Source organism: Pseudomonas sp. FG29, assembly GCF_057809355.1.
Window position 1 is genome coordinate 1 of record NZ_JBMDJU010000018.1, and the last position, 97,668, is coordinate 97,668.

Genomic DNA, 97,668 nt, shown 5'->3' on the forward strand with positions numbered 1-97,668 from the left:
AGAAGTTTTTGAAGCGCTTCATCGCTGAAGTGGCGCGCATTCTACATCCAGCAGAATGCGCGTCAAGCTTTAATTGCAGTTTTGTTACTTACAGCGCTTCGAGCGCCTCACGCAAACCGCTACGCCGCTCCACACGTCGCTGTACGGCCTGCTCGAAGATGCCTGCTCGGCTTTCAATCAAGCTGAACCAGTGGCGGGCACGCGTGATACCGGTATACACCAGCTCCTTGGTCAGCACTGGATTGAGGCTGTCGGGCAGAATCAGCGCGCAATGGGCAAACTCGGAGCCTTGGGATTTGTGCACGGTCATGGCGAACACCGTCTCCACCGCACTCAGGCGACTGGGTAGGATATGGCGTAAGGTGCCGCTGCCATCATTACGCGGGAATACCACCCGTAAGACCTGACGCATCGGTGCACCAGGCATTTCAGGCAGCTCGGGCAAGCGCAGCGCAATGCCAATATCGCCATTCATCAATCCCAGACTGTAGTCATTGCGCGTTACCAGTACAGGCCGACCTTCATACCAGCCATGCATCTGCTCGAGCAGACCTCGCCGCACCAGCGCCTGGGCAATGCGTTCGTTGAGGGCCTCGACACCCCAGGCGCCCTTACGAACGGCGCAGAGCAACTGGAACTGATCGAACGCCGCCAGAACCCTGCCAGCCCAATCATCCCAGGCTTGCTCACCGGCATCAGGAGCCGGTCGCTGCGTCTTCATCAACTGCAGGTAATGGGCATACCCCTGCGGATGCGATTCGCCGCTCCCCTGTCCGTCGATTAGCAGACGCTCCAATCCGCGATCCTGCTCCCCCGACAGGCGCAGCACATGTAGATCGTCCGCGCCTGCGGCCAGGGTTGTACGAGCAGCTTGCGCATCGCCCTGGTTTACCGCGCGTGCCAGACGCCCGATACCCGAGCCACTGCCAAAGCGGCGTGAGTGCCGCAGCATGACGATATGCTGTGCCAGAGCCTCGTCACCGGACACCAATGCCGGATCTTCTACCTGTTCGCCGGTCTGGCTTTCCAGCCAAACCCGCGTTGCCTCACTGTAGCCACCGCTCTCTGCCTCCCGACAGAGATCACCCAGCACAGCGCCAGCCTCTACCGAGGCGAGCTGATCCTTGTCACCCAGCAGAATCAGACGCGCATGCGCCGGTAGTGCGTCCAGCAGGCTGGCCATCATCTCCAGGTCGATCATCGATGCTTCATCCACCACCAAGACGTCTAGCGGCAAGGGATTGGCTGCATCGTGACGGAAATGACGACTGCCGGGACGACTCCCCAGCAAGCGGTGCAACGTCGTCACCAGTGTCGGAATCTCCTCACGCACCCGCTCGTCCAACGCCAGCGACTGCACTTGCGCGCCGATGGATTCGGTTAGCCGCGCGGCCGCCTTGCCGGTGGGTGCTGCCAGGCTCAGGCGCAGCGGTTCGCCGTTGGCCATGGCAGCTTCCTGCAAGAGGGCAAGCAGACGCACCACCGTAGTCGTCTTGCCGGTTCCGGGCCCTCCGGTGATCAAGGTGAAGCGCCCCTGAGCCGCCATGGCGCAGGCCAACTTCTGCCAGTCGGTCTGGCGCTTACCACCCACTACCAGCGGTTCTGGAAAAAGTGAAGCCAGGCGCGCGGCCAGATCGGTCGGCGCTGCCGCGCTCGCCTGCAGACGCTGGGCAATGTTGCCGGCCACCTGCTGCTCATAGTTCCAGTAACGCTTCATATATAAGCAACTACCACTCAGCACCAGCGGCGCCCCTTCGGACTCCAGCAGTGCGCTGCCAGCGCAGGCCGCCAGCCAGGACTCAAGACTGAGTCCGGCCAGCACCTGGGAAGGCAGGATCATCGTTGCTTGCGCGTCCTCCCCCTCTGGCGGCAGAGACAGGCTGAAGTCCGGGCTGGCCAGCGTGGCCGACAGATCCAGGCAGACATGTCCCTGGCCCAGTTGGTGGCTGGCCAACGCGGCACCGAGCAGAAGCAGCGGTGAAGCCTGCGGCTCCAGCTCAGCGAACAGCTGCGCCAGCGCCCGATCCAACTCGCGCAACCAGCCACGCTCGCTCCAGGTGGAAAGCAGGGCGAAGAGCTCGGCGCGGTCACGCAGCGCCGGGGCCAGTACCGCACTCATGCTGCGCCCTCCTCTGCTTCGCCCATGAACAGCGCATCCAGACGCTCGATCAGCTCGCGCGGCGGTCGTGCCAGGTAAGCGCCCTGCTGCGGCGCACGCAGGAACAGATAGAGCGCGCCCCCCACATGCTGGTCATAGTCGTAATCCGGCAGGCGCAGGCGTAATTGCCGATGCAGTGCGAGCACGTAGAGCACGTATTGCAGATCATAACGGTGGCTGGCGATGGCCGTTTCCATCGCGTCACGGGTATAGGCGCTGTCGTCGCTGCCGAGCCAGTTGGATTTGTAATCCGCCACGTAAAAACGCCCCTGATGTTCGAATACCAAATCGATGAAGCCTTTGAACATGCCATTGAGGGTGTCGGCCCGCAGCGGCTGCCGGGCGACACCCGGCAACTCGCACTGTTGCACCCACTGATCCAGCAGCCTGACGTCCACCCCACGCGCTTCGAACCAGAACTCCAGTTCAGGCTGATACTGGGTCAGTTGCGCCAACACCACACTATCCGCGCCCGCCAGCGGGAGCGGTTGGGTCAGCAGAGCCAGCAGCCAGTCCTGCAAGGGTTCGATCCAGCTTTCCAGGCCGCGACGCTGACAGCGTCTGGCCAACGCCTCGCGTAGCCTCGGCGGATCCTCTGCCAGGGCTGCAAAACCCTCCTGCGCCGCCATTTCCAGCAGACCATGGAGGAAGGTGCCAGGGTTCGGCCCTCGCGGGAAGCGATGCAGCCCCTGAGCAGATGCCGGCAGTGGCGCCATGGCCAGCAAAGGGTCTTCATCGTCGATAGCGTTCTGCATCGCCGGACTGTCAGGCGCGGCATCCTCATGCCGACTGATTTGACTGGGCGCCTCCTCGTCCAGGCGCAGCGCGCTATAGGAGGCGATCCACCAATGCTCGGCGGCGCGTCGTGCTGGTGTGCGCCACTGTGGCTCGAACCGCTCATCTTCGATCATGCGATAGCGCTGCTCGCTGGCGGGTGGCACCGGCGCCACGGTGCTTTCCAGCCCGGCGGCAAAGGGTGCGAGCCAACTGGCGAGCTCGCCACTGGTGGCCAGCGATGCGCCGCCACCGAGCAGGTAGCCCAAAGCCGACTCATGCAGGCGCGACTTCTTGCCATTACCGATTTTCAGATCTGCCACGCCCAGCCAGCAGGCATGACGGGCACGGGTCAGCGCCACGTAAAGTAGGCGCAAGTCCTCCCCCAGGCGCTCACGTTCAGCACGCTCCAGGCTATCTTCATCAGGCTTGAGCACCAATCGTCGACGCTCGCCGTCATGGATCTGCAGCGGCTTCTTGTCATCCACCGGGCGAAACGCACAGATGAACGGCAGGAATACCAGGGGATACTCCAGCCCCTTGGATTTGTGGATGGTCACCACGCGCACCAGCGCCTCATCGCTCTCCAGGCGCAGCACCTGCTCGTCAGCCGCCTGCCCTTCGCCGGCCAGGAGTTCGCTCAAATGCCGAATCAGCGCCAGCTCGCCATCGAGTTCGGCGGCGGCCTGTTGCAGCAGTTCGGCCAGATGCAACAGGTTGGTCAATACCCGCTCGCCATCGTCACGTCCCATCAACCGCTGCGGCAGCTCGAAGTCCTGCAACAACTGACGCAGCATCGGCAGCACGCCCTGGCGCTGCCAGCGCTGGCGATAGTCGCGGAACTGCATGACGCGGCGCTCCCAGGTACGCTCGTCGAGGTTGAGCTGCTCCAGCTCGCTCAACGTCAGCCCCAAGGTCGCACTGGCCAGCGCTGCGCGTAGCGGGCGATCCTGATCGGGCTCGGCACAGGCACGCAACCACAGCAGCAGATCGCGTGCTTCCTGGGCGGCGAACACCGAATCCTTGTCAGAGAGGTAGACACTGCGCACGCCGCGCGCCGACAGCTCGCCGCGAATCGCCTGCGCCTCGTTGAAATCCCGCACCAGCACCGCAATATCGCTGGGTCGCAGGGTACTGAGCGCACCCTCCTTGCTAAAGCCGGCCCGCCCACGCTGCCCCAAATCCAGCAGACGCACGATCTCGCTGGCTGCACCGGCTGCCATGGCATCCAGATAGGCGCCCTTGGCAACTGGCTCGTCGCTCGCCAATTGCCACACCGTCAAGGCTGGCTGCGCCTGATCATCGACACTCCAGACTTCGCGTCTACCTTGTGCGCTCACGTCGATAAAAGGCAGATCATTGCGCAGCAGGAAAGCTCCCTCGCCGCCCTCACGCTGCTCGGCCCGCAGGAAAACGCCGTTGACGGCATCGACCATGGCCTGGCTGGAACGGAAGTTCTTTTCCAGGTTGTAGTGCCGGCCGAACGTGGCCCGGCGCGCGCGAAGATAGGTATGAATGTCGGCGCCTCGGAAGGAGTAGATGGCCTGCTTGGGGTCGCCGATCATGAACAGGCCGCAGTCGGCGCGATTGGCCTCGACTTCGTAGAGCGTGTCGAAGATGCGGTACTGCAGCGGGTCGGTGTCCTGGAATTCATCGATCATCGCAACCGGGAACTGACGGCGCATCACCTCGGCCAGGCGCGGGCCATTGCTGCCTTGTAGGGCAGCGTCCAGGCGCACCAGCATATCGTCGAAGCCCATCTCCGCACGCTGACGTTTCTCCCAGTCGAAGCGCTGGCGAACCCAGGCCGCCGCATGGCGCAGGGCAGCATCAGAAGGGTCAGGCAAAGCATCGAGTTGCGCCTTGAGTACAGCCATCGCGTCCAGCGCGGGATGATCAGGCGCCTCGCCCTTCCAGGCTTCAGCCAGGCCGTCGGGAGTCAGGCGCGTGAAGCCTGTGCCAAGATCGAGACGCGACTCGTCGCCACCCGCCCATTCGCGCAACTTGGCCAGCCAGGGGTTGTAGAAGCGCGCCTGGATTTTCTTGCCATCCACTTGCTTGGCCGCCACCGCCGCATCCAGCAGCAACTGCAGCTCGTCAGCCCAGACCAGCCAGGGTGACTTGAGCTCGGCAAGTGCGTGTTCGCGCTGCAGCAACGCGTTATCAAGCAGCTCGCCCAGCGCCTGCATCGCGCCCTCAGCCTCCTCACCCAGCAAGGGACGCAACCTGCCGCCGAGAGCATCAGGCGTTCCCCAGATGCTTGCCACCCATTGCAGCGCAGCTCCCTGCAGCGGATAGCAATGCTGCCGCCAGTAGTCGCGCACCACCTCCGCCAGCAGCTCGCTGTGATCGGTCTCCAGGGTCTGGCTGAACAGGCTGCCGCTGTCGAAGGCATGCTCACGCAACATACGCTGACACCAGCCATGGATGGTCGACACGGCAGCTTCATCCATCCACTGCGCCGCCAGCTCCAGGCGACGGGCGCACTCGTCCCACTGCGTCTGGGCGAAATCACTGCGTAGCTCACGCAACAGATCATCGCCCTGAGCATCACCGAGGAACACGGTCGCGGCCTCGACCAGCCGCGCGCGAATGCGATCGCGCAGTTCGCGCGTGGCCGCATCGGTAAAGGTCACCACCAGAATCTGTGGCGGCAGCAACGCCTCGCGAAACGCGGCGTCGCCCCCATGCCCCAGGATCAGTCGCAGGTAGAGCGCGGAAATGGTAAAGGTCTTGCCCGTGCCAGCGCTGGCCTCGATCAAACGGCTGCCGTGCAGGGGAAAAGTCAGGGCCAGAGGGCGCTGTTGACTCATGCTGCGTCCTCCTCGAGCGCCTGGGGATGGCTGTCGAGCAGCGACTGGTAGAGCCGCTCACTCCATGTCGGAAACTGGCCATCGGCGGTGAGCGAGGCATAGTCAGGGAACTGTCTGGCCAGGCTGGCGCTGCCCTGGACTTCACCTATGAGGTTGTAGCCACCTTCGTAGACACTGCAGGCCTTGTCCTCGTTGTTATCCTGCAACCAAGCCAGGGAGGTCTTCATCGCAACTGGCAGAGGCACCTGCATACCGGCATTCCAGGATTCCAACCAGACCGTCAGAATGCGCGCGGCATGCTCGGTCGCCAAGGGTTCGAACGCCAGGCTGCGATCCTCGCCGACCAGCAAGGTGGTCAGCGGCACACCGCAGGCCGACGCGATGACATGCAGCACGTAGGGCCGCAGCAGACGATGCCATTTCCAGCTCTTGTCCTTGTGCAGCGCCCCCGGCAGCAGCTCCAGACGCGCCAGACTGCCATCGCCCTTCTGCCGTAGCCCGGCTAGCCAGCCGTCAAGTTCAACACCGGCTGCGCTGAAGAGCAGGCGCTGCGGCGACTCCAGTACGGCCGGCCAGCACAGGCAAAGCCCCTGATGGCGCCGCAACTGGGCCGGCAAGGGCTCCAGCAAGGCGTTGCGATACTGTTCGCCGAAACCAGCCAGCGGCAGGACACCACTGCGCTGCAAGCGGTCGGCTGCCGCCCTCAGTGCATCTTCGCTGTCCACATCGCCAGCGACGGCGGCCTTGAGCAAGGTTTCCTGCAACTGATAGCGCTGCAGGCCGTCAAGCGCGAACGGCTCACTGTCGAGTTGCGCCTGCTCTTGTTCATCGAGAAACACCTTGAGGCGGCGGGTGAAGAAACACTTCACCGGATCACGCAGGAACGACTGCAATAGCTCCGGCGTGAGCTGCTGCCCGTCCTCCCAGGCCGGCAAGGGAGCAAGAATTTCACCCGCCGATGCCTGACCATGCAGGGCGGCCCATTCGTGGGCATAACTGAACAACTGCGTCTCGCCATCGAAGTAGCGGCGACTGAAAGGTTGCAAAGGGTGCTCGGTGGTCAGGCCATGCAGCAGGTCGCCGCTACCGGCCAGCGCCCAGGCACTGGACAGATGGTCGCGCAACTGGCCAACCAGCACGGATGGCGGCCGCTCGCTGTTGTCGCGAATACTGCGCCCTACCCAGCTGATATAAAGACGATCACGCGCCGCCAGCAGTGCTTCGAGCAACAGATAGCGATCATCCTCGCGGCGTGAGCGGTCACCGGGGCGGTAATCGCCAGCCATCAGGTCGAAATCCAACGGCGCCTGGCTACGCGGATAGTTGCCATCATTCATCCCCAGCAGGCAGACCTGACGAAACGGGATCGCGCGCATCGGCATCAGCGTGCAGAAGTTCACCGCGCCGGCCAGAAAACGCTGACTCAGCCGCCCCTGATCGAGCCCGCCGAGCCAGGCCTCGCGCACCACCGGCAAAGTCAGCGCTGCATCCAAGGTCGCGGCATCGCACAGCTCCAGCCAGGCGTCCAGTGCATCGAACAGTTGAGTCGTGAGCACCTCTTCACGGTCGTTCTGCGCCAGGAAGAAGCCATCAAGCAGACTGCGCAAGCGTTCGCCCCACTGCGTCGGCGTGGCCGGCTCGCGCAGTTGCTGCAAGTGACGGTCGAGGGTTTCCAGCAAGCGCGTCACCGGGCCGATCAACGCAGCATCGAGCCCACCGATCTCGTCATAGGGCTCGATACCAGCAAAGGCGTCGGCCGAGCCCACTGCGTAGCCCAGCAGCATACGCCGCAGGCCGAAGCGCCAGGTGTTCTGCTCCAGGTTCTCGCCGAGGCCCAGCGATTGCCGCTGAGTCGCGTCCAGCCCCCAGCGCACACCGGCGCCCTCCAGCCAGCGGCGCAACGTAGGCAACTGATCCTCGGCGATGGCGAAGCGTTGACGTAGAGCGGCTACATCCAGCAGATCAAGAATCTCGCTGACGCTGAAGCGGCTTTCCGGCAGGCGCAACAGGTGCTCAAGCGCGATGATCATCGGCTCCTTGCCGCGCAGCCCCTGGTCGGCCAGGGTGAAGGGAATGAAACGCGGGTCATCGCTGGCAAACTGGCCAAACACCGCCTGGATATGCGGTGTGTAAGCGTTGACGTCCGGCACCATGACAATCACGTCGCGCGGTCGCAGCGTAGCATCCTCGCTGAAGCTGGCCAGTAGTTGATCGTGCAACACCTCCACCTCGCGCTGAGCGCTGTGGGCGATATGAAAACGCAGCGAGTGATCACGTGCCGGGTCGACCGGCGGCCAGGTTCTGCGCGTTTCCGCCAGCGGACGCAGATCAAGGATATCGTTCTGCAACTGGCCGAGCAGGCTGTCCTCGCTGGCCGGGCTGAACAGGTCGATGCGTTCGAACTGCTCGCGATAGCGCTGCGGCTCGTCGTACTGATCCAGCAGGTTGATATAGTCGCGCCCTTGCTTACCCCACGCCGCGAGTAGCGGCTGCCCGTGCTGGTGCATGTCTTCCTGCTCGAGCAAGCCGATCTGGGCGCTTGGTTTGCCTTTGCGCTGCTGACGGCGGTATTCGTGGCGCAACAGATCTTTGTCTTCGACGATATCGCCCCAGTGGTGCCGACAAGGGTTGTGCACGTAGAGCATGACCTGGCTGAAACGCGCCATGGCCGCCAGCGCTTCCAGCACCTGAGCCGGCAATGAGGAAATACCGAAAACGGTGATGCGCCGAGGCAGTCCGGGCGGCGCTACATCCAGTTCGCCCATTCGGGCGACGAAGCGCGGGTGCACGCCGGCGCGACTTTCGGCCAGGTGCTGCGCGCCAACATCTGCCAGCAAGGCGCGCCACAGCGCGGGTTGCCAACGGGAGTCGCCCTCCAGTGGCCGCTCACCACCGCGCGAGGTGCGCAGCCGATCATGCCCGGCAGCCCAATCGGCCAGCCAGTCGGCGCGATAAACCTGGTATTGGTCGAACAGATCGGCCAGACGCTCGGCCAGTTGATGACGCTTGCGCAGATCCTGATCATCGGCGAGGAAGCGGCGCAACGGAGCGAACGCTTCCTCGGCCAACAGATCCGGTAACAGCCGCATCAGGCGCCAGGTCAGCGGCGCCTTGTCCAGCGGCGACTGCTGCGGAATCGCATCCTTACCCAATACGTTGCGGTACGCCTGCCAGAGAAAGCGCGCCGGCAGATCGACATCCAGCGCCGCAGCGATGCCACAGCCATCACGCTCGGCCAACGCCAGCTTGAGCCACTGGGCGATGCCATTGCTTTGCACCAGCAGCACCTCGTTCTCCAGCGGCCGCAGCGGATAGCGCCGCATCCACTGCACCGCCAGCGCACGCAGCTCTTCGAGGTGGTTGCCGTGAATGACGATAAGGCCGGGGGACAGCTCCGGGCTGGCGGGCATCGACTGACTCCTGTCGAAAATCGAAGCGCAAGTTTGCCAGCATTTAATCAAGAGGTGAGACCTTGTCCCGCCCTCACGAGCGATTCGAGGCGTTCGAACACGCTCAAATAACAAAAAGGCCGGTCAGTGACCGGCCTCGAGAGCGCCACATACCAGCGTCAGTCGACTACCAGTTTGTCGCGATTCTTGTTCAGAGTTGCCTCACCGATACCTTTGACCTCAAGCAACTCGTCAACCGAAGCGAAGTTTCCGTGAGCGTCGCGATAGGCCACGATTGCCTGGGCTTTGGTCGCACCAATACCCGCCAACTCGCGCTGGAGCGTCTCGGCATCGGCGGTATTGAGATTGACGCTCACAGCTTGGCTGACTTGCGCGGAGGTCGCTTCACCGGCCTCGGTTTTTCCGGTTTCAACTGCAGACACGGCGAAGGAGAAAGAGGCCAGAAGCACGAAGAGGATGGATGGGAGGTAGTTTTTCATCATTTAACGTTCCATGTAGGTGAGTAGAAACGAGCACGTTAGGCTCATTTTTCAACCTAGACGCTAATTCCCCACTGTCAAATCCTCATCAGGACATGAAGCCTCGGTCTAAACATGGTTCATCTTCGACCCGCAGGATAAAAAGCCCCACAAAAGTCCCGGAAACAAAAAAGCCTGGTCATCACTGACCAGGCTCTAATGTAGGGATTTTTTGGTCGGGACGGAGTGATTCGAACACTCGACCCCTTGCACCCCATGCCGGAGGTCGACCTTATAAGGCATTGATTTTATTAGGATAAATTTGAGCGCTCGCTGCAGCCATTGCTCTACTCTATCCGACGGTTATCCACGATTTCCCGCAAAAGTCCCTGCGACCTTGGACGACAGCCTAAGCAGTACGCGTTGCCAGATCCGATGTGATGCGATGCTCTCCAGCCACACTATCACTCAACGGAACAGCGGGTGACCGGGACGATTCAGCGGCAAGACAATTGGAGTAGTCGATGGCAGTCAGGGACTTCCTCATCTCTTGCAACTGCTGAACCAGTACCCGATAGTAACGCGTCCATACCAGTCTGGAGCGATTCCTTTCTGGGCTATCTGCCCGCAAATGGCGAAAGGAGCGGCAATTGAATATGGTAGTTGAATAGGGAAAATCGAATGCACGCTACACCGACTAGGACAGTTCTTAACAGAACATACCGAATAAAGGAGTCCGAGCAACACAGAACGGAAGAGTTATCGGAAGACCTCTGGAACGCGCTTAGCCACTTACTTTCACCGTCTGTGAGCGTCGAATGTCTGCGAGACATCGATGTGCTGTCTTCTATCCTGTCTGAACGCTTAGTCAATTACACCTTTTCTCGTCTAGTGATAGGAGGTTGTTATTGGCTTGATAACAATGGAACTCCAGACGACCCTCTGCAGTTAGTTGACGGCATGCTAATTGCTCTCAGAGAGGTTCTGGATGTACCGAACAAAGATGTGGAACAAAGAATTGCCTATTTAATGTCACGCATCTGTGTTCGCGTAACATGCAAACAATCAAAACTTAACAGCACTCAAGTCAAAGCCATTCGTAAATTTGCAATCAACAATGGCCATCGCTGCTATATATGTGGAGTAGAGCTTCACTACGGAGAAAGTCGACCATATGGTTCTGATCTAGAAGAGTCGATAGACAAAAAACGCGAAAAAAGATCCTTCGAAATCGAACATATATGGGGCCAAGCACGTGGTGGTTCTCGATCTCAAAAGAATCTTGCCGCTTGTTGTAAAGCTTGCAACAAACTGAAATCTCACCTCATTAGCTTTGTCGATCTTCCGATTGAACAGGCCACGACCAACGCAAGGGATGTAAAGAGCGTAAGTTCTGCAATCAATCACCAGTATCGCTTTGCACTGATCTGGAAGCAAGGTGGCCGTTGTGGATTCTGCGAAAAACACTTCTATGACATTGAAAGCGAGACCATGTACTTGGTTCAGCGCGAAAAAAGTCAACCATTGCACTTTCTTAACCTGCAAATAGTCTGCCTAAAGTGCAATCACAACCAATCGCTGGAAGGAGTTAAAATCCGTGCATAGCTACCTCGGCATTCGAGTCCAACAACGTCAGGACTCAAACATTAGCTTTATTCTTCTTGCTGCACCGGCCACCGAGATCTACAGTTGGTCCCAAGCCGACGATATAAAACTCGACCGTGTCAATGTTCAGCGGTCACTGGTGGACTCACGCTGGAAGCAGGTGAGAAAATTCTTTGACTCTTATCACGACAACATCGTACCCACAAGTATTACCGTAGCCTTCGCAGACACTTTACCCGAAGTAGCGGACTCTCAACTTATTACAGACGACACCCCGGCATATCACATCCAGGATCTAGGGCAAGACAATCTAGTCAGAATTACATTTTCATCAGCGGTGCGAGAAAGCTCATACATTATCGATGGTCAACATCGCCTAAAAGGCATGTCGCAACTCGCCTATCCAGTTCTAGTGCCGGTCTGCTTGTTTCCATCTTTGAGCAGACTAGAACGAGCATTCCAATTTGTCACCATTAACAACAAATCGCACAAGGTTCCAACCGATAACCTCAAAGCACTTATTAGCAACTTCAGTTCTATTGAGACAGATCTTCGCAATCGTTTGAGCGCAGCCACTATAACCGTACCCAAACTAGCCCTGCATATTGACTTAGTCAATGAGGATCCAGAAGGCCCGTTCCATAAGATGGTCAACTGGGTCAACAATCGCCATCCTGATGCAAAGCCTCTTATTGCACCCGCAGCAATTGAGAATGGCATCAAAGCAATTCAAGCTGGCTTTAACGAGACGCGCGAAGACGATGCGGACGCAATCATAGTCCTCTCGACGATCTGGAGGACTATTTTCAACTATTACGGCGTCACATTGGCTAACGCTGAGCAATTTCCAAATCTGATAAAAAAAGCAACAATCCAAACCATAACCCAGATGGTTATAGAATATTTGGTGTCCAAATTAGATCCGGCATTTTTTACCGGAGGTATTGCTGGCGACGATGCATCTGAAGCGCGACTGGCAACTGAGCGCCTAATTAGTGGTATTCCTGTAGAATTCTGGCAAGAAAACTGGGTGCTAAAAAGCCTAGACACATCTGGTGGACGTCAAATTATTGCCGACTCCATTCGCCGATTAAAGTCGGCCATTGCCAGTCATAAAGATGAGGAAAATTTCGACTGGCGCATAGGTAACCCGCTTATAGAAGCTGGATCTTCTGAATCCAGCGGTGAAGACTCTACACCCGAAGAACCGGATAACGAGGACTAACGTAACTGCCCAAACTCGCCAAGATAGGCGCCTTTATTATAGCCAAGACAGGCGCCTTCGCGATAAACGCTGACACAACATCCTCGCACAAGAAAGAACTGAATCAGTTGAACAACGCCTCCCACTCAGCCACATCATGGCGAAGTGCATTAAACAGAAAATTCACAATTCTGGCCCTATCCTCTCCTAGAGATACAGTAAACGTTGCCACGGACAAAACCATCGAACTTGCGAATTTCAGGCTATCAATCACGCGAGCAACCTTAGAAATCCTATCAAATACCGACAGCATTTCCTCCTGAGAAAAATCCAAAGAGTTGACGACGTGATTCCTTGAGTCGTTCATCAGAATATAAGCACGAGTGCGCAACCCGTACACCTCCATCAAAACACCATATCCACTGCCCGCAAACGCCTTGTCCGCCATGGAAATATTCTGAAGTTCTGCGTGAAAAATACCAACCAAATCTAGAAGCCGAGAAGAAAACTCTTCAACCAATAACCGATCTGACAAAGCGCGCGAGGCAAGTTGTTGTGACATAACACCACCATTGTAATGACTTGTAAAATTAGACTCTAAAAGGATTTCCTTCTAACGATTCTAGCCAGATAATCAGAAAGAGCATTTATATCACTGTGCAAATTTTGGATAGAATTCCACGACCGAGCACCACTCCTAAACTTCCACTCCCCAGAGCCTTCGGTCCAAGCCGTATACCCCACTAATTTTTGAAGACCAATTTTAAACATCGGGGCGCAGGGCGCCCCCTTCTCGCAAATTGCCTCCATCACGAATCCCATTGATATTATTCCAGCGCTATGAACAAGCCTAGAAGTTCTCGGAATATGCCCATACCAGGATGTTCCAAAAACATCTTGCACCGCCTCAAAGAACTCGCTTATCGCAAGAAAGCATCTATCTTCCCCATCCGACAACTCAATAGTCTCTCGACAGTATCCGTCCGACAGCGAATTCATAACTAGCCTTTGAAGAGCGTTATCACTAATAACGCCCCCGGGACTCGTATGCTGCTTGATCTGCCCTAGCAATGATGAGCGAGAGTCAAAATTAAGCAATTCAACCACTCGTGCCGCTCGCGCACGATCCGTCATCCGCTTGGGCAAACCATCAACCGCAGGCAGCAACTCATATATCAGCGACTTAGGTAATGGACTGGTGTTATTTACCAAAATAAACTGCCTACGCAATTCTTCAGATGTCTCACAAATAAGAGCTGACACCAGTAGTTGAAAATCACGTCCTGGCAACCCCGCCATTGCAGACAAACGCTGCTGGCCATCCACCACAAATCCAACAGGTCCTTGCGAGACATCCACTTCAATCTCAACCAAAGCCCCAGCTTCACCCCTAACCCGAACACCGCCGATAAAGGCCAGAACAATAGCATTAGGCATCACGGAGTCAGACCGCCCCAGGTAGTCTCGTATCTCTCTGATGTGCCTTGACACAAGCGGTCGCTGGAAACCAGAGAGGTTTCCGCACTCATCTCGCCTTACTCGATCAATAGAAGCGATTGCCAGGATCTGCTCAGCAGTCGCTGCAAACGAAAAAACCTGGTGATTGGGGCTTTGGCGGGCCCGAATCGCGGCGAACGTGAGCAAAACATCGTCCTCATTTCATCAGTTAAATGCCAGATGAGCGGTAGTCCCACCTGGTGCCGACAAGGGGATCACAACTGACCAATTGCGCTGCCCCATGCAGTTATTCGATGGTAGGATTGCATACCCAGAAATAACTGCAACCCTTCAACGCAGAGATGCAGCAGTTTTCATGAGCACCGTCATCATCACCAACTGCACAAACCGCAAGCGGCTCGGGGGCCCCCCCCCACTGGAGCTATGCACCGCTCAGAACCAGTCGCTAGCGGCCATGGCGGCCACCTGGATACAGCAGGTAAAGGCAAGGACCTTCACTCGCCCAGCTGGGTCGCTTTACACTGGCAGGAGCGTGCAAGACGCGAAATGGGTGGCCCAGAAACTCGATGCGAAGCTGATGTTCGCCTCAACAGGCCTAGGCTTGATCAGGGACGAACATCCTTGCCCGTCTTACAATCTAACTGTCGCAGCAGAGTCCAACTCCATTCGCCCATGGCTAGCGCGTATGGGGCTGACCCCTTCCGACTGGTGGGACGCGGTCAATAATCACTGGCAGCATCCCAACCCATTAGCGACGCTTGCTAAGCGCACAGACATTAAACGCATCCTGATAGCGCTATCGGCGAACTACATCGACCTCGTTGCGAACGATCTAGAACGGATCGAGATTGACAATCGATCCAAGCTGAGATTTTTCACCTCACGTCCTGGCATTGAACGACTACCGAAGCAATTCCGCTCTTTGGCCATGCCTTATGACGATCGCCTTGAAAGTTCGCGATTCGCCGGCACTCGGGCCGACTTCCCACAAAGGGCTATGCGACACTTTGTTGAGATCACTGACGCCTCTGCTAACTCCGCCAGCGCAGATTACCAAGCCGTTATCGCAGCAATGGATGCACTCCCTTTGCTAGGCACTATAAAAAGGCGCCGTGCTTCAGATGAAGAAGTGAAGGCGTTAATGATCGAAGCATGGGATGCTCAAAAGGGTAGTTCCTCTCGCCTTCTACGCTACCTGCGTGACGATGCACTGGTTGCATGCGAACAATCTCGTTTCAGGGGTTTATGGCTAGAACTAAAAAGCCGCAGCATACTACGGAGTAAAGTATGAGCGGAAAAGATCAAGAAATTGTTGTGCGCGCGCTGCGTACCACCCAAGGCGATAACCTGGATGTTTACGCACTCTTTATTCGCGGATCTGACTTGGTGCGCATTGCTGATATTAGCCGAATTTCAAGAGACGACAGTGACACCCTCAAAGGGTTTCAGCGACCCGAAATACGCAGCCATGTGAAAGGGATTATTAATTACCTAAACCAAGGTGATGTACTTTTCCCTAACGCAATTATTCTAGCACTGTCGCCCGAAATAAAATTTATGGCATCTCGCGGTAGCAAACCCACAGGTGATGAGGGAATTGCACAGGCTGGCACCTTAAGAATCCCGCTTCATGCTGAAGGTCTTCGATCAGCCTGGATCGTTGACGGCCAACAACGTGCCTTAGCACTAGCAAAAGCAGACAATGCGGACTTACCAGTTCCAGTTGTCGGGTTCGTATCAGACAACTTAACCACTCAGCGAGAGCAGTTCATTCTCGTCAACAAAGCCAAACCGCTACCAACAAGGCTAATAAATGAACTACTACCAGAAACAGGAACCATACTCCTGCCGCGAGAACTGAGCGCTCGAAAAGCGCCTGCCGAGTTATGCGGATTACTAAACCGGGATCCTCGCTCGCCGTTTTATCGACTTATAAAACTTTCCTCTGATAGAGAAACTTCTGACGCTGTAGTCACAGATACGGCCATCATAAAGATGATCCGCACCAGCATGACCAACCCCCTTGGCGCCCTGTACCCTTACAAGTCAAACGATGAAGAAAAAACTGACGTTGAAGCAATGTATCAACTGTTAGTTTTATTTTGGCAATCTGTTAAAGAGTGCTTCCCTAACGACTGGGCACTTGACCCTAAAGAGAGTCGCTTAATGCACTCTGCAGGAATTGCAGCCATGGGCTATATCATGGATCTCGTTTGCGCCAAGATAAGCGGACAAGACGCCAACTACAGCCTCATACGCAAAGAAGTTGAAAAAATAGCACCCCATTGCGCTTGGTCCTCGGGAAAGTGGCCGCTACTCAATGTCTCCTGGAATGAAGTGCAAAGCACACCCCAAGATATTAAGCACTTGCAGGACACTCTACTTCGAATATATATGAATAGCTCGCGCGCATGAAATTTTTATACGCTGACACACAAGACTACGTTGACCCCGAATATGACTTCCTCAATGACCGCAACGCGCCAGGAAGAAAAAGATACTGGGACGACCAATATGCCCATGAAATGATGTCGCCCGCACCATATGATGGACTACTTGTATCCATGAGCGCGGTACGCCCTGCTGCCGGTGTTTCTAAGTCTAAAGTTCGTTACTCCACAGCAGAACAGCAACGCTTCTTAAGAGAAGGCGCACGCAAATTTCTTCGACTAAATGAACAGAAATTTAAAGACACCATGGTAATGGGTGACTGCGGTGCATTTGCTTACGTAGAACACCCCACACCAGCCTATGCTCCTGCCGAAGTAGTAGATTTCTATGCAGATGGAGGCTTCACTCACGGCTGCTCTCCTGACCATATTATTTTTAGTTGTGACTCAAGCAATCCACCTGCAGAAGATCAAGATGACGATATAATCTATCGTTACAATATAACACTTGCTAACGCAAAAGAATTTCTTCGTCTAACGAACGAGGCAGGCAGACCTTTTGAACCCCTAGGAGCGGTTCAGGGCTGGTCGCCCAAGAGTATGGCAGCAGCTGCAAAATCGCTCGAAGATATGGGGTATCGGTATCTAGCTATTGGTGGCTTGGTCCCGCTAAAGGTCGAGCAGATACATGAAGTACTGAAGGAACTCCGAGCGAGCATCAAGGCGGAGACTAATATTCACTTACTAGGCTTTGCCAAAGCTGAGCGAATCCACGAGTTCACTAACTATGGCATCACAAGCTTCGATTCGACGTCCCCTCTCATTCGAGCCTTTAAAGACGCAAAATCGAATTACTACCTAGAAAACACAACAAGCAAACTAGACTATTACACCGCAATTAGAATCCCTCAAGCAATAGAAAACCCGAAACTAATGCAAGGCATTAAACGGGGCGTTCTAAGCGCGGAAGCACTTCAAGAAAAAGAAGCCATAGCACTACAGACCTTACGAGATTACGACAAAGGTTTAGCTGACTATGAGGCAACCATCAGTGCTCTAACCAACTATTTACGACTTACACTTTCAGGCTCGATTGTATCTACGGAAGAACTTGAAAAAGAAGTAGCCAAGAGCATCCGCCTGATAACCCCCACCCTTATAGATAAGCCTTGGAAAAAATGCCAATGCTCCATCTGCCAATCGGCAGGAGTCGAAACGATAATATTCAGGGCGAGCAATAGAAATAAGCGTCGAGGATTCCATAATCTGGGCGTATACCATCGACACCTACAACGCACTATAGAAAAGGCAAGAAATGATCTATCGATTTAAAGGCATCCGAGCAAAGCAAGCGCCCAACCATGACGTCTTTACTTTTGCCGCGACCCCGAAAGAAATTCTTGCCTTCTCGGAAATCGAAAGGATCGGCCGAAATGAAGAAGGCCATTTACGCGGATTTCAACGTCATCAGGTCGCCTCTCATATTCAGGAAATTCGTGACTATCTTCGTCGCGAGGACGCCCTTTTACCGAATGCTGTGATTCTTGCGTTTCTAGATGGAGTTACTATAAAAGATACTGGGGACAGTATTGTTGAGGTGGCAATAGATAGCACTGAGCAAAAGCCTGGATTCGTGGTCGACGGACAGCAACGCCTAAGTGCATTAGCCACAATGGAGAAAGGTGAGTTCCAGGTATTCGTTTCCGCATTAATTTGCAAAGACTACAACGAACTGAGACAACAGTTTGTCCTTATTAACAATGCACGCCCACTACCAAAATCCCTTATCTATGAATTACTCCCCTCAGTTGATGGATTGCCAGAGCGCTTTACTAAACGGAAGTATGCCGCACGCATTATTGACCTTCTTAACTCGACTCCTGGTTCTTCGCTTTTCTGCGAAGTCAAGCAGCACACCAACCCAAGAGGGATGTTAAGCGATACGGCGATGCAAAAATTAGTTATGAACTCTGTTAGCGATGGAGCGATTCAAAAACTAATGCAATACGAAGACTTTGAGGGACGCTCATTTGAGATCATCAACAATTTCTTCCATGCCGTAAGAACTGTATTTGGCCCCGAATGGAACGGCCTAAGCCCAAGACACTCCAGATTAAAACATGGCGCAGGAATAATTGCCCTTGGCTTCGTGATGGACGAAATTTACGCTAAGCACGGCACCTCCATGAAAGATGGGTTCATTGACGGACTAAACTTACTTAAAAAACATACGGCCTGGACCAGTGGCCAATGGAAGTTTTCGGAGAGTGATATTCGTCCTTGGAATGGCGTTCAGAACACACCGAGCGATATCGCACTACTCTCAGATTTCTTAACTCAAATAATCAGAAAAGAATACCGACAGAAACAAACCGATATGAATCTTTAGGAGGCAATATGCACAAGAACGCACTGGTTCTGTTCTCCGGCGGTCAAGACTCCACGACCTGCCTTGCTTGGGCACTAGATCGATACGATCATGTTGAAACGATAGGCTTCGATTACGGGCAACGCCACAATGTAGAACTTGAGTGCAGGCGTCAGATTCTTCAGCGCCTTCGCACTGACTACCCTAGCTGGGGAGAAAAATTAAGGGACGATCACTTCCTTGACCTGAAACTTCTTGGCCAGATCAGTGATACCGCGATGACATCTGAAAAGGAGATCGAGTTCAAGGAGAACGGCCTGCCCAACACCTTCGTCCCCGGACGTAATCTGCTTTTCTTTACCTTTGCTGCCGCCATTGCCTATCGAAGAGGGCTTAGCGTGCTTGTGGGTGGGATGTGCGAAACGGACTACTCAGGCTATCCAGATTGCCGAGACAACACCCTGAAATCGTTGCAGGTCTCTCTCGGCCTTGGCATGGACATGCCATTAGTTATTGAGACTCCTCTGATGTGGCTGGATAAAAAAGAAACCTGGGAGTTAGCCAAAAGCCTTGGCGGATCTAGTTTTGTAGAACTAGTTCAAGAAGAGACCCATACCTGCTACCTCGGAGACCGCCAACACAGACACGACTGGGGATATGGCTGCAACGAATGCCCTGCTTGCGAGTTGCGCCGCACCGGCTTCGAAGCATTCAAGCGAGACAATGACGCATGACCTACAGCGTCAAAGAGATCTTCTACACCCTGCAAGGCGAAGGGCTTCGGGCTGGCAGACCAGCGGTGTTCTGTCGATTTGCAGGTTGTAATCTTTGGAGTGGTCGGGAAATTGACCGCTCTAGGGCCGTTTGTCAGTTCTGTGACACCGATTTCGTGGGCACCAACGGAACCTTGGGGGGCAAGTACTTGAACGCAGAGTCCTTGGCCGAGCGAATTTCCTCACTATGGCCTGCTGCCCAGGAGCATCGCTATGTCGTGCTCACAGGAGGCGAACCGTTAATGCAGGTCGATGAAACCCTGATTGCAGCACTGCATGATCAGGGATTCGAAATCGCTGTCGAGACCAATGGGACCATTCTGGCACCGGCGGGGATCGATTGGATTTGTGTTAGCCCTAAAGCTGGGGCCGACTGGGTGCAGCGTAGTGGCCACGAATTAAAACTCGTTTATCCGCAGCCTGGCCTACTCCCAGGTACCATCTCTGATAGCGACTTTCAGTACTACCTACTGCAACCTATGGATGGGCCAATGCAGAAACAAAATACCCGCTCTGCCATTGCCTATTGCCAGGCCAATACTAAATGGCGACTTTCCGTGCAAACACACAAGATCTTGGAGATCCGCTGATGTCTTCGCTAGCAACTGCGCCCAGAGATTGTCTGCCTGAGGTTGCTGTTAAGCCCTCCACTGAATGCGTGACCGTGTACGAACTGTCCCAGCGTTTTTTCTTCGAGGCAGCTCACACCTTGAATCGCAGTATCGAGACCGAGGGCAGTCTACGTATCCACGGACATACCTATGAAGCAGAGGTTACCGTCGCTGGTCAACCGGATCCCACCTCAGGGATGCTTATAGATCTTGGCTATCTGCGCGGTGAAATTGCCAGAGTAAAAGAAATGCTAGATCACCGATTCCTTGATGAGGTTCAAGGTCTAGGATCTGGCACTATCGAGAATCTCTGTGCTTTTATTCGCGCACAGATGGAAGATTCGATACCAGGCCTATGCGCCGTTATGATCGAGCGCCGAGCAAGCGGCGATCGCTGCGTACTCCGCTGGAGAAGGTGACTTCTCACGAAGTCTGTTCTGACGGATCACGTACTCGACAATGCGCGTAGTACCGGGATCTTTATGATACTAAATTTTAGCAATGTCGCTCAATTTCGCTCAAGACACATCCCAAAATGCTAGCACTCCCCTTCCCCGTAGGGAGAAGGGTTTCCATGTCGCCCCGGGCTTCCTTCGCAGCGTAATAAGCTTGGTGCTTACTGCTCTTCCAGGCAAACACGAAGATGTCGGCTGTCGCCGCCAGATTCTTTAGCTTTTCGGTTGCCACCAGATCAGCGTTCACCTCCACTCGAGCCATGGGTAAGATCTTTCGCAGAAATTGACGTGCGCGCTGCCCAGCTGGCTCAGTTAGGGTATAGATGCCGATTAGACCGGCGAAGTCTGCATGCGCAACTGTGTCGGCATGATCTTCTTCCTTAAAGGGGAAGGCCTCCAGTAAGTTGGCACAACCGTAATCCTTTGCCAGCAGGGACAGAATCGCAAATTGCGCCGGCTTGAGGCGGTGAGCGTGGGTGCGTGCCATATCCACAACTGCCATAAAAAAGCGCAGTCGCGACTCGCTGTCAGGAGAGCTATGTAAGACCAGTATTTCAGCCGCATTAAGTGCCCAGTCGATGTTAGTGGGTGCATTGTTGGCTGTAACTATCTCCGCATAGCTATCGAGCGCTTCGACGTAATCGTCCTTCGATGGACCAAGGCTGATTAACGCATGCATGAGAACAGAGGCCAGTTCAAGCTCATTGGCCGAAACCACCCCACTCCATGCAACGATGCGGATCAGCATTGAGTAAAGAGGTATGAACCCCCGCACTGGATGAGCCTGGCGATCGACAAAGAACTCAACTAACGCCGCGAAGGCATCGCGAAACACATGCTCCGCCTCGCCACTAGCATTGCCGATCCTCTCGGCCAACTGGCGGCAGGTTTCTGGATCTGAAGCGTAGTCCTCTGGGCTCCAGCGCAGGAGCGCTTCCTCGAGGATTTGCAGTGGTGGCCACTCGTAGCGACCGGCTTCGACATAGCGAACCCAAGCAAGCCAATTTGTATCAGGCCGCCTTTGCGGAACCTTTGACTCCTCAGAGGTGGCCACCGACTGCAACTGATGCAGTCTGGCCAAGTCACGTTTTGTCCAGGTTGTCCGTACATCCTCAGGCGCTGTGTTTATCGCCACAAGCACCCGCCGGGTGATTTCAGCATCGTCCAACTCCACCGCGCAACGTAGCATGATGCTATACGTCCATGTTGCGGGGAAGGCTTCAAACGACAACCGCAAGGCCAACTCATAATCGTCATCAACCAAGGCCTGACCTGCAAATCCACAAGTATCAGTCCCGGACGGCTGAACGGATGCCAAGCGGCTGGACCAACGCGTGATTAATTCGCGCCCTGCAGAGTTCGGATAAGCGGTAGCAATGGTCTCGCAGCGACCTATATTTGGTTCATCTTGTGCTAGTTCATAAAGCAGAAAGGCCTTCAGTACATTGGGCTGACGTATTCCTTTCCGCTCCCGAAACAGCGAGCCAAAGTGTCGAGCGATATCGTCCCGAAATACGGAGAGGATGGCGTCAACATTCGGTTCATTCTCGATGGCGGAGATGTAGGTTGCATAAAGCGCCTCGATCAAGTCGCTGAGGGTCTGAGTCGGTAAGGACAGGCCAAGAACGGATTTTATCAGTGAGTAATTGTGCGCCAACTGATGCTGGCGGCCGAGTCCGGCCAGCATACGGATTTCCAAATACTTCTGCTGTTCCGCGTCAATACGGCCGCTAGCGATCAATTCGTCGTATAAATGTTGAGCACATGCTTCGTTGCCGGCCAACAGCGCCCGATCAAACTCAGCACGAATCTTGCCGAACGGACGCTGGGTGCGGTCCGGGATATCTGGGCGACGTCGTAGCAAACTGAGATACAACTGCAAGGCTTGTGTAACTTCACCACGTGCCGCCATATCCACCGGCCTTATGCGGAAAACGAAACGGCCAAAACGTTCCTGCAAAGCGCACTCGATTTCGTCACTACAATCGACCTGAATCGGTTGGCCAAGGAAGTCGCTATAACTGGGGCCAACAACAGCTGTCAGTTCCTGCGCCAACGCGACTGCCGTAGTCTCGTTCTCAGCCATTGCATACCACTGAGACGGCCCGTCAGCATCGAACACCGGTAAAACAATAGGCGATTGAGAGCCTTGGGTGGCCAAAGCGACAATCCAAGGGCCAACCTGCTCCAGCCATGCCGCCGAAGCTTTGCTACCGGCTATGGCTTCCCAGTGCAGCGCATTGCGGCTGGAGAAAAAGCGCTCGAGCCAGAACTGTTCCTTAGGTGGCAACGAGTCAATCATGCAACCTCCCTATAGCGGAAAAACTCAAGGCGTGTGCGACCAAGGTCGTGCTGGTCGAGCGAGTATTCGACCCACTCATCGTTGATCACCATGCCGCTATAGGTCAGGTTCATTGAGCCCATCAATAAGCAGCGCGTGAGCAAAATGCCCTTGGTATGCAATCGGTCGTGAATGTGTACGGCAAGCTGATCTTCCAGGCCATACTCACGAGCCAGCTCCGCAATCCGGGTACGGAAGGCATCGTTGCTAGCTTCGTTGCGGGTTACGACGTTGACCTTCGTTCCTTGGTTCATCAACGTCACAAGCACGTCGGCGAGACGGATTTCGCGCCTTCCCCACTCGGGATTGAGGGCATCGAAGCTACCGGAACGATTGTCGATCAAAACCACATTGCTGATCCAAGGTGAAACAACCCAAATCTCCTCGCCAGGTTGCAACACCTCAGCCACAAACATGGTCTGTAGCAACTCTTTGATGGTTGTGACGCCAGTAGTCTGCGTCTTGAAAATTCGCCGGTAGAGAATGTTCATTGCACCGCCTCAACCAGTTCGATATCAGCCTCTATCATGGATTGGGTTTGACGGATTCCTTGGAGGCGGGCGTACGCACGCAAATAGCCTGACTCGATTGGATTGGTTACGAGCATATTGAGCGCCGCAGCCAGGCGAGCACGTTCGACTTCAGGACAGGTCAGCGTCACTTGACGGCCATTGGTGAGTTGCTCGGCAGTCTGCCCCAACCAATCAGCGTTCAGAACTGATAAGCAGGCACGATCATCGCCAATCGTCTCCGCAACTAGCAGGCGCTCGATTAAGGGCAATTCAATGAACGGATTCCTTATTTGCAGTGCGGACTGACGTGTCGCCCGGCCACGAGGCCATAGCAGGCCGGAAATAGCACCAATGCGCCAGGCCGCGCGATCGCCACCTGCCGGGGAACCGATATCGGACACGACACGGTCAATTCCGTCCGATTGGCTCAAGTAATAGCTAAAAACACGCAAATCAACCTCGATGCCTATGCGCATCTCCTCGCCTTGCCACTGACTTAGTGCTCGGGAAAGGTAAAGATCGGTCGCTGCGCCGGATCCAGGCCGCAATACTCGGTTACCAAGCGCAACCAAAAAACCGTGGAAAGGTGAGAAGCCTTCCTGCATAAGCGCTCGGCGTAAGCTCCGGAAGGACCGCGCCATTTCCTCCTGGCTGTCAGCAGCACGGAATTGGCGCACCAGCTCAGCGCTTCCCGAATCTCCGCTACCGTCATCATCAGCTAGCAGGGTAACCATTTGCTTGAGTTGATGGTCGATCAACTCAAATTCCCCCATGTCCAGATTGGCACGCACGATAGAGAAGAAACGGCGCGGATCCTCCGCGTAACGCCGCATGAACTCCTCGATCAGCCCGTTTCCCCCGGGACTTCGCTCAGTAAACCAAGCCTCCATTACTTGAGAATCGTACCCAGCGGCTTGACCGGGAATGACGGGGCCGCGGTCTAAGTCCACTGTCAAATCTTCCGGATCGACACTCGGGCATAGGTCCGTAATGGAACGTAAAAGCGCAGCAGCAAGGGTGGAATGGTAGACCCCGCGTAGCCACGGCTCCCAGTTGGAATCGATCGGATCCCAAAGCATGGCACCAAACTCATGCAATTCCGCAGTCACAATGGGATCCCGCAGATATGCATCCAATTCCTGGCGTAGCTTGTCCGGACTACTTGTGGTCATTTCGTCGCCATGTACTTCGACCACTTGCGACTGGAATAGAAGGCTTAGCACGTCCGGTAGCGATATCGACGCCTGGCCGTGCCGAATGGAGGCATCGGCCTCAGCCAAGCCGATCTGCCTTTCTATCGCTTCAAATGTTAGGGCAGACAGGTAGATCTGCGCTAACCACTCGCGCATGAAGGGGCTACGAATCATGGCTAATCGCTCACCGCGCCACGCAAGGTCAATGAAGCGGGCACTGCGTAAAGAACGCCACTTCGCTCCATCTTCAGAATGCTGCCGCAAATGCAAGTTCGTGGGTACATGGACCTGGAACACCATTCCGTCGGCGGAAAACTGCGCTCCCAGGCCCACCGCTTGGCTTTCACGTTGGAACACTGTATCGGCCCGAACCTTCTCCGAACCGACAGTAATTTCCGCTGAAGCCCCGACTGCGAAGCGTCGTATCTCTAATGGTGCGTGGCGTGAGTGCGTAAAAAAACCGATACGGGTGACGATCTCTGCCCAAAGGCTGCCGAGGGGCGGCGTCAACCAACTTGGCTCGATGGTGGCGATAATCTGACTATGCCACTCCAACGAGGCATTCGACGAATCCTTCACTGCCGTGGGAGGTGATTGCGGTGCCAAACGTACCGGACGGTAAACTGGCAGCGCTACAGTTTTATCGCCCCGTCGTACCAGATACTCCCCTAACGGCACATGACTGCCTATGGCGTCGATATCAAGGCCGAAGATATCGCTGCTCATGCCCGGTTCACTTTGGAAACTCGGCGACGGTGCGATCCAATGCCGCTCAGTACGATAGCGCACACCAAAGCGTCGACTTACGCGGCCAGGTGCGAACTCGCGCATTGCAGCGAACACTGACATCACTGAAGCATTGAAAGGGCTTGTCGAGTGCGGATCTGACAGATCGATGGCAACCTCTGCTAAGTTGAGCTCAGCGAACAGTGAACCTGGAATAAAGTCCGGTAATGGAGTGTTATATGCTTGGTAGTCCTGTTGTGGGTTACCGTTTGCACTCCAATTGGTCGCTAGGCGACGGAGCGCAGTCGGTAACACGGTTGTCAGAAGCGGTCGCGGGTACTCCCACAATATTGCCGATAATTCTTCATCTGACAGACGCAGCGCGCTACGTAGATAGTCTGAGAGACGTCGGGTGCCCGTTTCGGTTTCAAGAATATTTCGTAATTCGCGTACCAAGCGCTGGCGCCGCTGCGCATTGAATTTTTGGCCACCGCTCAGGTCGTTCCAAACGCTGCCTGCAGAAGCATCCTGCAGTCGCAGTGCCAAGTAATCGATCGTGGCATACACCGCTTGCATGCGGGTAATGTATCGGTTTGCCAAGGGGAGTGTACGGACCGGCAATTCCGGATCGAACAGCAAATCGTAACTTTGGTAAGCAACGCGATCGCGGCCATAGTCAGACAGCACGATCGCTGTCCAGGGACGCATATTACGAGTGCGGCCACCGCGCCCCTTTCGCTGCAGGAATCCCGCCATACCGCGCGGTGCCTTGTGCTGAATCACCGCGCCGACGACTGGATCGTCGAATCCCACTTCCAGCACGGCGGTGGCAACAATGACATCTGCGTCGGCATCAACACCACGATCCTGGGAACTAACCCGCTTTACCGCCAAGCGATGCTTGAGTCCCTGATGTAAGTCTTGGCAGAAGCGCCAATCTTGCCCGTTGGCATAGCGTAAGAGTGATGTTCCGGCCTCGCGCAGTACCGCTAGGCCACCGTCAGGCGCACCCCGCATGTCCGGGTCACCATAGCTATTGCGCCCCTCTGCACTGAGTAAGTCAAAATACAGACGATTGATCACATCTAGGTTGTCAGTGAAGACGAAGGTGCGCTGGCCGAAGGCGCCGTGGCTGACCGACTTTTCCAGTCGCGCAGCTTTGGGATCGAGGCAGCGCTGTAGCACCATAGCAGCCTGGATGGTGGTGGAAAGCAGTGCCTTGCGAGACACCGGATCACCGCGCAGGGCAATCATGTATTCGGCGCCTTCGAATTCGATCTCATCAGCACGCGGCGACACTTCGTCTACGAGATTAGGGCGACAACCGGTCAGCGCGGAGAAAAACTGGGATGCTTCGCGCAGGGTCGCAGACAAACCAACAAAGCGGAGCGGTTGCCCAAGCAGACGTTGCCAGCGCCGCATGAGGTAAGCCACTTGAGCGCCATGCTTGCCCTCGTAAGTATGCACCTCATCCATCAACACTAGTTCCGGTGCATGCAGTGCCTTGGGGCCAACGCCAAAAAGATGCATCATCGAACTGTCCGAGAGGCGCTGGTTTAGCATCTCGGTAGTGGTGAACAGGATGTCCGGTACGGAGCTTTTAAGCGCTTCCCTAGTGAGCGGGAACACGGAGCCATCTAACACCGATTCACAGCAGGCACACACCAATCGTTCGCGGCCCTCGCTATGATCCTTATGCAACCACCGCAACTCGCCGCTACAGTCGAGGCACGCTAGAGTCGGGCAAACTCGATCATTACCTATTCTTGGCCAATCACAGAACTTTGCGGAATGCGGGGTATCACCATAGAGGGCCCCAACGCAAACCGACACCTTGTCCTCTTGTGGCACACCGGCTTGTAGGCAACGTATCCGCTGACAGACTTCACGCAACTGATCCTTGAGCAACTCTGTTCGAGGATATATAGCGATCGCCTTGACCCAGCGCTTGGACTTGTCGTCCAGCAACAGATGACGATAGATCGACGCTAACGCCGGTACATAGAAGGCGAGAGTCTTACCACTGCCAGTACCCGCACAAACGATGGTCGCCAGATCCACCCCTGTCTCGATAGCACGCAATATGCGCTCCGCTGCACGTACTTGAAAGCCGGACAGACTGAGCATACGGCCAGATGGCATTAGCAGAGCACGCACAGCTGCTAGCAGCGCTGGACTTGAGGCCACCTCACCGATCATGAGCAAAGCCTCTTCGACGGAGATGTCGCGCGCCGGATAGCGACGTCGACGACGCAAAAAGCGAAAGTCTGCGACTAAGCTAGGGGCATGCTGCCATCCGTTGGGTCCTGCGTGTTTCGGAAACAACTGCCGCAAACGCTGCAGTAAGCGCACGGTTTCAGCCATGCGTGATCGGTAACCTGTGGCGCCAGCATTTCTGGGCACCTCAGTTATCCATTTGCGCTGCAGAAGTTCTGCCAGGACGCTCTCGACGGAGAAGAAATCCTCGAGGCCATCACTGATGGCAGTGTCAATTAAGGGGTTGAGTAGATCGCTGATTTCTTCATGGCTGAAGGTACCATCGACGATGCCCCAGGCCAGCAACCTTACTTCACGCTCTTCGATGCTATCCAACACCGAAGCAAGAAAACGTTCTCGTGCTTCCAAGATGACTCCGTTCGATTAGCGTGCCCGCACTACGTAGTTAGACACCATGTTGTTCGTGCGTAGCCATTCAATGACCTCTTGGGTCAGGAAGTCGAGGCTAGCTCCGCTTCCCGAGGAAACAGCGTTAAAGAACGCCCTTACCGGTACTGGAACCTCGTCGTTCTCAACAAACTGGATGCTCGCCAACTCGTTCGAAAATGCGTGCACCTCACGCAGAACCTCGGCAGTACTTGGAACGATATTGCGGTATTGACTGAAGCGTTGATATAGGTACGTATAGCGCTCAAAGGCCTTCCGGTTCTCTGGTAGAGCCTGCAGGATGGTCTGCTTTCGTTGTTCAGGAGGGACACCACCAAATAGTTTTCTGCTGAAGTAGTCTTTCCAGTCCTGCTTCTGCAGAGTCTCTGCCGTGGCGCTGAACTCGGTGAGCATCGATATCAATCTGCTCCAGCGCTGCTTATCCACCAAAGTGTCAGACCTTTGGGACTCGGCAAAACGGGCGCTGATCTGGCTTATCAATTGCTTCGTCTTGTCGATGCCCGGAACTGGTGTGAGCAGAACACCTTGCTCCCGGAGCAAGGCATTCCGACTTGCTAGGGTTGCAACCCGGCCTTCAAGTTCCTGCAGTTCGCTTCGTTTGGCCGCTAAAGCCTCAGCCTCCTCAATGTCGCTACTGGCATTTTCAGCGAGCCTCAAACTCTCGCGAGCACTCCTTGCATCGTTTAAGAGCATGCACCTTCTCCTTCCACCACCAGGGCATCCATTTCACTCATGAGGCGTTCGAACAATCCGAGGATCTCGCTGGCCTGCTCCTTAGGGCTAACACCCTGAAATTGTTCCTCTAGACCCTTGGCGCGCTTATCCGAGGCGCGCACCACTTTACGCGCCACCTCGACGAACCGCGACGCCACGATGAGCGGATAGATATCAAATCGCCCCATGCGACTGACCAACTGGTCGTCGCTCAACTTCTCTTCCTCTTCACCAGAGTTTGCAAGCATGGATAGGGATTCTCGCAAAGCTCCTCTTCGAAACTCCTCACACAAATTTCTAAAAGCCACGTGGCCAATACCGATCTCGTCCATACTCCATACGGCGGAAGACTTTAACTGCTCTGCGAGCGCCCTGAGTTCCTCTGCAATTTCTTGTTTGTCGAAGTTGTCGCCAAGCTCTGCAGTCAATTTGGTTCGAATGTTGCCCGCTCCCTGCCACACTTTGCGCACCAGAAGCTTTACACGCGCTTCGCTCATTATCGCCAGCGCCTGCCTCAACTCAGTGGAAACCAAGTCGAGGGAGTGTAAATTCGTCGTTTCGCCCTCTGGCAGCAAGCAATCCGCCACCCGCACCATGTCCATAGCATAGGAAGTCCTGCCAGAGCCTTGGAAACTGCCGCAGTAGGATGCAACAAGCTGGATCAAGTCAGGGCGTATCCGTAATGCCTGCTCCTGCAAGCCGCGCCATTCAATAAATTCAGCAGGTGCCGATTCAGGAGGGCGCTCGGAAATATTCTGAGATCCGAATAGAAATGCAGCAAGGCTGGCCGGTGTACGGTAGCGCTCTATAAGACCGAGAATTCGGCTATTTGTAGATAGCAATCGTACTGCCATGCCGAGTTTCTGCCGCATGCTAGCGCGCAAGAGCGCTAATGCCTGTGGCATCAGTCGATCCGTAAGATTACCGATCCAGACCAAATCATCATCGCTGCCTGCGTAATTTACCTTGCCGCCATTTAGGTGAATTAAACGAACCACCGCTGCCAGTTCCGAGCGCAATTGTCCGGTCGGGTCGGAATGATCATCTGCCACCTTGATTGCGTCAGAATCAAGGTTGCCCTCCCCACCAGCATTCGGAATTGATATCTGTTTGGCCTTGATTGGCGATTTGATAGTGCACTCAGCCGACCAGTCAATTCGCTCAGTGATAGCTGACGCGATCGATTGTCGAATTTGATTAGCCACTGTCTGGTTAAGGCGCTCCCCATTCTGCACCCACTTCTCGAGAGCCTCGATCAGGTAGGCGTCGTCCGGTCCGGGCGGTGAGTCAGTAGGCAACTGACTAGGCTTGTCTGTCGGAATTTGTTGAGGAATGGGTTTAGGGGTGAATTGAATATTTGGCCGATCCAACTTAAAGGCATCAAATACCTCCTTCGGAATATGGCCAATATCCGCTGGTGTACGCGGAGCATTACCCCAGATCGCCACAAGGCGCCGGTATCGCTCTCGCATATCTTCCGACACTGGAAGCGAAGACAACCATTGTGAGACTTCCGCATTCGTCCCCGGCGCATCAATATCCGGCGGTGGAAATTGCCCACGCTCAAAAGCGGGGCGACCAGGCAAAAGTACGCTACGCAGAACATTATCAATAATGAAGCGTGGCGTGAACACTAGGGTATTATTTCTGGTAAGCGCAGACCGAGCCAACTGTTCGACGGCTTGCTCGGTGTATGGGAATAGTGGAATCTCATTTTCCTTCCCAAAAGCAGTCAACACATCGATGTCACTGGTGTCATCAGGAGTGGCATACGGCTCAATCCATGCACCTTGCCGGCCACTTAAACCACCATTCATCTCGAAGTGGCGCACCAAATTATGGTAACCCCAGCGCGCTGCGTTTAAGTACGAAGCCACCAGTGCCTTGGTTCGCCGAAAGACTTCTTCGGGACTGGACAGTTGGCTTTCCACAATCCACTCGCGTTTCGCGCGGGTAGCGATCGTGTCTTGGCCTGCTAAATAGCCGTCAGTAACGGCTATAACTGATCGCATCGTTGCAAGTTCCCTGACGCCGTCACGCACGCCCTCCTGGATTAGTACATTGAGCAGTGTGTCTTGAATGCCGGTCAGCGCCTTAAAGTCCTCCACAAAAATCACCAACTCACGCTCCTGTTGGAGCAGTAAACGGCGAATCTCAAGGATGACCTCTTGCAATGTCATACCACCTAGAGATTGATGCAGGCTAAATAACTGGCGAATAGCTTGGTCGACAACCTTGCTCTCATTGAGTAGTCGTGCAGCAACGCGTCTACCCTCGCCTTCGCGCAACTGAAGGGTACGAACATAGTACGATTGAGTCGTTAATGCAGCCTTAGTGATATCGATTGAGTCCGGAAGAAGGAAGTCGTCGGCCTGAAAATCTTCGACCTGCACCTCCTGCTCGGCCTGACTTTGTCCTGCAATGGCGCGCTTGACGATTTTGGGGAATACTTTGCTGCGAAAATAGTCGACTAACTCTGGATCTCCCATAAACTTAGGCAGCGCTCTTGCGTGTCCGACACGTTCCTTCAGCAGCATATTACTAGGATTAGCTTTAAGCTGAGCGTGCAATTCATTCGCCAATTCGCCCAGCGCAATATCTAACTGCCCTTGAAATCTAATAACTGCAGTTGCGATATTGATTTCTTCTGTAAACGCCTTAGCAAACTCCGCCTTAACTGATGCGTAATCTTCACCTGGCAACTCAGTCAGGATCAGTTCTACCACCCGCCGCAGGCTGGCACTCTTTGGAATACGGATAATGACGTAGCGACCATCTTCGTTCGCATTTTGCAGCTGAGCCGCCAGCATGCGTACCATATGTGACTTGCCGACACCCGATGCGCCGGTGATGGGCACCACATGAGAACCGGATGGCACATCTTTCGTCATTAGGTACTTGAAGAGGTCATCCTCGCTAGCCTCAATACTCTTTCCCGAAGAGATCAGCCGGTAACTTAGAGGCGAAGGTTGGTGTACCGCCAACAGGACAGCATCGTGCGCACCTTCAGCTTCGTGGTTGATGCAGAGATTAACTTCTCCATCAGTAGGCCAATAACTCAACAGACTCATGAAGCGTCCCTCAGTAGACGAACATGGGTAAAGCTTTCCCAGGCACGCCCACCTTGACCTACAAGGGTGAGTTTTGAACCAGCATCGGCTAATACCACTAGGCTGATCACTCCCTGCAACTGTAAACGCCGCAAAGCGAATGAGAGCGCTGTTGACAAGTGACTGGCAGCGGGTGCGGCCCACGTCTCAGACTTCAACACCTGTTCTACCTCGAGACGATAATCACCAAAATCCAGCACAGGTAACCGTGCAGCCAGGCGCGAAACGAACTCAACTGCGAGCACCGTCTCGTCCTTCTGAATCACCTCTTTCAACTCTGTGCGCACCGCCACTGTTGGGTCGCAGAAAAAACTGGAGTCTTCTCCAGTGGCAAAGCCAAGGAATCTCGCCCAAGATCGGAACCCTGCCCAACGTGTGTCGTTCAGAAAAATGAATCGCCCCACTTGCACCTGAGACTTGATCAAACTCTCGATTTCACCATGCGTGCTTGGTAGCGTGTAGATATCCTGAGCCAAGCACCAAGCCAAACCTCGGCAAAAATCGGCAGTGCGCCCAACGTCCTCTTCCGAAACGCTGCCGTCCGCGGGCCATAGTGGTAGGGCGTGCTGTTGATGCAACGCAAGCCTTCGGCAAATGGCGGGCAAGCGCTCGGCAAACTCATCAACTGACTCGCCCCGCGCCAGGTCAACGTTCAAACGAACTTGGTCATCGTTCTCGATGAACAGTCCAAGTGCTACCCAGCGGGCCAACGTAGCACGCGCCCGAGATGCCAGCGCCTTGGCTTTCCCCTTGTCGGAGTTTTTTTCGGCTTCCGTTCCAGAACTTGCATGCGGGACACAGATGCTAATCAACTCGTCGCGAGAAATGACTTTTTCTCGGGCGACACATCTGGCCAGAGTCAAGACTATCGGATGAAGACCGTCATTTTCTCGGTTAAGAATGCTCATTGACTTATCACTTGAGTAAGGTTGCCCAGATGCAGAGCATTCGGGCTTACATCGGCGAGGCGACGTGAAGGGTTGTCGGGATCCAACATGCCGAGAGGCAATAGAACAATATGGAAAGGCCGCCGTAGAACTTGGATATCCCAGACGACTTTAGGGGGCGAGTCAGGCTCAAGCACCGTCAAACGAGCTAAAGGCGAATAAGGTTCGAGATCGAAATCCTGAAGAGACCGCTGCAGCAATATCCGGCCTCGCACTCGCTGGTATAAGCGACTCCATTCGAAGTGACTCACTAGATCCGAGGTGGGTTCAGTTGCCAATTCGCGCACCCCACACGATTGAACCAGCCAACCTGCGAACTGCAGAATTGAATCACGGATTTGCTGCCTAGGCCGGCTTTCATCATAGAAGACATATGCAAAAGCAAAATCTACCCAAGGAAACTTATCCAGCCATTCGCATGCTGACGATGGTAAGACACGATTAACCGGCACTACTACAGGTTCACTAAAGTGCCTACTGTTCTCAGTGCCGAAGCGATCTCGCGGACAGCCACCGCAAACCTGCGAAACCTGTACCGGCCATCGCTCCGACCGAATGCGATACAACTGCGCAAGTGTGGCGCCCACCTCTTGGCCGATCTGCTGATCCAACCCACTGGACTGCGGCAGCAGTTGCCGCATCATTTGCAAGTTCCGCTCAGCCGCCACTAGCGTATTGTTACGCGAGGCAGTGACCAAGCTTTCCCAGACCTCAGGAATCTGATGGCCGTCGTTGTGAATGCGCACGCGCACATTAGCCATGGCCGCTAGCATCGACGAAGCATCCTCGCCTGGGTCCGCGCCCTGATCTTCACACTTGACCTCAAGGTCGAGGGCTATGAGGCCAGCACGCGCCATTAGGATGAGGGTACGCATATTCCAGTTAACGTTGTATTCGCTTCCCCCTGGCAACCCTTCGCGCACGGCGTCAATATTGATTTCCCATAACGCCTCATCACCGGTTGGTTGGCGTGACTGGTACATCGCCTTCCAACGACTGAAGCCGAGCTCATAGGAAATAATCTTGGGTCTTGCGAGTCGTTCCGGAAAAATCCAGTCGCTATCGTCGAATAAAAGCAAGCTAACCGACGACTTGCCATCACGGCCACCGCGACCCACCTCTTGATAATAACGGTCCAGGGTCTCCGGAATCGTCGCATGGATTACCGTGCGCACATCACTTTTGTCGAGGCCGACACCAAAAGCAGAGGTCGCGACGATACCGTCGAGGCGATTTGCAGCCCATTCCTCAATGATGCGCTTCCGCTCGCGGTCAGGCGTTCCGCCGTCGAATGTAGCAATGCGGCGCAGACCACCACTGCAACGAAGCATGGTGTTCCACTGCGCAACTTCCTCGCGTTTCGTAACGTAAAGAATAAATGGCCGCGGCGCATAGCGCAGCGACTCCAGTACGCGTTCTTGTTTTTCCTGCGGCGAAGAAGCCTTGTAGAACCAATATTGAGGTTCTGGGCGAAGATGCACCGCCGATACCATTTGCACCCGTTCAGATGGGCCGAATAGGCTCGCCAAAGTGTCCACTGTTTCCTCCGTGAAAGTGGCACTCATTAGCAAGGTACGAAAACCATGCGGCGATAAACGAAGCAGGCTGTGGCGCAGCCCTGCCAAGGCCTGAAAGGACGGGCGGAACTCGTCTCCCCACTGGGTGACGAGGTGAGCTTCATCAATTACGAAATATCGAAGCATGCCTGATGTAGCAGCATCCGACACGGCACGAAGCAAGGAGGTAGTGAGCGCTTCTGGTGAGGTGAAAAGAATGCGCTGGGTACCATTACGCAAGCGCTGCCTAATCGCGGCACGCTGTTCTTGCGATAAGCCGCCGTGCCAGGCCAAAGGCCAATCTGATCGGGAAAGACCATTACTCCGGAATAGCTTTCCCATAGCACGAGCTTGATCGAGGGCAAGGGCGACTGTGGGCACGACGAAAATGGTTAGATGACCATCCTCTTTGTTAACTAAGGCCGGTGCCTGCCCAACCAGACTCTTTCCAGAGCCCGTAGGCAAGTTGACTATCAGGGTATCGCCTTCGGGAATCAGGAAGGCCGCGCGGACCGCCTCTCGTTGCCCAGGGGAAGAATAGTTGGTGAAACCCGTGGAATCACGAATGAAAGGGTCAGCCTCGCATTCCATATCCTGGCGCACTCTCACATCGGAAAATGCATCCGCGAAGACACCACGCTCCCCACTACCAAGCCACTCGGGATGCCACTCACGAGCTGCCAGCAGATAGGCAGAGGACCCCGCCTCTATCGCATCCATCCCATGGATGGCCCAACTCGCACGATCAGGCCACCCCTGACCGGCAGGCACACGTAGCCTCATAATTTTGCCGACGCCGTTGCTGGTTCGGAGCAAAAGTTGTCGTAACAAAGGCTGCAAGTCAGCGTGCCATGATGCATTATCGCGCTGGGCTTGCGCCGCATCCAGTACTTGGCAGATCCGGTCCAGCAGGCTGTCATCTATCTTCTCCGGCCAAGCATCAACATTCGGCCAGGCCGCGAGGACAGCCTGCAACTCATCGAAACCGAAACTCATGCGTCTTCCTGAACGTGGCGCTGGATGATTGATACAGGTTCGCTGGTGAGGAAAACCACGCCTGCGACGTCGACCTTCACCGAAGGTGACATTATGCCGCGGTGAAGTGCTTCGTTAAGTGCCTGCTCAAGCTTGAGTTGGCGCGCCTCTGCTTCTGCCTCCCTACCATGTAAAGACTGGATGCGAGCCTGCAACTGGGCATAGCGAATTTCGTCTTCAGCCAGCGCCCGCTCAAGCGCGCGATGCTGCCGCCCTTTCAATTCGGGCCTGGCCCTCACGATAGCAAGCGCGCGGTCACGCATCCGTTCGCAACGCTCCTTCCAGTTGGCGAAAGTATCTGGCGCCATCCTCCGAAAAGCACGAAAGTAAGGAGTCTCAAGATTCTTGTCGATGTAACCGCTCCCGCCCCTTTTTGCGTACTCAGGCATCAAAAAGCGCTCAATGAAATCTTGCGTCAGTTCATCGCCGTCCTCGTCCACCCAGACTTGCATCACTGTTGGGCCAAATAAGGAGTCTCCGCGTCTCGCCAGCACAATACGTGCCGCTTGGCTCGACTGGCCTTGGTCGGCACTCAAAATTGTGACTGCTTCGTTCAAGCAAGATTCGATCACAAAGTCGAAACGGAAGCAGAGCCGGATTTCTGAAGACGGGAAGTGATCGAACACTTGCCGCCACATCGCATAACTGCGACCTCGGTCGTCCATCTCAGAAAACGATTTGATGGCCTCAATGAACTCTGTACCGTAACGTAGCGGACGAACCTTTCGTCTCACTGCAGTGGGGCGGTGCACAATGTATGGATAGGATTGCGGCCGAGTCGAACGACTGCCAGGCGCATCAAAGTCAATGGCACCTAAAAAGTCGCCGATGAACCCTGACGAAGGAATGAGGGTTGGAGTGTTATTGTCGCCATCCGGCGAGAAATAATGAAATCGGAATGGTTCATCCACAGGCTGTGTACCGGGCCGACTCTGTTCTACTACCTTGCGGAACAGAAGGGTGTCCTCAATCCAATACATCATTGTGTCCCGTATGGTCCTCCAATCCGAATCGACTTCGAAGAGTTCGTCCAACTCCGCTTCAGGCACAGGTGACAACTGATCCAGTGCGTCTTGCTGGTCAATCAGTTTGAGTTCACGAGCAACTAAGCCCGAGGGACCGGCCAATCGCTCGCGAAGCGCGTCAAGTGCTTCTACGCCGCCATGGATCATTGCACTCTTCAAATCACTTAGCTCTGACTCAACCAAATACTGCAGGCTGGAAATAGACTGATTGAAGATGCCCCATCCCTGGTCGAGAATTCCAAACCACGCTGCTTGTATAGGAGCACGTTCATTGAGCAATACGTATGACTGAACCGAACTGCCAGCACCATAGCGGTCAACACGCCCCATACGCTGCTCGATTCGATTGGGCTGTAACGGGAGGTCAAAATGCACCAAGACCTTGTTCCCGCCTTGCAGGTTGATGCCCTCTTCTGCATGGCGGTCGCAGACAATGACTCGAATCGCGGGGTCAGTTAGAAATCCTTGCCAATTAGACCCATTATCCCATGCAGGAGATTCCTCAATCTTGTGTCGAATCGCGTAGATTCTGTTGCTCTTTAGGTGAGCGAAGACTTTGTCAGCTACGGTTTCATTGGTGCAGAAAACCACTGCCTTAGTCGACTCCGGCAGCGATCGCACCCCTATATACAATTGATCGAGACGAGTCGCCATCCACTCATCGTTGTCAATCGCATGAACGACCGCATCAAGAAGACCTTCCTCTCCAACAAAAGACGTGATCGAATCGATCCCGATGCTACGTTGGCGTTCCAAGCAAAGTTGACGAAGCGCGCCTAGATCTTCCAAAAGAGTACAAACCGCGCTCCAATAGAACGCTCCCAGCGTCCGCGCGGCAACGTTATCTTGTTGATAGATCGACAAAGAGGCACTTACACGCCAGTCCTCTAGAACTGATTCGAGACGCGCCATGGGCGAATCCCCGACCTTCCAGACTTGTACTCCTTTGCGCTCGGGAGTTAGCCCCCCAACTTGGCTTCGTCGGTTGCGCAGAATGCGACGATTGAGACGATAAGTCTCGGAAATATGGGCTCGCAGATACCGTACAGTTGCGCAAAATTCCGGATCATCCTCCTCCGGCAACTCTAGTAACTTCTCCTTGAGTGCGCCTACTAATTGAACCAAGCGCGAGTCATCCGGAATGCGCTCGATCAAATCATCAAGCACGCCATCCATGAAGAATGAATTGCTTGGATCTAAGGCAGCAACCGCTTCAGCGAGGGCCTGCCGATTAACGATTTTGGCATGAAAGCTCTCTAGGTCATCTAGCGGGTAAACCACTGGATCCAGCAGATGCAACATACGGAGGAAGCCTGACTCGTTGCGCAAAATGGGCGTCGCCGATAGCAGTAGCAAGCGATCGGTACGCTGCGCCACGTCGCTTATTAGACGGTACAAGTCTTGCGTAGTATCGCTCGCGCGAGGATCGGCCAAGTGATGCGCTTCGTCGATGACAAGCATAGATAGATTTGGCAGCACTTTGCGCAAGTGCTCATTGTCTTCCTGCGCCAGAACGAATACCGAGATGTCGATGAATTCACTAAGCCCAAAGCGAACGATCAACTCATCCCGCCATTGGGTCACCAGAGCATGCGGGACCAGCACGAGTACCCGATGGTTACCTAAATCGTCGAGCACAGCTTGACGGATGATGACTCCTGCCTCGATGGTCTTGCCCAGGCCGACCTCGTCCGCAAGCAAATAACGCTGGGAGTGATCGGTCAAAACGCGCCGAATAACATCGACTTGGTGCGACTCCAATTCAATAGAAGACGAAAGCAGGGCAGAAATGCCAAATGCACTACCTCGTTGATCAAGATAATTCCGTAAAAACCCGGAACGCGCCTCCGCGAAGAGTGGGGTTTCGGTAACGAAGTTGCCGAGGAAGTCAACTGGATCCTGAATCGGGTGCTTCCATCGGACGAAAACCTGATCGTAGCCGAGATATACATCAACCTTGTCAGCCAAGCGGACCTCGAGGCCCTCCCCGTCGTCCTCACGCACCCGCCCGATACGCCACTGGTCGCTCAATTCGTCGTAGGTTAAGACTCGGGTGTTACGTCCCAATCGCTTGGGCCTGATTGAAGAAAACGGGACCTCCGTACGGCACCGGCCATCGCGCCCTGGGTAATCGAAATATTCAACCAAGGCTCGCGCGCCCTCACTGCGCACAAGCTTACACAGGCCATCTCTTTCGGAATCCTTCACTAAACAGAACATGATGCCTCTTGCGTCTGTAAACCAGAGCAGGAGAAGTGGCTTTGGCACTTCCCTAGCTGCCGATGTTCCCTGACAGTCGCACCATGAGGTGCTGCTCTCCAATCGGAGCGGATATCCAACAAGCCCCATGCCACTCACAGGACAGCGCAGTATCAAATCTCATCCACTGATCGATCTAAAGAAAGCTGCAGGCGATGTTTTTCTGCCAGTATGGTCGGAACCTATCCTGATCGTCTACCTCGACCACTGAGGCGCACCCCAACTACGCCACAGTAGGTTGCCATCCTGAAACCCTCGGGCTAGAGTGCGCCCGTCGTGGTAAGTCCCGCGGCCGGGAGTCGAAACCCGCTTTGTCTGAGGCGCGGCAGCGTTCATAGCTGTGTAGCAGGTACCTTTTACCCAGCTACTGCATTTCTATGGCGGGCCGTGCGGGGCAGGCTTTTGCCTGGCCGGTTCCCTCGGACGCCGGTATTTCGACCCCCGTACGGTTCGCCACCATTACCGAGTCGAAACGGTGTTGGTGGTTCCTCTCACTGTCCGAGGAGCATAAGGAATGCGCTACCCCTTTTTTACCCGAGAGCTCCGCCTTGGGCTTCAGGTCTTGCTGTCCACCTCTAATCCGGAGGTGCGCCATGGCTGAGTTCGAATCCTGCGTTGTAACTTTTCCGCTGCAGCGAAGCCCGCTGCATGAATCCGAACGCTCTCCCCTACCCTCTGAAGCTGCAGCTGAACTGCGCGGTGTGATGCTCGGCAATCTGCTCGATCAACTGGCTGAACCTGAAGGCTTGCAACCGGCGGATCTGCGCGTGCGCATCGCTGCTTACTCAGCGCTGGCTCTGCTCGATGAAATGGTCGTGCTCTATCGCCGCGCCCTCTCTGACGTTCGAGGAGGTGCCAGATGAGCAAGGGTGTGATGACCTGCCTTCCACCTAACGACGGCCATCCTGGTATGGAGATCACCTGGGCTGCCGATTGCAGAGAGGCATTCGACCAGGGCGTGAAGCTGGCACAGACCTGGCTCGACAACGCCCGCAGTGGATGGCTATGGGCAGTGATGATCGCAGAGCGCGATCTGCTGCCCTGCGCTATTGAAAGGCGAGCTTTTGAAGTGGGTTTCCTGAGCCGTATCCACCAGCGTATTTGCTCGCACCTTCGCTGCGGTGAGCAGGCCGAGATCTATACCGCGGGTGATTGCTTTAGCCACAGAAAGACCCTGACGCTCGCCGGAGCAAGCTGTCTGGGCTGACCTGAGCCATGGCAAATGCCAATGAAGTGGCCTGTTTACACAGACCAGGAAGGAAGGTTCTGAGCTAACGGAGTGCAGGGTCAGCGTACTGACTGTTTGCACTTCGTTAGCCCAGAGACCTGAGAATATTTCGGTAGCGGCCATCTGCCAAACGTTTTGATGGGGCACTGGCTATAAAGTGGCGAGCTGCCTCATTCCTGTCTCGTTGTTGATGCAGGTCACATCCGCAGATCTACTGCTCGCCAACAACGCCTCCGGGCGTTTTAGGCTGTATCGATAGAGCCTGCGCGCTGCGCTTGCTGGTGGCGCCTGGGAGATCGGTGGAATGGCGGTCTTGCTGTTTCCTCTCACCCTATCACGGCGTTCTCGCCGTCAAGGGCTGCACGCGCTTCGCGCATTTGCGGCGGGGCCGTCTAACGCCCCCTGACTGCTGCGCAGCGCCGTGCTGGGCCGGTTCCGGGCAATTTCGCCCGAGCAACTGGAGCATGATCATGTCGCAGCTTTCTCTCGCCTTTGACGCTTCCCTGATGATTCGCGACGAGCAAGGTCGCTATCTGCCTGCCACTGCAGAACAGATCCTGGACGCGGCTCGCAAAGTGATCGATCAGAAGGTTCAGCGAGGCTCAGCCTTCACGTCTGCGGAGCTGGTCAAGGAGTACCTGATCGCGAAGCTGGGTGGCTTTGAACACGAGGTTTTCGCAGCGCTGTTTCTGGATGCCAAGCATCGCCTGATCCAGTACGTCGAAATGTTCCGCGGCAGCATCGGCAGTGCATCTGTGTACCCACGCGAGGTGGTCAAGGAAGCGCTGCGCCTGAATGCAGCTGCAGTGATCTTCGCGCACAACCATCCAAGCGGAAATCCAGAGCCAAGCCAGGCTGACAAGGTGCTCACACAGCGCTTGAGAGAGGCCTTAGCGCTGGTCGATGTCCGCTCGCTGGATCACATCATCGTGGCTGGCCAACGCACCGTATCTTTCGCCGAGCTTGGGTTGCTATGAACCAAGGGGGCTGAGCCCCCTTTTTTGCTGTGCCTTACCACTCGTGTGCAGCCGGCTCTTCCTCATTGGAAACCCGCTCCCGAAAGACATAATTTCTTACACTCGCCGCAAGCCCTTTCAATACGAGGGCTAGACGCCATATGCGCAAAGTTTTGCACAACACATTCTTGCTAATGTCCTGCGCGAAATCTGGTCAGTGTGGGTCGCGTTCAGGCTTCTTAAAAGAGCCAGCCAGCCCACCGCCCTCTGGCCATCCTCCTCAAGCGAAATTGCGCTCATGCAAGGATCTGCAAGATGAGTGGAAAACCAGCAGCACGAGTTACGGATCCAACTGCCTGCCCCATTCCTGGACACGGCACTAATCCAATCGTTTCTGGCTCCCCAGATGTGCTATTCGATGGTTTGCCAGCCGCCCGCCAAGGCGACCCCACTGCCTGCGGCTCAACGCTGGTGGGCAACCTTGTTGCCAATGTGTTTATTGACGGATTACCTGTCGCAACTCTAGGCAGCACAGGCAATCACGGGAATGTTGTAGTCGGTGGGTCGGGAACCGTAATCATCGGTAATACACATGCGGCTGCTGCCTTCACGGCACCGCTTGCTGTGCCCATGGTTCCAAAGATTTGCCTACCCTGCCTACTTCTTGCTGCCAGTCGTAACCAGACATTCGTACCTTTGGAATCACTCGGAGTCCGGAGATGAATGGGGCAGCCGGTTTTCGCAGTATCGAAGACGAGTGGCGTACTCGTCTTGCAGATAATCCGGAGCTCAAGCTTTTCGCACTGGTCGACGGAGCCCGCTACCTGACCTTGGAGTCCCGGTTAGTTCAGGCCTCTGGCCGTTGGCAATGGCTGTTGGCGGGCACAGAGCTGGATGCAATCAAGCAAGGTGGCCCGGCCCTTGTGCAGTTGGACGAGCGCAGCGACTTACAGCACTGGCTCATAAACCGAGACCGCAAAGAACCCATGGTTTCATGGCTAATGAGCACCAAGAGCTTCGAGGCGCTGTCCCAGCATCTTGGTTCGCTTTTGTTCACCAGGCTTCCCGACGGCAGGAAATCACTCTTCCGTTATTACAATCCGGTCGTTCGGCGGGCACTTGATTGCGTGCTGAGCAAGGAGCAGCGCCAACAAATGATGCGACCTATCGAGCATTGGCTGGTATGGCAGCCGCTCGAGTCCCGCTACCTCCCTTTGGATGCAGATATGCAAGGGGGGCAGCATGCTTGAACTGTCGAGCGAGCAAGTCGCGCAGCTTGATGCAGTGCGCCGCGACGAAACCATCGAAAAGTTGCTACTGGAGGTACGAGCGCAAGATCCGGATTGGTTTGCTCGTCATGGCCTGACAGGAGGAACCAGCTACCTAGCCGGATATCGGCGGCACGCCGAGGGGTTTGGCATTACCGCCCCTCAGGTCATCGAGGATTTCATGCGTTACGGGCTCATGTTCCCTGGTTTTCACAAAGATGATGCGTTCGTGTCCTGGATGAAACGTTCAGTCGCCGACTCGCCTGAGCAGCGTTTCAAGGACTATCAGAGCGTCATGACGTTCGTCTGGAAGCTCAAGAACATCACGTGGAACTGACAAGGAGTCGTCTGATATGGGTTTGATCACCGCTGCAGGAAGCGCACTGGGCAGTCCCGGTGCAACTATGGGCCTTCGCGCAACACCTCGGTTCGGGCCGGGTATGCCTTTAGCCCGCCCACCGGCTCCTCGACTTCCAATGCCTACAGCTCGCCCCTCCCCTCGCCCTATGCCAGAGACACTTCCCCAATCGGGAGCTCGCCCTGCTCCACGCCCGATTCCGCAGCCTCAGGTACTGCCGCAAACGCGCACTGCTGACAAGGCAGAGGATCGAACACGAACCTGTGATGCAGAACAAGACGACGAGTGCATTGATTGCGCTCCCACAGAGGGCACCATGGCGGTGGCCAATAACGGCAAAGGGCATTCCATGTCGGATCTGTCTGCGCGATACCAGGCCTGGGTAACCGGATTTCCTCCGCCTTACGAATGGCGATGGAGCGAAACCTGGTGGGACGGATTCGAGGAACCGCGCTGCACTCTGCTTGAAGCCAAGGCCAACTATGCGTTCATGTTCGTTCCTTTGCTGGGTGTTCCAAAGCCATGGGCGCCGGTCAAAGCAGTTCTTGTAGATCCAGCACGCCGCCACTCGGCCAAGGCAAGACCGACGCCCCCCGTCAGAGTCGAGTGGCACTTTCTACAGCGCATCGTCTACGAGCACTGCTCCAGCCAGTATCGCCGTCTGGGGCTGACCAATCTAACAGCCTTCTGGAATCCCATGCCGAACACCCCTGAGCACGACGAATATCAGGAACACCGTGAGCGTGAGCAACGCGAATTCGACGACTACTACCGGGATAATCCCGATCTGATTGCCTGAGGAACCAGCATGGCAAATTTTTTCCGTTCCTTTGTATTCAAGATGCGCTTCAACAAAAGCGCGATCGCTGCGGTGCCCCATGAGGAGCAGTTGGAGCGCATACACCGCTACCTGGGTACGTTGGGCCAGTTACATCCGCTTCTTGGCAAATGGTATCTGCAAGGAGCCTCTGTTCAGGACGCGTTGAGCCATGACGTATTGAGCTCTCCGCAAGCGTTGTCCGAGGCTGCCGCAGCAAGTTTCGACGCCGAGTATCCAACATGGCTGTCGGTAGCCGTGTGGAATGGACAGGAAGATCCGCTGCAGGGAGGCCTGGCCTTCAGCTACGACGCACACGATATGGAATCCATCTCCAGCATGGATTTCGAAGATGCCGGAGCGCTGGTCTCAGCTCTTGAGAACCCACGTCCGGTGTTGGTGGAAATGCTTCGCTTAGCGCTATCCATCTGGCCGGAAATCGATTGGGGTGTAATCGCTCCCGGAAGGTACTACCTGGATGGCCAGACCTTCTCCGACCGTCAAACCATCGGCTGGATTGGTTTCTGCCCACACCTGCTAAATCCCGGCGATTTTTCAGATGCAGATGAGCTGATCGACATACCAAGTCGCGGCACGATTCTGGTAAGCAGTGCTCAGGCTATGGATGAACGCAATAAAGAGCACTTCCGCATTGTCGGTACGCTGGACACAAAGCTCGTCGAACTGGGCTATCTACCGTTGTTTAACAACTGACGTCGGCCAACATCCTGAGCTACGCGCGCTTAGCTTGAGTTGCTATCAATCAATGGGGCTGAGCCCCATTTCAGGCATACAAGCATTCCTAGCCTCGGAAGCAGTCAGCAGCTGATGTAAACCTCGGCTTTAGTCGCGTTATGGCTTAAATTATCGGGTTGCCGAAAGAACCGTCATGGCCAAGCCATGAAGGGCTTTCATCCTTTGCATTTGAGTATGGTGAAGATGAACAAGCCTTTCATTTCGCTGTGCCCTGAGATTACTCGAGCACACGCGCTGACGTTGATGGATTGGTTGGAGGATGAGCGTGTCACTTGTTATCTGAGTGACTCCCGTCATGTTTCCCGCTCCATCGAACAAGCCCTCGATCGGACGCAATTGCCAATCCTGACCCATCTATTCAACCGGGGTGGCCGGTTCTTCATGGCCTATGACCGGCATGATGAACCGGTGGGTTTTGTCCGCCTCATCAAGACCGGCCCGGACTGCGAGATCGTCCTGGTCATCGGTGACAGCGTCAAATGGGGCCGTAACCTTGGCGCCCGCACGATTCGCGAAGGCATGAAACTAGCCTTCCTCGACATGCGAGCCGAGAAGCTCATCGCCAAAATCCACCCGGACAACGTGCGCTCCCTGAAAGCTTTTGAGCGCAGCGGATTTGTGCTTGAGAGCGAAACACCGACACTGAAGTCGTTTTCCATGACGATGGGGCGCTATCGACAGTTCTTGCGCGAAGGTGCCGTTGGCGACACCACGGGAATTCACGTCACTGAAATCGACAAGGCCAGGCTCGAGAGCCTTATCACGCTCGAGGAAGGCCCGGCCATTGTCGAGCTCGAACATGAGCTTGAGCGAGCCGTTGTGGTCGAACCGCAGCAGGTGCCGCACAACGTCATCACGATGAACTCCAGGGCCTTGTTGCAGTTGGATGATGAAGAGATTGAAGTAGCCTTGGTCTACCCTGACGACGCAGACAGCAGTGCTGGGAAGCACTCCATATGTTCAGACATCGGCGCCGCCATCCTGGGGTACCAAGAGGGAGACACCATCGACTGGCGGATTTCAGATCGAACCCGACGGATCAAGATCAGGAAAGTGCTCTACCAGCCGGAGGCAGCGGGTAATTTCCACCTATAGTTGCGCCTTTAGCTCGGCGCTCGCCAATCAAGTATAAGCCCTGCACAGCCGCGACTACTTCGGCCACAGGAGCCCCCTCCTGAGCTACGCGCGCTTAGCGCGGTTTGCTATCAATCAATGGGGCTGAGCCCCATTTCAGGCGTGTGTGGGGTGTTCAGCCGGCTCCTCTTCCTTGGCTGCCAGCCCCACAGTCCAGTGCCCGCCGTTCTCTTGGATCAGGTGCAGCAGGTCGTAGGTTCTGATCATGTCGAGTAGACCAGAGTGGCCGTAGGCGTTTGGCGAAAATGCCGGATCGGTACGTTTGAGATACTGCCCAAGTGCGCTCAGGGTGACCTTGCCTTCGCTGGTTCCGCCTGCAAGCAGAGACACGGCATCCACTACAAACCTTGGTCGCCGCTTGACGACTGGCTTGCCGGGTTCAGGCTTAGTGGTTTCCTGCTTGCAGTTCGACTCAGCCTTGGCCGCAGGCTTCTCGGCATGCTCTGCAACAGACTCTTGGGAGTGTTCCTCTCGGCGCCATTCAAAGAACTGGTCGCTGGCGTTGCGCAGTGCGTCGGGGGTCTTGGGTTCACCGACGATGCAGACCGTAGCGCCACGTTCTCTAAGCTTGCGGCACAGGTAGGCGAAATCGGAGTCACTGGTTACCAGGCAGAACGTATCCGCACGGTGATCGAAGAGCGCTTCCATTGCATCAAGAGCCAAGGCGATGTCGGAAGTATTCTTACCGGCTGCATACTGGTACTGCAGGCATGGCGTGAAAGCTAGTCGAACGAGCGCCTCCTGCCACTTGTTGGCCAGGGTGCCGTGATTGCCATACCCCCGTCTAAGGACGACGCGGCCGAACTGGGCGACCACACGCAAGGCGTGCTCCAGAATCTCGGGCGATACGTTGTCGCAATCCACCAAAACAGCTACACGCGTTTCTCCTGCCGGCGTGAAAACTCCCATCCTTGCTCCTATCGAATGATCCCAGTTGAGCCAATAGCATCACGGCTACTGCCGGCACGGCAATCAGCGATTACATTGGTAACTCTAGGTACGTGCCACCAGCAAGGCTGGAGCTTTGCTAGAACCACAATCACCAGGCAAACTGCCTTATCGAATGCCGCTGCAGTGATTTTCTCTCACAACTATCAAAACGGACGATTGATACCAAGTGCTGCCGTCCCGGGCGGTCACGTCATAGCCGAACGCCTGCACGGCCAGATCCAGAGTTTGGAGAGTGTCTAAGAAAGCGCCCCCCCTCCTTCAGAGTTAGCTTAAGCTTGGCGAGCAACTTCATGAGGTCATCCTCATAAGTAATACGCACAAAATAGTCCGCCTGCTTGGCTCGCAAAGCCGATAGACTATAGATATCCTCAGATTGGCTGGATTTGGACTTATGAGACTCCCAGCGACTGAGTGACTCTTTGAAACTTCTGATGAGATTAGCCTTTCTGTAATCTGCTTTCCTGCTGTTTGCAGCCTGCTTGATTGCGGCAGGTTGCGAGACTAGACGCAGGAGCTCATTAATATCCACTGACCTCGGATCAGGCTGTAGAAAGAAATCATCACCCAGATTACTCCAAACTGTAGAAGACATATGTTTTTCCGGATAAAGCCAGTCGAGCCGCGTAGAAGCAATGTATTTTTTTGACTGAGTCTTCAAGATGAAGTTTATTGCCAAAACTTCCGCCTCATCAATTTGTCGACCATGGATTATGTTTTTAATATTGAACATCGCCTCCTTATAATAATTAATATGATCCTCCATTCTTAAAGGATCTCCCTTCGGCTTCATTATCAGCTCTGCAGGACTGATGATAAGACATTTATCCAAACTCAACGGAAACAAAGTCCGGGTACCCACTCTACCAATAACAGCATGACCGGCTTTTAATACATCTTTTGAAGCAGGAAATACCTTACGATTGTAGGTGGTTACCGGCGCATCGGAAATTATGAACTTTGTAGCACTATTCTCACAAGAAACCACTTCCCAAATGCTAGACACCCAGTTATGAAGATACAGCTCCCTTGCCATCAACATTGCGACTATATTAAAGTTTCGATCTGACGTCTTCGAGAAAATCTCAAGCATTTTTGGCGTTCTAAACAGTTGCGCGCATAAATACCTAACGAAAGGCAGGAAGTGGTTTTTAGTTTCCGCCGAAGGCGTGAAAGCACTGAATAACGGAAGCGCCATTTCGCCACGCTTATCTATCTTTCCGAAGAAGACTCTCTCAATCATGTCCGAGGCCTTTTCTTCGAAATAGGTCGTATAGAGATGATCCTGCTTGAATGCCCTATTCGTCCCGTATTTTTTTATTGGATCGCGAAGTGACTTGTATTTTTCGTTATGCACTATTACACCAGGATCAAGATCTAGATAATAGAAATACGTCTGACCTTTATTCTCGAAAAATCTCTTCTGATACCACTGCGGTATATAGTGATTTCTCTTAGTAAAATTTTTTGCCATCATGGTTCCTTACCAACTCGTTTAGCTTTCCTAGGGACAATCTAAATTAGTTCCGCGTTTCAATGCAGCCTGCTCCACTTATTGGCGCAAGTTGCTGGCTTCCTGCTCGACATGCGCCAGCAAACGCTACGCATCTGCCGTTATAATCTTGTCCGTCGCTTCAATATCCTCGATGTGGGTGTATTTGCTGAGTGCTTCGACTCGTTTTAGCAGAACATCACGCGCCTCGGTGAACAGGGAAATCTTCAACTGCAGCAGCTTGATCTGCGAGGCCTGCGGAGCAATGACCTGCTCTTAACCCTTCAAAATCTGCTCGGCAACCCCTGTCGCCGGCTGCGGCCGCGAGTGTCCAACACGGCATTCGCTTACGGTCAGGAGCGGATAGGAAGATCCGCTGCGGTGATGGACTAGCGGAATAGGGAGCACTTCCACATTGTCAGTCCACTGGATACCACACTCGTCGAGTTGGGCTATTAGCCCCCTGTTCAACAACTGACGCTGGTCTAATAGCCTGGGGTTAGCATCAACCCAACCTTCTGGCCAGGGGTTGCCAGATAGATACTCCCGGCAACTTGAATGGCCGCGGCATTTCGCCTCGCCGAGTAAGTGCCAGGTAGTTTTGGATGCAGCCACCAGCCGATGGTGACGTCTACCCCCCCAAGAATAGGGGTTCTTGCCCCCTCAAAATCAAGAAAAATAGACGGTTTCCACCCGGCCGCTACGCTGGATGGAGCCTCCGCGATTTTTCCTGATTTTTTCACGACCGCCTTAGTCGCCCTAGTCGGCAGGGGTTCATGCGCAGCGCAAGCGCAGAACCCTGAAGACGAAGGAGCGAAAGCCATGAGCGAAGAAATCAGGATCTACGTTGCCGACCTGGCCGCCTACAACGCCGGTCATCTGCATGGCGTCTGGATCGATGCCACCCTCGAGCTGGACGACATCCAGGCGCAGGTCAGTGCCATGCTGGCGGCCTCGCCGGTCGAGGGTGCGGAGGAATACGCCATCCACGACTTCGAGGGCTTCGACGGCTACCGCCTCGGCGAATACGAGGGCCTCGAGAATACCCATGAGATTGCGTGTTTCATCGAGGAGTACCCAGAGTTCGGCGGCGCTCTACTCGCTCACTTCAACGACCTGGAGCAGGCGCGCAAGGCGGCCGAGGAAGACTATTGCGGCTGCTACAGCTCGCTGGCCGACTACGCCCAGGAGTTGACCGAGGAAACCACCAGCATTCCGCCCCACCTGGCGATGTATATCGATTACAGCGCCATGGCCCGTGACATGGAATACAGCGGCGACGTGTTCACTTTGGAGACCGGCTTCGAGCAGGTGCATGTGTTCTGGAATCGCTAACCCAGCGGAAGACACCGGGGAGACCCGGTGCCTTGTTTTTTGCGCCCCTGTCCTGCCGGCCACCCGCGCGCCCCGCCCGGAAGGCTGATGCACGGGTGCGCACCCCCGGCGATCAGCCTGGAACAACCACGTTATGCTGCCAGTTGATTGAGACCATTACGGTCTTACGGTTTTGCCCAAATCCGTAGACCCGTATCCACGTATTTACGGATTTGTGGGGAAGCGGATTTACGTTTTACGGATTTACAGAAATCCGCCGTCGCGGTTTTCCGGTTTTGTGGAAAGCCGCAGATCCGCATATCCGTGGGGCTACGCATGCGGAGCTTGGCGTGCTTGGGCACCATGGCCGGTGACGCGCGTAGATGGGCGTACTCGGTCAGCGTCCAGACCTTTCCGGTATCAATCCTCGCCCCTCCTGCCTGCGTATTCGCCCAGACTCAACCTGGCATGATCGAACGCGACGGCTGCCGCACGGTGCACCTCCCACGTCAACGGAGGACACACCATGTCGCACTCAACCAATCTTTCCCATCACTCGCGTCGCATCGATCTCGATGCCCCGCGGCACCGCAAGGCCGGGCCGACGACGCATGCCATGCGGCCCGTTGAGGCCGCTGGCGAGGCACAAACACCACAGGCCAGCCCTGCCCCTCGCTATCTCACCAACAACGAAGCTGCGGCCTTCCTGCGGCTGTCGCCGCGCACGCTGGAGAAGCAGCGGGTGATCGGCGGCGGGCCACGCTTCCACAAGTTCGGCCGACGGGTGATGTACGCGCTTACCGATCTAGAAGCCTGGGCCGGTGAACGCAGTTTCGAGACCACCTTCGATCCCGAGTACATCGACCGCCACCCGGGAGCACAGCGTGATGATCAATGAAACCTTCGCTCATGAGTCGTCAGCACCTCGATTCGCCTCCGCAGAACAAGCAACTGGATCTGTTCCGCGCCCTGCCGGGGGATATGGCGCCACGCGACGCCCAGGATCTGATGGCGCATCCGTTCTTCTCGCTGGCCAAGTCGCGGCGCACCGTACCCATCGACTTTCGTTCAGGCGAGGTCAGAGTACGCGTGGAAGGCACGCTGGAGCATGGCATCGCCACAATCTGGGATGCCGACATCCTGATCTGGGCGGCCAGCCAGCTTGTCGAGGCGCGCGATGCGGGCATCCCCACTTCGCGGCTGATGCGTGCAACGCCCTACCAGATCCTGCGCTTCATCGGCCGCGGCACCTCGCTGCGCGACTACCAGCGCCTGAAGGCGGCGATGGATCGGCTGCAGTCGACCAGCGTGGCCACCTCGATCCGAGAGACCACTGGCCGACGCTTGCACCGTTTCTCCTGGATCAACGAGTGGAAGGAACTGGCCGCGGCGGATGGCCGGCCACTGGGCATCGAGCTGATCCTGCCGGACTGGTTCTACAGCGGCGTACTGGATCAGGCGCTGGTGCTGACCATCGACCCGGCCTACTTCCGCCTCACCGGCGGCATCGAGCGCTGGCTGTACCGCCTAGTGCGAAAGCACGGCGGCAAGCAGGAGGACGGCTGGCAGTTCGACTTTCGCCACCTGTACCGCAAATCCGGCAGCTCTGCGCGCTATTCGGACTTTGCTTTGGATGTGCGCGCTCTGGTCGCCCGGCAGCCACTTCCAGGGTATCGCCTGGAGGTCGTTCACCTGCCCCCATCGACCGAGTTGCTTGCCTTCCGGCGCGTGCCGTAAACGGCACGGGGATAACTTGCGGAAAAGCTGTGAATGCAGTCGTGCTATCAGGCGCAACCGGGCTCGTGCTATCAGGCGCATCCCCATCGTGCTATCAGGCGCACGAACTGCGCTGCAGGCTACGACTGGCGGGCCTTTCAGCTCCCCTTAACTTAACTAACTTAAAAGCTCTAACTTGTTATTGGGGCAGCGTCTGTGTGTGGACAGATGCTGATCAGGGCGGTCTTGCCGGGGGGAACCGGCCATGATCGTCGCCCTGCTCAACCAGAAAGGAGGGGTGGGCAAGACCACCCTGGCCACCCATATCGCCGGCGAACTGGCCCTGCGCGGGCAGAACGTCATCCTGCTCGATGCCGACCCGCAGGGCTCGGCGCTGGATTGGACACAACGGCGCAGCCAGCAAGGTTTGCCGAGATTGTTCAGCGCCGTCGGCCTGGCACGCGAGACGCTGCACCAGGAAGCCCCGGAGCTGGCTCGTCGCGCCGATCATGTGATCATCGATGGGCCACCGCGCATCGCCGCCCTCGCCCGCTCGGCCTTGCTGGCGGCAGATCGCGTATTGATCCCGGTGCAGCCTAGCCCCTACGACCTGTGGGCCAGCGCGGAGATGGTCAACCTGATCCGCGAGGCGCAGGTGTTCAGGCCAACGTTGCGCGCGGCATTTGCCATCAACCGCCGCGTCAGCACCACGGTGATCGGCCGCGAAGCGCGCGGCGCTTTGGCCGACCAACCGCTGCCGGCGATGCAGGCCGAGGTACGCCAGCGCATCGTATTCGCCGAGAGCGTGGCAGCCGGTCGTCTGGCGCGTGAACTGGCGCCAGACAGCGCCGCCGCGCGCGAGGTCAGCAGCCTGGTCGATGAGCTGCTGAGGTGGTCGCCATGAGCGGTAAACGCATCGGTATCGGTGCACGTCCCTTGGCTGATCCGCAGGCCGAAGCCTGGATACGCCAGGGCGCTGCCGTCGACAGCGGCAAGATCGAGCGCTACAGCGCCCGGCTGACGCTGGACGTGACGCCGGCGCTGCGCACACGGATCAAGCTGGCGGCCTTCGACCGCGGCGTGACCATGGCGGAAATGCTGCGCGAAGTGCTGGAGCGGCAGTTTCCGGAGGCTACGTCATGACGTTAGGTGCTCGCGGCGTGCGGTGGCCACTGGCGCTGCTCGCCGGCAGCCTGGCAGCACTGGGTTGGGCAGCGCTCACAACGTCGCCACCGCAGCTGGTCTACAACGCGTCCGACAGCGTGCCCGTCGGTTGGTACCGCATTTCGCCGACCAACTCGTTGGCGCCGGGCGACCTAGTGCTGGTTCATCTGCCGCCGGAGACAAGGTCGCTGGCAGCGCAGCACGGCTACCTGCCGGCGAACGTACCGTTGCTGAAGACCGTGGCGGCGATGACGCCGCAGCGAGTGTGCATATTGGGCAATCAGGTGCGCATCGATGGCGTCGTTGTTGCCAGGCGCTTGAAGTGGGATCGACAGGGTCGCGCGCTGCCAAGCCGGCAGACCTGTCGGCGCCTGGTTGGCGATGAGCTGTTCCTGCTCAGCAGCAACCCGGCGTCGTTCGACAGCCGCTACTTCGGCCCGGTGTCTGCCGACGCAGTGATCGGTCGAGCGCAGCCCTTGTGGCTGGAGTCGCGTCGATGAGCTGGCCGTTTCCCTGTCGCCCCGTATGCCGACTGTATGCGCTCGATATTCGCACTCGCGCGCCGCCTGGCTGCAGGTACTGCTGTCCCTCACATACCAGCCAGGTGCTCTGGAAGTCACCGCCCCGCCTCTACTGATTACCCAACTCAGCAGCGCAAAGGCACGGAAAAAGCGGAGGGCAAGATAAAAGGGGGCGGCACTTCGTTGGCCCAGAAAGCAGTCTGCACGGGGGGTGCCGGCGACACAGAGCCTACGTCGCCAGGTGCCGAAATCGTGTTCGCCCCACAGTGACACGGGCTTAAAAGCGTGCCTGACACGCCGTACTGCGATCAACTTGGAGGAGTCCAAACATGAGCAAGGGAAGCCGTCCAGATGACGAATTGCGCTTTCGCCCGCAGCCGGGCAAACCGCAGCAACGCGGCCAACCCTTCGTCAACCAGGTGCTGCGTCAGGCCAACAAGGCCGGCACCGGCAAGCCGCGCAAGGCGGGCCACCAGCCCGGCGCCCGCCTCGGCCGCGGGCATGTCGCCGCCCGTTTCAGCGGGCAGCAACTGCCGTCCAACGCACGTCGCGTCACCATCAAGACGCGCCTGGTGAACCTGCACCAGGCCGGCAAGCGCTCGACGCTCAGCCACCTGCGCTACATCGAGCGCGACGGCGTCAGTCGCGAGGGCGATCCGGGTCAGGCCTACGGGCCCTTGACCGATCAGGCCGACCTCAATGCGTTCGAGGAGCGTGGCCGGGACGACCGCCACCAGTTTCGCTTCATCGTCTCGCCCGAGGATGCCGAGCAGCTCGACGACCTGCGCACCTATACCCGCCACCTGATGAGCCGGATGGAGGCCGACCTCGGCACCCGTCTCGACTGGGTGGCGGTCGACCACTGGAACACTGACAACCCGCACACCCATATCGTGTTGCGTGGCAAGGACGACACCGGCAAGGATCTGGTGATCGCTCGTGACTACATCGCCGAGGGCATGCGCAACCGCGCCTCGGAGCTGGCCACCGAATGGCTCGGCCCGCGCACCGAGCTGGAGATCCAGCAGAGCCTGCAGCGAGAGGTGCAGCAGGAGCGTTTCACCACTCTGGATCGCACCCTGCTGCGCGAACGCCAGGCCGGCGTGCTCAGTCTGAAATCGCTCGCCAACCATCCGCGCCGGCAGTTGCTGATCGGCCGCCTGCAGCAATTGCAGAAGCTTGAACTCGCCCATGAAGGTCGGCCCGGACAATGGCTTCTGCATGACGACGCCGAGGCCACTCTGCGTGCCATGGGTGAACGCGGCGATATCGTGCGCACGATGCAGCGGGCCATGGGTAGCGTGCAGCGCGAGCTGGCGGTCTTCGAGCCGGGCAAGGATGGCTCTGTTGTGGTCGGTCGGATCGTGGCCAAGGGGCTGGCCGACGAGCTCAACGACCGCGGTTATCTGGTGGTCGACGGACTCGACGGCAAGGCCCACTACCTGGCCTTGCCTGCCCGCGCGGAACTGGCCGACTACCCCATCGGCGGCCTGGTGGAAACACGCAGTCTGAACGAGCCGCGCGCGGTAGATCGCTCGATTGCGGCGCTGGCTGCGGACGGCCTGTATCGCACCGATCATCACCGGGCCCTGGCACGATCACAGTCAGTCGAAGGACAGGATCCCGAGGCACTGGTTGAGCGCCATATTCGGCGTCTGGAAGCCCTGCGCCGGGCCGGTATCGTCGAGCGGCTGGCCGAGGGCGCCTGGCGGGTGCCGACCGACCTGCCCGAGCAAGGCCGGCAGCATGATGCCCGCCGCTTGGGCGACGTCGCCGTCGAGCTTCGCACGCCACTGCCCCTTGAGCAGCAGGTGTGCGCCGTCGGCGCGACCTGGCTGGACCAACAGCTGATCGGCGGCAACCGCGAGCTGGTCGACAAGGGCTTCGGCAAGGAGGTGCGCGAAGCGCTGCGGCAGCGCGCCGACTTCCTGGTGGAACAGGGGCTGGCCGAACGCCTGGGCCAACGCGTGGTGCTCGCACGCAACCTGCTGGCCACGCTACGCGGGCGGGAGCTGACGGCGGCAGCGCGCGAGATCTCGGAGCAGACAGGTATGCAGTACCGCCCGACGACGGAGGGCCAGCGCGTCAGCGGGATCTACCGGCGCAGCGTGCAGGTGGCCAGCGGCCGTTATGCCCTGCTCGACGACGGCATCGGCTTCAGCCTGGTGCCGTGGAAGCCGGTGATCGAGCAGAAGCTCGGGCAGAGCGTATCGGCAGTGATTCAGGGCAACAGCGTCTCCTGGCAACTGGGTCGCCAGCGCGGGCCGTCGATTGGTTGAGCATCCGGCGCTGGGGCTTATACCAGCGCCGGCTCCTGCTGCAGCCACTGCTCGAAGTCGCGGCTCTGCGGCATGCCTTCCTTGGCTGCGTAGTAGACCAGCCGCAGGTGACGATCCTCGTCGATGGTCAGCGTGGTGTGTTCGAACACCACCTGACCGACCGAATCGATCTTCAGATACCGGATCCCCTGGCACGGGCCGTGGATGTCCTGCTGCCGCCACCATTCCCTAAAGTCCGGCGAGGCCTTCTCCAGATCCTTCACCAGCGCAGCGATATCCGGATCCTGGGTCGCCCGAACGAAGTCGCGGCGGAAGCTGGAGAGGATCTGCAGCGCCTGCTCATCCCAAGGGTTGAACAACTCGCGCATGGCCGGGCTGGTGAACAGCATCCACAACAGGTTGCGGCGGTCCGCCGGCAGCGCGGAGAAACCGAACACCCTATCTGCTGCAGCGTTCCAGGCCAGCACATCCCAGCGCAGGTTGAGCACGTAGGCCGGACGTGACGGCAGATCCCCCATCAGGCGATGAATCAGCGCAGGTACCGTGCACCAGGTCTTACCCGGCTCTGGCGGCAGACGCTGGTGGGCGAGCAGGAACAGGTGGCGACGCTCGGTGGCATCCAGCTTTAGCGTGCGCGAAAGGTTGTCGAGGAAGGTCGCGGACACGCTGATGTCCCGCCCCTGCTCCAGCCAGGTATACCAGGACAACCCCACCCCGGCCAGGGCCGCGACCTCCTCGCGGCGAAGCCCAGGCGTGCGTCTTCGGCCACCTGAAGGCAGCCCCACATCCGCCGGCGAAATGCGTTCGCGGCGACTACGCAGGAATTCGGCCAGCTCTACCCGAGTGCGTTCAGCTGTGCGAGGCGCGCTCATCCGGTTACCTCCAGTACTAGGATAAACAGTCAAATTGTAACCCCTATAAATCCCGAGAAGAATAGCCCGACCTGGCCGCAATTACCCGTGCCAGGGCTCTCGCTTGATGAGGAACCACACAGAGACGTGTCATCAACTCGCTAAGGAGATAAACGGATGTACCAAGCACTTCTTCGGGAACAACTGGAGACATTGAAGTCCTCCAACCAGTACCGCACCTTCACCACCCTGAGCCGTATTTGCGGCCAGTACCCGCTGGCCAAGCTGGATGGCCGCGAGCAGGAACCCGTGGTGGTCTGGTGCAGCAACGACTACCTCGGAATGTCGCAACATCCTGCAGTGCGCGAACAAATGCACGATGCGTTGGAGACCTACGGAGCGGGCTCCGGCGGCTCGCGCAATATCGGCGGTTCGCACGAGGTGTATGCCCGCCTGGAAGAAAGCCTGGCTGACTGGCATGACAAAGAAGCGGCGCTGGTTTTCCCCACCGGCTTCGGCTCCAATGACGCCACCCTCCAGTGCCTGCTGCGGCGCATTCCCGATTGCGTAGTAATCAGTGACGAACTGAACCACGCCTCCATCGTCAACGGCATTCGTTCGACGCCCAACGAGCGCAAGATCTTCCGCCATAACGACGTCGAGCATCTGGAGCAGATCCTCGCCAGCTACCCTCAGGGCCAGCCGAAGATCGTGGTGTTCGAGTCGATCTACTCGATGGACGGGGACATTGCCCCTATCGCCGAAATCGTTGCGATCGCCAAGCGCTACAACGCCCTCACCTATCTCGACGAGGTGCATGCGGTGGGCATGTACGGCCCGCGTGGCGCCGGTATCGCCGCCGAGCTGGGCGTGGCCGATCAGGTGGACATCATCCAGGGCACCATGGCCAAGGCCATCGGCGTGATCGGCGGCTATATCGCCTCGACCCAGGTGATCGTCGATGCGGTGCGCTCCTTCGCCACAGGTTTCATCTTCACCACCTCACTGCCGCCGGCCATCACCGCCGGCTGCCTGGCCAGCGTCGAGCACCTCAAGGCCAGCAGTACCGAGCGTGATCGCCTGCATGCCCAGACCGCCAAGCTGCGCGAGCGGCTCAAGCACCATGACGTGCCGGTGATGCCCTGCTCGCAGACCCACGTGCTACCGGTGCGGGTAGGTGAAGCCAAGCGCTGCAAGGCAGCGGCCGAACGCTTGCTGCATAACCATGGCGTGTATCTGCAGCCAATCAACTATCCATCCGTGCCGGTAGGGACCGAGCGTTTTCGCGTCAATGCCACGCCGAACCACAGCGATGCGCAGATCGAGCACTTGGCGCTGTCGCTACGCGAGACCTTCGACCACTTCAGCATCCCGCTGGCGTCCGAGGTGTTTGCTGCGGAGGTGGCGTGAGATGGAACAGTCCTTCTTCACAGTACGTCCGGCGACCCAGGCCGACCTGGCCAGTTTGGTTGAACTGCGCGCGTATCTGCTGGACGGCACCAACGCAAGCTATTCGAGCAAGACGCCGGAGGACGCGGCGCGCTGGCGGGCGGCCTACCGTACCTGGCTGAGCAGCCGCCTGAACGACAGTGACTGCGTGCAGATCCTCGCCGCCGAGCACAAGGAATCCGGCCAGGTGCTGGGCTGCGCGACAGCTATCATCGACCAACGCGCGCCGGCGCCGGGCTTTCTCAACGGCCTGTCCGGCTGGGTGCAGTCGGTGGTGGTCGAGCCGCAGTGGCGGGGCCGTGGCATCGCCAAGCAACTGATGCAACACCTGCTGCGCTGGTTCGCCAACCGCGGCGTCGGCTGCGTGGTGCTGCAGAGCACCGCGGATGCCGGCACGCTGTACCAGACCCTCGGCTTCGCCGTCAGCGACGAGCGCCTGCTGATCCGTCAGGAGGCCTTGGCATGAAGATCCTGATCATCGGCCTGGGCTACGCCGGCAACCGCTACCGCCGCGCCTTCGAGCATATCGCCACGAGTACCGGCCTGCTGCTGTCGCTGGCCTATGTCGGGCGTCGGCAGAAGACGACCGAGCTGCCCTACTTCGACAGCGTCGGTCGGGCGCTGCAAGTGTTCGAGCCGGACATCGTGGTGGTCAGTGTCAACGACCACAGCCATGCGCCTGTGCTCAAGCAACTGGCCGGCTACAGGGGATTCGTGCTCTGCGAGAAACCGCTGGTCACGCCGGGCGACAACCTGGACGAGTTGCTTGGCGCACTGGAGCAGGTCGGCGGCTTTGCCCTGGACCTGGTGGAGCGCTACTCGGACGCGACCCGGCAGTTGCGCGAGTGGGTCGAGCGCCGCGATTGGCAACTGGTGCGTGCCAACTTCCACTGGGGCAAGGATCGCATCAACGACTACCGCCCCACCTGCGGTGTAACCAGCGAGGTGATCCATGCCCTGGATCTGGTGGGCTGGATCTGCCCGCGCGCCGGCCAGCTCAAGCTCGATGGTGTGCTCGGAGTGCGCTCGGACTTCTCCATCTCAGGCAGCGAAGTGCTCGATACCGTTCAGCTCACCGCCAGCCTGGGCAAAGCACGGGTCACCGGTTACGCCAGCTTCGTCAACATCGTGCGTCAGCGCACCGTGGATTTCAGCTTCGTCGACCGCGATGCCCGGCTGATCCATGCACGCCTGGTATTCGATACGCCGCGCTGGGATCACGACCAGTTGTGCATCTGGACGCGCGGTGCCAACGGCGCCGAGGAGCTGCTCCACGAGTACGCCACCACCCCCGACGAGCCCGGACTGGACACCCTGCACAAGCTGTCGCGGCTGTGCCGTCAGGTGGTGCGCGCCGTGGCGCTCAAGGAACCGCCCCGCCAGCCCTTCGCCGGCCTCGACACCGCAGTGGCGCTGCAGCGACTACTCAACGACATGGAAACCCATGCCCAAACCCCAGCACCGGCGCGCTACGTCCATGGCGAGACGCGCGTGCTGCTGGCCGAGGACAGCGACCTGGAAAGCCTCGGGTAACCCAATCACAAGGAGAACGACTATGTGTGGAATCGCTGGATGGCTGTCCTACAGCCAGAACCTGGAAACGCAACGCGACACCCTGCAGCGCATGACCGACACCATGGCCCTGCGCGGGCCGGATGCAGGCGGTCTGTGGATTGACGGCCCGGTCGGCCTGGGCCATCGGCGCCTATCGATCATCGACCTGGAGGGCGGCCGCCAGCCGATGACAGCGATGCACGGTGGCCCGCGCGAGGTCGCCGCGATCACTTACAGCGGCGAGGTCTACAACTACCGCGAGCTGCGCACCGAACTGCAACGACTTGGCCACCGTTTCGAGACCCGCAGCGACACCGAGGTGGTGCTGCGCGCCTATGTCGAATGGGGCGAGGCCTTCGTAGAGCAACTCAACGGCATGTATGCCTTTGCCATCTGGGATCTGCGCTCACAGGAGCTGCTTCTGATCCGCGACCGTATGGGCGTCAAGCCGCTGTATTACTTCCCCACCTCCGACGGCGTGGTGTTCGGCTCCGAGCCCAAGGCGCTGCTGGCCAACCCGCTGGTGCCGCGCAAGGTTCGAGCAGACGGCCTACGCGAAATTCTGGAGATGGTGAAGACGCCAGGCCATGCCGTGTTCGATGGCATGCGCGAGGTGATGCCGGGCGAGATCGTGCGCATCAACCGCCAGGGCCTGGGCCGTCGCCATTACTGGAAGCTGCAGGCGCGCGAGCACGAGCACACGCTGGACGAGACCATCCGCCATACCCGCGACCTGCTGGAGGACATCGTAAATCGCCAGATCGTCGCCGACGTACCGCTGTGCAGCCTGCTCTCGGGCGGCCTGGACTCCTCGATCATCACCGCGCTGGCGTCGAAGAAGCTGCTGGCCGCCGGCAAGGAGAACATCCGCTCCTTCTCCGTCGACTTCGTCGACCACGGCAGCGGCTTCACCGGCGATGCCGTGCGCGGCACGCCGGATGCGCCCTTCGTGCGTGACCTGGTGGAGAAGATCCGCTCCAGCCACCAGGAGATCGTCCTCGACAGCCGTGAGCTGGCCGATCCGGCGTTGCGTGCGCAGATCGTTCGCGCCCTTGACCTGCCACCGGCCTTCTGGGGCGACATGTGGCCATCGCTCTACCGGCTGTTCCAGGAGGTGCGCAAACACTCGACGGTGGCACTGTCCGGCGAGAGCGCGGATGAGGTGTTCGGTGGCTACCGCTGGTTCCACGATCCGGAAGCGATCCAGGCCGACACCTTCCCCTGGCTGACATCGGTCACCGGCAAGTACTTCGACGGCAAGACCCTGTTCGACCCGGGCCTGCTGGCCCAGCTCGACATGCACAGTTTCCTGCGCGACAGCTACGCCCAGGCCATCGCCGAGGCGCCGCTACTGCCCGGTGAAAGCGCGGTGGATCATCGCATGCGGCAGATGAGCTACGTCAACCTGACCCGCTTCGTGCAAACCCTGCTCGACCGCAAGGATCGCATGAGCATGGCCGTCGGCCTTGAGGTGCGGGTGCCCTTCTGTGACCACCGCCTGGTCGAGTACGCCTTCAACATCCCCTGGGCGATGAAGGCCTTCGACGGGCGGGAGAAAAGCATCCTGCGCGCGGCGACCCGCGACCTGCTGCCCGAATCGATCAGCGAGCGGGTCAAGAGCCCTTACCCCTCGACGCAGGATCCGGCCTACGAGCAGGCGCTGCGTGATGCCCTGGCCGCCATCCAGGCGGATCGCAATGCGCCAGTCACGCCCCTGCTCGACAGCGGCCGTATCCAGCAGACCCTGGCCAAGCCACTCGGCAGCGTCTCGCCCATGTACGAGCGTATGGGCATGGAGCTGGCGGTCGGCCTCAACACCTGGCTGAACGAGTACGACGTCAGCCTCGAACTCTAGTCTCCAACCGGATGCGGCCCCGGTGCGGGGTCGCATCCCTCCGCTGTACCACCCACGCGTTCCTGCAACGCAAGCGAGTCCGAGCATGCACACGCCCAACCAATCCCCCATCTACCTAATAGCGCTGGGGGCCTTCGCCCTCGGCATGGCCTCCTACGTCACCGCCGGGTTGATCCCGATGATCGAGGCCTCGTTCGCGGTCTCCGTCGCGGTGGCCGCACAGTTGGTCACCGCCTTCACTCTGGCCTACGGCCTGGGTTCGCCGATCTTCGTGGCCCTGACCCCAGCAAATCGTCAGCGCGCCGGCCTGTTGCTAGCCCTGGGCCTGTTCGTCATTGCTAACGCCGCCAGTGCACTGGCCGAGAGCTTCACCGTGCTCATGGCCTGGCGTGCCATCGCCGGTATCGGCGCAGGCGTCTACCTGGCCATGGGCATCGGTGCCTCGGCCGCCGTGTCCACCCCGGAGCGCCGCGGCAAGGCCATCGCCATCATCATGGGCGGCATGGCCAGCGGCGTGGTGCTGGGCGTGCCACTCAGTCTGCTGATCGCCGAACAGCTGGGCTGGCAGGCTGCCCTGTGGCTGGTCACCCTGCTTGGCCTGGTGGCCTTCTTCGGCCTGCTGCTGAAGCTCCCTTCATTGCCGGCGGCCACTGCCACAACGCTGGGCCAGAAGCTGGCGATCCTCGGCGACGGTCATGTGCTGGTCATCCTGCTGGTGTCGCTGCTGGCTGCCATCGCCAGCCTGGGCATGTACACCTTCATCGCCCCACTGCTGGCTGACCCGGCCTACGGCGCGGTGCGCTCAGTCACGCCCTATCTGTGGGTCTGGGGCATCGGCGGCGTGCTGGGCAGCTTCCTGATCGGCCCACTGGTGGATCGCATCAAAGGCACGGTGCTGACATTCACCATCATGCTGATCCTCGCCGTGTCGCTGTTCGTGCTGCCGCTGGCGGCGGCCCTCAGCACCTGGCTAGTGATGCTGCCCATCGCCCTGTGGGGCGCGGTCGGCTGGGCGCTGCAAGTGCCGCAGAACAACGAGCTGATCCTGGCGCGCCAGGCCCAAGGCGACGGCAACCTCGCCATCGCCCTGAACGAGTCGGCGCTCTACCTGGGCAGCGCCATCGGCGCCGCAGCCGGCGGCTTCGTGCTGCTGTTGCAACTGCCCACCTGGACTCTGGCTGCCAGTGCCGGTGGCGTCGCCGCACTGGGCGCCCTGCTGCAGATCATCAACCTGCGTCGCCAGCCAAGCTGGAACGGCGACGTGCAAACCGAACCCCACAACTGACGGAGGAAAGGCCGTGGAACTGCGCCACCTTCGCTGTTTCATCGCCGTCGCAGAAGAACTGCACTTTGCGCGTGCCGCCGCGCGCCTGCATATCGAACAGTCGCCTCTCTCGCGGATCATCAAGGAACTGGAGTACCGCCTGGGTGTGCAGTTGTTCGAGCGCACCACGCGGCGCACGCGGCTGACCTGGGCCGGTAAGGTGCTCTTGGAAGAGGCGCGTCGAGTGCTGGCCGTGGTCGATCAGGCCAAGGCCAGCGTCAAAAGCGCGGCGGCCGGCTACCGTGGGCGTATTCGCGTCGCGCTATCCGATGGCATCCCGCAGGCACGCCTGGCCACCCTGCTCGCCCAATGCCGCGAGGAGGAACCGGAGGTCGAGATCTGTCTGTCGGAAGTCACCCTCAGCGAACAGGTCAGAGGCCTGAACGATGACTTGTTCGACATCGGGCTCGCACAGTCCGACGAGGTTGGCGAAGGGCTGGTGGCCGAGCCGGTCTGGTTCGATCCGCTGGTGGTGGCGGTGCCGGCTCGCCACCCGCTCCTGACCTATCGACGCGTACCGCTCGACGAGGTGGTGCGCTACCCACTGATCCTTTGCGATCCGCAGGTCTGCCAAGGCTTCTGGCAACAGCTGCAGCGGGTGCTGGGCGCCGTGGACACTCGGCTGACCATTGCCGACCGCGTTCCCACTCTGGATCTGATGATGGCACTGGTCGCGGCGGGTTACGGCCTGGGTTTCTCCAGCCTGGCGCGCATCAACGAACTCAACAATCCAGACGTTGTGGCCCGGCCGCTAGACGGCTGCGCATCGATGCTAACCACCTACTTGGTAAGGCGCGAAGGCGATCCGGCCGAGCAACTGGCCCGGTTTATCGGGCGGGTCAGCCCGGCGGAAACCCAGGTGTTGCTGCCGGATCACACATCACAGAAGGAAATAGCCTGATCGTCCCAGTAACTAGATCTCCCCCTCGCGGCGAGCCCTCTCAGAAGAGCGTCTTAGCGGCAGCCCAGCCAGGCTGCCGCATTTGTTGTATCTGGCCAAAAGCCCCTTTCTTGACAAGAAGACACTCACCATTAAATATACGCAAATAGCGCACATATATGAAAGCATTGTTCGTTGAACTGCCACCCTTTGAGCGCAACCGAAAAGCCCACCTGGATGACGGCGAATACTCGCTATTCCAGCAAATGCTCTTGGCCAATCCAGAGGCGGGCGCAGTCATCGCCAACAGCGGTGGTCTGAGGAAGGTCCGCTTCGGATCGGTCAGGCGCAGCAAGGGAAAGCGAGGTGGCGTTCGGGTGATTTATTACTACTGGCACAGCGGTCTGCAGTTCTGGCTCTTCACCCTGTATGACAAAGACGAACTTGATGACCTGAGCAGTGACCAGCGTAGGCAGTTGAAAGCGCTCCTTGAGCGCGAAGTGAAGGCGAGGCAAGCACCATGACCAAACGCGATATTTTTTCCGAGCTGATCGAAGGCTTCGACGACTTGGCCGCAGCACGAGAAGGCAAGCGTACGCTGCGTACTCACAAGGTCGAATACAAGCCAATCGAACCCGCGACAGGTGCGGAAATCGTCGCACTGCGCGAAAAGCTGCAGATGTCCCAGGGTGTATTTGCGCAGGCCATTCACGCCAAGCCTGCGACCTTAAAGAACTGGGAGCAGAACCGCTCAAAGCCTAACGACCAAGCCACCGTTCTGATCCGCATCCTGAGCAGGCATCCAGAACTCATTCGCGAACTGGCGTAGATGGTAAATGCAGCGGGCTCTTTAACGCCAGAAGAACTCCTCCAAGGAGTAACTCAGGAGTGCCGAACAATTCTGTGTGTGAAGATACTGAAATTTGGATATTAAACTCTGAGGTGGCCCGCAAGTTTCGGCCAATAGCAGCTCGACAATGGGGGCGGCTCGATTAGCGATACGCCGCCTTCAATGGCCAATAGGCATGTAGATTCCTTCCGCCGAGACGCAGGAACCACCATATGAAAACAAACGCTGATTCGCCGATAGATGTCGTCATTATCGGTGGCGGCCAGGCCGCTCTGGCCACCGCATACTTTCTGCGGCGCACCGGGTTGTCATTGGTGATGCTCGATGCCGAGGACGGCCCCGGTGGCGCCTGGCGTCACGGCTGGAACTCCCTGCGGCTGTTCTCCCCGGCGACCTGGAGTTCGATTCCCGGCTGGATGATGCCGCCAGTCGAGGATGGCTACCCCACGCGCGATCATGTCGTCGATTACCTCACGCGCTATGAGGATCGCTACCAGTTTAGGGTGCAGCGCCCTGTGCGGGTCACTTCGGTGGAACGCCGCGCGGGGTCGCTGCGCGTGCATGCCGAGCATCAGTATTGGGACGCCAGGGCAGTGGTCAGCGCCACCGGCACCTGGAGCCATCCCCATATCCCCCACTATCCAGACAGCGAGCTGTTTGGCGGCCAGCAATTGCACTCGGCCCACTATGTCGAGGCGCAACCGTTCGCGGGTAAACGGGTGCTGGTGGTGGGCGGCGGCAACTCCGGGGCGCAGATTCTGGCAGAGGTGTCGAAAGTGGCCGACGCCACCTGGGTGACGCCCACCGAGCCGCTGTTCCTGCCCGACGATGTCGACGGCCGCGTGCTGTTCGAACGCGCCACCGAGCGCTGGAAAGCCCAGCAGGAAGGTCGCGTCATCGACCAGCCGGTGGGCGGGCTCGGCGATGTGGTGATGGTGCCGCCCGTGGTCGAGGCGCGGGAGCGCGGCGTGCTGCACGCGGTACGCCCGTTCGAACGCTTCACCCGCGATGGTGTGGTCTGGTCCGATGGCACGCAGAGCGCGGTGGATGTGGTGATCTGGTGTACCGGTTTCAAACCTGCGCTGGACCACCTGGCCAGCCTGGGGCTGATCACCGATGAAGGGCGAATCGAGGTCGACGGTACGCGCGCCATCCACGAACCCCGGCTATGGCTGGTGGGCTACGGCGAATGGACGGGCTCGGCATCAGCCACCCTGATCGGGGTGACCCGCACGGCGCGCAGCACCGCCGCCGAAATCGAGCAGTTCCTGAGCACGGCGCAGGCCTGAACGCCTCGGCGGCTGAGCCGACGGTTCAGATCTGCCTAGCGGCATCGCGATGCCTGGGCAAGGCGATGGAAATCAGCGCGGCAGCCAGCACGAAGGCGCTGGAGACCCACAGGCAGGCCTGTAGCCCATAGGCTTGGAAAACCCAGCCCGACAGCAGCGTGCCGATCAGCCGGCCCAGGGCGTTGGACATGTAGTAGAAGCCCACATCCAGCGACACGCCGTCTTCCTTGGCATAGCTGACGATCAGGTAGCTGTGCAGCGAGGAGTTGACCGCGAACAGCACGCCGAACAGCATCAGCCCGCCAAGCAAGACCACCTGCGCCGACCAGCCAGTGCTCAGCCCCAAGGCAATCAGCGCTGGCAGACCGGCCAGCAGCGCGGCCCAGACGAAAGCCGCGCGGCCGTCCGGCACATGCCCGCTTTGCTTGCCGGTGATACGCGGGGCAAGCGATTGCACGATGCCGTAGCCGATCACCCAGGCAGCGAGAAAGCCGCCCACCAGCCAGAAATCCCAGCCGAACACGCTGCTCAGGTACACCGGCAGCGCCACCACGAACCAGACGTCGCGCGCACCGAAGAGAAACAGCCGAGCAGCCGAAAGAATGTTGATCGCCCGGCTCTTGGACAGCATGTCGCGGAATTTCGGCTTGGCCTTGGCCTTGCCCAGATCCTTCTTCAGCAGCACCAGACTGGCCAGCCAGATCAGCGCCAGCGCGGCGGCCATGGCCAGCACCGCGCCGGTGAAGCCGAGCACGGCGAGCAGCGCGCCACCCAGGAAGAAACCAACACCCTTGAGCGCATTCTTCGAGCCGGTGAGGATGGCCACCCACTTGTACAGCGTGCCCTGTTGACTGTCCGGCACCAGGAGCTTGATCGAGCTCTTGGCGCTCATCTTGTTCAGATCCTTGGCGATACCGGACAGCGCCTGGGCGCCCATGACCCAGGGCACGGTCAGCCAGGCGGCCGGCACGGTGAGCATCAACAGCGCGATCACCTGCAGGCCGAGGCCGATGTTCATGGTGCGGTTCAGACCCAACCGCGCCCCCAGGTAACCACCCACCAGGTTGGTGACCACACCGAAGATCTCGTAGAACAGAAACAGCGCGGCAATCTGCAACGGCGTGTAGCCGAGGCTGTGAAAGTGCAGCACCACCAGCATGCGCAACGCGCCGTCGGTGAGGGTGAAAGCCCAGTAGTTGCCGGTCACCAGCAGGTACTGGCGCACCTCGGGGGCCAGACGGGATAAGGCATGCATAACAAATCCTGTGTAAACCGTGGGGCTTTAGCCGCGACGGCAGAGTGAGTGGATGAAGCCTTTTTTCATTCACCTTGGTTATCTGGTGGATGGATAAAGCGTCATCCACCCTACGGATCAATCGGCTGCCCCGACCATCCGCGCCAGCTCCACCGCGCGGTTGGCATAGCCCCACTCGTTGTCGTACCAGGCGTAGATCTTCACCTGGGTGCCGGCTACCACCATGGTCGACAGCGCATCGACGATGGACGAGCGCGGATCAGTGCGGTAGTCGATGGACACCAGCGGGCGCTCCTCGTAGCCCAGGATGTTCTTCAGCGGGCCATCGGCGGCCGCCTTGAGCAGCGCGTTGACTTCCTCGGCCGTGGTGGCGCGCTCGACCTCGAATACGCAGTCGGTCAGCGAGGCGTTGGCCAGCGGCACGCGTACGGCGTGGCCGTTGAGCTTGCCGCGCAGCTCCGGGAAGATCTCGGCAATCGCCGTGGCCGAGCCGGTGGTGGTCGGAATCAGGCTCATACCCGAGGCGCGGGCACGACGCAGGTCCTTGTGCGGCTGGTCGAGGATGCTCTGGGTGTTGGTCAGGTCGTGGATGGTGGTGATCGAGCCGTGGCGAATGCCCAGCGCCTCGTGGATCACCTTGACCACCGGGGCCAGGCAGTTGGTGGTGCAGGAGGCGGCGGTGACGATGCGGTGCTGCGCCGGATCGAACAGGTGCTGGTTGACGCCCATCACCACGTTCAGCGCGCCCTGCTCCTTGACCGGCGCGCAGACCACCACGCGCTTCACGCCCTGGTCCAGATAGCCCTGCAGCCCGGCGACCGTCTTCATCTTGCCGCTGGCCTCGAGCACCAGGTCGCAGCCACTCCAGTCGGTGTCGGCGATGGCCTTGTTGGCGCTCACCTTGATGCGCTTGCCATCGATCACCACGCAATCGCCGTCGCTGCTCGCCTCATGCTGCCAGCGGCCATGCACCGAGTCGAAGTTGAGCAGGTGCGCGTGGGTGGCGGCGTCACCTGCCGGGTCGTTGATCTGCACGAACTCCAGCTCGGGCCAGTTCCAGGCGGCGCGCAGTGCCAGACGGCCGATGCGGCCAAAACCGTTGATGCCTACTTTGATGGTCATGTCGATGCCTCTATCAGTGGGTCGCGTCGAACTGGTTGATCCAGTTGACGTGGGCGGGATGCTGGATGGCCTTGGGCCGCAGTGCCTGCACCAGGGCGATGGCCTCATCACGCGCGATGCCGGCTTCGATGAGGAGGCGCGCGGCGATCAGGCCGGTGCGCCCGGAGCCGCCCTTGCAGTGGATGGCCAGCGAGCGGCCGCCACGCAGGTGTTCGATGATGGCCTGGCGCGATGCCCGCCAGCCTTCGCCGAAGTCCTCCAGCGGCACCTGCTCGTCGGCCACCGGCAGGTGATACCAAGCCTGGTCCAAGGCCTGGCACTGCTGGGCGATCTGCTCGGCGCCGTTGGCGGCCAACTCGTTGTGCGGCATCAGCGTGATCACGCCCGCAGCCCCGGCCTGCTTCAGCGCCAGCAGGGCTGCTTCAAGCGTGGTTTCGCGGGTGCCCGGGCAAGGCGTGAAGATCAGCGTGCCGGCCAGGCCGGGCACCTTTAGTACGTCGTAGGGGTGAGTCATGGCGGGCAATTCCTTCGTTCAGATGGCGCGCTGGTTGACGCGTTTGGACAGTTCTTCGGCCGACTCCTTGCGCTCGGAATAGCGGTCGACCAGGTAGTCGGAGCGGTCACGCAGCAGCAGGGTGAACTTGACCAGTTCCTCCATCACGTCCACCAGGCGGTCGTAGAACGAGGACGGTTTCATCCGCCCCTCCGCGTCGAACTCCATGAAGGCCTTGGGCACCGAGGACTGGTTGGGGATGGTGAACATGCGCATCCAGCGCCCCAGCACGCGCAACTGGTTGACCACGTTGAACGACTGCGAGCCGCCACAGACCTGCATCACCGCCAGGGTCTTGCCCTGAGTCGGGCGAACCGCGCCCATGGCCAGCGGCACCCAGTCAATCTGCGCCTTGAACACGGCGGTCATCGCGCCGTGACGTTCGGGCGAGCACCACACCTGGCCTTCCGACCACTGCATCAGCTCACGCAGCTCCTGCACCTTGGGATGACTGTCCGGGGCATCGTCCGGCAGCGGCAGGCCGCGCGGGTCGAAGATGCGCGTCTCGGCGCCGAAGTGCTGCAACAGGCGCGCGGCCTCCTCGGTCAGCAGGCGGCTGAAGGACTTCTCGCGGGTGGAGCCGTACAACAGCAGAATGCGCGGCGCGTGGGTCGAGGCCGACTCGATGGCGAGCTTGTCCGCAGTCGGCAGATCGAGCAGTTGCAGGTCGGCATTGGGTAGATCGTCTTGCACGATGTAGCTCCACAAAAAGAGTCAGATAGAGCCGATGCGAGCCAGCTCGGCCTTCAGCGCATCACTATCGAGTTGCGTTAGGGGCAAGGCCAGAAAGGCCTGAATACGGGTGCGGATACGCGCCAGTGTGGCATCGAACGCGGCAGCTATCTCGCCGTCAGTGCCTCTCAGCTCCGATGGGTCGCTCAACCCCCAATGTGCGCGAACGGCGGCGCCGAAGAACACGGGGCAGGCTTCGCCAGCGGCCTTGTCGCAAACGGTGATGACCAACTCGGGCTGCAGCTCTGCAAGCGCATCGGTCGACTTGCTGAAGAGCCCATCAATGGCAATGCCGGCTGCCTGCAACGTCTGCAGCGCCAGTGGGTTGACCACACCGGCAGGATGACTGCCAGCGCTGTATGCGCGCATGCCGGCAGGTGCCATGGCATTGAAGATGGCTTCACAGAGGATGCTGCGACAACTATTGGCGGTGCATAGAAAGAGAATCTTCATGGTACTCGCCTCTCAGTCACAAGCCGGCTTGCGCCCAGGGCGGTCACGCATCTGCCACAGACGCTGCACATCCGGGCGCAGCCACTCGGCATTGCTGTCCAGGGTGCGCTTGAGCACGTCCCTGACCCACTCGGGCAACTGCGGATGCAGGCGGTAGTACACCCACTGACCGTTACGGCGATCTTCCAGCAGGCCGCAGCTGCGCAATAGCGCCAGGTGCCGGGAAATCTTCGGTTGCGCCTCTTCCAGTGCTGCGGTCAGTTCGCAGACGCACAGCTCCTGCTCGAGGGTAACGAGCATGGCGATACGCGCCCGCGTTTCATCGGCCAGGCACTTGAACAGCTCGGTGGGGGTCATGTCGTCATTGGCAGCACTGGCTGGCTTGCTCTTTATCAGCACGAACATCTTTATTCGTTCGTGGATCTCGTGCAGGGTCTTGCGATAGGCGTCCTTCTGCGAGCTGGTCGCCGGGTCTTCGAAGTTCCAGGCGATGTATTCGCCGGTGCCAGGCAGCGCCAGGCACTCCAGCGCTGACTTGTCGCATAGGGTGATCACATAGTCGAACGGCTCGCCCGCCACCTGCTCGACGGACTTGCTGAACAGCCCTTCGGTGGAAACCCCGAGGTGCTCCAGCGCATTGCGCGTACGCGGGTCTACCTCGGTGGGCGCGGTGCCCGCACTGAAGGCTTCGAAATGTTCGGAGTCGGTGTGGCGCAGCAGCGCTTCAGCCATCTGCGAGCGCGACGAGTTGGCCACGCAGAGGAACAGCACACGTTTTTTCTGACTCATGTTGATTTCCGTCAAGGATGCACATGAGCGAATATATTATTTTGCGAATATGCAGTAAAGCGAATATGTTTGAGCCATTCGCCCATGACGAGGATAGGCAAACAAGATGACAAATGCGTGTGACACCGCCCTGAAGCAATCCGCAGGCGCGCCCCTGGGGTTCTTCGAGCGTTACCTGACCCTATGGGTGTTCCTCTGTATTGCGGCCGGCACGTTACTCGGTCTGCTCGCGCCGCAGGCCGCCCAGGCAGTCGGCGCCATGGAAGTTGCCCAGGTGAACATCCCGGTCGGCCTGCTGATCTGGGTGATGATCATCCCCATGCTGATGAAGATCGATTTCGGCTCGCTGCATGAAGTGCGCGGGCAGAAAGCCGGCATCGGCGTCACCCTGTTCGTCAACTGGGTGGTCAAGCCCTTCTCCATGGCGCTGATCGGCTGGCTGTTCATCAAGATCCTGTTCGCCGACTGGCTGCCGGCCGACCAGCTAGACAGTTACATGGCCGGGCTGATCCTGCTGGGCGCCGCGCCCTGCACGGCGATGGTGTTCGTGTGGAGCAATCTGTGTAACGGCAACGCCAACTTCACCATCAGCCAGGTGGCCCTCAACGACCTGGTGATGGTGTTCGCCTTCGCCCCCATCGTCGCCCTGCTGCTGGGCGTATCGTCGATCCCGGTGCCGTGGGACACCCTGCTGCTGTCGGTGGTGATGTACATCGTCATCCCCCTGGCCATCGCCCAGGCCGTGCGCGCCCACCTGCTCAAGTGCGGCAAGCCCGCCTTCGAGGCGGCACTGGCGAAAATCTCTCCCTTCTCCATCCTCGCCCTGCTGGCCACCCTGGTGCTGCTATTCTCTTTTCAGGGCCAAGCCATCGTCGAACAACCGCTGGTGATCGGCATTCTGGCCATGCCCATCCTGCTACAGACACTGTTCATCGCCGCGCTCGGCTACTGGCTCAACCGCTCGCTGAAAGTGCGCCATGACGTGGCCGGCCCCTCGACCATGATCGGCGCCTCCAACTTCTTCGAACTCGCCGTGGCGGTGGCCATCGTGCTCTACGGCTTCGACTCCGGCGCCGCACTGGCCACCGTGGTCGGCGTACTGATCGAGGTGCCGGTGATGCTCTGGCTGGTGCGCATGGTCAACAAGAGTCGCAACTGGTACGAACGCGCCCTGCCATCGCGCTGAGGGAAGGATCCATGGAGATTTTCCAGTGGCTGAATGACCAACTCCTGCGTATGGACTGGCTGGCCCATCTCGTCCAGTTGCTGGTGGAAGAGGTGTTTGGCCTGAGCATGAGCAGCCGCCTCGGCGGCAGCCTGCACTTCTTCATCTACGACGTGATCAAGATCTTCATCCTGCTGTCGGTGCTGATCTTCAGCATTTCCTGGGTGCAGAGCTACTTTCCGCCAGAGCGTACCCGCAAGATTCTGGGCGGCATGCGCGGCTTGCGCGCCAACCTCACCGGCGCGCTGCTGGGTACGGTCACCCCCTTCTGCTCGTGCTCGTCGATCCCGCTGTTCATCGGCTTCACCAGCTCAGGGCTGCCGCTGGCGGTGACCTTCTCCTTCCTGATTTCCTCGCCACTGGTCGACCTGGCCTCGATGATCCTGCTGGCGAGCGTTTTCAACTGGTCGATCGCCCTGGCCTACGTGGTCGTCGGCATCGTGCTGGCGGTGCTCGGCGGCACCCTGATTGGCCGGGCGCGAATGGAAGGCTACGTCGAGTCGTTCGTCACCCAGCACAAGGCGCTCGATCTCCCCCAGGAACAGCTGAGCCTGGCTGATCGCATGCGCTACGCCCGCGAGCAGGTTGCCGAGATCATCCAGCGCGTGTGGCTGTATATCCTGATCGGCGTGGGTATCGGCGCGGCGATTCACAACTGGATTCCACAGGATCTGATCAGCGCCCTGATCGGGCGCGATCACTGGTGGTCGGTGCCATTGGCGGCGCTGGTCGGCGTGCCCATGTATGCCGACATCTTCGGCACGCTGCCAATCGCCGAGGCACTGGTCGGTAAAGGCGTCGGCCTGGGCACCGTGCTGGCGTTCATGATGGCGGTGACCGCGCTGTCGCTGCCTTCGCTGATCATGCTCAAGCAGGTCGTCAAGGCTCCGCTGCTGGCGCTGTTCTTCGCCATCGTGGTCATCGGCATCATGCTGATCGGTTACCTGTTCAATAGTTTCGCCTACCTGTTCCTCTGATCCATCCTCCCCAGGAGAACCTGCATGATCATCAAAATCCTCGGCACGGGCTGCAAGAAGTGCGTCACCCTCACCGACAACACGCGGGCCGCATTGGCCAACCTCGGCCGCGAGGCCGAGATCGTCAAGGTCACGGATATCGCCGAAATCGCGGCCATGGGGGTGATGTCGACCCCGGCACTGGCCATCGACGAGCAGGTGGTTTCGATGGGCAAGGTACTCAGCCCCGCCGAGGTGGAAGCGCTGCTGAAGAAGAGCTGAGCGCGGTGAAATCTGCGGCAGATGTCAATCTGACATAAAATCTTACATACGCTTAGTCGCATATGCGGATTATGTAATAAGTTCGTCATCCTTGATTCGCTAGGGTGTGCCCACCCCAAACACACGAGGATGCACAACGATGAAAAAGATCGCCCTGACCGCCCTGATGCTCTCCAGCCTCTTCGCCGGCACTGCGCTGGCCAGCCAGTACGACCGACCTGGTTTCGTCACTGAAATCGAGGACGGCCGTCTGTGGGTATTTCGCGAGAACTCTCAGGAGCTGAAGGACTTCAAGGCCACTGGCGAGCCAGCCAAGCAGTTCACCGACATCGGCAGCGGCCCGGATGGCATGACTGTCAAATCCGCTGACGAGCAGACCCTCAAGGATTACCTGCAGGCGGTGAAGAAGTAAGCGATCATCGAGCGCCTGGAAATAGTCCCCTCCAGAGTTCGCAGCCGCCTTCGGGCGGCTTCTCTTTTTTCAGCGTCAGGCGAGCAACGCTATACGCTGCCCTTTAGTGTGCGAACACAGATGACACGTGGCATTTACAGACTGCCAGGATGATCAGCCTCAGGGCAGACCACCCGTTCGGTGGCCGTGATACCGAGCTAATACGTATACCTTTGAAGATGCCTCAAGCTGACTCCCCCCAGTTCGATAGAATTCGCTTGGCAGGCATCATGGGGCTTGGTCAGATATTGGCCGGGAGTTCGACCTACTATCCTATCTGGAGCATGAGCAGGGCTGACGAGGCACACGCTTCGTAATGACGAGAGCTATTGGCCGGTTAGCGATCATTGCTACTTCTGAACCACCCTTATCCCACCCAAACGTGGAGAACAATACGGCTTTACACGTGCATGAGAATGCACATATATTGTTTCGCATGGACAGTCTCCTTATATATCGAACCCACACCATTGAAGCCGCCATCGAATCGCTCGACAGCGCTTTCTTCAAGGCTCTGTGCGAGCCTCCGCGAGTAGCTGTATTGAAACGCGTGATGCAACTGGGGCGCGCTGACGTAACCGAGATCGCAGCGGAGCTACCGCAAGAGCGCTCCGTGATTTCCCGTCACCTGCAGATACTGCTTGAAGTCGGCATAGTCCGCTCGGCCAAGTCGGGCCGCCAAGTTTTTTACGAGGTCGATGGGCCGGCCATCATCAAGAAGCTGGAGGACATCCTGCAGCACACCAAAGCCATTGCCCCCTTCTGTTGCCCAGGCAACCAACTCTGAGCTTTCATTTCTCCGAATACGTGCATAGGTGCACACAAATGAACGAAAATATCCGAATTTTCGATGCCATCGTCATTGGCGCCGGCCAATCCGGTTTAGCGGCTGGCTGGCATCTGCGCCAACAGCTATTGGATTTCCTCATCCTGGATGAACAGCAGCGCCCAGGCGGTAACTGGCACAACTACTACGATAGCCTGAAGCTGTTCTCGCCAGCGGCGTACTCTTCACTACCTGGCATGGCGTTCCCAGGACAAGCGAAGCACTACCCGTTGCGACACGAAATGGTGCGTTATCTCGAGGAATATGCCGAGCGCTTCCAACTGCCGATCCGTCCCAACACTCGGGTGTCTGCAGTACGTCGCGACGAAACAGGGTTTCGTGTCGACTCTGCGGATGGCCAGCAATTTCTGACCAAGGCACTGATAGTGGCCTCGGGCGGCTTTAGCCGACCGTATACCCCAGAAATTCTTGGGCTAGACAGCTTTGGCGGCACTCGCCTGCATAGCGCGCAATATCGCAACCCAGCAGGATTCGAGGGGCAGCAGATTGTGGTTGTCGGGGCGGCCAACTCGGCGGTGCAGATTGCTCACGAGTTAGCACAAGTAGCGCAGGTTACCCTGGCCACGCGCGAGGCCGTCCGCTTCATGCCCCAACGCATACTCGGTGTCGACATCCATGATTGGTTGAAGTGGACAGGCTTGGGAAATAGCCGTTGGCTCAGCGACCAGAGCACGCCGGTACTGGACGATGGGACTTACCGGGGGGCATTGAAGGCCGGCCGCTACAGCCAGCGCCAGATGTTCCAGCGGGTCACACCCACTGGTGTAGTTTGGCCAGATGGGCAAGAAGAGCGAATTGATAGCCTGATATTCGCCACCGGCTTCCGTCCCAATCTGCCCTTCCTTGAAGGCCTGCCGATGATGGATGATCGAGGGAACGTACTACAACGACATGGAGTCGCCACCCACGTTCCCGGCCTGTATTTCGTTGGCTTGCCGAAACAGCGCAACTTCGCCTCGGCCACGGTGCGCGGGGTTGGCCCCGACATCGAATACAACCTGAAGCACCTGCTGCGCTACTTGAAGGCTGCGCCTGTCGGCGTGGGCGGTGCTGCTTTGCAGTCATAACAACAAGAGCTCTTTCCATGATCAACCTCGAAAGCCACCAGCCAACGATTAATCGAGCCAAACTCATCTGGGCTATGGGTATCGCCCAGATCCTGGCCTGGAGTACGACGTACTACCTGCCGGCTGTACTGGCGACACCGATCTCCAAGGCCATGGGATGGTCGCTGACCAGCATAGTCGCTGGCCTGTCCTGGGGGCTTCTAGTAGCAGGCGTCTGCTCACCGCTGGCAGGCCACCAGATTGATCGCTACGGCGGACGGCCCGTCCTCGCCAGCAGCTCGTTGTTGATGGCGCTTGGACTAATTCTGATGGGGATGGCTGGCAATCTGCTCGTCTACTATCTGGCCTGGACATGCATCGGGGCGGCAATGGCCGCGGGCTTATACGACGCCGCGTTTTCCACGCTGGGCCGCTTACTCGGCGACAGTGCACGCACCTCGATGACCGGCTTGACTCTACTTGGCGGCTTCGCCAGCACTCTGGGCTGGCCTCTGATTGCAGGCTTGGAACACGAGCTTGGCTGGCGATATAGCTGCTTCGTGCTAGCAGGGGCTCATCTATTAATCGGGCTTCCAATCTATCTCTTGGTAGTGCCCAAAGAAACCTCAACACCCATTCAGAGCGGCCACGTGCAGGCGAAAAATGTTCCCCCACCATCACCAGAGTACCGCCAGCTTTTTCTTTTGCTGGCACTACTCCTGACGCTTCAATCGCTAGTGGTTTCGACCGTGTCCGTCCACCTACTTGATGTGCTGAAACTGCTTGGGATCGCCTCCGTCACCGCACTCGCCATTGGCATGGTGGTCGGGCCCGCTCAGGTGGTGGGTCGCCTCATGGAGTTCTCTGTAGGCCGCAACTTGCATCCTACTTGGTCAGCAAGAGGCGCCATTCTGCTGAGTGGCGTTGGCATCGTTATGCTAATACCTGGCGCCCCATGGCTGGCCTTTGTAGCGATGGCGCTGTATGGAGCCGGCAACGGCATTCTGACTATCGCTCGCGGCACTCTACCTTTGGTACTTTTCGGCAAAGAAGGATACGGAGCGCGAATGGGGTTACTGGCCCGCCCCATGCTGATTGCTCAAGCGACCGGCCCCGTCGTGGCTGCAATCGCAGTGGATAAGCTAGGGGCACAAGCCTTGCTGGTGGCAATGACTGTTTTGGTTGCTACAAGCTTGATGGCGAGCTTCGGTCTTCCATCGACGTCTGCATCATCTAAGATTGACGCGTCGTAAATGACCGCTCCTGGCCGACTCCTGCCTGATGGTTAACTGCTAACCGGTTATCTGCCCCCCGCCCTACTGAGCTTACCTGCCAACCGCTATAGCCCGCAGTGTTGCCCCAACCTTCTTAATCCCCACCGTAACGGTCTTTGACCCCTCCTCTCCCAGTACCGAACCTCTCGCCCGCGGCACATCGACGTGCCGTGTGCTTTGTCTGGGAGGTTGGGTTCAGGGATGCATGCAACAACGGTGCTTTACGGCCAGGTGCTGGTGGTGTTGGCCATTACTCTCTCCGGAGTATGGGGTGCCACGCAGTGGACGGCTGCCGCGCTCGGTTATCAGGCTCGCCTTGGCGCGCCCTGGTTCGAATTGCTGGGCACGCCGGTGTATCACCCCTGGCGTCTCTTCGAGTGGTGGTTTGTCTTCGATGCCTATGCGCCGGATGTCTTCAACGTCGGCGGCAGCATCGCTGCATGCAGCAGTCTGCTGGCATTGGTGGTGGCCATCGGTATGGCTATCTGGCGGGCACGCCAAGCTCGCCGCGTCACCACCTACGGTTCGGCGCGCTGGGCCGATGCGGATGAGGTGCGCAAGGCTGGCCTGACCCAACCGGCAGGTGTATTCCTCGGCCAATTCGCCGACCAGTACCTGCGCCACGAAGGCCCTGAGCATGTGCTGACCTTCGCGCCGACGCGCTCCGGCAAAGGCGTTGGTCTGGTGGTGCCCACCCTACTCTCCTGGCCGGCCTCGGCAGTCATCCACGACATCAAGGGCGAGAACTGGAGCCTGACCGCGGGATGGCGCTCACGTTTCTCCCACTGTCTGCTGTTCAACCCCACCGACCTGACCTCGGCCGCCTACAACCCGCTGCTGGAAGTGCGTCGCGGCGCCCACGAGGTGCGCGACGTGCAGAACATCGCCGATATCCTCGTCGACCCGGAGGGCGCGCTGGAGCGGCGCAACCACTGGGAGAAGACCAGCCACGCGCTGCTGGTCGGCGCCATCCTGCACGTGCTCTACGCCGGCCAGGACAAGACCCTGCGCGGCGTTGCCAACTTCCTATCCGATCCGGCCTGCACCTTCGAGCTGACGCTGCACCAGATGATGACCACGCCGCACCTGGGCGATGCGCCGCATCCAGTGGTGGCCTCGGCGGCACGGGAGGTGCTGAACAAGAGCGACAACGAGCGCTCGGGCGTGCTGTCCACGGCCATGTCGTTCCTCGGTTTGTACCGCGACCCGACGGTGGCCGAAGTCACCTCGCGCTGCGACTGGCGCATCGCCGATCTGATCTCGGCCGAGCATCCGGTGTCGTTGTTCCTGGTGGTGCCGCCCTCGGATATCAGCCGCACCAAGCCGCTGATCCGCCTGATCCTCAATCAGGTCGGCCGGCGCCTGACCGAGTCGCTCGACGGATCCGACGGCATTGAGCGCCGGCACAAGCTGCTGCTGATGCTCGATGAGTTTCCGGCGCTGGGACGGCTGGATTTCTTCGAAACGGCCTTGGCCTTCATGGCCGGTTATGGGCTGCGCGCCTTTCTGATCTCGCAGTCGCTGAACCAGATCGACAAGGCCTACGGTCAGAACCACTCGATCCTCGACAACTGCCATGTGCGGGTGACCTTCGCCACCAACGACGAACGCACCGCCAAACGCATCTCAGAGACCCTGGGTACTGCCACCGAACTGCGCGCGCAGCGTAACTACGCCGGCCATCGCTTGGCGCCCTGGCTCGGCCACCTGATGGTCTCGCGCCAGGAAACCGCACGCCCGCTGCTGACCCCGGGAGAGGTGATGCAACTGCCCAGCGACGAGGCCGTGGTGATGCTCTCAGGCCTGGCGCCGATTCGTGCGAAGAAGCTGCGCTACTTCACCGACGCCAACTTCCAGAGCCGGGTGCTGCCCGCCCCGCGCTTGCAGCCGGGCCGCTATGCCGACGCACCGTCGCCACGCGCAGACGATTGGAGCGACCTGGCCGTGCCTTCGGCCCCCGACGCTGCGCCGGCTCACTTGGCCAATGTAGAAAGCGTCGAGGACGGCGGCCTACGCCGTCAGCCCGAGCTGACGGAGCTCGCCCAGTTGCCGGATCACGACGAGCTGACTAGCGACCTGCTGCTGCTCGATGAGGACGACATCCCCACGCCCTTCCCCTCCCAGCCGGACCCGCGCCTGCAGCGCGTGGCCCGGCTGGCCGCCCTCGACCCTGACGATGGAATAGCCCTATGAGCCGAGCCCGCCTCAACCTGTTTATCCAACCCGAGCATGCCAAGCGCCTGAACGAATTGGCGATCACCAAGGGCGTGTCGAAGTCCTCAATCATTGCTGCGGCGCTGGCCTCCTGGCTGTCGCCCGACTCCGGCGAGCAGCGCGAGGTGGCCATGGCCAAACGCCTGGATCGCCTGTCACGTCAGTTAGAGCGCCTGGAGCGCGACCAGCACATCCTCATCGAGACTGTGGCGCTGTATGTGCGCTACTACCTCACGGTCAGCACGCCGGTACCCGAGGCGCATCAGGAAGCAGCACGCGCGCAGGGCAAGCTGCGCTTCAGCCAGTTCGTCGAGCAATTGGGCCGTCACCTGCATCGCGGACGCAGCCTGGTCAGAGACGTGCACGAAGAGGTTCAGGCAGAGGCTCAGGTCTCGGGAGAGCGTCCATGACTGTCGCCTCCTCCCCCGTGCTGAGTGCAGCGGCAGCTTCTCTGGATCGGCGCACGCGCATGTTGCGCACGGCGATGGGCCCGCTGATCGCTGCCGCCCTGGATGACCCGGACGTGGTCGAGGTGATGCTCAACCCAGACGGCGCCCTTTGGCTGGATCGCCTATCCGCTGGCCGCGCCCATCTGGGTACGCTGGCAGCGGCCGACGGTGAACGGATCATCCGCCTGGTGGCAGCGCATGTCGGCCAGGAAGTGCATCGTAACAAGCCGCTGCTGAGCGCCGAACTGCCAGAGACTGGCGAGCGCTTCGAGGGTGTACTGCCGCCAGTGGTGGCCGGGCCGACCTTCGCCCTGCGCAAGCGAGCAGCCGGGGTCATCCCGCTACACCAGTATGTGGCCGACGGCATCCTCAGCACCCCGCAGGCCGAGTACCTGCGTGTGGCCGTACGTGAGCGGCAGAACATCCTGGTGGCCGGCGGCACCAGCAGCGGCAAGACCACACTGGCCAATGCGCTGCTGGCCGAGGTGGCCGGCAGTGGTGACCGCGTGCTGGTGCTGGAGGACACGGTCGAACTGCAGTGTCCGGCCCTCGATCACGTCGCTCTGCGCACCAAGTCTGGCGTGGTCTCCATGGCTGATCTGGTGCGCAGCACGCTGCGCCTGCGCCCCGATCGCGTGGTGGTCGGCGAGGTGCGCGGCGGTGAGGCGCTGGATCTGATCAAGGCTTGGGGCACCGGCCATCCCGGCGGTATCGCCACCATTCATGCCGGCTCTGCACAGGGCGCACTACTGCGCCTGGAGCAACTGATTCTGGAAGTCGCCCTGACCGCGCCGCGGGCGCTGATCGCCGAGGCGGTCAACCTGGTGGTGTTTCTCGCCGGGCGTGGCAGCACGCGCTATGTCCAGCAGATCACCCGCGTCACCGGCTATGACGAGCGCGGCTATCAACTCACGTCCATCGCCCCAGCATTCATTCCTTCGCTGCCTCAGGAAAACAGCCATGACTGCCTGCCATCCCCGCGTTGCTAATCGTCGGCGCTCCGTCGGTGCCTTGATGCTCGGTGCCCTCTACCTGAGCGCCTCCCTGCCGGTTCTCGCAGCCGGCTCCGGAATGCCCTGGGAAGGGCCGCTGCAATCGATCCTTGACTCGGTGCAGGGTCCGGTGGCGCGCATCATCGCGGTGATCATCATCATCACCACAGGTCTGACGCTGGCGTTCGGCGACACCAGCGGCGGCTTTCGTAAGCTGATCCAGATCGTCTTTGGCCTGTCGATTGCCTTCGCCGCGTCGTCGTTCTTCCTCAGCTTCTTCAGCTTTGCCGGCGGGGCGGTGATCGCATGAACGGCGAACGCGATCTCATCCCCGGCTTCGAGGTGCCGCTGCACCGCTCGCTGGCCGAGCCGATCCTGCTCGGAGGCGCGCCACGCAACGTGGCGATCCTCAACGGCACCCTGGCGGCCGTGGTCGGCCTGGGCCTGCAGCTGTGGCTGCCTGGCCTGGCGCTCTGGTTCGTCGGCCACTCGCTGGCGGTGTGGGGTGCCCGTCTGGATCCACAGTTCCTGCAGGTGTTCGCCCGGCATATCAAGCAGCCGTCGCTGCTGGATGTGTGAGGAGGCCGCCATGCTGAACCTCACCGAATACCAGGGCCGCCCCGCCCAACTCGCCGACTGGCTACCCTGGGCCGGCCTGGTCGCACCCGGTGTCGTATTGAACAAGGACGGCTCGTTCCAACGCAGCCTGCGCTTTCGCGGGCCAGATCTGGACAGCGCCACCCAAAGCGAGCTGGTGGCCACCTCGGCGCGCCTGAACAATGCCCTGCGTCGCCTTGGCTCGGGCTGGGCGCTGTTTATCGAGGCCGAGCGCCTAGGGGCAGCCAACTACCCTGACAGCGACTTTCCTGAACCCTTGTCCTGGCTGGTGGACGAGGAGCGTCGCGCCGCCTTCGAGGCGCACGGAAGCCACTTCGAGAGCAGTTATCACCTGACGCTGCTCTACCTGCAACCGGAGGAATCGCGCTCGCGCGCAGCCGGCCTGCTCTACGAACACCGGCCGCAGCGCAGAGTCGACTGGCGCGAACGGCTGACTGCCTTTGTCGCCGAGACGGATCGTTTCTTCGACCTGCTGGACGGGGTACTGCCGGAGCTCGCCTGGCTCGACGACAGCCAGACGCTGACCTACCTGCACGCCACGGTATCGACCCACCGCCAGCGGCTGGCGGTGCCCGAAGTGCCCTTCCACCTCGATGCCCTGCTGGCCGACAGTCCACTGACCACGGGCCTAGCGCCACGCCTGGGCGAGCAGCACCTGCGTACGCTGTCGGTTCGTGGCTTCCCCACCTCGACGTGGCCAGGCGTACTGGACGACCTCAACCGTCTGGGCTTCGCCTATCGCTGGTCGACCCGTTTTATCTGCCTGGAAAAGGACGAGGCCGAGAAGGAACTGGTGCGCCTGCGCCGGCAATGGTTCGCCAAACGCAAGGGCGTCCTGGCGCTGCTGCGCGAAGCTATCTTCCAGCAGGAAAGCCCGCTGCTCGACAACGACGCGGCAAACAAAGCCAGCGACGCCGACGCGGCACTGCAGGAGCTCGGTGCCGACCAGGTCGCCTTCGGCTATGTGACGGCCACCGTGACGGTGAGCGATGCCGACGCCCAGGTCGCCGACGAGAAGCTGCGCCGGGTCGAGCGGGTGATTCAAGGCCGTGGCTTCGTCACCATCGCTGAGAGTCTCAACGCAGTGGAGGCGTGGCTGTCGTCGATCCCCGGCAACGCCTACGCCAACGTCCGCCAGCCGCTGATCTCCACGCTCAATCTGGCGCACCTGATGCCGGTCTCGGCAGTCTGGGCTGGCCCGGCACGCAACGAACATCTGGATGGCCCGCCATTGGTGATCACCCGCACCGATGGCGCAACGCCGTTTCGCCTGGTTACCCACGTTGGCGATGTCGGCCACACCCTGGTGGCTGGCCCCACGGGCATGGGCAAATCGGTTTTGCTGGCGACCCTGGCTCTGCAGTTTCGACGCTACCCGGGCTCGCGCCTGTTTCTGTTCGATATAGGGCGTTCGCTACGCGCAACGGTGCTGGGACTCGGTGGCGAGCACTACGACCTCGGAGGCGATAGCGACCTGGCCTTCCAGCCCCTCGCACGCATCGATCAGCCGGGATACCGAACCTGGGCCGCCGAGTGGCTGGAAGCGCGCTTGCTGCAGGAAGGCGTGGCCGTCGGCCCCGAGCAGAAGGCTGCGCTGTGGGCGGCACTGGATAGCCTGACCGGTGCGCCGGAGACGCAGCGCACACTGACCGGTTTGTCCGTGCTGCTGCAGGACAACGCCCTGCGCCAGGCGCTGCAACCCTATGTACTGGGTGGTGCCCATGCCGCATTGCTGGATGCCGATCAGGATCGGCTGGGCAGCGCCGACGTGCAGTGCTTCGAGATGGAGGAACTGATGCACAGCAAGGCGGCGGTAGCTGCAGTGCTGAGCTACCTGTTCGCCCGCTTCGAGGAGCGCTTCGACGGCGCGCCGACCCTGCTGATCCTCGACGAGGCGTGGCTGTTTCTCGACGACCCGCTATTCGCCGCACGCATCCGCCAGTGGCTCAAGACCCTGCGCAAGAAGAACGTCAGCGTCATCTTCGCCACCCAATCGCTGGCCGACATCAAGGACTCCAGCATCGCTGCGGCGATTATCGAGAGCTGCGCCAGCCGCATCTTCCTGCCCAACCCGCAGGCGGGCGAGCCGCAGATCCGTGGCATCTACCAAAGCTTCGGCCTCAACGACCAACAGATCGAGATCATCGCCCAGGCCACGCCCAAGCGTGATTACTACTACCAGTCTCGCCTGGGCAACCGCCTGTTCGACCTCGACCTGGGGCCGGTGGCGCTGGCCTTCGCTGCCTCGGCCAGCCCGGCCGAGCAGCGCGAGATCGACCGCATTTTGCAAACGTCCGGCGCCGCCGATTTTGCCCCTGCCTGGTTGCATCACCGCGGCCTGGACTGGGCCGCCGACCTGCTCACCGCTTATCCCTCGTCACGCAAGGAGTGCCTGCCATGAGATCCCCTATACACTGTTTCCCCTGCGCCACGTTGCTGGTACTGGGTCTGCTAGCCGTGAAGCCGGTAAACGCTTTCACCGTAATCGATCCGACCAACTTGGTGCAGAACACCCTGACTGCGGTGCGCACCCTGGAGATGACGAACAACCAGGTTCGCCAGTTGCAGAACGAGACCCAGATACTGCTGAACCAGGCCCGCAATCTGCAGCGCCTGGACTACAACGTGATCAGCCAGTTGCGCGCGAGCCTGGCCAATACCGAGCGGCTGCTCGCCGAGGCGCGAGGGCTGGCCTACGAAGTGCAGCGCCTGGATCAGGAGTTCAGCCGTCTCTACCCGAACGAGTACAACAGCGATGTCAGCAGCCAACGCCTTGCCGAAGAAGCCCGCGAGCGCTGGCAGCAGGGCCTCGACGGGCTGCATACGGCGCTGCGCGTACAGGCTCAGGTGACGCAGAACCTGGCCGAGGACGAAAGCGCCTTGGCTGCTCTGGTGCAGCAGAGCCAGTCCGCGGGTGGTGCCTTGCAGGCTGCCCAGGCTACCAATCAGTTGCTGGCCCTGCAGGCCAAGCAGTCGATCCAGGCGCAGCAGTTGCAGATCACCCAGAACCGTGCCGTCGCCCTGGAACTTGCCCGGCAGTCTGCAGCGGCCGAGGAGGCACGCGAACGGCGGCGTCGCTTTATGGGCAACGGCACACCCTATACCCCCTACCCCGTGCAGTTCTATCGGTAGGGAGGCGCCCTCATGAGATTCCTGACACTGCTGCCGATGCTGGTGCTGGTCGCCTGCGGACAGGCTGAAAACGGGGTCATGGCTCGGCAAGAAGATGCGACTGAGCGCTTCTACTCCGGCTGTGCTCGGCCCGGCGAGTTTCTGCGGTCTACAGACTTGCCCGCGATCCCGCCAAGCTTCGACGAGGAGGTGCAATGAACGACGTCAGCGTGATCGACCGTTTCCTCGAGGTGTTCGGGCTGTATATCGACACCGGCTTCGGCCTGCTCGGCGGCGAGGTGGCCTTTCTCACCATGACCCTGGTGGTGATCGACATGACCCTGGCCGGACTGTTCTGGGCCATGGGCGGCGAGGACGTCAGCGCCAAGCTGATCCGCAAGATCCTCTATGTCGGTGCCTTCGCCTTCATCATCGGAAACTTCAATGCCCTGGCCAAGATCGTCTTCAACTCCTTCGCCGGGTTGGGTCTGCTGGCCTCAGGTTCCGGGTTGAGTCATGCGGAGTTTCTGCAGCCAGGGCGATTGGCCGCGATTGGGATTGATGCCGGAGGGCCGCTGCTCGAGCAAATCAGCAGCCTCAGCGGTTTTCCCGAAGTCTTCAGCAACCTGCACAGCATCCTGGTGTTGTTTCTGGCCTGGCTGGTGGTGATCGTCAGTTTCTTCTTCCTGGCCATTCAGCTGTTCGTGACCTTAGTCGAGTTCAAGCTGACCACCCTCGCCGGCTTCGTGCTGGTGCCCTTCGCGCTGTGGAACAAGACCGCCTTTCTCGCCGAGAAGGTGCTGGGCAACGTGGTCGCGTCCGGCATCAAGGTGCTGGTGCTGGCGGTGATCGTCGGCATTGGCAGCGGGCTGTTCGCCGAGTTTCAGGCCGTCCCGGAGGAGCCCTCCATCGATCACGTGCTGGTGGTCATGCTCGCCTCGCTGGCTCTGCTCGGCCTGGGCATTTTCGGCCCGGGCATTGCCACCGGCCTGGTTTCCGGCGCACCGCAACTGGGTGCTGGTGCAGCAGCCGGTACTGCACTCGGCGCAGCGGGCATGGCTGCTGGTGCGGCTGCAGTCGCCGCAGGTGTCGGGGGCGCGGTATTGGCCGGCGCACGTATGGCACCCGGAGCAGCACGTTTGGCAATGGGCGGCGCTCGATCTCTGGCAGGAATCCCCTCCGGCGCTGCAACAAGTGGCGCCCCAGCAGCTTCCGATCCTGCAACCGCCCCTGCCAAGCAGCCCGACTGGGCCAGGCGCCTGCAGCGCAGGCAACAACTCTCACAGGCCACCAGTACGGTCGCCCACACCCTTCGTGGTGGCGATGGCGGTGGTTCATCACCTGGGCCGCAGATCCGCGACCCATCGAATTCGTAAAGGAGGACGAGGATGCGATTCAGACGTCCACGGGTGCGCTATAGCGATACCCCTCAACCTGTCACCCCTTACCAAGCAGCGGCACAGGCCTGGGATCTGCGCATGGGCAGCAGCTTGGCGCAGGCACGCAACTGGCGGCTGATGGCCTTCGGTTGCCTGGGCCTAGCGCTGCTGATGGCGGGCGGCCTGGTCTGGCGTTCGGCGCAGTCGACGGTGACGCCCTACGTGGTGGAGGTCGACAACCTCGGCCAGGTGCGCGCCGTCGGCGAAGCCGCCAGTCCCTACCAGCCCCAGGATGCACAAATTGCTCACCACCTGGCGCGCTTTATCGATCTGGTGCGTTCGCTCTCGATCGATCCGGTGGTGGTGCGGCAGAACTGGCTGGAGGCCTATCACTCCACCACCGACCGAGGCGCGGCCACCCTCAATGATTATGCCCGCGCCAAAGATCCCTTCAGCCGGGTCGGCAAGGAGACCGTATCGGTGGAAGTCACCAGCGTAGTACGTGCCAGCGACAGCTCGTTCCAGGTGCGCTGGATCGAACGTCGCTTCGTGAATGGTTCAGCCTCCGGCCTGGAGCGCTGGACCGCGATGATCTCGCTGGTGCTGCAGCCTCCACGCACCGAGGAAAAGCTGCGCCGCAACCCGCTCGGCATCTACGTCAACGGCCTGTCCTGGAGCCGTGAGCTGGACACTACGGAAGGAGCCAAGAAACCATGAAAACTTCCCTTAGCCTCTCAATCTGCCCTCTGCTGCTGAGCATACTGGCCGGCTGTGCCAGCCAGGAACCGCCAGTGATCGCGCTGGATGAACCGGTAGAAGCGCAGCGCCTGCCGGAGCCGCCCAAGCCCATCGAAGTGGTGGAAGTACCCAAACCTCTGGCCCTGCCCGACCAGCTCAAGCCATTGCAGGAAACTCAGCGCAGTAAGCCGGCCAAGGAACCGGCCGATGAGCGCGTGCGGGTCTCGCGTGCCAATCGCGAGGCTCGAGTCGCGCCGAGCCGGGAAGGCTATATCAACGCCATCCAGGTTTGGCCCTACTCCGATGGCGCGCTGTACCAGGTGTATGCCAGCCCGGGCCGAGTCACAACGATCAACCTGCAGCCCGGCGAAGAGTTGATCACCGTAGCCGCTGGCGACACCGTGCGCTGGATCGTCGGTGACACCACCAGCGGCAGCGGCGATGAGTTGCGCACCAGCGTGCTGATCAAACCGACGCGGATCGATCTCAAGACCAACTTGGTGATCACCACCACGCGCCGCACCTACCTGATCGAGTTGACCTCCACCGAGCACGCCTGGATGGCATCGGTGTCTTGGAACTATCCGAAGGATCGCATGCTCGCCCTGCAACACCGCGCCAGCATCGCCCAGGCCGCAGCGCCGGTGGATGCCGGCCTAACGCTGGAGCAGCTGCGCTTTCGTTATGCGATCAGCGGCAGCAATCCACCCTGGAAACCGCTGCGCGCTTTCGATGACGGCCGCAAGGTGTATATCCAGTTCCCGGCAGGCATCGCACAAGGCGAGCTGCCGCCGCTATTTGTAATTGGCCCCGAAGGTGATGGACAGCTGGTCAACTATCGCTTCCGCTCGCCTTACTACATCGTCGACCGCCTGTTCGGTGCGGCCGAGCTGCGCCTGGGTGCCGACAAGGGTGACGTGGTGCGGATTGAGCGCACCGATGGCGTGGCACGGAGGCCCTGAGCATGACGGCCAAGGACGACAAACAAACCGCCGCAACCTCGCTACCGCCCAAGGAAGCGCCGGAGTCGCTGGAGCTGCGCGCCAAGCCGCGCCCGGTCACTCGCCTCAATCCGCGCATGCTGGCGGTAGTGGTCGGCGGCCTATCGGCTGCGGTACTCGGAGCCATGCTGTGGTCGCTGCAGCCGCAGCAGCGCCGCCAGGGCGCCGAGCCGAACGAGCTATACAACGTCGACCGCGTAGCACGCTCCGAGGGGCTGGAGCAGTTGCCGGCAGACTACTCGCAGCTGCCGCCTCCACCTGCGCCCGAGGTACCGCAACTGGGGCCGCCGCTGCCCGGCGATCTGGGCGGGCCAATCCTCAGAGCAGAGCACCAGGCGCAGGGTTATGGGTATGGGTCAGATGCCGCTGAAGCGGAGCGCCTGGCCCTGCTCAAGGAAGCTGAGGAAGCAGCGCAGTCCTCGGTGTTTTTCCAGACCAGCAGCGCGAGGAAATCGAAGGCTGCATCCGCTGGGAGTGCCCAACTCGATCCCATGACCCTGGGTATGGCATCGTCAGGCACGGTAGCCGCAACTGCAGGAACGCCGACCCAGCAGGAACGGAACGAGGCGTTTCTCAGTAAATCCGTAAACGCACAAATCCGTAATTCCGGCTTGCTGCAGATGCCTGAGTCACCCTACCAGGTGATGGCCGGCACCATCATCGCGGCGGCTCTGGTCACCGGCATCAAGTCGGATCTACCCGGCGACGTGATCGCCACGGTGACCGAGCCGGTCTACGACAGTGCCACCGGTGAGCATGTGCTGATCCCCCAAGGCGCACGCCTGCTGGGCCGCTACAACAGCCAGGTGAACTACGGGCAAAGCCGCGTGCAGGTGGTGTGGCAGCAGGTGATCCTGCCGGACACCTCGTCCTTCCAACTCGACAACCTGGTCGGAACCGATGCGGCCGGCTATGCCGGTCTCGAGGATGGCGTCGACTGGCACTGGGATCGGATCGTCGCAGGCGCGGCCATGACAAGCCTACTAGGCATCGGTGCAGAGTTGGCGGCACCGACCAGTCGCACCGATGGCGACCGCATCATCATCGCCGGACGCGACAGCCTGCAAGACACAGTGAATCAGGTCGGCCAGGAGGTCACCCGCCGCAACCTCGATATCCAGCCCACGTTGACCCAGCGCCCTGGCCTGCCCCTGCGCGTGATCGTCAACCGCGATCTGGTGCTGCGTCCCTATCAGCCTTTCTCCACTCAACAGAGGAACCCTCAATGAGCATGACCAAGCTGCGCCTCGGCCCACTGCCGAGAACCGAGAACCTGAAGCTGACCTTCACCTGCCCGGCCAGCCTGAAGGCCGACCTCGAGCGCTACGCGGCGCTGCACTCACAGACCTACGGTGAAGAAGTAGACGCCCTGACGCTCATCCCGCACATGCTGGAGGCCTTCATGGCGAGGGATCGGGTGTTCAGGAGAACAAATACACAATCTTGCAGCGGCAATTGATAAGCCTGCATCCCCTCCCAGCTGCCGTGATGACAACGGCAGAAAACCCACACACGGTTGAAAACCGTGACCTAACACATCACACTTGTCGCCATGATCGTAAGCTTCCGGCACAAAGGTCTACGCATTTTCTTTGAATCTGGCTCAACCAAAGGCATCCGGGCCAACCACGCAAAGCGCCTAGGCCGAATGCTGAGTTTTATGGATAGAGCCAATGAACCCGCCGACCTCGACATCCCCGGTTGGCGGCTACATTCCCTCAAAGGAGAACTGGAAGAGTTCTGGTCACTCACCGTCAATGGAAACTGGCGAGTGATCTTTCGATTCGTGGGTAGCGACATCGAGCTCGTCGACTACCTTGACTACCACTAAACAGGAGGGGGTTATCCATGACCATGTTCAACCCACCGCATCCTGGTGAAACCCTGCTTGAGGACGTGCTCCCCGAACTGGGCATCAGCATTGCCGAACTTGCCCGCCGCCTTGGCTTTGCGCGGGAATCCCTGTCTCGCATCTTGCACGGCCATGCGCCGGTCAGTCCGGATTTGGCTGTTCGCCTAGAGTTGGCCGGCATCGGCAAAGCTCGCACCTGGCTCGGAGTGCAAGCCGACTACGACCTTTGGCAAGCCAGGCATCGCGAACAGCCGCACATCGAGCGCTTTGCTGCGATTGCTTAGTTCCGTAACCTGACCCTCGGCGTCCTCGTGGTAGCGGAACAGGTAGTCAGTGCCACTGGTAAGAATCCTCCCACAGGCACCTTCAGGCGTTGCAACCTGCAGCACGGCAGTCATCAGTCGAATACACCATGGATGTCGTCCAGAGTGGGCATCGCTGCCGGCACCACATTGAGTTCAGAGTCGAGGGCGGCCAGTACTCGCGCATAGGCAATCATCCCCACCGAGAGGTCGCCCTTCTCGATGGCGATAACCTTCTGACGGGTGACGCCTGCCAGGGAAGCGAACGCTGCCTGCGTCAACCCACGATTCAGGCGGCGCTGCCGAAGCTGCTCACCAAGTCGAAGTGTGATTAGGGAGTAGTCCATGTTCCGTATACGAGACAAATTGGGCCGAATGTAACGTATACCGAACCAGCAGAAGTCAAATACAGCGAGCTAATAAATCCAAGAATCGATGCATTCATCAGATTGATGCCTAGCTCAGACTTATGACAACGCAATCCGCTTACGCATGAAGATCATGGGCATACGATCTCCGCCTAGAGCAATCCAGGCCAGAAAGATACAAAAGTCCATATTTGAACCATTAAAGTGCTTTATGGCGCATAATGGATCAGAAGTGAACCATTAAATAAGGTCTTACCTTGGCCCTAACCCATTCTCTGCTCGCTCCAGGCGAACTGGCCCAGAAGGTCGGTGCCAACGCTCGAGAAGCGCGACTCGCACAGAACCTCTCCCGCAAGTCCTTGGCGAAGATGGCGGGTATTTCCGAATCGACCATTAAGCGGTTCGAGTCCAATGGTCAGATCACCCTTGATGCTCTGGTTCTGATCGCTACAGCACTTGGTGCCACACGCCAAATCGCTGAGCTGTTCAAGCATGAACAACCTGTCTCGCTTGAAGAAATCAAACAAACAGGACGCACCCGGGGGCGCCGATAAAATCCATCAATACTTGTAGGTATTGCTCGCAGCCACACTGGTCGGCGTCACGGAAGTTGCGAAATTGCACTGACTTGACCACCGAATTGCATTCGCATTGACCACTCGATTGCATGCGGTTTGACCAATACACGCCGTAGTGACGACCGGCCTAAGTCGACCCCAAGCTGCCGGTCGCGGCAGGCAGCAACCGGCCACAAGCGGACAGTCATACAGTAAATGAAAACGACGCCCATAATTAAACTCCCTATTCTTCCTGCTAACGATTCCGGAGAGTCTGGACTAATCCAGCTTGTCGAGCTCTTTCGTTCGTTCATTGATAACTTTTTGGGCAGCAGTGAGAAGATCTTTGGGGTCTTGATCCCCCTTCAAGGCCTCCATAACTAAAATTTGTATCTGGTGCCGAGAACGGCGGTTCAGCCTGAAGTTTGTTTCAAAGTCCAACGCGGCCATGACCGTCGTCATCACCGCAGCCCCTCCGGCAAGCATCGCTGACCAGTCTGTTCCTAAAGTTGAGTCGATGAACGACAACTTGGCCACGATCGCCGCAGATGCTGACAGCACCGCAGAAAGAATCAGCAGCAGTCTGTAGCCTACTTTCCACCGCATGGCTGACCATCGGTACCGTGACTCTAACCGCTGGAGGACGGCCATGACTTGCGCCAACCTTTCCTCTTCCATCTCAGAAAGACCTCCTCAGTGCAAATGCTCAGAGTGCGACCTAAAGTGTGTGATTCGTGACGCTGGCTTGTTTTGTTTACTTACGACGCTGCACCAGACGTAGCATCAGGTCTCGGGCCTCACCGTACCCATACGCGGACAGGAATCCTTCATAGGTGTCGGGGAAAGCGATGATCCGCCCTGCGTAATACTCGAGAGGCACAGCTATGTCGGCCTCGTTCAAATAGTTCTGCTCGATGAAGTGCTCAAGCACGAGCATGTGATCAAAGAAGGACTCGAAGCTGTCGCGGATGAACTCCTGCTGCTTGTCGAACTCCGTACCCTTTTGGTGCACCACAAGCGCCGGTTTCAGATCCCTCCAATGCACCGTGAAGGTCTGCTCTTCATGGATGAAGGTTCGTCCTGACCAGTCCATCATCCGCATTGCCGAACGGGCCAATGGGTCGGAGAAAATCTCCCTCATCATGTCCCGCGCCGCGGCAAGTTGCTTTTGACGATGCTCGTTCCGTTTCTCCTGAATAACCTTCTTAGCGGATTGGAGAGCGTTCCCTACGCCCCAGAATGCGATGAATATGCTCACTACGGTACTGACGATGACAATCCAGTCTTTGAGAGCAATTGGCAGGAATGTATCCTCCTTGGGTGTAGCTTCAGCAGCCAGGGTTAATGTGGCCGGCATAAGCACCACTAGAGCAACCTGCCAGGTGATGTGTAGCCTCTTCAGTGTGGCGTCCATGTAGAGGGCCTCAGTGGGGTGGATTATCAACTAAGCTGGTTACGACAACTGGCTAAACAACGGTTGGCAACACCACTGGGTCAATCACCTGAGTCAGCAGGTACTCATGGCCTTCAACATGCCAGTTAGCCCAAATCCTTCCCCTCTCATCAGGCTCCAGACTAAGCCAGTTCCTTTCTGGAACCAGAAAGTGCCCTTTGAAGCCAATCGGCAACATTCGAGCCCGGACCCCAAACTCGATGACTTCTTCCCCGGCCCCAAACTTCTCCATGAAGTAAACGGCCACGGCCGGAGGTGGGGTGTGCACTATTCCGGTCGACACCAGTTGAAAGATGGCCCCGGCTCCATGTCCATGCTGAGGCAGTGTCGACTCAATAACTGCCGCCGCCGCAACGTGAACGTCTCCGCTCACAATAGTTACCCGGATTCCTTTCGCAGCGAAGTTCAATAGCCGCTTGATCAGCCGCTGCCTCTCATCACGGTGCGGCTTGCTGCGCCAGTGATCGCGCAGGTCGTCCTCGAGCTCCCATTGGCCAGGCAGGGCATTGAGAGCAACCTCCGCGGCGTTCAAGTCGAGGTATGCAACGGGAAGGCTGGAAAACACAATCAGGTGCTTGTGCTTTGCAGTCTCAGGCTTTTCCAGCCAATCGAAAATAGCGTCCCAGGTGTACTCCGATGCGATACGAGTAGGAGTGAAAACTCCGTCCACGTTGAGGTCTGGCTGGCGTTCACTCCGGAGATCGGGGACTAGAAAAGCAACTTCACCCAGACCGGTATAGGCGAGGCTAAACCCCTTAGCCTCTGGCTTCTGGTCGGGTACGGCGGCCGGATGTACCTGGCCGTCCCCCAATTGCTGCTGGAAGATTCGGTAGTACCGAGTCGCAATTCGGAACAGGTTTCGGTAGACCTCGCACTCATGCAGTTCCTGTGGGTATGAGCCCCAACCATCGGTAATGTCGTGGTCGTCCCACATGGCCACGTAGGGAATCGATTGAAGTACCTCGCGTGGGCCTGCCTGGCTCCAGCGCTGGACGTAGAGTTGGGCGAAGTATTCGTCGACTTGCTTTTCCAGCTTCCTGGTCCACTTCGCAGCAACTTGCTTGCTGTACCACTGATCAGCCCAGTCCTTCATCTCACCCGGGATTACCATCAGGTCATCGGTGTAGACCTGATCTCCCCCCATGACCAGAATGTGAAACTCCTTGCCCTTGACCTTGTGGCGCGCCGCCATGTCAGACCAGCGCTCGTTCTGCCGTTCTTTCACTTTCTTGCGGTATTTGTCGGCAGAGAACCCATTGCACGACCCATAGGCCACGCGGGGAGATTTTCCGAATGGAGGGACAAAGAAACTGGCTTTTCCACCGGACATCTCACAGCTGCATTGCCGGGACTTAAGGCCAGGTTGTTGAATGACGGACAGATCCACCCTCCAGACATCCTGAGTCGGCGCGACGAATGGGATGGAGGCGATCTTGGCGACACTATCTACCGTGCAATTGGTCACAGCAGGTTCCGGTTTTGAATCGCCCTTATCTAATACAACCAGGGCTGATACCTGATACTGACCGTTGTTGACACCACGAAAATGCAGGATTGGACCGAGTAACAGGCTCATGCGCTGCCCCCCATGACGGAAGTTGGAAGAAGCTCGTACTCGCTGCCCCAATGCACTCCAATAGCGGCGGCCGCAGCTTTCTCGATAGTTGCACTTTGACTCTAGCTGACACCTAGAAAGTCGCCAGATAGTCCTGCCGCTTTGCAGAAGGCAACCAATACAGCAGCTCGGCCTGAAGAGATCAGAGACAAAACCTGACAGGCCACTTGAGTCGACGCAGCAACGTCCGCTTTTGGCCGGTTGCGGTCTATTGCTACCGGCAGCAATGAGGCGGTCTCTGCCTCCGCGTCTCTGCCGCCCGCTGGTCAAGTCGGATGCAAGCGAGTGGTCAGCATCAATGCAATTGCCTGGTCAGATGAGTGCAATTTCGCAGACGTTGAACAGAGAGCCTGCAATGAGCACGACCAAACTACGTCTCGGCCCACTGAAGAGACCTAGAACATGAAGCTGACCTTCACCTGTCCGGCCAGCCTGAAGGCTGACCTCAAGCGCTACGCGGCGCTGCACTCACAGACCTACGGTGAAGAGGTCGACGCCCTGACGCTCGTTCCGTACATGCTGGAGGCGTTCATGGTGAGGGATCGGGTATTCAGGAGACTTGGTAAAACGTGCTGACAACCGAATCGATTTACCTTGGCTGGCCGCCCGTTAAGCCCTTGCCTCCGAAGAGGCTGGTAACAAATGAGATCACGGGCCTTCGCCCCAAAGGCATTCGGACGAAATTGACCTGAATGAATTAAGAAAAAATCAGCTGAACCGCCAAAACTTAAGATTTTCCTGTCTCAATCAAGAATATCTAGGGAACAGAGCCAAGCTAAAGGAATTCTTGACATGCACCATGTGGAAACTGTGGCTCTCGATATTACGAAGCAAAATCGGCACTAAGTTGCCGATTCTGTGTATTTATGGAGAAATAAAGGCACTTTAATGCCGCTTATCCAGATTTACGGAATTTAAAGTGCCGGCGCCGACTGCCAAGCCTGGGTAGCCTGCAGACACTATCAACGTTTGAACATCTCGAAGGCCGCTTGCAACTGAGAATGGTCGGAAGCCCGCTTCGCAGCTGATCGTGAAGCAAGATTCTGCAGTTTCCGTTTTACCGCAGGTAGCTCTGCTGCCTGTGGCAACTCGATCAAGTCGAAATCTGGATTTTCCATCTCGACGGATTCCAGAAATGCTCTCGACTGCGGGGTAAGCCACTCTGAAATTTGTCGAAGAAGCCTGGCGCGGTGCTCCAGCAGTATCTCTGGGCTGACAGGGGCAGCAGTCATACCACGGAAGTGGGTCTGGTATATCGCCTCGAAATCCTTGGGTTCATTGGGAACCAGCATCTCCCAGGCAGGTTTCGGGCTACAGGTCATGTAGATCAGGAAGGTTCGCCAAAGTCGCTCATCTGTGCGCGGATCGGCCAGAAGCAAACCGATATCAAACAGGTCGCGCGGATGCTGCCTTGACAATGCTGCTGCCATTTTCCCCGCATATAGATCCGCAAAGTCGAGCACCTGGATCGAGGCAAAGCCAAAGGCCTCCTGGACCTGCGGCTGGACAACCATTGTCCGTACCGGATGCACGGAACCGCGCATCACCGGAGTCGTTTCTATTTGGACTCGGGCTCGTCCACGACTCACTATCAGTCTGTTTATGAAGCCACCTCTCTCTGGCGCCGATGTTTGTACCTGCAGTCTTAATGGCGCAGAGCCAAGTGCCCTTCCCAGACTTTCTAATGCATCGGAGATCTGACCAGCATCCTGCGCATAGTCCTGCATCGGCAACCAAGTCAGATCGATATCCACAGACAACCTGGGCAAGTCATGCTCGAACAGGTTGATCGCCGTCCCTCCTTTGAGGGCAAATCGTGTTTCTTTCGCCAAGGTCGGCAGAATTTCCACTAACAACTGGACTCGGTCGGTGTAGCGCTTATCCCAGGTGCTCATCAAGATCCGTCGGCAAGGTTATTTGGTAGGTTGGGTTCAAGCGACCACCGGGAACCAGGCAACGCTTTCCCTTCCCTAGATAGACGCCGTCCAACGAGACATGATCCACCCAGGCGTGCTGGTGGCGTTCTGCGAGGGCTAGGAACAAGCGCTTGGCTTTTATGCTGGTGCAATGTCGCAGCAGCATACTTAGCCTTTGAGGACGAAGGGTGTCCGCACCCTGCATCAGCGCATCCACTTCATAAACGAGCGATGCGTCTGACACGCCATCACACAGCTCGAGGATTGCGCGCTCAGGTGTCGCGACGACGATGCGGCCGCGGTCGCCATCAGCATCCACCCACTCGAGCCCAAGATTCCTTAGGGCTTCGTCATCCATACCAGCCTTGAATGACAATGCCGACAGATTGAATGGGCTTTTGCCGCACAGCACCACCTCAGCCTTCAAGGGAAGCTTTTCCACCCAGGCGGGGAGGCTTCCAGGGCCATATAGAGTGACCCTCTCACGCTCGCCCAACCGCAGGTAGTGCTCGTGCCCATGCCAAGCCAAGGCAAAACGCCCGCCAACATGCAGCGGCAATCGCTCTCCTTCCTGCAGCGCGTGCACTACAGCAGCCCAGGTGAGACGTCCGCCTCGTCGTTGATAGATTCCACGCGCAGGCGATTCCAGCCAGCCGCTCGCGATATATCGCGCTACCAGGTTGCTGCTGTAGCCATGAGCCTTCAACCAGCTACTGGATACCAAGTCGCTGTCGCCGAGCCCTGCAAGCAAGGAGTTTAGTTTTTCATACTTTTGCACACTCATAGTGAGCAAAATAGAGCTTTTCTAAACCTTCATCAAGAAGAGGGTTTAGAAAATCTAAAAAATACTCACCAATAGTGAGCAAAATTTAGTTTTTATAAACCACACAGGAACTCTTGAACATTGCTATAGGCGCTCCCTAGGCCCCTTCCACTCCAGCAACGCCTTGAGCGCATCCAGCTCACCAACAAGCTCACGCGCTTGAGCGAGCTTGTCCATAGCAATGCATCGCTCGGCTTCGGGCAGATTCGATGCGGAGCTCTCTGCATCACTGAAAAAGGCCTGGATCCGCTTTATGTCATCCCAATGCTTGATGGCACTCAACAAATCAGTCCTCGCCTGCTCCCTTGCCTCGTTTTGCAGTCGAATCCGCTCTCTCTCCTCACGCCGACGAATCTGCTCCATCCCCTCCTGTTGCCGAATTCTCGCCTGCTCCTCGGCGTCCTCTACCAATCGGGCAATTACAGGTGCGGCGTCCGTGAGCTGCTGGACGATCTCATCCAGCTGGCCGCGTAGCGAGCCTTGCTTAACCTCCTTCCAACTCTGAGACCAATCAGTCCACGGATATGGCGAGAACGCTCTTATACATAGACGGCCGGTCGCAAAATCCATGCGCGTCGACCAGTTCCAGGTTGAGCTTAAGCGGCGCATCTGCTGCGACGGTATCTTGGAGGTGAGGATGTACTTACCATCGATGTAACGGGCCTCCAGCTCCTCAGTCATCTCAAACAACGTAAGCCCAATGGCAACCGTCCCGACGAAAACCACTGTGGGCTTGGATGGTGACCACAACGCCGGATGCCGGTGCCTTGGCTTCTTGGGTGGGTGTTCATGCTCATCAAACGAGGCCCGGGCATAGGTTCGGTCACTCGGGGCAAACATCACGCGATGGCCGGCAGCCTCCAGCTTGAGAAACAGCTGATTCGCCAGTTTCAGGGCCGACTCAAGCTGAGGCTTGGTCACCACGACATCCACCAGGCGCTGCCTACCTGGCTTGAGGAACCCCTGGTCGATGACTCGCCCCTGCTCAAAGACCTCATACGCCCCCACGACAACAGGATGCTGACTTGATCTCGATATTCGGAGCTGTTCAGGGTTGATTTTGCGCGGTGCAGGTGCCTTCGGTACCAGTCGAGAAACAGCACCAAGAGCATCTCCCCTGCGCCATACCTGAAGGTCACCAGGCCCAGCCTCAGGCAGGGATGGCTGAGGACTGGGTACTCCATTCTCCAGCTTTACCCAGTGCCCACGCGGCGGCCGCGGAACATTCATGCGGGTACACACGCGCGCCAAGAAGCTGGAAGAAACACGGTGATGATCCGCGATCTTGGTCATGGGAAGCCGCCACACCTCTGCGTACATCTCCTCACGACTGACTGGGCCACCAGGACTGGAACCAGGTTGCTGGGATACCTCTTCGGAAGACACGCATCAATCCTTAAGCCTGATATCACCGTACCAGCCAACGACAGGCCATACGCCACGATCCATCAGGTCAAACCGAGCCAAAACGGTTGTTGTACCAAACCCTCCGCAGCCCCCTCCACCACGTTGTTCGCCCAGCGAGCAGCGGACAGCATCTGCAGCACGGATCAGGGCCTATAAGGAGGCGACATTCATGCCCGCATCATCTGAACAGATAGCCGCACGCTTGATCACCTGCCCCCCCCGAATCCTGCGAGCCAGTGCGGCCCCCGCCTACCTCGGCATGTGCCGCACAGAATTCAACAAAACCGTCCGGCCTTACGTGCGGGAATTCCGCATTGGGGTGCAAGGCATCGGCTTTGATCGCCAAGAGCTGGATGCCTGGGCAGACGCTTACATCGACCGGGCCATCATTGAAAAGGAAGGTGCCAAGGGACATGATCACTCCCGCAGCGAGCGCCAAGGAGGAAAACCATGGCGCGAAAAACCATTAGCGGCCTCTACAAAAGGAACGGGACCTGGCACATCGACAAGGTCTTCAGAGGTCAGCGAATTCAGGAAAGCACTGGATCAAGCGATAGGAAGGAATAAAACTACTGTCGCTGTCACACGCACAGCAGTTGCAAACAACTGAAGCTCCTTCCAGCAATAGCGAACATTCAAAAAGCAGGAGCCAGCCCAAAACGACTGACCGGCTCCTCTTTCAAAAGCTACTGCCAATTGGCCGCAATTATCGTATTCAGCTGATCACGCTGCACTGCCGTCAAGTCGAGCTCACCACCTGCTGGTGCACCGAAAGCAGCCATGGCATTGACAAGGCTATCCACCTGATTCGCGTACAGCGACGAACCACCTGCCCGGATCACGTCAAGCTGCTGGGCCGAGTTTGCATACCAGTTCTGGATAGTGACGCTGTCCTCAGTACCCATTACGTCAATAACCAAATGGTTTCCCTGCCGTGACAACCACAATCCCTCGCGCACCATTCCCTCGATTTGCAGCAAATCAGTATCGGCATCTGGTGTATTGGAGAGGTTGTTGATTACATCTTGGGCATCACCGACAGCAAACACATAGGTATCACTACCAGCACTACCGATCAGGTAATCGTTACCAGTACTACCACGCAGAGTGTCGTCACCATCACCACCCCGCAGTTGATCATCACCTGCACCACCGCTGAGCAGATCATTGCCGGAGCCACCGTCGAGCAAATCGTCCCCATCATCGCCCCACAGTTGATCGTTGCCGGCACCACCGAACAACGTGTCACTGCCTACACCACCGTTTAGTTGGTCGTCACCATCACCACCCCGCAGTTGATCATCACCTGCACCACCGCTGAGCAGA

Annotated in this window: 89 protein-coding genes and 1 pseudogene; 59 read left to right on the forward strand and 31 right to left on the reverse strand. The window is 58.4% G+C overall.

The window, feature by feature from the left end; translation table 11 throughout:
• Positions 1–88: 88 nt before the first annotated feature.
• The 4 genes from recD to ACODS1_RS17310 all read right to left on the reverse strand — a co-directional run bounded on the left by recD (position 89) and on the right by ACODS1_RS17310 (position 9,637).
• The gene (gene recD / locus ACODS1_RS17295; protein WP_489086627.1) at positions 89–2,119 is read right to left on the reverse strand and encodes an exodeoxyribonuclease V subunit alpha; all 2,031 of its coding nucleotides are present in this window, start codon (positions 2,117–2,119) and stop codon (positions 89–91) included.
• Positions 2,116–5,745, reverse strand: a complete 3,630-nt coding sequence (gene recB, locus ACODS1_RS17300) for an exodeoxyribonuclease V subunit beta (protein WP_489086628.1) — start codon at positions 5,743–5,745, stop codon at positions 2,116–2,118. The genes recD and recB overlap by 4 nt, the downstream gene beginning before the upstream one ends.
• Positions 5,742–9,155 carry an exodeoxyribonuclease V subunit gamma gene (recC, locus tag ACODS1_RS17305; RefSeq protein ID WP_489086629.1) on the reverse strand — a complete coding sequence of 1,138 codons (3,414 nt, stop codon included), beginning with the start codon at positions 9,153–9,155 and terminating at the stop codon, positions 5,742–5,744. The genes recB and recC overlap by 4 nt, the downstream gene beginning before the upstream one ends.
• A gap of 158 nt (positions 9,156–9,313) precedes the next feature.
• The gene (locus tag ACODS1_RS17310; RefSeq protein ID WP_489086630.1) at positions 9,314–9,637 is read right to left on the reverse strand and encodes a ComEA family DNA-binding protein; all 324 of its coding nucleotides are present in this window, start codon (positions 9,635–9,637) and stop codon (positions 9,314–9,316) included.
• 813 nt (positions 9,638–10,450) lie between these two features.
• Here ACODS1_RS17310 and ACODS1_RS17315 point away from each other — a divergent pair.
• Both ACODS1_RS17315 and ACODS1_RS17320 read left to right on the forward strand, forming a co-directional pair.
• Positions 10,451–11,218 carry an HNH endonuclease gene (locus ACODS1_RS17315; RefSeq protein ID WP_489086631.1) on the forward strand — a complete coding sequence of 256 codons (768 nt, stop codon included), beginning with the start codon at positions 10,451–10,453 and terminating at the stop codon, positions 11,216–11,218.
• The gene (locus tag ACODS1_RS17320) at positions 11,211–12,443 is read left to right on the forward strand and encodes a DGQHR domain-containing protein (RefSeq protein WP_489086632.1); all 1,233 of its coding nucleotides are present in this window, start codon (positions 11,211–11,213) and stop codon (positions 12,441–12,443) included. Before ACODS1_RS17315 ends, ACODS1_RS17320 begins: the two co-directional genes overlap by 8 nt.
• A 103-nt stretch (positions 12,444–12,546) precedes the next feature.
• On the opposite strand, the gene ACODS1_RS17325 is transcribed toward ACODS1_RS17320, so the two are convergent.
• Both ACODS1_RS17325 and dbpB (ACODS1_RS17330) read right to left on the reverse strand, forming a co-directional pair.
• On the reverse strand, positions 12,547–12,984 hold the full coding sequence (locus ACODS1_RS17325; protein ID WP_489086633.1) for a hypothetical protein: 438 nt from the start codon (positions 12,982–12,984) through the stop codon (positions 12,547–12,549).
• A 35-nt stretch (positions 12,985–13,019) separates the two neighbouring features.
• Positions 13,020–14,066 (reverse strand): DGQHR domain-containing protein DpdB, encoded by a 1,047-nt coding sequence (gene dbpB / locus ACODS1_RS17330; RefSeq protein WP_489086634.1) that lies wholly within the window; start codon positions 14,064–14,066, stop codon positions 13,020–13,022.
• 169 nt (positions 14,067–14,235) lie between these two features.
• On the opposite strand from dbpB (ACODS1_RS17330), the gene ACODS1_RS17335 reads away from it, so the two are divergent.
• The 7 genes from ACODS1_RS17335 to ACODS1_RS17365 all read left to right on the forward strand — a co-directional run bounded on the left by ACODS1_RS17335 (position 14,236) and on the right by ACODS1_RS17365 (position 20,441).
• Positions 14,236–15,171 carry a hypothetical protein gene (locus tag ACODS1_RS17335; protein WP_489086635.1) on the forward strand — a complete coding sequence of 312 codons (936 nt, stop codon included), beginning with the start codon at positions 14,236–14,238 and terminating at the stop codon, positions 15,169–15,171.
• Positions 15,168–16,295: a DGQHR domain-containing protein DpdB gene (gene dbpB / locus ACODS1_RS17340; RefSeq protein ID WP_489086636.1), complete on the forward strand. Its 1,128-nt coding sequence runs from the start codon at positions 15,168–15,170 to the stop codon at positions 16,293–16,295. The genes ACODS1_RS17335 and dbpB (ACODS1_RS17340) overlap by 4 nt, the downstream gene beginning before the upstream one ends.
• Positions 16,292–17,602, forward strand: coding sequence for a tRNA-guanine transglycosylase DpdA (dpdA, locus tag ACODS1_RS17345; RefSeq protein ID WP_489086637.1), 1,311 nt, complete (start codon positions 16,292–16,294; stop codon positions 17,600–17,602). Before dbpB (ACODS1_RS17340) ends, dpdA begins: the two co-directional genes overlap by 4 nt.
• On the forward strand, positions 17,586–18,659 hold the full coding sequence (gene dbpB / locus ACODS1_RS17350; RefSeq protein WP_489086638.1) for a DGQHR domain-containing protein DpdB: 1,074 nt from the start codon (positions 17,586–17,588) through the stop codon (positions 18,657–18,659). Before dpdA ends, dbpB (ACODS1_RS17350) begins: the two co-directional genes overlap by 17 nt.
• 8 nt (positions 18,660–18,667) lie before the next feature.
• Positions 18,668–19,372, forward strand: coding sequence for a 7-cyano-7-deazaguanine synthase QueC (gene queC / locus ACODS1_RS17355; protein ID WP_489086639.1), 705 nt, complete (start codon positions 18,668–18,670; stop codon positions 19,370–19,372).
• Positions 19,369–20,001 carry a 7-carboxy-7-deazaguanine synthase gene (queE, locus tag ACODS1_RS17360; protein WP_489086640.1) on the forward strand — a complete coding sequence of 211 codons (633 nt, stop codon included), beginning with the start codon at positions 19,369–19,371 and terminating at the stop codon, positions 19,999–20,001. Before queC ends, queE begins: the two co-directional genes overlap by 4 nt.
• A 74-nt stretch (positions 20,002–20,075) precedes the next feature.
• Positions 20,076–20,441: a 6-pyruvoyl trahydropterin synthase family protein gene (locus tag ACODS1_RS17365; protein ID WP_489086641.1), complete on the forward strand. Its 366-nt coding sequence runs from the start codon at positions 20,076–20,078 to the stop codon at positions 20,439–20,441.
• Between the two features lie 76 nt (positions 20,442–20,517).
• Here the strand turns inward: ACODS1_RS17365 and dpdD are convergent, their stop codons facing one another.
• The 8 genes from dpdD to dpdE are packed head-to-tail and all read right to left on the reverse strand — an operon-like array spanning position 20,518 to position 38,520.
• Positions 20,518–22,779: a protein DpdD gene (gene dpdD / locus ACODS1_RS17370; protein WP_489086642.1), complete on the reverse strand. Its 2,262-nt coding sequence runs from the start codon at positions 22,777–22,779 to the stop codon at positions 20,518–20,520.
• Positions 22,776–23,309, reverse strand: coding sequence for a phospholipase D-like domain-containing protein DpdK (gene dpdK / locus ACODS1_RS17375; RefSeq protein ID WP_489086643.1), 534 nt, complete (start codon positions 23,307–23,309; stop codon positions 22,776–22,778). Before dpdK ends, dpdD begins: the two co-directional genes overlap by 4 nt.
• A complete protein-coding gene (dpdJ, locus tag ACODS1_RS17380) occupies positions 23,306–27,874 on the reverse strand; it encodes a protein DpdJ (RefSeq protein WP_489086644.1) in 4,569 nt (1,522 codons plus the stop codon). Before dpdJ ends, dpdK begins: the two co-directional genes overlap by 4 nt.
• 15 nt (positions 27,875–27,889) lie before the next feature.
• Positions 27,890–28,606, reverse strand: a complete 717-nt coding sequence (gene dpdI / locus ACODS1_RS17385; protein WP_489086645.1) for a protein DpdI — start codon at positions 28,604–28,606, stop codon at positions 27,890–27,892.
• Complete coding sequence (gene dpdH, locus ACODS1_RS17390) at positions 28,597–31,698, reverse strand: protein DpdH (protein ID WP_489086646.1); 3,102 nt, start codon at positions 31,696–31,698, stop codon at positions 28,597–28,599. The genes dpdI and dpdH overlap by 10 nt, the downstream gene beginning before the upstream one ends.
• A complete protein-coding gene (gene dpdG / locus ACODS1_RS17395) occupies positions 31,695–32,645 on the reverse strand; it encodes a protein DpdG (RefSeq protein ID WP_489086647.1) in 951 nt (316 codons plus the stop codon). The genes dpdH and dpdG overlap by 4 nt, the downstream gene beginning before the upstream one ends.
• Positions 32,642–35,236 (reverse strand): protein DpdF, encoded by a 2,595-nt coding sequence (dpdF, locus tag ACODS1_RS17400; RefSeq protein WP_489086648.1) that lies wholly within the window; start codon positions 35,234–35,236, stop codon positions 32,642–32,644. The genes dpdG and dpdF overlap by 4 nt, the downstream gene beginning before the upstream one ends.
• The gene (dpdE, locus tag ACODS1_RS17405) at positions 35,233–38,520 is read right to left on the reverse strand and encodes a protein DpdE (RefSeq protein WP_489086649.1); all 3,288 of its coding nucleotides are present in this window, start codon (positions 38,518–38,520) and stop codon (positions 35,233–35,235) included. The genes dpdF and dpdE overlap by 4 nt, the downstream gene beginning before the upstream one ends.
• A gap of 632 nt (positions 38,521–39,152) precedes the next feature.
• Here dpdE and ACODS1_RS17410 point away from each other — a divergent pair.
• The 9 genes from ACODS1_RS17410 to ACODS1_RS17450 all read left to right on the forward strand — a co-directional run bounded on the left by ACODS1_RS17410 (position 39,153) and on the right by ACODS1_RS17450 (position 45,037).
• Positions 39,153–39,422 carry a hypothetical protein gene (locus ACODS1_RS17410; protein WP_489086650.1) on the forward strand — a complete coding sequence of 90 codons (270 nt, stop codon included), beginning with the start codon at positions 39,153–39,155 and terminating at the stop codon, positions 39,420–39,422.
• A complete protein-coding gene (locus tag ACODS1_RS17415; protein ID WP_489086651.1) occupies positions 39,419–39,766 on the forward strand; it encodes a LasR-specific antiactivator QslA in 348 nt (115 codons plus the stop codon). The genes ACODS1_RS17410 and ACODS1_RS17415 overlap by 4 nt, the downstream gene beginning before the upstream one ends.
• Positions 39,767–40,257: 491 nt before the next feature.
• The gene (gene radC, locus ACODS1_RS17420; protein WP_489086652.1) at positions 40,258–40,764 is read left to right on the forward strand and encodes a RadC family protein; all 507 of its coding nucleotides are present in this window, start codon (positions 40,258–40,260) and stop codon (positions 40,762–40,764) included.
• Between the two features lie 294 nt (positions 40,765–41,058).
• On the forward strand, positions 41,059–41,466 hold the full coding sequence (locus ACODS1_RS17425) for a PAAR domain-containing protein (protein ID WP_396465749.1): 408 nt from the start codon (positions 41,059–41,061) through the stop codon (positions 41,464–41,466).
• The gene (locus ACODS1_RS17430) at positions 41,463–41,993 is read left to right on the forward strand and encodes a DUF4123 domain-containing protein (protein ID WP_489086653.1); all 531 of its coding nucleotides are present in this window, start codon (positions 41,463–41,465) and stop codon (positions 41,991–41,993) included. The genes ACODS1_RS17425 and ACODS1_RS17430 overlap by 4 nt, the downstream gene beginning before the upstream one ends.
• The gene (locus tag ACODS1_RS17435; RefSeq protein ID WP_489086654.1) at positions 41,986–42,348 is read left to right on the forward strand and encodes a hypothetical protein; all 363 of its coding nucleotides are present in this window, start codon (positions 41,986–41,988) and stop codon (positions 42,346–42,348) included. Before ACODS1_RS17430 ends, ACODS1_RS17435 begins: the two co-directional genes overlap by 8 nt.
• A gap of 337 nt (positions 42,349–42,685) precedes the next feature.
• Positions 42,686–43,168, forward strand: coding sequence for a restriction endonuclease fold toxin 5 domain-containing protein (locus ACODS1_RS17440; protein ID WP_489086655.1), 483 nt, complete (start codon positions 42,686–42,688; stop codon positions 43,166–43,168).
• 9 nt (positions 43,169–43,177) lie between these two features.
• Positions 43,178–43,900, forward strand: a complete 723-nt coding sequence (locus ACODS1_RS17445) for an Imm52 family immunity protein (protein ID WP_489086656.1) — start codon at positions 43,178–43,180, stop codon at positions 43,898–43,900.
• 186 nt (positions 43,901–44,086) lie between these two features.
• Positions 44,087–45,037 (forward strand): bifunctional GNAT family N-acetyltransferase/nucleoside diphosphate kinase regulator, encoded by a 951-nt coding sequence (locus ACODS1_RS17450; protein ID WP_489086657.1) that lies wholly within the window; start codon positions 44,087–44,089, stop codon positions 45,035–45,037.
• Between the two features lie 135 nt (positions 45,038–45,172).
• On the opposite strand, the gene ACODS1_RS17455 is transcribed toward ACODS1_RS17450, so the two are convergent.
• Together ACODS1_RS17455 and ACODS1_RS17460 are read right to left on the reverse strand one after the other, a co-directional pair.
• Positions 45,173–45,985 carry an NYN domain-containing protein gene (locus ACODS1_RS17455; RefSeq protein ID WP_489086658.1) on the reverse strand — a complete coding sequence of 271 codons (813 nt, stop codon included), beginning with the start codon at positions 45,983–45,985 and terminating at the stop codon, positions 45,173–45,175.
• Positions 45,986–46,217: 232 nt separating this feature from the next.
• Positions 46,218–47,498 carry a DUF4238 domain-containing protein gene (locus tag ACODS1_RS17460; RefSeq protein WP_489086659.1) on the reverse strand — a complete coding sequence of 427 codons (1,281 nt, stop codon included), beginning with the start codon at positions 47,496–47,498 and terminating at the stop codon, positions 46,218–46,220.
• Positions 47,499–48,338: 840 nt separating this feature from the next.
• Between ACODS1_RS17460 and ACODS1_RS17465 the strand changes: the two genes are divergently transcribed.
• The 7 genes from ACODS1_RS17465 (at position 48,339) to ACODS1_RS17495 (ending at position 54,510) form a co-directional block, all read left to right on the forward strand.
• The gene (locus ACODS1_RS17465; protein WP_489086660.1) at positions 48,339–48,851 is read left to right on the forward strand and encodes an antirestriction protein ArdA; all 513 of its coding nucleotides are present in this window, start codon (positions 48,339–48,341) and stop codon (positions 48,849–48,851) included.
• Between the two features lie 595 nt (positions 48,852–49,446).
• Positions 49,447–49,728, forward strand: coding sequence for a helix-turn-helix transcriptional regulator (locus ACODS1_RS17470; RefSeq protein WP_219852245.1), 282 nt, complete (start codon positions 49,447–49,449; stop codon positions 49,726–49,728).
• Positions 49,729–49,739: 11 nt separating this feature from the next.
• The gene (locus ACODS1_RS17475; RefSeq protein WP_489086661.1) at positions 49,740–50,567 is read left to right on the forward strand and encodes a replication initiator protein A; all 828 of its coding nucleotides are present in this window, start codon (positions 49,740–49,742) and stop codon (positions 50,565–50,567) included.
• 244 nt (positions 50,568–50,811) lie between these two features.
• Entirely contained in the window at positions 50,812–51,450 is a 639-nt protein-coding gene (gene parA / locus ACODS1_RS17480; RefSeq protein ID WP_112211611.1) for a ParA family partition ATPase, read from the forward strand.
• Positions 51,447–51,689 (forward strand): hypothetical protein, encoded by a 243-nt coding sequence (locus tag ACODS1_RS17485; protein ID WP_489086662.1) that lies wholly within the window; start codon positions 51,447–51,449, stop codon positions 51,687–51,689. The genes parA and ACODS1_RS17485 overlap by 4 nt, the downstream gene beginning before the upstream one ends.
• The gene (locus ACODS1_RS17490; protein WP_489086663.1) at positions 51,686–52,210 is read left to right on the forward strand and encodes a S26 family signal peptidase; all 525 of its coding nucleotides are present in this window, start codon (positions 51,686–51,688) and stop codon (positions 52,208–52,210) included. The genes ACODS1_RS17485 and ACODS1_RS17490 overlap by 4 nt, the downstream gene beginning before the upstream one ends.
• 350 nt (positions 52,211–52,560) lie before the next feature.
• Complete coding sequence (locus tag ACODS1_RS17495) at positions 52,561–54,510, forward strand: DUF3363 domain-containing protein (protein ID WP_489086664.1); 1,950 nt, start codon at positions 52,561–52,563, stop codon at positions 54,508–54,510.
• A gap of 17 nt (positions 54,511–54,527) precedes the next feature.
• Here ACODS1_RS17495 and ACODS1_RS17500 read toward each other — a convergent pair whose 3' ends face one another.
• Positions 54,528–55,382, reverse strand: coding sequence for a helix-turn-helix transcriptional regulator (locus ACODS1_RS17500; protein WP_489086665.1), 855 nt, complete (start codon positions 55,380–55,382; stop codon positions 54,528–54,530).
• A 156-nt stretch (positions 55,383–55,538) separates the two neighbouring features.
• On the opposite strand from ACODS1_RS17500, the gene hemA reads away from it, so the two are divergent.
• The 9 genes from hemA (at position 55,539) to ACODS1_RS17545 (ending at position 64,562) form a co-directional block, all read left to right on the forward strand.
• On the forward strand, positions 55,539–56,771 hold the full coding sequence (hemA, locus tag ACODS1_RS17505; protein WP_489086666.1) for a 5-aminolevulinate synthase: 1,233 nt from the start codon (positions 55,539–55,541) through the stop codon (positions 56,769–56,771).
• A 1-nt stretch (position 56,772) separates the two neighbouring features.
• Positions 56,773–57,276 (forward strand): GNAT family N-acetyltransferase, encoded by a 504-nt coding sequence (locus tag ACODS1_RS17510; RefSeq protein ID WP_489086667.1) that lies wholly within the window; start codon positions 56,773–56,775, stop codon positions 57,274–57,276.
• Positions 57,273–58,343, forward strand: coding sequence for a Gfo/Idh/MocA family oxidoreductase (locus ACODS1_RS17515; RefSeq protein WP_489086668.1), 1,071 nt, complete (start codon positions 57,273–57,275; stop codon positions 58,341–58,343). Before ACODS1_RS17510 ends, ACODS1_RS17515 begins: the two co-directional genes overlap by 4 nt.
• Positions 58,344–58,365: 22 nt before the next feature.
• The gene (asnB, locus tag ACODS1_RS17520; RefSeq protein WP_489086669.1) at positions 58,366–60,219 is read left to right on the forward strand and encodes an asparagine synthase (glutamine-hydrolyzing); all 1,854 of its coding nucleotides are present in this window, start codon (positions 58,366–58,368) and stop codon (positions 60,217–60,219) included.
• Positions 60,220–60,304: 85 nt separating this feature from the next.
• Positions 60,305–61,504 (forward strand): MFS transporter, encoded by a 1,200-nt coding sequence (locus tag ACODS1_RS17525; RefSeq protein WP_489086670.1) that lies wholly within the window; start codon positions 60,305–60,307, stop codon positions 61,502–61,504.
• A 13-nt stretch (positions 61,505–61,517) separates the two neighbouring features.
• Positions 61,518–62,444 carry a LysR family transcriptional regulator gene (locus ACODS1_RS17530; RefSeq protein ID WP_489086671.1) on the forward strand — a complete coding sequence of 309 codons (927 nt, stop codon included), beginning with the start codon at positions 61,518–61,520 and terminating at the stop codon, positions 62,442–62,444.
• Between the two features lie 158 nt (positions 62,445–62,602).
• Positions 62,603–62,947: a toxin gene (locus ACODS1_RS17535; RefSeq protein WP_489086672.1), complete on the forward strand. Its 345-nt coding sequence runs from the start codon at positions 62,603–62,605 to the stop codon at positions 62,945–62,947.
• The gene (locus tag ACODS1_RS17540; protein WP_489086673.1) at positions 62,944–63,252 is read left to right on the forward strand and encodes a helix-turn-helix domain-containing protein; all 309 of its coding nucleotides are present in this window, start codon (positions 62,944–62,946) and stop codon (positions 63,250–63,252) included. The genes ACODS1_RS17535 and ACODS1_RS17540 overlap by 4 nt, the downstream gene beginning before the upstream one ends.
• Before the next feature lie 233 nt (positions 63,253–63,485).
• Positions 63,486–64,562 (forward strand): ArsO family NAD(P)H-dependent flavin-containing monooxygenase, encoded by a 1,077-nt coding sequence (locus tag ACODS1_RS17545; RefSeq protein WP_489086674.1) that lies wholly within the window; start codon positions 63,486–63,488, stop codon positions 64,560–64,562.
• 25 nt (positions 64,563–64,587) lie between these two features.
• Here ACODS1_RS17545 and arsJ read toward each other — a convergent pair whose 3' ends face one another.
• The 6 genes from arsJ to ACODS1_RS17575 form a co-directional block, all read right to left on the reverse strand.
• Positions 64,588–65,817, reverse strand: coding sequence for an organoarsenical effux MFS transporter ArsJ (arsJ, locus tag ACODS1_RS17550; protein WP_489086675.1), 1,230 nt, complete (start codon positions 65,815–65,817; stop codon positions 64,588–64,590).
• A 117-nt stretch (positions 65,818–65,934) separates the two neighbouring features.
• Positions 65,935–66,939 carry an ArsJ-associated glyceraldehyde-3-phosphate dehydrogenase gene (locus tag ACODS1_RS17555; RefSeq protein ID WP_489086676.1) on the reverse strand — a complete coding sequence of 335 codons (1,005 nt, stop codon included), beginning with the start codon at positions 66,937–66,939 and terminating at the stop codon, positions 65,935–65,937.
• A gap of 13 nt (positions 66,940–66,952) precedes the next feature.
• Positions 66,953–67,453, reverse strand: a complete 501-nt coding sequence (locus ACODS1_RS17560) for a cyclin-dependent kinase inhibitor 3 family protein (RefSeq protein ID WP_489086677.1) — start codon at positions 67,451–67,453, stop codon at positions 66,953–66,955.
• 18 nt (positions 67,454–67,471) lie between these two features.
• Positions 67,472–68,185 carry an arsenical resistance protein ArsH gene (gene arsH, locus ACODS1_RS17565; RefSeq protein WP_489086678.1) on the reverse strand — a complete coding sequence of 238 codons (714 nt, stop codon included), beginning with the start codon at positions 68,183–68,185 and terminating at the stop codon, positions 67,472–67,474.
• A 21-nt stretch (positions 68,186–68,206) separates the two neighbouring features.
• A complete protein-coding gene (locus ACODS1_RS17570) occupies positions 68,207–68,677 on the reverse strand; it encodes an arsenate reductase ArsC (protein ID WP_489086679.1) in 471 nt (156 codons plus the stop codon).
• 12 nt (positions 68,678–68,689) lie between these two features.
• Positions 68,690–69,466: a metalloregulator ArsR/SmtB family transcription factor gene (locus ACODS1_RS17575; protein ID WP_489086680.1), complete on the reverse strand. Its 777-nt coding sequence runs from the start codon at positions 69,464–69,466 to the stop codon at positions 68,690–68,692.
• A 106-nt stretch (positions 69,467–69,572) separates the two neighbouring features.
• Here ACODS1_RS17575 and arsB point away from each other — a divergent pair, with 106 nt between their 5' ends.
• From arsB to ACODS1_RS17685, 22 genes are all read left to right on the forward strand, one after another.
• Complete coding sequence (gene arsB, locus ACODS1_RS17580) at positions 69,573–70,652, forward strand: ACR3 family arsenite efflux transporter (RefSeq protein ID WP_489086681.1); 1,080 nt, start codon at positions 69,573–69,575, stop codon at positions 70,650–70,652.
• An 11-nt stretch (positions 70,653–70,663) separates the two neighbouring features.
• Positions 70,664–71,668 carry a permease gene (locus ACODS1_RS17585; protein WP_489086682.1) on the forward strand — a complete coding sequence of 335 codons (1,005 nt, stop codon included), beginning with the start codon at positions 70,664–70,666 and terminating at the stop codon, positions 71,666–71,668.
• 24 nt (positions 71,669–71,692) lie between these two features.
• Complete coding sequence (locus ACODS1_RS17590) at positions 71,693–71,929, forward strand: thioredoxin family protein (RefSeq protein ID WP_489086683.1); 237 nt, start codon at positions 71,693–71,695, stop codon at positions 71,927–71,929.
• Positions 71,930–72,068: 139 nt separating this feature from the next.
• Entirely contained in the window at positions 72,069–72,341 is a 273-nt protein-coding gene (locus ACODS1_RS17595; RefSeq protein ID WP_196447136.1) for a hypothetical protein, read from the forward strand.
• A gap of 475 nt (positions 72,342–72,816) precedes the next feature.
• Complete coding sequence (locus ACODS1_RS17600) at positions 72,817–73,167, forward strand: ArsR/SmtB family transcription factor (RefSeq protein WP_489086707.1); 351 nt, start codon at positions 72,817–72,819, stop codon at positions 73,165–73,167.
• A gap of 38 nt (positions 73,168–73,205) precedes the next feature.
• Positions 73,206–74,294, forward strand: a complete 1,089-nt coding sequence (locus ACODS1_RS17605) for a flavin-containing monooxygenase (protein ID WP_489086684.1) — start codon at positions 73,206–73,208, stop codon at positions 74,292–74,294.
• Positions 74,295–74,311: 17 nt separating this feature from the next.
• Positions 74,312–75,526, forward strand: coding sequence for an MFS transporter (locus tag ACODS1_RS17610; RefSeq protein ID WP_489086685.1), 1,215 nt, complete (start codon positions 74,312–74,314; stop codon positions 75,524–75,526).
• A gap of 222 nt (positions 75,527–75,748) precedes the next feature.
• A complete protein-coding gene (locus ACODS1_RS17615) occupies positions 75,749–77,740 on the forward strand; it encodes a conjugal transfer protein TraG (RefSeq protein WP_489086686.1) in 1,992 nt (663 codons plus the stop codon).
• Positions 77,737–78,171 carry a CopG family transcriptional regulator gene (locus tag ACODS1_RS17620; RefSeq protein WP_489086687.1) on the forward strand — a complete coding sequence of 145 codons (435 nt, stop codon included), beginning with the start codon at positions 77,737–77,739 and terminating at the stop codon, positions 78,169–78,171. The genes ACODS1_RS17615 and ACODS1_RS17620 overlap by 4 nt, the downstream gene beginning before the upstream one ends.
• A 59-nt stretch (positions 78,172–78,230) precedes the next feature.
• Complete coding sequence (trbB, locus tag ACODS1_RS17625) at positions 78,231–79,199, forward strand: P-type conjugative transfer ATPase TrbB (RefSeq protein WP_489086708.1); 969 nt, start codon at positions 78,231–78,233, stop codon at positions 79,197–79,199.
• On the forward strand, positions 79,171–79,512 hold the full coding sequence (locus ACODS1_RS17630; protein WP_489086688.1) for a TrbC/VirB2 family type IV secretion system protein: 342 nt from the start codon (positions 79,171–79,173) through the stop codon (positions 79,510–79,512). The genes trbB and ACODS1_RS17630 overlap by 29 nt, the downstream gene beginning before the upstream one ends.
• The gene (locus ACODS1_RS17635) at positions 79,509–79,781 is read left to right on the forward strand and encodes a VirB3 family type IV secretion system protein (RefSeq protein WP_489086689.1); all 273 of its coding nucleotides are present in this window, start codon (positions 79,509–79,511) and stop codon (positions 79,779–79,781) included. The genes ACODS1_RS17630 and ACODS1_RS17635 overlap by 4 nt, the downstream gene beginning before the upstream one ends.
• Before the next feature lie 10 nt (positions 79,782–79,791).
• A complete protein-coding gene (gene trbE / locus ACODS1_RS17640) occupies positions 79,792–82,221 on the forward strand; it encodes a conjugal transfer protein TrbE (RefSeq protein ID WP_489086690.1) in 2,430 nt (809 codons plus the stop codon).
• Positions 82,218–82,952 (forward strand): P-type conjugative transfer protein TrbJ, encoded by a 735-nt coding sequence (gene trbJ, locus ACODS1_RS17645; RefSeq protein ID WP_489086691.1) that lies wholly within the window; start codon positions 82,218–82,220, stop codon positions 82,950–82,952. Before trbE ends, trbJ begins: the two co-directional genes overlap by 4 nt.
• Positions 82,953–82,964: 12 nt before the next feature.
• Positions 82,965–83,150, forward strand: a complete 186-nt coding sequence (locus ACODS1_RS17650; RefSeq protein ID WP_489086692.1) for a hypothetical protein — start codon at positions 82,965–82,967, stop codon at positions 83,148–83,150.
• A complete protein-coding gene (gene trbL / locus ACODS1_RS17655; RefSeq protein WP_489086693.1) occupies positions 83,147–84,307 on the forward strand; it encodes a P-type conjugative transfer protein TrbL in 1,161 nt (386 codons plus the stop codon). Before ACODS1_RS17650 ends, trbL begins: the two co-directional genes overlap by 4 nt.
• 12 nt (positions 84,308–84,319) lie before the next feature.
• Entirely contained in the window at positions 84,320–85,027 is a 708-nt protein-coding gene (gene trbF / locus ACODS1_RS17660) for a conjugal transfer protein TrbF (protein WP_489086694.1), read from the forward strand.
• The gene (gene trbG, locus ACODS1_RS17665; RefSeq protein WP_489086695.1) at positions 85,024–86,010 is read left to right on the forward strand and encodes a P-type conjugative transfer protein TrbG; all 987 of its coding nucleotides are present in this window, start codon (positions 85,024–85,026) and stop codon (positions 86,008–86,010) included. Before trbF ends, trbG begins: the two co-directional genes overlap by 4 nt.
• Before the next feature lie 2 nt (positions 86,011–86,012).
• A complete protein-coding gene (locus ACODS1_RS17670; RefSeq protein WP_489086696.1) occupies positions 86,013–87,278 on the forward strand; it encodes a TraB/TrbI/VirB10 family type IV secretion system protein in 1,266 nt (421 codons plus the stop codon).
• Positions 87,275–87,508: a DUF2274 domain-containing protein gene (locus tag ACODS1_RS17675; RefSeq protein WP_489086697.1), complete on the forward strand. Its 234-nt coding sequence runs from the start codon at positions 87,275–87,277 to the stop codon at positions 87,506–87,508. The genes ACODS1_RS17670 and ACODS1_RS17675 overlap by 4 nt, the downstream gene beginning before the upstream one ends.
• A gap of 93 nt (positions 87,509–87,601) precedes the next feature.
• A complete protein-coding gene (locus ACODS1_RS17680) occupies positions 87,602–87,880 on the forward strand; it encodes a type II toxin-antitoxin system RelE/ParE family toxin (protein ID WP_489086698.1) in 279 nt (92 codons plus the stop codon).
• 17 nt (positions 87,881–87,897) lie between these two features.
• A complete protein-coding gene (locus tag ACODS1_RS17685; protein WP_003108490.1) occupies positions 87,898–88,185 on the forward strand; it encodes a HigA family addiction module antitoxin in 288 nt (95 codons plus the stop codon).
• Positions 88,186–88,298: 113 nt separating this feature from the next.
• Here the strand turns inward: ACODS1_RS17685 and ACODS1_RS17690 are convergent, their stop codons facing one another.
• Positions 88,299–88,550, reverse strand: coding sequence for a helix-turn-helix transcriptional regulator (locus tag ACODS1_RS17690; protein ID WP_489086699.1), 252 nt, complete (start codon positions 88,548–88,550; stop codon positions 88,299–88,301).
• Between the two features lie 278 nt (positions 88,551–88,828).
• Between ACODS1_RS17690 and ACODS1_RS17695 the strand changes: the two genes are divergently transcribed.
• Complete coding sequence (locus ACODS1_RS17695; RefSeq protein WP_079388625.1) at positions 88,829–89,125, forward strand: helix-turn-helix domain-containing protein; 297 nt, start codon at positions 88,829–88,831, stop codon at positions 89,123–89,125.
• 282 nt (positions 89,126–89,407) lie between these two features.
• On the opposite strand, the gene ACODS1_RS17700 is transcribed toward ACODS1_RS17695, so the two are convergent.
• The 3 genes from ACODS1_RS17700 to ACODS1_RS17710 all read right to left on the reverse strand — a co-directional run bounded on the left by ACODS1_RS17700 (position 89,408) and on the right by ACODS1_RS17710 (position 92,157).
• Positions 89,408–89,734: a hypothetical protein gene (locus ACODS1_RS17700; protein ID WP_489086700.1), complete on the reverse strand. Its 327-nt coding sequence runs from the start codon at positions 89,732–89,734 to the stop codon at positions 89,408–89,410.
• A gap of 148 nt (positions 89,735–89,882) precedes the next feature.
• Positions 89,883–90,542 carry a hypothetical protein gene (locus ACODS1_RS17705; RefSeq protein ID WP_489086701.1) on the reverse strand — a complete coding sequence of 220 codons (660 nt, stop codon included), beginning with the start codon at positions 90,540–90,542 and terminating at the stop codon, positions 89,883–89,885.
• Between the two features lie 52 nt (positions 90,543–90,594).
• Positions 90,595–92,157 carry an alkaline phosphatase D family protein gene (locus ACODS1_RS17710; protein ID WP_489086702.1) on the reverse strand — a complete coding sequence of 521 codons (1,563 nt, stop codon included), beginning with the start codon at positions 92,155–92,157 and terminating at the stop codon, positions 90,595–90,597.
• A gap of 394 nt (positions 92,158–92,551) precedes the next feature.
• Between ACODS1_RS17710 and ACODS1_RS17715 the strand changes: the two are divergent.
• Positions 92,552–92,772, forward strand: a pseudogene (locus ACODS1_RS17715) (DUF2274 domain-containing protein).
• 386 nt (positions 92,773–93,158) lie between these two features.
• Here the strand turns inward: ACODS1_RS17715 and ACODS1_RS17720 are convergent.
• The 3 genes from ACODS1_RS17720 to ACODS1_RS17730 form a co-directional block, all read right to left on the reverse strand.
• Positions 93,159–94,091: a nucleotidyl transferase AbiEii/AbiGii toxin family protein gene (locus ACODS1_RS17720; RefSeq protein WP_489086703.1), complete on the reverse strand. Its 933-nt coding sequence runs from the start codon at positions 94,089–94,091 to the stop codon at positions 93,159–93,161.
• Positions 94,075–94,896, reverse strand: coding sequence for a type IV toxin-antitoxin system AbiEi family antitoxin domain-containing protein (locus ACODS1_RS17725; protein WP_489086704.1), 822 nt, complete (start codon positions 94,894–94,896; stop codon positions 94,075–94,077). Before ACODS1_RS17725 ends, ACODS1_RS17720 begins: the two co-directional genes overlap by 17 nt.
• A 123-nt stretch (positions 94,897–95,019) precedes the next feature.
• Positions 95,020–96,228, reverse strand: a complete 1,209-nt coding sequence (locus ACODS1_RS17730) for a hypothetical protein (protein ID WP_489086705.1) — start codon at positions 96,226–96,228, stop codon at positions 95,020–95,022.
• A 283-nt stretch (positions 96,229–96,511) separates the two neighbouring features.
• Here ACODS1_RS17730 and ACODS1_RS17735 point away from each other — a divergent pair, with 283 nt between their 5' ends.
• Entirely contained in the window at positions 96,512–96,952 is a 441-nt protein-coding gene (locus tag ACODS1_RS17735) for a hypothetical protein (RefSeq protein WP_489086709.1), read from the forward strand.
• 76 nt (positions 96,953–97,028) lie between these two features.
• On the opposite strand, the gene ACODS1_RS17740 is transcribed toward ACODS1_RS17735, so the two are convergent.
• On the reverse strand, positions 97,029–97,668 hold a 640-nt coding region (locus ACODS1_RS17740), incomplete at its 5' end, for a calcium-binding protein (RefSeq protein WP_489086706.1).

Bases quoted from the DNA above. Each gene is read 5' to 3' on its own strand.
- recD (WP_489086627.1), bottom strand. From the start codon at position 2,119: ATGAGTGCGGTACTGGCCCCGGCGCTGCGTGACCGCGCCGAGCTCTTC.
- recB (WP_489086628.1), bottom strand. From the start codon at position 5,745: ATGAGTCAACAGCGCCCTCTGGCCCTGACTTTTCCCCTGCACGGCAGC.
- recC (WP_489086629.1), bottom strand. From the start codon at position 9,155: ATGCCCGCCAGCCCGGAGCTGTCCCCCGGCCTTATCGTCATTCACGGC.
- ACODS1_RS17310 (WP_489086630.1), bottom strand. From the start codon at position 9,637: ATGATGAAAAACTACCTCCCATCCATCCTCTTCGTGCTTCTGGCCTCT.
- ACODS1_RS17325 (WP_489086633.1), bottom strand. From the start codon at position 12,984: ATGTCACAACAACTTGCCTCGCGCGCTTTGTCAGATCGGTTATTGGTT.
- ACODS1_RS17335 (WP_489086635.1), top strand. From the start codon at position 14,236: ATGAGCACCGTCATCATCACCAACTGCACAAACCGCAAGCGGCTCGGG.
- dbpB (WP_489086636.1), top strand. From the start codon at position 15,168: ATGAGCGGAAAAGATCAAGAAATTGTTGTGCGCGCGCTGCGTACCACC.
- dpdA (WP_489086637.1), top strand. From the start codon at position 16,292: ATGAAATTTTTATACGCTGACACACAAGACTACGTTGACCCCGAATAT.
- dbpB (WP_489086638.1), top strand. From the start codon at position 17,586: ATGATCTATCGATTTAAAGGCATCCGAGCAAAGCAAGCGCCCAACCAT.
- queC (WP_489086639.1), top strand. From the start codon at position 18,668: ATGCACAAGAACGCACTGGTTCTGTTCTCCGGCGGTCAAGACTCCACG.
- queE (WP_489086640.1), top strand. From the start codon at position 19,369: ATGACCTACAGCGTCAAAGAGATCTTCTACACCCTGCAAGGCGAAGGG.
- dpdD (WP_489086642.1), bottom strand. From the start codon at position 22,779: ATGATTGACTCGTTGCCACCTAAGGAACAGTTCTGGCTCGAGCGCTTT.
- dpdK (WP_489086643.1), bottom strand. From the start codon at position 23,309: ATGAACATTCTCTACCGGCGAATTTTCAAGACGCAGACTACTGGCGTC.
- dpdI (WP_489086645.1), bottom strand. From the start codon at position 28,606: ATGCTCTTAAACGATGCAAGGAGTGCTCGCGAGAGTTTGAGGCTCGCT.
- dpdH (WP_489086646.1), bottom strand. From the start codon at position 31,698: ATGAGTCTGTTGAGTTATTGGCCTACTGATGGAGAAGTTAATCTCTGC.
- dpdG (WP_489086647.1), bottom strand. From the start codon at position 32,645: ATGAGCATTCTTAACCGAGAAAATGACGGTCTTCATCCGATAGTCTTG.
- dpdF (WP_489086648.1), bottom strand. From the start codon at position 35,236: ATGAGTTTCGGTTTCGATGAGTTGCAGGCTGTCCTCGCGGCCTGGCCG.
- dpdE (WP_489086649.1), bottom strand. From the start codon at position 38,520: ATGTTCTGTTTAGTGAAGGATTCCGAAAGAGATGGCCTGTGTAAGCTT.
- ACODS1_RS17410 (WP_489086650.1), top strand. From the start codon at position 39,153: ATGGCTGAGTTCGAATCCTGCGTTGTAACTTTTCCGCTGCAGCGAAGC.
- ACODS1_RS17415 (WP_489086651.1), top strand. From the start codon at position 39,419: ATGAGCAAGGGTGTGATGACCTGCCTTCCACCTAACGACGGCCATCCT.
- radC (WP_489086652.1), top strand. From the start codon at position 40,258: ATGTCGCAGCTTTCTCTCGCCTTTGACGCTTCCCTGATGATTCGCGAC.
- ACODS1_RS17425 (WP_396465749.1), top strand. From the start codon at position 41,059: ATGAGTGGAAAACCAGCAGCACGAGTTACGGATCCAACTGCCTGCCCC.
- ACODS1_RS17430 (WP_489086653.1), top strand. From the start codon at position 41,463: ATGAATGGGGCAGCCGGTTTTCGCAGTATCGAAGACGAGTGGCGTACT.
- ACODS1_RS17435 (WP_489086654.1), top strand. From the start codon at position 41,986: ATGCTTGAACTGTCGAGCGAGCAAGTCGCGCAGCTTGATGCAGTGCGC.
- ACODS1_RS17440 (WP_489086655.1), top strand. From the start codon at position 42,686: ATGGCGGTGGCCAATAACGGCAAAGGGCATTCCATGTCGGATCTGTCT.
- ACODS1_RS17445 (WP_489086656.1), top strand. From the start codon at position 43,178: ATGGCAAATTTTTTCCGTTCCTTTGTATTCAAGATGCGCTTCAACAAA.
- ACODS1_RS17450 (WP_489086657.1), top strand. From the start codon at position 44,087: ATGAAGGGCTTTCATCCTTTGCATTTGAGTATGGTGAAGATGAACAAG.
- ACODS1_RS17455 (WP_489086658.1), bottom strand. From the start codon at position 45,985: ATGGGAGTTTTCACGCCGGCAGGAGAAACGCGTGTAGCTGTTTTGGTG.
- ACODS1_RS17460 (WP_489086659.1), bottom strand. From the start codon at position 47,498: ATGGCAAAAAATTTTACTAAGAGAAATCACTATATACCGCAGTGGTAT.
- ACODS1_RS17465 (WP_489086660.1), top strand. From the start codon at position 48,339: ATGAGCGAAGAAATCAGGATCTACGTTGCCGACCTGGCCGCCTACAAC.
- ACODS1_RS17470 (WP_219852245.1), top strand. From the start codon at position 49,447: ATGCGGCCCGTTGAGGCCGCTGGCGAGGCACAAACACCACAGGCCAGC.
- ACODS1_RS17475 (WP_489086661.1), top strand. From the start codon at position 49,740: ATGAGTCGTCAGCACCTCGATTCGCCTCCGCAGAACAAGCAACTGGAT.
- parA (WP_112211611.1), top strand. From the start codon at position 50,812: ATGATCGTCGCCCTGCTCAACCAGAAAGGAGGGGTGGGCAAGACCACC.
- ACODS1_RS17485 (WP_489086662.1), top strand. From the start codon at position 51,447: ATGAGCGGTAAACGCATCGGTATCGGTGCACGTCCCTTGGCTGATCCG.
- ACODS1_RS17490 (WP_489086663.1), top strand. From the start codon at position 51,686: ATGACGTTAGGTGCTCGCGGCGTGCGGTGGCCACTGGCGCTGCTCGCC.
- ACODS1_RS17495 (WP_489086664.1), top strand. From the start codon at position 52,561: ATGAGCAAGGGAAGCCGTCCAGATGACGAATTGCGCTTTCGCCCGCAG.
- ACODS1_RS17500 (WP_489086665.1), bottom strand. From the start codon at position 55,382: ATGAGCGCGCCTCGCACAGCTGAACGCACTCGGGTAGAGCTGGCCGAA.
- hemA (WP_489086666.1), top strand. From the start codon at position 55,539: ATGTACCAAGCACTTCTTCGGGAACAACTGGAGACATTGAAGTCCTCC.
- ACODS1_RS17510 (WP_489086667.1), top strand. From the start codon at position 56,773: ATGGAACAGTCCTTCTTCACAGTACGTCCGGCGACCCAGGCCGACCTG.
- ACODS1_RS17515 (WP_489086668.1), top strand. From the start codon at position 57,273: ATGAAGATCCTGATCATCGGCCTGGGCTACGCCGGCAACCGCTACCGC.
- asnB (WP_489086669.1), top strand. From the start codon at position 58,366: ATGTGTGGAATCGCTGGATGGCTGTCCTACAGCCAGAACCTGGAAACG.
- ACODS1_RS17525 (WP_489086670.1), top strand. From the start codon at position 60,305: ATGCACACGCCCAACCAATCCCCCATCTACCTAATAGCGCTGGGGGCC.
- ACODS1_RS17535 (WP_489086672.1), top strand. From the start codon at position 62,603: ATGAAAGCATTGTTCGTTGAACTGCCACCCTTTGAGCGCAACCGAAAA.
- ACODS1_RS17540 (WP_489086673.1), top strand. From the start codon at position 62,944: ATGACCAAACGCGATATTTTTTCCGAGCTGATCGAAGGCTTCGACGAC.
- ACODS1_RS17545 (WP_489086674.1), top strand. From the start codon at position 63,486: ATGAAAACAAACGCTGATTCGCCGATAGATGTCGTCATTATCGGTGGC.
- arsJ (WP_489086675.1), bottom strand. From the start codon at position 65,817: ATGCATGCCTTATCCCGTCTGGCCCCCGAGGTGCGCCAGTACCTGCTG.
- ACODS1_RS17555 (WP_489086676.1), bottom strand. From the start codon at position 66,939: ATGACCATCAAAGTAGGCATCAACGGTTTTGGCCGCATCGGCCGTCTG.
- ACODS1_RS17560 (WP_489086677.1), bottom strand. From the start codon at position 67,453: ATGACTCACCCCTACGACGTACTAAAGGTGCCCGGCCTGGCCGGCACG.
- ACODS1_RS17570 (WP_489086679.1), bottom strand. From the start codon at position 68,677: ATGAAGATTCTCTTTCTATGCACCGCCAATAGTTGTCGCAGCATCCTC.
- ACODS1_RS17575 (WP_489086680.1), bottom strand. From the start codon at position 69,466: ATGAGTCAGAAAAAACGTGTGCTGTTCCTCTGCGTGGCCAACTCGTCG.
- arsB (WP_489086681.1), top strand. From the start codon at position 69,573: ATGACAAATGCGTGTGACACCGCCCTGAAGCAATCCGCAGGCGCGCCC.
- ACODS1_RS17585 (WP_489086682.1), top strand. From the start codon at position 70,664: ATGGAGATTTTCCAGTGGCTGAATGACCAACTCCTGCGTATGGACTGG.
- ACODS1_RS17590 (WP_489086683.1), top strand. From the start codon at position 71,693: ATGATCATCAAAATCCTCGGCACGGGCTGCAAGAAGTGCGTCACCCTC.
- ACODS1_RS17595 (WP_196447136.1), top strand. From the start codon at position 72,069: ATGAAAAAGATCGCCCTGACCGCCCTGATGCTCTCCAGCCTCTTCGCC.
- ACODS1_RS17600 (WP_489086707.1), top strand. From the start codon at position 72,817: ATGGACAGTCTCCTTATATATCGAACCCACACCATTGAAGCCGCCATC.
- ACODS1_RS17605 (WP_489086684.1), top strand. From the start codon at position 73,206: ATGAACGAAAATATCCGAATTTTCGATGCCATCGTCATTGGCGCCGGC.
- ACODS1_RS17610 (WP_489086685.1), top strand. From the start codon at position 74,312: ATGATCAACCTCGAAAGCCACCAGCCAACGATTAATCGAGCCAAACTC.
- ACODS1_RS17615 (WP_489086686.1), top strand. From the start codon at position 75,749: ATGCATGCAACAACGGTGCTTTACGGCCAGGTGCTGGTGGTGTTGGCC.
- ACODS1_RS17620 (WP_489086687.1), top strand. From the start codon at position 77,737: ATGAGCCGAGCCCGCCTCAACCTGTTTATCCAACCCGAGCATGCCAAG.
- trbB (WP_489086708.1), top strand. From the start codon at position 78,231: ATGTTGCGCACGGCGATGGGCCCGCTGATCGCTGCCGCCCTGGATGAC.
- ACODS1_RS17630 (WP_489086688.1), top strand. From the start codon at position 79,171: ATGACTGCCTGCCATCCCCGCGTTGCTAATCGTCGGCGCTCCGTCGGT.
- ACODS1_RS17635 (WP_489086689.1), top strand. From the start codon at position 79,509: ATGAACGGCGAACGCGATCTCATCCCCGGCTTCGAGGTGCCGCTGCAC.
- trbE (WP_489086690.1), top strand. From the start codon at position 79,792: ATGCTGAACCTCACCGAATACCAGGGCCGCCCCGCCCAACTCGCCGAC.
- trbJ (WP_489086691.1), top strand. From the start codon at position 82,218: ATGAGATCCCCTATACACTGTTTCCCCTGCGCCACGTTGCTGGTACTG.
- ACODS1_RS17650 (WP_489086692.1), top strand. From the start codon at position 82,965: ATGAGATTCCTGACACTGCTGCCGATGCTGGTGCTGGTCGCCTGCGGA.
- trbL (WP_489086693.1), top strand. From the start codon at position 83,147: ATGAACGACGTCAGCGTGATCGACCGTTTCCTCGAGGTGTTCGGGCTG.
- trbF (WP_489086694.1), top strand. From the start codon at position 84,320: ATGCGATTCAGACGTCCACGGGTGCGCTATAGCGATACCCCTCAACCT.
- trbG (WP_489086695.1), top strand. From the start codon at position 85,024: ATGAAAACTTCCCTTAGCCTCTCAATCTGCCCTCTGCTGCTGAGCATA.
- ACODS1_RS17670 (WP_489086696.1), top strand. From the start codon at position 86,013: ATGACGGCCAAGGACGACAAACAAACCGCCGCAACCTCGCTACCGCCC.
- ACODS1_RS17675 (WP_489086697.1), top strand. From the start codon at position 87,275: ATGAGCATGACCAAGCTGCGCCTCGGCCCACTGCCGAGAACCGAGAAC.
- ACODS1_RS17680 (WP_489086698.1), top strand. From the start codon at position 87,602: ATGATCGTAAGCTTCCGGCACAAAGGTCTACGCATTTTCTTTGAATCT.
- ACODS1_RS17685 (WP_003108490.1), top strand. From the start codon at position 87,898: ATGACCATGTTCAACCCACCGCATCCTGGTGAAACCCTGCTTGAGGAC.
- ACODS1_RS17690 (WP_489086699.1), bottom strand. From the start codon at position 88,550: ATGGACTACTCCCTAATCACACTTCGACTTGGTGAGCAGCTTCGGCAG.
- ACODS1_RS17700 (WP_489086700.1), bottom strand. From the start codon at position 89,734: ATGCGGTGGAAAGTAGGCTACAGACTGCTGCTGATTCTTTCTGCGGTG.
- ACODS1_RS17705 (WP_489086701.1), bottom strand. From the start codon at position 90,542: ATGGACGCCACACTGAAGAGGCTACACATCACCTGGCAGGTTGCTCTA.
- ACODS1_RS17710 (WP_489086702.1), bottom strand. From the start codon at position 92,157: ATGAGCCTGTTACTCGGTCCAATCCTGCATTTTCGTGGTGTCAACAAC.
- ACODS1_RS17720 (WP_489086703.1), bottom strand. From the start codon at position 94,091: ATGAGCACCTGGGATAAGCGCTACACCGACCGAGTCCAGTTGTTAGTG.
- ACODS1_RS17725 (WP_489086704.1), bottom strand. From the start codon at position 94,896: ATGAGTGTGCAAAAGTATGAAAAACTAAACTCCTTGCTTGCAGGGCTC.
- ACODS1_RS17730 (WP_489086705.1), bottom strand. From the start codon at position 96,228: ATGACCAAGATCGCGGATCATCACCGTGTTTCTTCCAGCTTCTTGGCG.
- ACODS1_RS17735 (WP_489086709.1), top strand. From the start codon at position 96,512: ATGCCCGCATCATCTGAACAGATAGCCGCACGCTTGATCACCTGCCCC.